Below are 115,343 nucleotides of genomic sequence, written 5' to 3'. Positions count from 1 at the left end.
CGCTAATTTTTGTACCCTGATAAAAAACGACTGGCTGTCGCTGCTCAATATCAGGCCTGAGACGGCGCAACCCTGGCCGCAACAGCCAACCACCCACATGACTCCGGACTGGAATAAAGAGCTGGCGAATGCCCGTGAATTAAATAAAGTTCGCCAGCAAAGCGCGGCGACCCTGTGGATGGACAAAACGATTTACGAAGAGGACGGTAAGCCGCAGCAGTGGGATGACACGCCGGTGGTGCCCGGCCAATTCGCTGCGTTCAGGAAAACCGTCCAGATGCTGAAGGCACATCACGTGCAGGTCATTGCTATCGTCGACCCGGTTAACCCGTGGGCGCTTTACCATACCGACACTTTCCGCCCGTACGATAAGCAAATTCAATCCATTCTGAAAGAGAACCATATCCCTTATTTAGATATGTACGCTATGCCTTATCAGAATGGCTGGAACTGGGACCGACTGCACCCGACTGAACTGGCCTGGGTGCCTATGCTTCGCTTTATTGCACAGAGTTTTAAATAATGAAAATCGCGATCCGTCTGTTTTTCCTTTATCTCCTGCTTGGGATCACCATCGTCGCGTGGACCGCTGTCGATGACAGCATGAGTATGCAACTGCATTTTGAATATCAGAAATTCTGAGGCCGAATGATGTACAGCTCAGGACTGTTTTTTGTCTGTTTATTTTCATCGGCACTGGTATTTGCGCTGATTAATCGCCTGCTGCGCCATCGCCTGACCTGGTTATCGTCCTTGGCCGTCCTGACAGCATTGGGCTGGGGCTATATTTTTCAGGGCGATTATCGTATTCCGGCGATCGTATTTGGCTGTTTTTATCTTTTCGCCGCGTTAAAAGAAAAAGGATGGTTAAAAACCTGGCAGGCGATCGTGTTAACGCTGCTGCCCCTGTTTTTGGTGAAATTACATTTTAATCACCATCTCGGCATGATCGGTCTCTCTTTTATGACCTTTCGCGCGGTGGATGTGCTGTTGTATCGCAGTAAAAAAGAGGGCCAGAATATTCTGCACTATTTCTGCTACCTCTTTATGCCCTTTATTATTCTGGCCGGGCCGATGTACCGCTGGCGGACATGGATGAGCGATGTGAATAAACCCGCATTCACCCTTAACCGTGAACAATGTTTAACAGCGTTAGAGCTGATCGTCACCGGTATCATCCAGAAGTTCCTGTTTGCCATGCTGATCGATTCGCTTGTGGTGCAGCCCTGGAGCCATAAGCCATTCTCGCTGACCGTCGGCGTGGTGATGTCGATTGCTTACAGCGCCTATCTGTACTTTGATTTTGCAGGTTACAGCAATATGGCCATCGGTGCCGGGCGCTTATTCGGGCTGAATATTCCGGCAAACTTCAATATGCCGCTGCTTGCAAAGAACCCTCAGGACTTCTGGCGGCGCTTCCACATCAGCCTGTCTGAATGGCTGCGCGATGTGGTGTTTATGCCCGTCTATATGAACCTGATGAAGTTCAACTTTTTCCGTCAGAACAAAACGCTGGCGCAAAATATCGGTATTTTTTGCACCCTGTTCTGCATGGGGGCATGGAATGGCCTGGAACGCCATTATGTCATCAGCGGCGCGCTGTTTGGCGCCATTTCTGTCGCACACAACATGCTGCTATGGTCAGCCAAACGCAGCCCGGGATTACACCGCGGTTTGCAGTATCCGGCAGTGGCGTTTTTGGGGCGAATTCTGACGCTGGGCAGCGCCGCAGGATCCCTTTACATCTTTAGTGGAATGTCTCCTCTATGAAAAATCACACCGATCTGCAGGAACTGCAGGATTTCTTACGTGCGGCATTGCGCGATCCCGCCTCCCCGCAGCAGCTGGCCATCACTGGTAGCGACGAAACCCTCAGCTGGCTACAGCTTTCAGCCGCCGTGATGGACTGGGCGGAACGCTATCAACGCTGCAAGCCCATCGAAGGCACACCGGTCGTATTATATGGTCATCAGCAGGCCGAGTTCGCCGTGGCGATTTATAGCTGCCTGTTGCACAACATTCCGTACATCCCGGTGGATTGCATCTACCCGCAGGAGCGGCTCCGGGAGATTTGTAGCCTGGCCAGTGTCCCTTACTATTACGACGTGGCAACCCGGCAGTTTATTGCCACCGGTGAAGCGGGCAAGGTCCTGGAAGAGCAGGATCTGGCCTATATCATGTTTACCTCAGGCAGCACCGGCAAACCGAAAGGCGTGCAGATTGGACGCGAGAGCGTCTGGCACTTCATGAAATGGGTCAGCCAGGATTTTTCCCTACCGGCAAAACCGGTGCTGATGAACCACGCGGTGTTCAGCTTTGACCTCTCCCTGATCCCTTTGCTGGCGAACCTGGCGATGGGCGGACACATCGTGCTCAACGCCAAAGAGGATATTCAGAAAGAGAACTGGCTGGCGCGACTCAAAAGCAACGCGGTCTCCGCCTGGGTGTCCACGCCCTCTTTTGCCTACCAGCAGCTGCTGTCCCCGCAGTTTAACAGCGAGTATTTGCCTGAACTCGGCGTCTTTATCTTCATTGGTGAAGTGCTCAATAAAGCGCTGGTTAAACAGCTGCGCCGCCGTTTCCCGCAGGCCAAAATCATCAACTCCTATGGCCCAACGGAAGCGACCATCGCGACGACGGTGGTTGAAATTACGGATGAGATCCTTAACCAGGACAGCGCCGTGCTGCCGGTGGGGGTCATGATGCCGGAGAGCAGAATGGACATTTCCGCCGAGGGCGAGCTGATTATCTGGGGTAAAAACGTCATGCGCGGCTACCTCGGCCTGCCGCAGGAGAACGCGGCAAAATTACTGCATCGGGAAGATGACGCGTGTCGCGGCTACCGGACCGGCGATCTGGGTTATGCAGCGGGGATGATCTATTGCCAGGGTCGCAACGATAGTCAGGTCAAACTGAATGGCTACCGTATTGAAATCAACGAGATCGAAAACCGTCTGCTGGCCATGTCCGGCATTAATGAAGCGGTAGTGATGCCGCTGATGAAACCCTGCGGCAGCGTGCTGCGTATTGCCGCGTTCTGCGTGACGGAAATGGCACCGGATACGATCAAAACCTCGCTGTCGAAAGTGGTTCCCCACTATATGGTGCCTTCACAAATTATCGTAAAAGACGCGTTGCCGCTGAACCCTAACGGCAAAATTGACCGCAAATTGCTGGACGCTTACGCCCGCACTCATTAATTATCCAGGAAACATAATGGAAAACGAAATTCTCGCCCTGTTCGAAAAAGTATTATCCCGTAAAGTGGGCTTTCACGATGAGCTGATTGAATCTGATATTCTCGACTCTATTCTGGCAGTCGATATGGTGCTGGAAGTGCAGGACGTTTACGGCTGTATGATCCCGCCAACTGACGTAGCGACGGTGTTGAAGACCCCGGCAGATCTCGCCCGCTATATTGAAGGGAACCGCTAAGCCCCGCTGTATGACCCCGCCCTGGGGGCTCTGGCGCGCCGCACCAGAGCCCTGAATGCAAAATGAATACCTTTCACGGGAATGAAACCCACCGCTGATATGATTTCTCCTACACTTTAGGGGTCGTGTTGTTTTTAACAGAGGAGTCTGCGGTATGGCATTCGTAACAACGAAAGACGGCGTCAACATTTATTACAAAGACTGGGGTCCGAAAGAAGCTCAACCCATTGTTTTCCATCACGGCTGGCCATTGAGTGCCGATGACTGGGATAACCAGATGCTCTTCTTCCTTGCAGAGGGCTATCGCGTTATCGCTATCGATCGTCGTGGTCATGGACGTTCGGATCAGGTCAGTGAAGGTCACGATATGGATCATTATGCGGCCGACGCGTCGGCCGTGGTTGAAAGCCTGGATCTGCACAATGCCGTGCATGTCGGTCACTCTACCGGCGGCGGCCAGGTCGCCCGCTATGTAGCGAAATACGGCCAGCCGCAGGGGCGCGTCGCCAAAGCGGTGCTCGTCAGCGCCGTTCCCCCGCTGATGGTCAAAACAGAGAATAACCCCGGCGGGACACCCATCGAGGTGTTTGACGGCTTCCGTAGTGCGCTGGCAGCCAATCGCGCGCAGTTTTACCTCGACGTAGCCAGCGGCCCTTTTTACGGTTTTAACCGGGATGGCGCGGAGGTTTCACAGGGTACGATTCAGAACTGGTGGCGTCAGGGAATGATTGGCAGTGCCAAAGCGCACTATGAGGGGATTAAGGCGTTTTCAGAGACTGACCAGACGGAGGACTTAAAAGCCATCACGGTTCCCGTTCTGGTAATGCAGGGCGATGACGATCAGGTCGTACCGTATAAGAATGCCGCCCTTCTGCAGGACAAGCTGCTGGCGAACAGCGTGCTGAAAATTTATCCAGGCTTCCCGCACGGGATGCACACCACGCATGCGGAGACCATCAACGCGGACATTCTGGCGTTTATCCGTTCATAAACGTCAGGTTTTAAATTCACGCCAAAAGAAAAACCCCAGCTTAACGAGTAAGCTGGGGTTTATATCTGGCGGAAGCGCAGAGATTCGAACTCTGGAACCCTTTCGGGTCGCCGGTTTTCAAGACCGGTGCCTTCAACCGCTCGGCCACACTTCCTAAGTGAGGCGAACTATAAACACCTCACCGCGTGCTGTAAAGAGTGGCTGCAATCGTTCGCTGTAAAAATAGCCAAAACGCGTTTAATCGGTTGAACTGACGACATATCGGCGATTTTAACAGCATAACATTCAGCCCGCCCTCTTAGTGCTTTTTGATGTACATATCTTTTGTGAAATAGTACCCGAGCTTATCCGGTGTGAATCCTCCTACCCACGGTTTGACCAGGTGGGTACGAACGTAGTGATAAACCGGAATGGCTGGCACATCACGGCCAAGCAGATCCTCCGCCTGCTGGTAGAACTTACCCCGTTCCCCGGCTGTTTTCGCTTTCGCGGCGTTGATCAGGGCCTGGTCGTACTCCGGATTGCTGTACTGGCTGGTATTTTCGCTGTCGCCGGTACGGAAGTTGTTCAGGAAGGTTGCTGCATCGTCGTAGTCCGCAATCCATGCGTAACGCACCGCGTCAAAGTTGTGGGTATGCATGGTATCCAGCATGGTTTTCCACTCCTGATTTTGCAGCTTCGCGTCCACGCCGAGGTTTTTCTTCCACATGGAGCTGGCGGCAATCGCGATACGCTGGTGCGATTCAGAGGTGTTATAGAGCAGGTTGAAGCGCAGAGGATGGCTTTCGTTATACCCCGCTTCGCTGAGCAGTTTTTTCGCCTCCGCGATGCGCTTGTCCAGCGGCCAGCTGGCGTAATCCGGGTTCTGCAGCTTGACCCCACCGATGTCCGGCTGGCTAATCAGCCACGCCGGACGCTGCCCCTGCCCTAACACTTTCCCGGCAATGATGTCTTTATCCAGCGCCATATTCAGCGCCTTACGCACGCGCGCGTCGTTGAACGGCGGGCGCGTGGTGTTGAACTCGTAGTAATAGGTCGCGAGCTGCGGTGAAACGTCCAGCTCGCTGCCAAGGGTTTTCTTCAGCTGGGCAAACTGGTTAATGGGGACCGTGTAGACAATATCAATTTCACCCGCTTTATAGCGGTTCACATCTGAAGCTTCAGAGGTGATGGGCAAATACGTCACTTTGTTGATAACGGTATGCGCATTATCCCAGTAGCGCGCGTTACGCTCCGCCACAATGCGTTCGTTGACCACCCACTGAGAAAGTTTATACGCCCCGCTGCTGACGAAATGCTCCGGCTTGGTCCACTTATCGCCAAAACGCCCAATCAGCACTTTGTCCACCGGTACCAGCGACGGGTGCGCAAGCATCGCAAGGAAAGCCGCGTTTGGCTGCGTGAGCGTCACTTCCAGGGTGGTGTCGTTAATCGCTTTTACCCCCAGCGTATCGGGGGCTTTTTTCCCCTGGGCGATATCGGCCGCGTTGGCAATATGCATGTTACCCGGATAGCTGGCATACGGTGACGCCGTTTTAGGATCGATCAGGCGCTGCCAGCTCCAGACCACATCTTCTGCGGTAATCGCTGTCCCGTCGCTCCAGGTGATGCCCGGCCGCAAATGGAACGTCCAGACGGTATTGTCTTTGTTCTCCCACTTTTCCGCCAGCCGGGGCTGAATTTCACCCGTCGGGGAGACGCTCACCAGACCTTCGAATAAATCGCTGATAATATTGAATTCGACATCGCTTTCGACTTTATGCGGATCGAGCGAAGCCGGTTCACTGCCATTATTTCTGACCAGTTCCTGTTTCTCTGCCAGCGCGGTTCCTGCCGGGACGTTGGCCGCCCAGGATGCCGTACTGGCGCACAGAATCCCGGCGGTAAGTAAAGAGAGTGTAAAGCGCGTGCGTGTTTGTGGTTTCATGTTCTTCGCCTTATTGTCTGTTTTATGACGATCCGGAGATAACTCTTAGCGCCCTAAGGGTAATAACGCAATATTTTTCAGTAACCTATAAGAGGTTGATCTGGTAAATTTTCTCAAACCGCTGTTCATTCTGGTGAAATGCATTTCTGCAGAAGAAATAACCATCTCCTTCGCTAACGTGCTGAGTAAAGATGGGTAAAACCACTTTGAGACTGGCTCGCCGTTTCCTATTCTTTCCGCTAATTACATCTGTCATAAGAGAGTGACTCATGGATCGTATTATTACTTCTTCACGCGACCGCACATCGCTACTCAGTACCCACAAGGTGCTGCGCAATACCTATTTCATGCTCAGCCTGACGCTGGCGTTTTCGGCGATCACTGCCACCGCCAGCACCGTGCTGATGCTGCCGTCTCCGGGGCTGATCCTGACGCTGGTGGGGATGTATGGGCTGATGTTCCTGACCTACAAAACCGCGGATAAACCGGTCGGTATTCTGTCCGCGTTCGCCTTCACCGGCTTCCTGGGCTATATCCTGGGGCCAATTCTGAACGCGTATCTGTCTGCCGGTATGGGCGACGTGATTGGCATGGCGCTGGGCGGTACCGCGCTGGTGTTCTTCTGCTGCTCGGCCTACGTGCTGACCACCCGTAAGGACATGTCCTTCCTCGGCGGTATGCTGATGGCGGGTATCGTGGTGGTGCTGATTGGTATGGTGGCTAACATCTTCCTGCAGCTGCCTGCCCTGCATCTGGCGATTAGCGCGGTGTTTATCCTGCTGTCATCTGGCGCGATCCTGTATGAAACCAGCAACATCATTCACGGCGGTGAGACGAACTACATTCGCGCCACCGTGAGCCTGTATGTATCGCTGTACAACATCTTCGTCAGCCTGCTGAGCATTCTGGGCTTCGCCAGCCGGGATTAATCTGCATCACTGATACGAAAAAAGAGAATGCCCATGGCATTCTCTTTTTTTTGTCTTATTCTCCCCGGCAGATATAGGTAGGATAACGCCGGTCCTGAATCAGCCACACGGCGGGCGATAGTTCAGAGATCGTCAGGTAGTAACGTGCGGTCGGATAGGCGAAGCTTCCCCATTGAGCATCCGGGGTATTGTCATTGTGTCGACGCCGGGTTTTGGTGTAGCTCAATACAATGACGTTATCATCTTTCCGTTGCTCCCAGGTAAAGTCGACATCCCTGTCAACGATCAAACATTGCCCGCCAGCCCTTGCCGCGCCTTTGTAAGTCGTCAACCCGGTTCCATCCTGATGAAAATAGAACTGAGCAAAGGTATTGACCTTCACCTCACTTGCTTTTCCCTCATTGCGCGTGAAATTAAATTCTGTACTGCAGGCAAGCACATCCTTTTTACCCAGGCCGCCAGAACAGTAAAAAAGCGCTATTGCACCACCAACCAGTACACCGCTCAGCCCAAAAATAAGTTTTATTTTCATTTTTCAGCCCCGCTTTTATAACGAATGGTTTTGCACAGTCTGGTTTTACTTCCCGGGCAGGCACCAATGAAAACCTCATCCGCGGCGGAAATAGCAAAACGGGCGCTGAAATAATAAATATTATACTCTTCTCGCTCGCATGCCACGTTATTCGCCTCCAGCTGTTTCGCTAATTTCGATAACACTAACGGCCGTCCATGATCGTTAATTATCCAGATACTGCAACGCGCAATTTTTTCCTTAACTGGCGTGAGTTTCGCCGGAACGGTTATCCCCTGCGGGCGGCTAAAGTACAGGCAGCCCCCTAGTGCAGCGACGATCGCGACCGCCGTAATCGCCCCCCTTTTCAGGAACGTGCGCCGCGGCTTTACGTCTTGCTGTTCAACCGGAGACTGAGAATCAACGGGTTGAATATTCTCCCGAGGCTGAAAAATCACATCGGCCTCAAAACGAAATCCATAGCGGGGTACGGTCACGATAAATTCATGCCCCTCTCCCAGCGACTGGAAGCTTTTACGTAATTCGCTTACCGCTTTATTGAGATTATTTCCTGATGGCGTAAAGCCGAACGCTTCCCACACGCGCGCGATCAATTCATCCCGGCTAAGGTCACGACCTCTGTGCTTAATAAACTCCTGTAAAAGACGAACGGCCGGTGCCGAAAGCGTTAATACAGACTCGGGTTGTCCAACAAGACTTATTGCATGTGCTTCAGGATCGAATAACAACGAATTATTGCATATAAAAAACATCTTTTATTCTCGGCTGTTACCGCATGCTTTTTAATCCCTGGTACATCGACATGAAAACCACCTCCTGATCTGCTTATTTTGTAATCAGAAGGAATTTTCTTCCCATCCCTGGTCGCGGTATTTTCGCTTAACTATACAACCTTAAAGACAGAAAAGCAGGATAAAAAACTGTATTTAACGAGTTAATTAATACAAATTTTCACAAACCGCTGTTCTGGTTAAAGTTTCCCTGCCCTGAAGCGATACGAAAGCAGACGGTGTCCTGGTGTTAACGCGCCACCGATGAACTCAGAGCAGGCAGGCAGAATGTGAAACAGAAAAAAAGAGTGAACATGACAACCGCCTTTTATGTCGCCGCGCTGTCATTACCATTTTTCTCAGAAATGGCAATGGCCAATATGAGCGTGTACCCGATGGAACTTAACGTGGATAAGTCCGGGGCGGCGCAAATAAAAGTGGCTTCAAAAACGGATGATATTCAGTTCATTCGGGTGAGGCAAAAGAAAATTCTTAATCCCGGCACTGCCGACGAAAAAGAGATTGATGTCGCCTCGTGGAAAGAAGGTGGCGTTGTTGTGACGCCAGAAAAATTTGCCCTGGCGGCTGGCGCAATGCGCGTCGTTCGTCTGGTATCGCTCACGCCACCGGAAAAAGAGACCACCTGGCGCGTCTATTTTGAAGGGGTAAAGCAACCTGACAGCATTATTCCAGGTCAGGCAGAAAGCGCTGCGGCGAAGGCGACTTTGGGCGTCAATGTCATCTGGGGCGCCCTGATCCACCTCGCCCCGGAAAAAAGTGTGGTTTCACTCTCGATAGACCCTCGCAGGGGGACATTAAAAAACAACGGTACGCTGCGCGTGCCGCTGAGAGAGATCGGTATTTGTGACGCAAATTCGTCGTGTAAATGGATTAAAGAAGACGCGACGATTTATCCAGACACCGAACGGAAATTAAAAACGCTCACAAAGACACAAGGCCATAAATATAAATTCCGCTACTTCAACTGGGTGAATAAAACCGCTGAAGAAGCTGATTTACCCGTCGTGCAATAACACGACGTTACCGTAAAGACCCCAAAGGGTTTGTTTAAAGAGCCAGGGTGCTCATTTGTAAATATGGAGATATCAATGCGTAAGTATTTTAAACCCCTGATGATTGTTGCCGCGATGACCACGTCCGTTAGCGCGCTGGCGATCCAAAAAGATATTACCGTCAACGCCAGCGTTGATTCACAGCTGGATATGACCCAGGCCGATAATACGCCGCTGCCGGCAAGCATCGATATGCAGTACCTGCCAGGCCGCGGTCTGGAAAGCTACCGCCTGAATACCAAGGTATGGTCTAACTCCGCCACCAGCAACGTGAAAGTCCGTCTGGTGAGTGCCGCGAAGCTGGCAAATGCCGACGGTGCTGAGTCCATCCCAATGACGGTGAAGCTGGGCGATAAAACCCTCTCTACCGCCGATGTTGAATATACCGGTACCGAACTGTTCCCGGGGAGCATTGAAAACGGTTCAGCGGTACTGCCGCTGACCATTTCTCAGACCACCAAAGGCATTCTGAAAACAGGTCAGTACAGCGGCGTTGTCAGCCTGATGCTGACGCAAGCGACGACCACGGAAGGCGGTGCGTAACACCACAGCACCTAAGGAATAACGTCAGAGGGTGCCCACCCTCTGACGTCAGGATGATGTCGAGGCTCGTTCATGGCGTTTCACAGAAATACTCTCCTCTTTGTTGCTTTGTTACCCGCTTCCATCCAACTCGCCTGTGCCGGGATGACCGTCCCGGCAGGTTTTGAAGATCTGGCGAAAACCCAGCGCCTGTGGACAGAGGTAAACCTCTATGGCGAGTCGCTTGGCCTGTTTGAAACGGATATCACGCTTGAAACGGTCAGTTTTGTCGCACCTGAAACCGTTGTAGCAGCCATCAAACGACGGTTTAACGACGACCCTGCTCTCGTTGCCACCGTGTCTGCCACGCTGGCCGTTCCGCTTGCCCGTAACGGCAACCTGGCCTGCAGCAGCAACAGCTCCGCAGCGGGCTGCGATTACATTGATACCGGCCGCGCGGCCATTATCTATGACGAGAATAACGCCCGTATTAGCCTGTTTTTAGACAAGAAATTCCTGCCTAAAGCCACCGCGGAAAATCAGTGGTATCAGCCCACGCAGGACACCGAAAATGCGCTTATCCATCAGCAGAATGTTAATTTTGTTGCCGACAGGGATTATCAGTCAGCCACCGTGCAGGGCAATGGCGCGCTGGCGCTCACGCAGGACGGCTATGTTAACCTCGACTGGACCTGGCTGGGACAGCGTTCAAGGCACCAGCAGCAACAGGAAATCACCGTTAACAATGCCTGGTTCCGCCAGGATATCTTGCGCCAGTACTATGTCCAGCTGGGCGAAATGGATACCCGCGATCTGTTCAGTAATGCTGGTGGAAATATCAACCTCAGCCAGCTGCCGCTGGGGAAAATTCGCGGCGTGCGCGCAGGCTCAACACGGGCGTGGATAAATCCGGTTCAGCAGTCAAAGGGAACCCCTATCACCGTGCTGCTTTCCCATGACGCGCGTATTGATGCCCGCCGTGGCAGTCAGCTGCTGGCCAGCTTTTACCTGAATGCCGGGGCGCAAACTCTCGACACGCGATCGTTTCCGGACGGGAGCTACACCGTCACGCTGTCGGTCTATGAAAATAACCGGCTAACGCGTACCGAGCAGGTGCCGTTTACCCGAACCGGCATTACGCCATTCGACCGCGTCGAGTGGTTCCTGCAGGCGGGTGAAACCGACAATAGCGATCAAAACGAAGAACCCAGCGCGGTTGCGCAGGCGGGCGTACGCCTGCCCGTCACCGAGACCTTAGCGCTTACCAGCGGAGCAACGATAAAGCAAAACCAGCGCTTCCTGGAAAATGCGCTCGACTGGAGCCGGGGCTTCAACGCGGGCCCGATCGACGGCGTGCTGAGTACCCGGTTTAGCTACCTTTACGGCAGCGAAGGCCAGCGCGGCAATATTCAGCAAATCAGCTACAACGACGGTTTTTCACTGAGCCTCTATCGCAACGCGCTATCAGCGGAAAACTGCAACAACCGAAGCGCCGGGTTTGACGCCGTGAACGGCTGTTATCGCACCCTCTCGGTGATGTTTTCCGTCCCTGTCGGCGTCTGGTATGCGAGCCTCGGCTATTCGGATAACCGCAACGAAGGACGGTACGTTTCACGCCGGGAGCTGCCGGATAGCGACGATCGCCACGATGCGGGTTTGCCGTGGGAATCGGTCTATATGACCCGCTCGCGCTCGCGGGCCTGGCAGGGAGGTCTGAGCAATGCCTTTAGCACCCATGGTCTGAACATTAACAGCAGCGTTAACCTCTTCATGCGCAACGATGATGCCCGCGACGGCAGGGACAAAGGCGGCTACCTGAGCGTGAGCCTGTCCATGGCGCATAACCGTCAGGGTGATGCATCTAGCTATACCTCTCTGGGGGCGACCTGGCAGCACCAGCAGCGTGAAAAAAATCAGCTGAGCTACAACGTGGCGCATAACTGGTACAGCGATGCACGCGGTGAAAACGAGTACGGCCTTAGCGCATCAGGCATTAACAGCGACTCGCTGAATACCTCAGCCTATACGCGCCAGGGCGGGCGATATGGCAACGGCAGTCTGACCGTCAGCGACGCCTGGGATCGTCAGGACAGACGCCATACGCTGAGCACCAGCGGCAACTACAGCTCGACACTTGCGCTGTCGCGTTCTGGCCTGTGGCTGGGCCGCTGGAGCGACGGACGCCCTGCTTCCGCCGTCGCGGTTAACGTTGCCACACCGACTGATACCCAGGCTCCAAGCGTTGCCGTGTCGCTGGATAACAGCGGGAGCGCAGACATTCCGGGTAATAGCCGCGCCCTCTTCGCCGTACCGGGCTACCAGCAGACCACGTTGACGATTAACGAATCGCTGGATGTATCCCGGGGAGCCAGCAGTGAGATCACGCAAGGTTCAGGCAGCAGAACGCTGTTTATGGTGCCAGGCAAACTGCTGCGTCGGGATGTGCAAACCACCGCAAGCTACACCTGGCTCGGCCAGTTAACCGACGAGCGTCATTCGCCGTTTATCGGTGGTGTGCCGCTGAACGTTAACGGCTGGAGCGATCTCGGCAACGGCGGATTCAGCGCCCAGAGCGATGCCCTGCTGCATAACCTCTACCTGGTGCGTCAGCAGCAGTTTTATCAGTGCGAACTCAACGTGAAAAGTATGCGCGACGTGGTGCGCTATGTCGGCTCAATTCCTTGTCGGGAATTAACCTTCTCGGCCCTGCCGGATGCCGTCCAGCAGCAGGCGCAGCTGATGCTCGCCGGACGGTCGGTACCTGCCGGGCCAACTGCCATGAACGCCGACAACCTCACTAAAGGGAAATGATGTGATGAAGTACCTCTTTATTTTACTGTTGTTAAGCCTGTGGACAGGCCAGACGCTGGCGGGCGCCCCTGCGGGACGAAACACCAGCGTTGGGATCAGCTTCGATCGCACGGCACCGCCTGCACGTTTCGATATCTGGTTGCATGAATCGGGCGGCTTTGACACCGCCGACCCGCAAAAGTGGGGACGTAATACCCTGACCTGTCAGTCCCGGACCGACGCCACGTACGGGGCCTGCATGAACTCTCCGGTCTGGTTCTCGGGTAACCCGGCCGCGCCCTATGCCATCAATTTACGTTTCACGCATACCCTCACCAGCAAGACGGTGGATATCAAGGTGTATGGCGATCACTACATGTTTATCAACAATAAAGTGTTTACCTTCGCCAGCTTTGTGACAGGCGGAACAGCCACAATTGCTGACTGGAACAGAGAGCCCTACTTCGATTTCTATATTGTGAAAAGCGAACTGGATAAGCTCGCCCTGCCGGGGATCTGGACCGCAACGCTGAAGCAGAACCTGCGTCAATGGGGGAGCGCCGACTGTGGCGGGAACTTCAATGACGTAAACGTCGGATGCCCTGGCTATCTCACTATCGCCAGGTGGCAGGCAAACATTCGCATTGAGGTGGTCGATCCGGGTAATCAGCAGATTTATCTGCCGGCATTTCCGCACTCCACGCCCATCGTTAACCTCAACCTGACTAACTTCCCGGGGCGGCCGGGTGGCAGTGAGATCCAGGGAGAAAATGCGCTGGATATGTGCCTGTACGATGGTAAAAACAGCACCAGCACCCGCACCTACCTTCGGTTTGAGGACGACGGACTCGCCTCAGCGGGCCGTACTGAAGGTGCGTTTTCAATCAGGCGACGCGGAGGAAGCCAGACCGATGCGCGAGACCGTCTCGACTATCAGGTCTTTGTCACCCATCCCATCACAGGCGCAACAGACATCGTCGCTAACGGTAAAACCGTGGTCTGGCAAGGGACTAACGATCCGCAGTATCTGCGTCAGGTCGTCCTTCCCGGCGGACGCGAGAGCGTACTGTGCGTGCCAGCTCCTATTATCCTGAAAACCCCTTCATTTACTGCCAGCAGCAAAAATGCCGGGGATTACACCGGCACGCTACGCATTATCTACACACCCAGTACGTTATAAGGAGGCCGCCGTGAATTACATTATTCTTGATAATAATCGCTTTTATGCCGAAGGTTTACGCTACGCCCTTCTGCGCCGTAACGCTCAAATGCTGGTTGAAAGCGGCGCGGTAACGTGGCGCCATTCGTTATTGGCCTGCGACACCCTCGTTGTGCGCTGCCGCTTTTCCGTCGCCGGGACGCATCAGGCGCTGGTTGAGATTCTGCTTCAGCTAGAGGCCAGCCGCTGGGAAGGAACGCTTTATCTGGTGTGCAATGAAAAAGGCTGGGCGCTGGCCACGCATCTGCGAAAGCGTTTTGCCACGCTGACCTCATATATTATTGATGACAGAATTGCCGTCGCAGATGCAGCGTATCTGCTTGCAAAAGAGCCCCGTCGGGTCCGTAGCCTGAATTGTTGCCTGACGGGCATGGAGTTCAATGTTCTCGACAGGCTGGTTAACGGGCAATCGGTAAGACATGTTGCGACAATGACGCAGATGAGCGAAAAACAGGTCTCGACGTACAAATGCAACGCGTTAAAAAAGCTGAATGCCAACAATCTGCTACAGCTTCTTCTGTAGACCGAAGTTTCTCATGCCGCCCCTTCTTTGCTAGACTAGGGGCGGTTTTTACTTTATCGACAGAGCACTATGTTCATTTTTGCAGGCCAGGAAATTGAGACCGATAGCGAAGGCTATCTGAAAGATACCACGCTATGGAGCGAGCCACTGGCGGAAAAAATCGCCGAAAACGAAGGTATCACCCTCTCCCCCGAACACTGGGAAGTCGTGCGTTTTGTGCGCGAATTTTATCTCGAATTTAATACCTCTCCGGCGATCCGCATGCTGGTGAAAGCGATGGCCAATAAGTTTGGCGAAGAGAAAGGCAACAGCCGCTATCTGTATCGTCTGTTTCCGAAAGGCCCGGCTAAACAGGCCACCAAAATTGCTGGCCTGCCAAAGCCGGTGAAGTGCATTTAATAACGAATACTGAAGTTCTCGTATTCCCGGCCGGGTTGATGCGGTTCTGTTAGCACCCTGTCAACCCGCGCGCTGCGCGGGCCACCCGCTTTCAGCCACACCATCAGTTTTTCTACCTGCTTCGCGTCGCCACAGGCGACCACCTCAACGCTGCCGTCATCCATGTTTCGCGCATAGCCCGTGATCCCGAGCTGAAGAGCCTCACGCTGGGTGCTGTAGCGGAACCCGACGCCCTGAACGATGCCGTGAACCCAGGCAATAGTGCAAACTTTTGACATTTTTCTTCTCCTTAACGTAGCGTTTTCGGCAAACAGCCGTAGTGCTGCCGAAAACGGGCGGTGAAACGAGAACTGGAAAGATACCCACATTGTAATGCGATTTCGCCAATGGGTAATCGGGTCGATTGCAGCTGTGACAGCGCAACGGCCATTCTCACCTCTTCCACGATCTGGCGAAAACTCTGCGACTCTTCACGCAACTTTCTGCGCAGCGTCGGCACGCTTAAGGCCAGACGGCTTGCGATATCCTGCGCAGTCCAGGATCTGGCCGGCGATAGCATGATGAACTGTCGCACCTGCTCAGTCAGGTTACTGCTTCGCTCAATAAGCAGCGGACCTGCCACGCCTTCATGCAGCAATGCCAGCAAAAGACCGAAGGCCTGATGTTTTTGTAACGCCTCCGGTAAATCCTGACGCACGGCGTGCAGCAGGTTATCCCACATAAACGCCAGCCCCTCGCTCAACGGGACACAAAGGGAATGTAACGTCGTGCCCGGCCAGGATTTCAGGTAATGCGCTTTAAACTCGGCCAGGATTTCTGGCGACAACATCAGCAAGTCCGATCGAAACATGCCGTTCGCAGGCTGATTAATAATCTCCATTGACGTATTGGCCGGGATAATAATCAGCGCATCCCTCGTTGCCACCAGGCGCTTGTCATCCTGAACAATGACCTTACTGCCGTGAGTAATGTGACAAATGGCTGGAAAAAAAAGTTTAACCTGGTGCAGGCGATGCATTTTGCTGGCACTGACTTCGCCCGCCGTCAGCTGTTTATGTTGAAGGTAAAACTCCTGCACCGGGTCATCCTTATCTGCTGTACGTTGCGGTTAACTGTGTTTTTCCCAGAACGTGACTGTTTATCATATAACCGACCAGCGCGCCGCTGGCATTGTTATCAAGGGGCAGTGTGTCCACGTTCAGCGCCCAGACGGTAATCTGGTAACGGTGCGGTTTGTCTCCCTCGGGTGGACATGCGCCGCCAAATCCAGAATAACCGAAGTCATTACGCCCCTGCACAGCGCCAGCGGGTAATTTTTCACTCTTTGGGTTACCCGCGCCCGCGGGCAGTGCCATTGTTTTCGCAGGAATATTGGCGACTGTCCAGTGCCACCAGCCACTGCCGGTGGGGGCATCGGGGTCATATACCGTGATGGCAAAACTTTTCGTACCGGCTGGCGGATGTTTCCATGCAAGCTGCGGAGACTGATTATCACCGTGGCAGCCAAAACCGTTGAACACCTGCTGTTGCGCTAAACGGTGCTCCCCGGAGATATCCTGACTGGTGATACTGAAAGGCGTTGCCGCTAAAACCTGAAAACTTATCGCCGCCAGAGCGGTTGTTGCTATTACACTGCGCTTTTTCATGGGGGAGTCCTTTGCTGAACGGGAAGCCCCAATGTAAGGCACGCGGCCATACCGTAATGTGCTTAAGCGATTTGATTTTGTGCCGAAACGCTCAAAGGCATCCACAGATGATTGCGACTTGCTGAATGTGATAATCTACGTGCCATTTCCCTGAAATCGACAGAACAGCAAATTATGAGTGTACGTTTAGTGTTAGCCAAAGGGCGCGAGAAATCCTTACTGCGCCGTCATCCCTGGGTTTTTTCTGGCGCAGTTGCCCGCATGGAAGGCAAAGCCAGCCTCGGAGAAACCATTGATATCGTTGACCATCAGGGGAAATGGTTAGCGCGAGGCGCATACTCGCCTGCGTCCCAGATCCGCGCTCGCGTCTGGACCTTCGATAAAGATGAAACCATTGATATCGACTTCTTCATTCGCCGCCTGCAGCAGGCGCAGCAGTGGCGTGAGTGGCTGGCAAAGCGTGACGGTCTGGACAGCTATCGTCTGATCGCCGGTGAGTCCGACGGCCTGCCGGGTGTGACCATCGATCGCTTCGGCAACTTCCTGGTGCTGCAACTCCTGAGCGCCGGAGCGGAATACCAGCGTGCCGCGCTGATTAGCGCGCTGCAAACGCTGTTCCCGCAGTGTGCCATTTACGACCGCAGCGATGTGGCAGTGCGCAAAAAAGAGGGCATGGAGCTGACTCAGGGGCCTGTAACGGGCGAACTGCCACCAGCCCTGCTGCCCATCGAAGAACATGGCATGAAGCTGCTGGTGGATATTCAGGGCGGTCACAAAACGGGCTATTACCTTGACCAGCGCGACAGCCGTCTGGCGACCCGCCAGTACGTCGCCGACAAGCGCGTACTTAACTGCTTCTCCTATACCGGCGGTTTTGCCGTTTCGGCGCTGATGGGTGGCTGTGCGCAGGTCGTCAGCGTGGATACGTCACAGGAAGCGCTTGACGTGGCAAAACAAAACGTCGAGCTAAACAAGCTGGATTTGAGCAAAGCGGAGTTTGTACGCGACGACGTTTTCAAGCTGCTGCGTAAATATCGCGATCAGGGCGAGAAGTTCGACGTTATCGTGATGGATCCCCCTAAGTTTGTGGAGAATAAAAGCCAGCTGATGGGCGCCTGCCGCGGGTACAAAGATATCAACATGCTGGCCATCCAGCTGCTGAACCCGGGTGGCGTTCTGCTGACGTTCTCCTGCTCCGGTCTGATGACCACAGATTTATTTCAGAAAATCATCGCCGATGCCGCAATAGATGCTGGTCGTGATGTACAATTTATAGAGCAGTTCCGTCAGGCAGCCGATCATCCCGTGATTGCTACCTACCCGGAAGGGCTGTATCTGAAAGGGTTTGCCTGTCGCGTCATGTAACTTGAAAAGAGAAATATTGACCACACATAACGTGTAAGTCGTATTTCCCGGGAGGTGACTATGATTGCCAGCAAATTCGGTATCGGCCAGCAGGTCCGCCACACTTTGCTAGGGTATTTGGGTGTGGTCGTCGATATCGACCCGGAGTATTCCCTTGATGAACCGTCAGCAGACGAGCTGGCGGTTAACGCCGAGCTTCGCGCTGCGCCGTGGTACCATGTGGTGATGGAAGGTGACGACGGACAACCCGTTCATACCTACCTTGCCGAAGCGCAGCTGAGTAGTGAGTTGCAGGAAGAGCATCCGGAGCAACCTACGATGGATGAACTTGCTCAGACCATCCGTAAACAGCTACAGGCTCCGCGCCTGCGGAACTAAGCGTGTAAAAAAAGCCCGATAACGGGCTTTTTTTTATTATTTCGCCAGCCCCAGACGGGGGATCTCAATCGCCGGGCATCGGTCCATGACCACCTTCAGACCCGCTTCACGCGCCAGTACGGCCGCCTGCTCGTTAATCACACCCAACTGCATCCACAGGGTTTTCGCCCCGACGGCAATAGCATCCTCCGCTACGCCCCATGCGGCCTCGGAATTACGGAAGACATCGACCATATCAATTTTTTCGGGTACGTCAGCGAGCGTCGCATACCCTTGCTGGCCCAGCAACGTTTTCCCCGCCACTTTTGGCGAGACCGGGATGACGTGATAACCCTGATCGAGAAGGTATTTCATCACCCGATAGCTGGGACGATCGGGTTTATCACTCGCGCCCACCAGCGCAATGGTCCGCGTGGATGTCAAAATCTCAGCAACATCATTCTCTTTCATGGTTTTTCTCCTAGCTTTTTTAAAAGTGTACGCCAAAGCGCACATCTCAACCATCCATCCCATACAGATGCATGAGGGCAAAACGGCAAAATATGTCTATATGTTAGTAAACGTGATTATCGAAAAATTTAGATACATTAATGCGGCGACAGTATGTCTGACGGGAGCCTCCTATGAAAACCGGTATTGCCACGGCTCTGATTGCGTTAGTGATGCCGGTTTGCGTATTTGCTACCACGCTTCGGCTCTCTGGCGACATTGATCTTCTGGTACTGGACGGAAAAAAAGTGTCCAGCTCATTATTACGCGGTGCTGACAGCATCGAATTAGATAACGGCCCCCATCAACTGGTCTTTCGGGTAGAAAAATCGATTGGCCTGGCTAACCATGAGCAACGACTGTACATCTCTCCGCCGCTGATTATCAGCTTTAATACCCGGCAAATCAGTCAGGTGAACATTACCCTGCCTCGCCTTGAAACAGAAAAGGAATCGGCGGCCTTTGACGCCTCGCCGCGCATTGAACTGCTGGACGGCGATGCGATGCCGATCCCGGTGAAGCTGGATATTCTGGCATTAACCACGTCCCCGAAAGTCCCGGATTACGAGGCGGCTACGCAGGTTTATAACAAAGCCGGTAAACGTGCCTCCCTTCCGCAGTTTGCCACCCTGATGGCCGACGACAGTACGCTACTTTCCGGCGTATCGGAACTGGATGTTATCCCGCCTCAGTCCCAGACGCTGACGGAACAGCGCCTGAAATTCTGGTTCCAGCAGGCCGATCCCGACACGCGGGCCCGATTTTTACAGTGGGCAAAGCAACAACCTTCATCCTAAGCCACATTTTTTTCGCCTGAGGCTTGCAGCGTCAGGCGCTTCCCGTCATCGTGTAGTCAGTTAACCTGATGGATATGATTATGGAACTGACAACACGCACGCTGCCTGAACGCAAACACATTGCACTGGTGGCGCACGATCACTGTAAACAAATGCTTCTTAACTGGGTGCGCCGCCATCAGTCTTTGCTGGAAAAGCATGCCCTTTCAGCGACCGGCACCACCGGAAACCTGATCCAGCGCGAAACGGGTCTGGAGGTCAATGCGATGCTGAGCGGCCCGATGGGCGGCGATCAGCAGGTCGGCGCGCAGATTTCCGAAGGGAAGATTGACGTGCTGATCTTCTTCTGGGATCCGCTGAACGCGGTTCCGCACGATCCCGATGTTAAAGCCCTGCTGCGTCTGGCGACGGTGTGGAATATTCCGGTGGCGACAAACCTCTCGACGGCGGATTTCATCATCGAATCACCGCAGTTCAATTCGCCGGTTGATATCCTGATTCCGGACTATCAGCGTTATCTTTCTGAGAGACTGAAGTAGCTTTTTTGCCGGGTGGCGGCTTTGCCTTACCCGGCCTACCCATCCTTGCCCGTCGTCGCTACGGCTTTCTCGCTACCGGCACATCAATACTCTTCAGAATATCGACAAACACGGATGGCTCCGCTTTATTGAACAGCAGCCAGACGCGGTGACGTGCGCGCGTCATTGCCACATAAAGCAAACGTCGCTCTTCGGCATCCGGGAAATCTTCCGGCACCGGCAGTAGGGCCTGTTCCATCACCGATTCACGGGCCGGAGCCGGGAAACCGTCGCTGCCCTCTTTCAGCCCCATCACAATCACATAATCGGCCTGCTGCCCTTTGCTGGCGTGAATAGTCATAAATTCAAGCTGCAGTTTCGGCCAGCGGGTAGCTGCTTTTTCCAGCGCTGCAGGTTTAAGGTGATGATAACGCGCCAGCACCAGGATACGCTCATCGGGCTTCGCATAGCCGCTGAGCTTGTCCAGCAGCGGTTCCAGCTGGTCATCCGCCAGCAGGGTGACGGCTTTTTTATCCCCAGGCCGCAGGCTGTTAAGCGGCTTGGTCAGCTGATGCGGGTTTTGCTGGATAAAACGGTTGGCGATTTCACCAATCCGGGAGTTGAAGCGATACGTGGTGTCCAGATCGCTGCGATCCCCTTCACCAAAATAGTGGTGGAACGCGGTCGTGAGTGAAAGCTGTGCGCCGCTGAAGCGATAGATAGCCTGCCAGTCATCCCCCACCGCAAACAGCGAGGTATGTTTATTTTGCGCCCGTAGCGCACAGAGCAGTGCTGCGCGCTGGGGTGAGATATCCTGAAACTCATCCACCAGAATATGTTTCCACGGACTGACAAAACGTCCTTTCTCAAGAATGACGATCGCCTGATGGATTAAACCGGAAAAATCGACGGCATTTTCCGCCTTCAACGCGGCTTTCCAGGCTTTTAAGAGCGGAGCCATCAGTTTAACCCGCTTCGAAAACAGATCGCGCATCCCCTCTGGCGCACCTTCAATCATTTCAGCCTGTGAGCCACCGTGCATCCGCATCAGGCTGACCCAACGGTCAAGACGCGATCCCAGCCGACGCGCCAGTTTATCATCCTGCCAGAAACTGCCTTCCGGCACTGCCCAGTTGAGCTCCTCTTCCAGCCACTGACGCCACCCTTTCGCCTGCGCTTTTTTCTCACTGCACTGCTGACGCCACGTTTTGATAAACAGCGCCTGGCGCGCCTGCGTGTCGTTTTCCAGTTTACTGACGGAAGGCACTTTTTTACTGCCCTGCTGAATGATATGCAGCGCAAGGGCATGGAAGGTTCTGGCAGTAATGTCCCGGGTATGCAGACGCTGCTGAATGCGTTCGTCCATCTCCTCAGCAGCCTTACGGCCAAAAGCCAGCAGCAGAATCTGATCGGCAACCGCTTCGCCGGTCGTCAGAAGCCAGCCTGCACGCGCCACCAGTACCGACGTTTTGCCGCTTCCTGCCCCCGCAAGCACCAGCAGCGACTGCTCGCCATTGACCACCGCGCGAGCCTGCGCAGGGTTGAGCGGCGAAGATTCCACCGTACTGAAAAAGTCGGCGTACTGGGTCAGCATGGCATCTGTCCAGGCCTGGTTATGCGCCAGCCGACTCTTATCCCTATCGTTCAGCCAGGCCTGACACTGACGCCAGGCGTCGCGACAGTTGTCGAACTCATCAAGACGCGTTACGGCAATCGGCAGGGCCGAGAGAGCCTGGCGAATCTTTTGCTGCAGCCCGGCAGTCTGCTGGCGGGTCAACCACGTTTGTTGCGCGTTGCTCTGGGCGATCTCGTCCAGCACCTGGTGCAGAACCTGGGCGGCAATCACGCTCATGTCGTGACTCCACTGCTGCCAGCGGGCGTTCAGGTGGTGATGAAAACGCTGGGTTTCCGCCCACTCGGTGCCGTGAAGACGCACGACTTTATCGTCTGGCAGAACAAACTCCAGCTCACCCCATACCAGCCCACGCTTACAGTGGATGGCCAGAAGCTGATTAAACGGAATAAGGTATTCGTGGCGTTCTCCGGAGACTTTCACCCCGGCGTTGAGCAAAACAACGCTGTCATAGGGGTGTTGCGCCAGGCGTTTGCCTAATGAAGTTGCTTTCAGTTCCATGTCCCGCCAAATCCACGAAGAGATAATTTACCTGACAGTTTAACTGCCAGTTTTAAGGTGCTCCAGCCTAAAAAAACGTTACAATCATTGGGCGTTAATTTTATCGAAAGGAAGTGAGGGTTTATGCGTACCGTTCTGAATGTGTTGAATTTTGTGCTGGGCGGTTTTGCCACCACCCTTTCCTGGCTTTTTGCCACACTGGTGAGCATCGTCCTGATTTTCACACTCCCCCTGACCCGCTCCTGCTGGGAAATCACCAAACTCTCGTTGATCCCCTACGGTAACGAAGCCATCCACGTTGACGAACTGAATCCGGAAAGTAAGAACGCCCTGATGAACACGGGGGGAACCCTGCTGAACATTCTGTGGCTGATTTTCTTTGGCTGGTGGCTATGCATCATGCATATTTTTGCCGGTATTGCACAGTGCATCTCAATTATTGGGATTCCGGTAGGGCTCGCGAACTTTAAGATCGCCGCCATCGCCCTTTGGCCCGTCGGGCGCAGAGTTGTTCCGGTTGAAGTGGCCCAGGCGGCGCGTGAAGCGAACGCACGCCGTCGTTTTCAGTAAATAAGGACTGGCCGCGTTTATGCTAAGCCCACTGCTTCGCCGTTATACCTGGAACAGTTCCTGGCTTTACAACGTCAGGATTTTTATCGCGCTTTGCGGCACGGTAGCCCTGCCGTGGTGGTTGAATGACGTCAAACTCACCATCCCGCTCACGCTGGGGGTGGTGGCCGGGGCGCTTGCGGATCTGGACGATCGCCTGGCCGGTCGTTTGCGTAATCTGGTGATTACGCTCGTCTGCTTTTTTATTGCGTCAGCGTCCGTTGAGTTGCTCTTCCCCTGGCCGTGGCTGTTTGCGCTGGGCCTGACGCTTTCGACCAGCGGGTTTATTTTGCTGGGTGGACTGGGGCAGCGCTACGCCACCATCGCCTTCGGCGCCTTACTGATCGCCATCTATACCATGCTGGGCGTATCACTTTACGACCAGTGGTACCAGCAACCTCTACTGCTGTTGCTGGGCGCCATCTGGTATAACCTGCTGACGTTAACCGGCCATCTTATCTTCCCGGTTCGCCCGCTGCAGGATAACCTTGCCCGTAGCTTTGAGCAGTTGGCCCATTATCTGGAACTGAAATCCCGGCTGTTTGACCCGGATATTGAAGAAGAAAGCCAGGCGCCGCTTTACGATCTGGCGCTGGCAAACGGTCAGCTGGTCACCACCCTTAACCAGACGAAAGCCTCACTGCTTACCCGTCTGCGCGGCGATCGCGGTCAGCGTGGAACGCGAAGAACCTTACACTACTATTTTGCCGCCCAGGACATTCATGAACGCGCCAGTTCCTCGCATGTTCAGTATGCCGCCCTGCGTGAAAAGTTTCGCTACAGCGACGTGATGTTCCGCTTCCAGCGCCTGCTGTCCATGCAGTCCCTGGCCTGCCAGCAGCTCTCGCGATCCATTCTGCTGCGCACGCCCTATCAGCATGACCCCCGTTTCGAACGCGTGTTTAGCCATCTTGATGCGGCGCTCGATCGCGTTCAGGCCAGCGGAACATCACCGGAACATATCAAAGCGCTGGGTTTTCTGCTCAACAACCTGCGGGCTATAGATGCTCAGCTGGCGACCATCGAATCCGAACAGGCGATGGCGCAACCGGGTAATGATGTGGAAAATCAGCTGGCTGATGACAGCGTGCATAGCTTTAGCGATATGTGGCTACGGCTGAGCCGCAACTTTACGCCGGAGTCGGCGCTCTTTCGCCACGCTGTGAGAATGTCTCTGGTGCTATGCGTCGGTTATGCCTTTATCCAGATAACCGGTTTGCAGCATGGCTACTGGATCCTGCTGACCAGCCTGTTTGTCTGCCAGCCAAACTATAACGCCACCCGGCACCGCCTTGCGCTGCGTATTATCGGTACGCTGGTCGGTGTCGCGATTGGACTTCCCGTGCTGTACTTCGTGCCTTCTGTTGAAGGGCAGCTGGTGCTGATTGTGATTACCGGCGTGTTGTTTTTCGCGTTTCGCAACGTGCAGTACGCTCATGCCACCATGTTCATCACGCTGCTGGTGCTGCTCTGCTTTAACCTGCTGGGTGAAGGGTTCGAGGTCGCCCTGCCTCGCGTGCTCGATACCCTGATCGGCTGTGCGATTGCCTGGGCAGCGGTGAGCTTTATCTGGCCGGACTGGCGTTTCCGTAATTTACCGCGGGTGTTAGACAGGGCATTGAACGCCAACTGCCGATACCTGGATGCCATCCTTGAGCAGTACCACCAGGGACGCGATAACCGTCTGGCTTATCGGATAGCCCGCCGCGATGCGCACAACAGTGATGCTGAACTGGCTTCGGTTGTCTCTAACATGTCAACGGAGCCTCGTGCCACGGCCGAGATGCGTGAGACGGCTTTCCGGTTGCTCTGCCTCAACCATACCTTCACCAGCTATATTTCCACCCTGGGTGCACACCGCGAGAAACTGGTCAACCCGGGCATACTCAACCTGCTGGATGACGCGGTCTGCTACGTCGATGATGCACTGCATCACCGGCCAGCCGATGAACCGAAAGTGAGACAGTCGCTGGATGAACTGACTCAACGTATCGCGCGTCTTGAGCCAGGAAACGACAGCAAAGCGCCGCTGGTGCTACAGCAGATTGGCCTGCTTATCGCTCTGCTGCCAGAAATTTGCCGGTTACAACAGCAAATCGCTACCTGGAGGAGTGATTCTTCTGTGGCTCAGGCAGCGCATTAAACCACTCCGTCAACTCCCGGCGAATGCCTGCCGGGAGTGCCGCCTCATGCAAACCCTCAATAGCCCCCTCAAGGGCAAAGAGCACTTTAATACCGAGTGCCCTGTTTTTAGCCCGCATCTTTAACCAGCACTCCCTGGCACCCAGTGCCCGCAGCGTCTCTTCGTTAGTAATGCCAGCTTCAAAAAGTAATACCTCAAGCTGAAAGGTCAGGTTTGGCAGATCTTTAAGCCGGTTTCGTTGATGGCGCTGACAGCGCTCTTTCCTCGCCGCATTGAGCGCGAAAGAGGAGAGCTGAAGCAGCCGTTCCCTGTCTTGCCACAGTCCATCATCGACACGGTAATAGTTGAGAAGTACCGGGCGGCCTCGTTTCATTAACGTCAAAAAAGAGGCGGCATTTTTTACACAGTATTTCGCGCTTTCTTCACAGGCGCGAAGGTACAGCTCGCCATCTGACACCATGGCAAAAACCGCGTCATCTACAGCCAGGGTATAGCCACCGAACAGTGCGCGATGATGAATTTCTCCTAGCGGTGAGAGGTATTCCTGGGATTGATAAATCCGTTCATAAGATATCTTTTTCATGATATTTCCCTTCTAAATCATAAAGTAACAGCGAAATTTCTTACTAGCGGATCCGTTAGCAGGAAAATAGGCAACTTAGCGCCGTTGAGCAAGATGATTTTTCGAGGGGCATCAACATTGAACGAATTTTGCGAGTCGCTTTCCGAAAATGAGGTTGATCTTTATGCATACAGGGGTTACTGTATATCCATACAGTAACTACAGGGCTGGAATGAATATGTACACTTCAGGCTATGCAAATCGCTCAACTTCTCTCTCCTCTACCGCGGGCACTGTCGCGCACAACACCGTTGGGGGTGTTTCGACGGGGCTTATTAGTGAAGTGGTTTATCGTGAAGACCAGCCTCTGTTGACCCAACTCCTGCTACTGCCTTTATTACAGCAGCTTGGTCAGCAATCGCGCTGGCAGCTCTGGCTGACGCCACAGCAAAAATTGAGCCGTGAATGGGTTCAGTCCGCAGGCCTGCCGCTGGCTAAGGTGATGCAGATTAACCAACTCTCTCCCTGCGATACCGTTGAGTCTATGGTTCGCGCGTTGCGCACTGGAAATTACAGCGTGGTGATCGGCTGGTTACCCGAAGAACTGACGGAAGAGGAACATTTTCGTCTGACTGAAGCGGCTGAAGAAGGGAATGCGATCGGGTTCATCATGCGCCCGGTTCGTCCAGATTCTTATCGCAGAGGACAACTTTCTGGGCTAAAAATTCACTCAAATTTGTATCATTGAGCGAAATTAAGATTTTTCCTGGAATTTTTTTTGACCGCAAGATACGGATTTAGTTCCCGGCGTCAAAATTGCGGCAAGGCGCGTCTGGAGCGGTTCTCCTTAATTTTACTGCACAAAATTCGTTCTAAAAATGTTAAATAATAGGTATACGGAACTTTTTTTTTCATATGCCTGACAGACTTCACACTTGTAAGTTTTCAGCTACGTTGTAGACTTTACATCGCCAGGGGTGCTCGGCCTAAGCCGAAGATATCGGTAGATTTATATTTGACCACGCCCCCCGGTGAAGGATTTAACCGTGATTCTCTACTTGAGACATTCATGGCGAATTTTGGATGATAACGAGGCGCAAAAAATGAAAAAGACAGCTATCGCGATTGCAGTGGCACTGGCTGGCTTCGCTACCGTAGCGCAGGCCGCTCCGAAAGATAATACCTGGTATGCAGGTGGTAAACTGGGCTGGTCTCAGTTCCACGACACCGGCTGGTACAACAGCAGCCTGAACAATGATGGCCCTACTCACGAGAGCCAGCTTGGTGCAGGTGCGTTCGGTGGCTATCAGGTTAACCCGTATGTTGGTTTTGAAATGGGTTACGACTGGTTAGGTCGTATGCCATACAAAGGCGACAACGTTAATGGCGCTTTTAAAGCTCAAGGCGTACAGCTGACCGCTAAACTGGGTTACCCAGTAACTGACGATCTGGACGTGTACACCCGTCTGGGTGGTATGGTATGGCGCGCTGACTCCAGCAACAGCATCGCTGGCGACGACCATGACACCGGTGTTTCCCCAGTATTCGCTGGTGGCGTTGAGTGGGCTATGACCCGTGACATCGCTACCCGTCTGGAATACCAGTGGGTTAACAACATCGGCGACGGTGCTACCGTTGGCGTTCGTCCAGACAACGGCATGCTGAGCGTAGGTGTTTCCTACCGTTTCGGCCAGCAGGAAGATGCAGCACCAGTTGTTGCTCCAGCGCCGGCTCCAGCTCCAGAAGTACAGACCAAGCACTTCACTCTGAAGTCTGACGTTCTGTTCAACTTCAACAAAGCGACTCTGAAACCAGAAGGCCAGCAGGCACTGGATCAGCTGTACACCCAGCTGAGCAACCTGGATCCTAAAGACGGTTCCGTAGTGGTTCTGGGCTTCACCGACCGTATCGGTTCTGACGCTTACAACCAGAAACTGTCTGAGAAACGTGCTCAGTCTGTTGTTGATTACCTGATCTCTAAAGGTATCCCAGCTAACAAGATCTCCCCACGTGGTATGGGCGAATCTAACCCAGTTACTGGCAACACCTGTGACAACGTGAAAGCTCGCGCTGCACTGATCGACTGCCTGGCTCCAGATCGTCGCGTAGAGATCGAAGTTAAAGGCGTTAAAGACGTTGTAACTCAGCCAGCGGCATAAGTTATCGTCTTATAAAAAAACCCCGCAATGCGGGGTTTTTTATTGTCTGAAGAAAAACACAAATCTACTTTTTGCCCAGCAACGCCTGAAGGTCGTTTTTTAGCGACGACATTTGGTTAGCATACTTCTCTTTATGTTCGGCATCCTCAATCAACTGCACGATGGTTTCCGACAGCGTTTTACCACGCCGTTGCGCCAGCCCAGCCAGACGCTGCCAGACCACGAACTCCAGATCGATTGATTTTTTACGCGTGTGCTGATGCTCAGCATTAAAATGCCGTTTGCGTCGCGCGCGGATCGTTTGCTTCATCCGGTTTAACAACGCGGGATTGATGTGTTTCTCAATCCAGCCGTTAACCTGTACCGGTTCATTCTCGAGGGTCAGCAAAATATCCACGGCTTCTTGTGCAGCGCTGGCTTCGATGTAGCAGGTGATCAGCTCCCCTTCACGGTGCTTTTTGACCAGGTACTTCCATTTCCAGCCGCTTTCGAGATTTTCCAGTTGTTGATATTTCATTGCGATCTCAGTGTTACCACGTAACTCTGTTCAGAATATCAGTTTTTTGGCAATCTGCTGAAAAGAAATCATATCCTGTGAGTCAATGCAGCCATTCCCGCTGTCGAAATACCCAATCCTGCTTGGGTAGATCCCCCCGCTTACGGTATACTCCACGCTTTTACATCTGACTAAAAAACATCAACTTTGACGATTACGAAACTTGCATGGCGTGACCTTGTTCCGGATACCGAGAGCTATCAGGACCTGTTTTCACAGCCCGAACTCGCAACAGAACATCCATTCATCCTTAGCGATACGCAACCCCGTTTGCATTATGCGCTGGAGCAGGCGTTAAGCCCATGGGCGACATCGCCCTTCATGCTGCTGAAAGCCCCCGAAGAGGCGGAATATCTGACGCTTCTCGGGGACGCTATGCGCCAGTTGCGCCCGGAAGCGAACGCGGTCTTTGGCGGCCAGTATCGTATCGCGGGAGATAAGATCGCCTTCGAACCGGCGGACCAAGCCGATGACCGTTTTGCAGCGACAGGTGAAGTCATTACCGCTAACTGGGTCGAGGCTGAACAACTCTTTGGCTGTCTGCGTCAGTTCAATGGTGAGCTTTCACTGCAACCGGGTCTGGTACATCGCGCAAACGGCGGCGTGCTGATCATCTCTCTGCGCACCCTGCTCTCGCAGCCGCTGCTGTGGATGCGCCTGAAAACGATTGTGACCCAGCAACGCTTTGACTGGGTCGGTTACGATGAGTCTCGCCCTCTGCCGGTCTCCGTGCCGTCAATGCCGCTGTCGCTGACCGTCGTGCTGACGGGCGATCGTGAATCGCTGGCTGACTTCCAGGAAATGGAGCCGGAACTGGCTGAGCTGGCGGTTTACAGCGAATACGAAGACAACATCCAGGTAGCCGATGCTGATGACATGGCGCAGTGGTGTCAGTGGGTGCTGGCCGTTGCGGAACGCTTTGCATTGCCAATGCCTGCCGCTGACGCGTGGCCGGGTTTGATCCGCGAAGCGGTTCGTTATAGCGGTGACCAGGAAACCCTGCCGCTCAGTCCACTCTGGATAGGCAAGCAGCTGCGTGAAGTGGGTGTGATCAGCGGTAAAGGTGCGTTTACTGGCGAACAGCTCACGCAGATGCTGGCGCAGCGTGAGTGGCGCGAAGGCTATCTTGCTGACCGTATGCAGGATGAAATTCTGCTGGAACAAATTCTGGTCGAGACCGAAGGTGAACGCGTCGGCCAGATTAACGCCCTGTCCGTGATTGAATTCCCTGGCCACCCGCGCGCGTTCGGGGAACCCTCACGCATCAGTTGTGTTGTTCATGTTGGCGATGGCGAGTTCACCGATATTGAACGCAAAGCCGAGCTGGGCGGCAACATTCACGCCAAAGGCATGATGATCATGCAGGCGTTTTTGATGTCTGAGCTGCAGCTTGAGCAGCAAATCCCCTTCTCCGCCTCGCTGACGTTTGAACAATCCTATAGCGAAGTGGATGGCGATAGCGCCTCTATGGCGGAGCTCTGCGCCTTGATCAGCGCCCTGGCAGACGTGCCGATCAACCAGAACCTCGCGATCACCGGTTCGGTCGATCAGTTCGGTCGTGCTCAGCCTGTTGGCGGTCTGAACGAAAAAATTGAAGGCTTCTTCTCTATCTGTCAGCAGCGTGGTTTAAACGGCAAACAGGGTGTGATTATTCCAGCACCCAATGTACGCCATTTAAGCCTTAGCCAGGCTATTCTGGACGCGGTTGAGCAGGAACAATTCGCCATCTGGGCCATCGAAGGGATTGAGGATGCACTACCCTTACTGACAAACCTGGTATGGGATGGCGAGGGGCAGACGACCCTGATGCAGACCATCCAGGAGCGAATTGCTCAGGCGACACAGCAGGATGCTCGCCACCGTTATCCATGGCCGTTACGCTGGCTGGGCTGGTTTAATTCAAACTGATCGGACTTGTTCAGCGTACACGTGTTAGCTATCCTGCGTCCTTCACTAAAATAAGGCTTACTGAGAACATGGTAGATAAACGCGAATCCTATACAAAAGAAGATCTTCTTGCCTCTGGTCGCGGTGAACTGTTTGGCGCGAAAGGCCCACAGTTACCGGCCCCGAACATGCTGATGATGGACCGTGTCGTGAAAATGACCGAAACCGGCGGCAACTTCGATAAGGGTTACGTAGAAGCAGAACTCGATATCAACCCGGACCTGTGGTTCTTCGGTTGCCACTTCATTGGCGATCCGGTAATGCCTGGCTGCCTGGGCCTGGATGCCATGTGGCAGCTGGTTGGCTTCTATCTGGGCTGGCTGGGTGGTGAAGGCAAAGGCCGCGCACTGGGCGTGGGCGAAGTGAAATTCACCGGCCAGGTTCTGCCTACAGCGAAGAAAGTGACCTATCGTATTCACTTCAAGCGCATTGTTAACCGTCGCCTGATTATGGGCCTGGCGGATGGCGAAGTGCTGGTAGATGGTCGTCTGATCTATACCGCGAACGACCTGAAAGTTGGCCTGTTCCAGGACACTTCCGCATTCTGATTTTGCGTTAAGCCCTCCCTGAAAGGCGAAACCTCCGCAGTGCGGAGGTTTCTTTCTTTAAAGAGACGTTATCAGGCAATGAGTGCCCTGTCGCCGATGGCTTCTCGCCAGCCTCCAAGCCATTGTGACCTTTGATTTATCGTCTGATAAGGACACATTTCTTTAGAACGTCCAGCGATGCCGGCCTGATAACCACGTTGATGAGCCCGTTCCAGGCGATCTCGTTTCTGTCTCTTCATGCCTCGTTTCCCTCATTCTTTTGTCTGGTGGAAAGAAAACAGTGTCTGCACTCAATGTACAGGCACAGATAACGAATACCCCGAATTCATTGCAGCGTCAATGTTCAAAATTCATACGGGTGTCATATTTGTGAGCTAGCCAGAAGATCATTTGTACAAAAAGTGTGACCCGGCACAAGTAACAACCTGAAGCCAAAACGAAAAAAAAACCGCAATCAGCGACAGGCTAACTGCGGTTTTTGATGATGAATTTTACTTATGGCAGCCGGGAAATCTCCCTGGCGATACTGGCTGACTCCTGCGCCCAACCCTGAGCAAGGACTTTCACCATTTCATCATAGCCATCTTTCTGCTGCTTCAGTTCCAGATGGAAAGGACGTTTAATCAGCTGTCCCTGATGATTCAGCAGCCACTCTCCGCTGATGATAACGGCACCGTCATACCGACCATGGAAGCCCGTTACCGTGACGTTCAGCGTATCCTGATCGCTACCCAGTGGCTGGGAAGCGACAACCCAGCCCGGAAGCTGGCTGCTCAGATTTGCCACCAGCGTATTGCGCAACTGCTGATCCAGCGGGCTGGCCCACAGATTATTGTTGGCGATGGTGTACTGTACATCGCTGGTCTGGTAGACCACCCCGTTGCCGGCCAGGTAGTCCGGCACGGCAACTTGCTCAACCCACAGCAGACGGTTGCCTTGCGAAGCGGTACTCTGGGTACCTGCCTGCGCCATCAGCGGTAGCTGATAGTAGCTTTTCGTTTCACTTCCTGAGCTACAGGCCGTGAGTACCATCGCTCCTACAATCGCTAGCCATTTTTTCATTGTTTCGCCCTCTTCGGCTCAGGATCCTTTTTATCTTTCGCTTCAAACACCAGCGCGTTGCTCTTCTCGTTGAGCGTTTTCAGAACCGGCTGCAGTTCGCGCAAGACCTGATCAAGACGCTGCATATCTGCCACCATCTTGTTGTACGCCGCCGAGCCTGGCTGGAAGCCCTGCATACTGCGGTTCAGCTCACGCAGCGTTTTCTGCATATCCTGCGGCAACTGCTGCATGCTCTGGCTTGCAGTGAGCTTATTGATGTTATCCAGCGTGGTTTGCAGGCGTTGCATCGTCGCCTGGCTCTGATGTAACGAACCTGTCGCGGCTTCAATCATTGGGTTCAGCGGCAGATTGTTAATCTTATCCAGCGTTTCCATCAGACGCTGCTGGATCTGAGCCAGTCCGCTGCTCACGGTTGGGATGATTTTATAGCCACCGAATTCACGAATGCCGGTAATCGGCGGTGCTTTCTGATAGAAATCCATATCCACATACAGCGCGCCGGTCACCAGGTTGCCGGTCTTCAACGACCCGCGCAGACCACGTTCCATCAGTTGAGAGATATGCGTGGCAATATCCTGGTTCTCGCCAATCTGGTTGATCAGACGTTCTGGTTCGATACGAATCAGCACCGGAATGCGGTAATCATCATCCAGGACCTGCTGCAGACCAGGCACAAAGAACGGTACTTGCCCAACCGTACCGAGACGAATGCCGCGGAACTCAACCGGCGCCCCCGGCTGCAGGCCACGAACGGAGTCTTTAAAGAACATCAGGAAGTCAACGTGATCGGTGTAGAGCGCATCCTGAATGCTTTTTTGATCGTCAAACAGGCGGAAAGCAGTGTTCTCCGCAACCGGCTGCCCCAGATCCAGACCTTCCGGCACGTCAAAACTTACGCCACCGCCAAACAGCGTTGTCAGGGAGCCCATTTCAACACGCATGCCTGCCGAGGTCAGATCGACCGCGATGCCGCTGTCTTTCCAGAAACGGACATTGCTGGTGACCAGACGATCGTTAGGTGCATTGATGAACAGCTGATAGCTGATGGACCTTTTCTGTGGGTCAAACGTGCTTTTCTCAACCGAACCCACACGATAACCGCGGAACAGCACCGGATCGCCCGCCGTGAGCTGGCCCGCTTTTTTACTGTCTAAAATCACGCGAATACCTTTTGCATCCGGCGGAGCAAGCGGCGGTGAATCCAGAAGCTGATATTGCCCCGGCTGGTTACCTTTTGTACCCGGCTGGAGTTCAATATAGGCACCTGACAGCAACGTCCCTAAGCCGCTGATCCCTTCGCGCCCCACCTGCGGTTTAACCACCCAGAAAACAGAATCGCCATGCAGCAGTTTTTCCATGCCGGCATTCAGGCGCGCCTTGATCTCCACATGGGTTAAATCGTCGGTCAGGGTTGCGCTTTCCACCACGCCCACATCCACGCTGCGGCTTTTGATGGTCGTTTTACCGCCCTCAATCCCCTCAGCATTGGTGGTAATCAGCGTCACTTCCGGTCCCTGATGGCTGTAATGATAAAACAGGATCCAGGCACCGATCAGCGCCGTCACGATGGGGAAAATCCACACCGGCGACCAGTTTTTGACCTTCTGCACTTTCGCCTCTCCACTCTTATTTTCCATGCTCTTACTCTTCCTCATGGCTTGATTCAGGCTCACGATCCCACGATAAACGAGGGTCGAAGGTCATGGCCGCAAACATGGTCATAATCACGACCAGCGCAAACATTAAAGCCCCCATCGCGGGATAAATACTCATCAAACCGCCCATCCGCACCAGCGCAGAGAGAACGGCAATTACAAACACGTCGATCATTGACCAGCGACCAACAAACTCGACCACCTCATAAATCAGATGCATGCGTTCGCTGTCGCGCTTTCCGTGACCTTTTGCATCCCAACAGAGCCAGGCAATGGCGATCATTTTTAAGGTGGGTACCATAATACTGGCGATGAAAATCACGCCGGCGACCGGGTAGGATCCTTCGCCCCAAAGCAGGATCACCCCCGCGAGGATCGTCGAGGGCATTTTGTCACCGAGCAGGTCGGTGATCATAATCGGCAGAATATTGGCGGGAAGATATAGCATGACGGATGTCACCAGCAGCGCCATTGTCCACTGCAGGCTGTTCTTGCGACGGACGTGGCCTTTCGTTTCGCAGCGCGGACACACGTCGAGATCGGCGGGCAGCACGGCGGTACAGCACGGACAGGAACGCAGCCCCTGGCGGATACCCGGCACACCGACCTTCACCGTCTGTGCAAGCGTCGGTGCCGGGGCGATATCGTCCCACGCCCAGCGCCTGTCCACGCACTGGAAGGCGCGCAGCTGCAGGACGCAATACAGGCACCAGGGCACAAAGCTACTGCCAATCCCGACATCGCCATACGCCATCAGCTTCACGAAACTGACCAGTATCCCGGCCAGAAAGATCTCAGCCATCCCCCAGCTTTTGAGCTGGAAAAGGACACGCGCGAGCCGGATTTTCAGTGATGTCGGCATCCTGACGCGGTTGACCAGCAGAAGAATGACCACCAGGCAAAACGCCGGGACTATCTGGACAAACAGCAGAAAAAAGGTGCCGAGGCTGGCGTAATCTTCCGAGAACATCACGCCCGGGATTTCAAGCAGATCCACCTGGCTTGTCATCCCCCCCACCTTCATATAGATGAAGGGGAAGAGATTGGAGAGCAGCAGCATAAATAATGCCGCCAGTGCGTAAGCAGTGGGACGCTGCCTTGGCGCGTCCCACTCGGTCGTCAGCGTTGCGCCGCAACGTGGACACAGGGCTTTATGTCCGTGACCCAGCTCTGGCAACGCCACGAGCATATCGCATTGCGAGCATAATATATGCCTGTCGGCATGGTGCTGGTCACACATATGTTATCCCTGTTTATGCGCCGTTCTTCAGAGACTCAAGGTACTCCCAGCGCTCAAATGCTTCTTCCAGGGCTTTTTCAGCCGCGGACAGTTCAGCCAATACTTTCTGAGTATAGTCATGCGACTGGGTAAAGAATGAGGCATCAGCAACCTGTGCCTGAAGATCTTCAAGCGCCGCCTCCAGCTCTTCCAGACGCTGAGGAAGCCCCTCCAGTTCGCGCTGCAGGTTATAGCTTAGTTTAGCCGAGCTTTTCTTGACTGTTTCTGCTTTTGTTACAGCAGGTTCAGCACTTGTTTTGGACTTTGACTGTTTTTGCGCCAGAGACTGTGACTGCTGCCCTTTTGCATCGTGGTACCCGCCCACATACTGTCCAATTCGCCCTTCCCCTTCGAAGATCCAGCACTCGGTCACGGTATTATCAACGAACTGACGATCGTGGCTGACCAGCATCACGGTTCCCTGGTACCCGTCGATCAGCTCTTCCAGCAATTCCAGCGTTTCGACATCCAGATCGTTCGTCGGTTCATCGAGGATCAGCAGGTTGCTTGGCTTCAGGAACAGACGTGCCAGCAACAGGCGGTTACGTTCCCCGCCGGACAGGGCGCGAACCGGCGTCATCGCACGTTTCGGATGGAACAGGAAGTCCTGCAGGTAGCCCAGCACATGGCGCGGCTTACCGTTTACCATGACCTCCTGCTTACCTTCAGCGAGGTTATCCATTACCGTGCGGTCCGGATCCAGCTCCGCGCGGTGCTGGTCGAAGTAGGCGACTTCAAGTTTGGTGCCGCAGTGAATACGGCCGCTGTCAGCCTGCAACTGGCTCAGCATCAACTTCAGTAATGTGGTTTTGCCGCAGCCGTTGGGGCCAATCAGCGCAATTTTGTCGCCGCGCTGGACCTGAGCAGAGAAATCTTTTACCAGCACTTTGCCGTCAACCTGATAGTTAACGTTTTCCATTTCGAAGACAATCTTGCCGGAGCGGGATGCCTCTTCAACCTGCATTTTGGCGCTGCCCATCACTTCGCGGCGTTCGCTGCGCTCGCGGCGCATCGCTTTCAGGGCACGCACACGGCCTTCGTTACGGGTACGGCGGGCTTTGATGCCCTGGCGGATCCAGACCTCTTCCTGCGCCAGTTTGCGGTCAAACTCAGCATTCTGCAGCTCTTCCACGCGCAGGTTTTCTTCTTTCTCCAGCAGATAGGTATCGTAATCGCCAGGATAAGTGACCAGCTTACCGCGGTCGAGATCGACAATACGGGTCGCCATATTGCGAATAAACGAACGGTCGTGCGAGATAAAGATGATGGTGCCGCTGAAGGTTTTCAGGAACCCTTCCAGCCAGTCAATGGCTTCGATATCCAGGTGGTTCGTCGGTTCGTCCAGCAGCAGCACTTTCGGCCCGCTGACCAGCGCGCGGCCCAGGGCCGCTTTACGCAGCCAGCCGCCGGAGAGCGCAGACAGCTCCATATCCGCTTCCAGACCAAGCTGTGCCAGCACTTCATTAATGCGGTTTTCAAGCTGCCACAGGCCGTGGTGATCGAGCATCTCCTGCACTTTTGCGAGCTCATTGAGATTCTTGTCGCTCGGGTCGGTCATGACCAGATGCGAAATCTCGTGATAGCGCTTCAGGTATTCCGCCTGCTCAGAGATCCCCTCCGCCACGAAGTCGTACACGCTGCCGGTGACATGGCGCGGCGGGTCCTGCTGGAGGCGGGAGACAATCAGATCCTGCTCGTACACGATGCGGCCGTCATCCAGCCCCTGCTCGCGGTTGAGGATTTTCATCAGCGTGGATTTACCCGCGCCGTTACGGCCCACCAGACAGACGCGTTCGTTATCTTCGATATGCAGCTCTGCATTATCGAGAAGCGGTGAGTCGCTGAAAGAGAGCCACGCGCCGTGCATACTAATTAAAGACATTTACTTTTCCTTTCAGACCGCGGTAATCAACCAGCAGTTATGGATTTGACGGTTACGGGCGAAGTCCTGAGACAGCGTTTTTTGGCTAATTTCTTGTGCTTTCAGTCCCAGGGCTGCTAAACCGTCGTGATCCATACGGAAGCCGCGTTTGTTGTTCGAGAACATAATGGTGCCGCCTTTACGCAACAGACGCTTCAGGTCGGTCATCAGGCGCAGGTGGTCGCGTTGAACGTCAAAGCTATCCTCCATGCGCTTAGAGTTGGAGAAGGTCGGCGGATCGATAAAGATCAGGTCGAACTGTTCATCGGTATCACGCAGCCAGCCCAGCACGTCGGCCTGCATCAGGCGATGCTGGCGCCCGGTTAAACCGTTCAGACGCAGGTTACGCTCGGCCCACTCCAGGTAGGTACGCGACATATCCACGGTAGTGGTGCTGCGCGCGCCGCCGAGGCCGGCATGCACACTCGCGCTGCCGGTATAAGAGAACAGGTTGAGGAAATCTTTCCCCTTGCTCATCTGGCCGAGCATACGGCGGGCGATACGGTGGTCAAGGAACAGACCGGTATCGAGATAGTCGGTCAGGTTAACCCACAGGCGGGCGTTATATTCGCCCACTTCAATGTAGTCACCCTTCTCGCCCATCTTCTGGTACTGGTTTTTGCCCTTCTGACGCTCGCGGGTTTTCAGCACCAGCTTGTTCGGCGCAATGCCCAGCACGGCGATGGTGGCCGCAATCACGTCCAGCATACGCTGACGCGCTTTTTGTGCATCAATGGTTTTTGGCGGAGCATATTCCTGAATGACGACCCAGTCGGCGTAGCGATCAACCGCCACGTTGTACTCCGGCAGGTCGGCATCGTACAGGCGGTAACATTCAATCCCTTCCTGCTTCGCCCACTTCTCGAATTTCTTCAGATTCTTGCGCAGACGGTTGGCGTAATCTTCCGCCACGCCGGTTGGCTTACTGTCCGCCGCTTTTTCTGCCAGATGGTAGTTTTTCTGCACACAGTCCAGCGGACCGTTTTTCGCTTTAAACTGGCGATCGGCGCGCAGTTGCAGACAGCTCAACAGCTCCGGCGACGCGCTGAACAGAGACAGATTCCAGCCGCCAAAATAGTCTTTCATATTGCGGCCCAGCAGGCTGTGCAGGGCGATCAGCGCCGGTTCGCTGTCCAGACGCTCACCGTATGGCGGGTTACTGATGACGGTACCGTACGGGCCTTTCGGCAGCGGGTTGGTCAGGTTCGCGACATCTTTCACGTCGAAGGTGACCAGCTCACCGATACCCGCTCGACGGGCGTTGCTTCGCGCACGTTCAATCACGCGCGGGTCGCTGTCCGAACCATAGAAATGCGAGGTGTACTCTGCCAGGCCTTTACGCGCACGGCTCTGCGCGTCATCTTTGACCTCTTTCCAGAGGGCTTCATCATGCTGCGCCCAGCCTTTAAAGCCCCAGTGACCGCGGTGCAGCCCTGGCGCACGGTCGGTAGCCAGCATTGCGGCTTCAATCAGCAGCGTACCGGAACCACACATCGGATCGAGCAGCGGTGTGCCTGGCTGCCAGCCGGAGCGCATCACAATGGCTGCGGCAAGGGTTTCTTTGATCGGCGCCATCCCGGTGCGATCGCGATAGCCACGTAAATGCAGACCCGCGCCGCTCAGATCGAGAGAAATGCTCGCCGTGTCGCCGTTCAGCCAGACGTTGATACGCAGGTCCGGATTTTCGCGATCGACATTAGGGCGTTCCTTATTCTTACGGGTGAAGCAGTCCACAATGGCGTCTTTCACGCGCAGCGCACCGTACTGACTGTTGCGGATCTCATCGTTCACGCCGTTGAAATGCACCGCAAAGGTGGCATTTGGGGTGAAGATCTCTGTCCAGTCGATCATCTGTACGCCGGTATAGAGGTCAAGGTCGCTATAGACCTTGCACTCCTTCATCGGCAGCATGATGCGCGACGCCAGACGGCTCCACATCAGGCTCTGGTAAATAAGCCGCGTGTCGCCCTCAAAATGGACACCACCCTGAACTACCTGGCACTCTTGCGCACCCAGGGCTTCCAGTTCAGTTTTTAACAGCTCTTCCAGCCCACGGGCCGTACTGGCAAACAGAGAATTCATATCGTCACTTTTACTCTTAGAAAATTGTCGCGCATTATAGCTAATATGGCGTGTATGTCATAAAGTTGAAGGCTTATTTTCATTTGCGGGAGTATGCAGTGGCGACGTTATCCAGGCTTTTTATTCATCCGGTGAAATCCATGCGCGGCATTGGCGTTTCTCACGCACTGGCAGACACGAGCGGATTTGCCTTCGATCGTATTTTTATGGTCACCGAGCCTGACGGTACGTTCATCACCGCGCGCCAGTTCCCGCAGATGGTTCGCTTTACCCCTTCCCCGCTTCATGACGGATTGCATTTGACCGCGCCGGACGGTTCCAGCACGGTGATTCGCTTTGCTGATTTTGCGCCCGTCGACGCGCCAACGGAAGTCTGGGGTAACCATTTTACCGCGCGCATCGCCCCGGAAGAGATTAACCGCTGGCTAAGCGGCTTCTTTTCCCGCGACGTGCAGCTGCGCTGGGTGGGGCCTGAACTGACGCGCCGCGTGAAGCGCCACGATGCCGTTCCGCTCTCCTTCGCCGACGGCTTCCCGTTCCTGCTGACCAACGAGGCGTCGCTGCGTGATTTACAAAACCGCTGTAAAGCCAGCGTGCAGATGGAGCAGTTCCGTCCGAACCTGGTGGTAACCGGTGCCGATGCGTGGGAAGAAGACACCTGGAAAACGATCCGCATTGGTAGCGTCATCTTTGATGTCGTCAAGCCGTGCAGCCGCTGTATCTTTACTACCGTGAGTCCGGAAAAAGGGCAAAAGCACCCCTCTGGCGAACCGCTGAAAACGCTGCAATCGTTCCGCACCGCCCAGGATAACGGCGATGTCGATTTCGGCCAGAACCTGATCCCCCGCTCCAGCGGAGTGATCCGCGTGGGCGATGAGGTCGAAATCCTCGCCCGCGGGCCTGCGAGAGTGTACGGCGCCGGTCAGGAAGAAGAAAGCGTTGAAGTTGAGACGAACGTCGCCTCTGCCGTGGATATTCACTGGCAGGGCAAAATTATTCGTGGCAACAATCAGCAGGTGCTGCTGGAGCAACTGGAACAGGCCGGTATTCGCGTACCGTATTCTTGTCGTGCGGGAATCTGCGGATGCTGTCGCATCAAGCTGGTAGAGGGAGAAGTGACAGCGCTGAAGAAATCGGCAGTGGGAAACGACGGCACAATTCTGTGCTGTAGCTGCGTACCGAAAACATCCGTACAGCTGGAAGCTTAAACCGCCTGTTCGAGGCTGAAGGAATCGACACGCACCTGTGGCTTCAGCCTGTCATTCATGACTTTGATCGCATCCCCTAACTGCATTACGCGCCCGGCAATCGTCACGCCGGGTTGCGCCAGCAGACAAAGCGCAGCATTTTCGCCCGGCTCCACCACTAACAAACTCACCTCTTCGGCGGTATCGCTCAGATTGACGCTGGCCGCATCACCCGTTGCTGGCGTCCAGTTCATGTCGTGCGGCAGGAAATGCCAGCTTTTCGGCATTTGCGGTTTCAGGAAACGAATCGCCACCAGCGCATTTAATACCAGCTCGGCACGTTGCTCTTTAGAGAGCACCAGATCGCGGCATTTTTCTTCAAAGGAGAAATAAAGTGCAGCATCGTCAACGCAAAAGCCCGAGGGTGAAAACGCGTCCGGGGTTAACATTCGGCGGGCAAAACGAGAACGAAACAACATGCCATTGGCTAAATCGAGCATCATACGATCGTGCTCGTCGCAAAAATACCAGCGCCAGTTATCGTCAGGTTTAATTCGCATGTTTCTCTCCCGTCCCCAAACGTCCTGTACTAAAAATGTCCTGATTGTCGCTTCGTTTATAACATCATTAATAAAAGACCAGAATGTCTAAATAAGCAACAGTGACGGAATATAAAACAACCAGGGCTGGAAATAAAGCCCTGGTTGTCTGATTAAGAGAAAAGATTAGATATGCGTAACGATTTCTTTAATCAGCGGCGGTCCTTTAAAAATAAAGCCGGAATAGATTTGCACCAGCGATGCCCCTGCCGCCATCTTCTCGCGCGCAGCAATGACCGAATCGATACCGCCGACACCAATAATCGGCAAACGCCCTTTTAATTCTGCAGACAGAGCACGAATAATTTCGGTGCTTTTTAATTGTACCGGACGGCCACTTAACCCACCCGCTTCGTCACAGTTTTTCATTCCCTGAACGAGGGAGCGATCGAGCGTCGTATTGGTCGCAATAACACCATCAATATTATGGCGAACTAAACTGTCGGCAACCTGGATCAATTCTTCAGGCGAAAGATCCGGCGCGATCTTCACCGCGACCGGAACATATTTATGGTGGATCGCCTGCAGTTCATTTTGTTTATTTTTAATGGCGCTGAGAAGATCGTCCAGCGCTTCGCCATATTGTAAAGAACGCAGGCCCGGGGTATTCGGGGATGAAATATTCACCGCGATGTAACCGGCATAGGCGTAGACTTTTTCCATACAAATCAGATAGTCATCTTTACCTTGCTCAACCGGCGTGTCTTTATTTTTACCGATATTAATGCCCAGCACCCCATCGAAATGGGCTTTTTTCACGTTCTCGACCAGGTGATCAACGCCGAGATTATTAAAGCCCATGCGGTTGATCAGCCCTTCGGCTTCCACCAGGCGGAACAAACGCGGCTTATCATTTCCCGGCTGTGGACGCGGGGTAACGGTACCGATTTCAATGGAGCCAAAGCCCATTGCGCCCAGGGCATCAATGCACTCACCGTTTTTGTCCAGACCGGCCGCCAGACCCAGCGGGTTTTTAAAAGTCAGACCCATGCACTGCACAGGTTTTTCCGGCACATTCTGGCGCACCAGAGCCGCCAGAGGCGTTCCGGTAATGCGACGTAATTGCTGGAATGTCAATTCATGAGCGCGCTCAGGGTCGAGCTGGAAAAGGGCTTTACGAACGAAGGGGTAGTACATGAACTCTCCTGGATTCCCGGTGTGCAAACCGGGAGGGGATTATGGGCGATCCCGCTGCGAAAAGGAATTGACCTGCGGCAAAAAAAACAGCGTAAAACGCAAACGTTTACCTCCCGGTCTCTTTCTTATGCACTTTTTCGCATTTTAATTGCAGATAAATCATTTAGTGGAATAACCGCGCGGTGTCACACTCCTGAAAATTGTTATGAATGTTAGATAAAAGCAAACAATTGGTTATAAGGAGGAAGTATGCGCGTCATTACCCTGGCCGGAAGTCCACGATTCCCTTCGCGTTCCAGCGCCCTGCTGGAATATGCCCGTGAAAAGCTCAATGCGCTGGATGTGGAAGTGTGCCACTGGAATCTGCATAACTTCGAACCCGAAGATTTGCTGTACGCCCGTTTCGACAGCCCTGCGCTGAAAACCCTCACAGAGCAACTGAAAGTGGCAGACGGTTTAATCGTGGCGACACCGATCTATAAAGCTTCTTTTTCTGGCGCACTGAAAACCCTGCTCGATCTACTGCCGGAGCGCGCACTGGACGGCAAAGTGGTGCTGCCGCTGGCAACGGGCGGAACAGTTGCCCATCTACTGGCGGTGGATTATGCCCTGAAACCGGTCCTGAATGCCCTGAAAGCACAAGAGATTCTTCATGGGGTTTTCGCGGACGATTCGCAGGTCATTGATTATCAACACAAGCCGCACTTTACGCCGAATCTGCAAACGCGCCTCGATGCTGCGCTGGAAACCTTCTGGCACGCGCTGCATCGCCGGGATATCCAGGCACCTGCGTTTGGCCAGCCTCAAGGAGTCGCACATGTTTAAAACCTTAACCCGCCTCGGGCTGGCTGGCCTGATGGCCTTGACCGGGCTGGCTCAGGCCGCAGAAACAGCGCCGGACAGTTTACGCATTGGCTATCAGAAAGGCAGCGTCAGTATGGTGCTGGCAAAAAGTCACCAGCTTCTGGAAAAACGCTTCCCGGACACCAAATTTGCCTGGATCGAGTTTCCTGCCGGCCCTCAGATGCTGGAAGCCTTAAACGTAGGCAGTATCGATCTTGGCAGCACAGGCGATATTCCGCCGATATTCGCCCAGGCTGCTGGGGCGGACCTCGTTTATGTCGGCTTTGAACCGCCTAAACCGAAGGCCGAAGTGATTCTGGTGCCTGAAAATAGCGAGATTAAAAGCGTTGCCGATCTAAAAGGTCATAAGGTCGCTTTTCAGAAAGGTTCCAGTTCACACAACCTGCTGCTGCGCGCTTTACAGGAGGCCGGGCTGAAATTCACGGACATTCAGCCCGTTTACCTGACCCCAGCCGATGCACGTGCCGCGTTCCAGCAGAAGAATGTTGATGCCTGGGCTATCTGGGATCCGTACTACTCCGCAGCATTACTGCAAGGAGGCGTGCGTGTGCTGAAGGATGGCACGACGCTGAAGCAGACCGGCTCGTTCTACCTTGCCGCGCGTCCTTACGCGGAAAAGAATGGCGCATTTATTCAGAGCGTACTGGATACCTTTACGCAGGCCGACACGCTGACCCAAAGCCAGCGTCAGGAAAGTATTGCGCTGCTGGCGAAAACCATGGGCTTACCTGAACCGGTGATTGCGAGCTACCTCAGCCACCGTCCGCCGACCACCATTTCACCCGTGGATGCGCACGTCGCCGCGCTACAGCAACAAACCGCTGACCTCTTCTATCAAAACCGCCTGGTGCCAAAACAGGTCGATATTCGCGAACGCATCTGGCAACCCGCAGGCAAAGAAGGAGCTAAATCATGAGTCTGAATCTTTTCTGGTTTTTACCCACCCACGGAGATGGCCACTATCTTGGCACTGAAGAGGGTTCCCGCCCGGTTGACCATGGCTACCTGCAGCAGATTGCACAGGCGGCGGACCGCATCGGTTTCACCGGCGTGCTGATCCCGACCGGGCGTTCATGTGAAGATGCCTGGCTGGTCGCCGCGTCGATGATCCCGGTCACCCAGCGTCTGAAGTTCCTGGTTGCGTTACGTCCAGGCGTGGTCTCCCCCACCGTGGCAGCGCGTCAGGCGGCAACGCTGGACAGACTCTCCAACGGTCGCGCCCTGTTTAACCTGGTGACGGGCAGCGATCCGCAGGAACTGGCAGGCGATGGCGTGTTCCTCGACCACACCGAGCGCTATGAGGCTTCTGCCGAGTTCACCCGCGTCTGGCGACGCCTGCTTGAAGGTGAAACCGTCACCTTCGAAGGCAAGCATATCCACGTTCGTGACGCGAAACTCTACTTCCCGCCGGTACAACGCCCACGCCCGCCGCTCTATTTCGGCGGGTCGTCGGATGTAGCCCAGGATCTGGCTGCCGAGCAGGTCGATCTGTATCTGACCTGGGGCGAACCGCCTGAGCTGGTAAAAGAGAAAATTGCCCAGGTGCGCGCAAAAGCGGACGCCCATGGCCGCAAGGTGCGCTTCGGTATTCGTCTGCACGTGATTGTTCGCGAAACCACTGAAGAGGCCTGGCGGGCGGCAGACCGTCTGATATCCCATCTGGACGATGAGACCATCGCAAAGGCGCAGGCCGCGTTTGCCAAAACCGACTCCGTCGGACAGCACCGAATGGCATCCCTGCACAACGGCAAGCGCGAGAAGCTGGAGATCAGCCCGAACCTGTGGGCAGGCGTTGGCCTGGTTCGCGGCGGTGCGGGCACGGCGCTGGTCGGGGACGGCCCGACCGTGGCAGCGCGGATTAATGAATACGCCGACCTCGGTATCGACAGCTTTATTCTCTCCGGTTATCCGCACCTGGAGGAGGCCTACAAAGTGGGCGAGCTGTTATTCCCGCATCTGGATGTGGCCATCCCGGAAATACCGCAGCCACAGCAGCTTCAACTGCAGGGAGAAGCGGTGGCAAACGAATTTATCCCTCGAAAAGCCGCGCAAAGTTAAGGAGTGACCATGTCTGCCACCTCACAAAAATGTCTGCTGCGCGCCGCGCCGTGGTTTTTACCCGTCGGCATTGTGGCTCTCTGGCAGCTCGCATCATCCACCGGCTGGCTGTCGAGCCGTATTCTGCCCTCTCCTGAGGGCGTTGTAGAAGCGTTCTGGTCGCTGAGCGTCAGCGGTGAGCTGTGGCAGCATCTGGCGATCAGTTCCTGGCGCGCGGTGATTGGGTTTTCTATTGGCGGCAGCATTGGCCTGGTGCTGGGGTTGATCAGCGGTCTTTCCCGCTGGGGTGAGCGGCTGCTGGATACCTCCATTCAGATGTTGCGTAACGTGCCGCATCTGGCGCTGATCCCGCTGGTCATTCTGTGGTTTGGGATTGATGAGAGCGCGAAGATCTTCCTCGTGGCGCTGGGCACGCTGTTCCCGATTTACATTAATACCTGGCACGGCATCCGCAATATCGATCGCGGCCTGGTGGAGATGGCGCGAAGCTATGGCTTGTCGGGTTTTTCGCTCTTTCTACACGTGATCCTGCCGGGCGCCCTGCCCTCCATCATGGTCGGAGTGCGTTTTGCCCTCGGCCTGATGTGGCTGACGCTGATTGTCGCGGAAACCATTTCGGCTAACTCTGGTATCGGCTACCTGGCGATGAATGCCCGCGAGTTCCTGCAAACGGACGTCGTGGTGGTTGCCATTATCCTTTATGCCCTGCTCGGCAAACTGGCCGACTTCAGCGCCCAGTGGCTGGAACGCAGCTGGCTACGCTGGAACCCGGCGTATACCCTTCAGGAGGCGAAAGCATGAATACGGCACGACTGAATCAGGGGACACCGTTACTGCTAAACGGCGTGACCAAACGCTACGGCGAAAACACCATTCTTAACGCGCTGGATCTGCATATTCCCGCCGGGCAGTTTGTGGCCATTGTCGGGCGCAGCGGCGGCGGCAAGAGTACGCTGCTGCGCCTTCTGGCCGGACTGGAATCCCCCAACGGCGGCGACATTCTGGCAGGGACAACGCCGCTGGCCACTATTCAGGACGATACCCGCATGATGTTTCAGGATGCGCGACTGCTGCCCTGGAAGACGGTGATTGATAACGTCGGGCTGGGGCTCAAAGGACACTGGCGGGATGAAGCCCGTCAGGCGCTGGCCGCCGTCGGACTGGAAAACCGCGCCGGTGAATGGCCTGCTGCGCTGTCGGGTGGGCAGAAGCAGCGCGTGGCGCTGGCCCGGGCGTTGATTCATCGTCCTGGCCTGCTGTTGCTTGATGAGCCGCTCGGCGCGCTCGACGCCTTAACGCGGATCGAAATGCAGGATCTGATTGAATCCCTGTGGCAGGCGCATGGATTCACGGTTCTGCTGGTCACGCATGACGTCAGCGAAGCCGTGGCGATGGCCGACCGGGTGCTGTTAATAGAAGACGGAAAAATTGGTCTGGATCTGACGGTGGATCTTCCACGTCCACGCCGTGTCGGTTCGGCAAGACTGGCGGAGCTGGAGGCAGAAGTGCTGGATCGGGTGATGAAGCGCGGGGGAACGGAGTTACAGCGAGTTAAGGCTAATGCCTGATGCCCTCACCCCGGCCCTCTCCCACAGGGAGAGGGAGAAAACACAAAAAACGGCAACCTGGGTTGCCGTTTTGCTTTTACCTGCCCACCGGGCTTTTTTACATCACGCTAAGGCTTTCGCGATCTTCTCGTACAAATCGCCGGACAGGTTTTCCAGCCCTTTCAGCTGTTCAAGCGCGGCACGCATTTTCGCCTGACGCTTCGCATCGTAGCGTTTCAGACGGATCAGCGGCTCAATCAGACGCGACGCCACCTGCGGGTTACGGCTGTTCAGTTCGGTCAGCATTTCCACCATGAACTGATAACCGCTGCCGTCCTCCGCGTGGAACGCGGCCGGGTTGCTGCTGGCAAACGCACCAATCAGGGAACGCACGCGGTTCGGGTTACTCATGGTGAACGAACGGTGCTTCAGCAGGCTGCGGACTTTGCTGAGCGCATCGGCCGCCGGGCTGGTCGCCTGCAGAATGAACCATTTGTCCATCACCAGACCATCCTGGTGCCACTTGTCGTCGTACTCCTGCATCAGCGCATCGCGGCACGGCAGTTCAGCGGCAACGCTCGCCGCCAGCGCGGCCAGCGCGTCGGTCATATTGTCCGCTTTATGATACTGCGTGCTCACCAGCGTGTTCGCCAGCTCGGTTTCACCAAACGCCAGATAACGCAGGCAGGTGTTACGCAGAGAACGTTTACCAATGTCCGCGTGCTCAACGCGATAAGCATCAAGCTTATTGGCGTTATGGATGGCGAGGAATTCGTCCGCCAGTTCAGCAGCCAGCGTGCGGGTCAGCGCTTCACGCACGGCCACGATGGCAATCGGGTCAATGATGTCAAACAGCTCGGCAATTTCAGTTGCCGACGGCAGGGTCAGAATTTCAGCCGCCAGCGCCGGATCAATAGATTCATCCAGCAGGATCGCACGGAACGCGTCTGCTACATGCACCGGTAGCGTCAGCGGCTGGCCCTGCTGATAACGGTTCACGTTCAGCTTGATGTAGGTCGCTAGCAGACTCTGCGCGGCATCCCAGCGGGAGAAATCGTTGCGGGCGTGACGCATCAGGAACGTCAGCTGCTGATCGCTCCACTTGTACTCCAGCTTCACCGGGGCGGAGAATTCGCACAGCAGCGCAGGCACCGGCTGGAAATAGACGTTATCGAAGATAAAGGTCTGCTCTGCCTGGGTTACGTTCAGTACGTGGTGTACCGGATGACCGCCCTTCTGCAGCGGGATCACTTTGCCTTCGTTGTCATACAGCTCAATGCTGAACGGAATGTGCAGCGGATGTTTTTCTTCCTGCTCGGCGGTTGGCGGCGTGCGCTGGCTGATGGTCAGGGTGTATTGCTCGGTTTCCGGGTTGTAGTCGTCTTTAACGGTGACAATCGGCGTCCCGGCCTGGCTGTACCAGCGGCGGAAGTGCGAGAGATCCACGTTAGAGGCATCTTCCATCGCCTGCACAAAATCGTCACAGGTCGCCGCGCTGCCGTCATGACGCTCAAAATAGAGTTGCATCCCTTTCTGGAAGTTCTCTTCGCCCAGCAGGGTGTGGATCATACGGATAATTTCAGCGCCCTTCTCATACACCGTCAGGGTGTAGAAGTTGTTCATCTCAATGACTTTATCCGGACGGATTGGGTGCGCCATTGGGCTGGCATCTTCCGCAAACTGCAGGCCGCGCATAGTGCGGACGTTGTTGATACGGTTTACCGCACGAGAGCCCAGATCGGAGCTGAACTCCTGATCGCGGAAGACGGTCAGTCCCTCTTTCAGGCTCAGTTGGAACCAGTCACGGCAGGTGACGCGGTTACCGGTCCAGTTATGGAAATACTCGTGGCCGATGACGCGTTCGATATCAAGGTAGTCTTTATCGGTAGCGGTGTCGGTACGTGCCAGTACGTATTTGGAGTTAAAGATGTTGAGACCTTTATTCTCCATCGCGCCCATGTTGAAGAAATCGACGGCGACGATCATATAGATGTCGAGGTCGTATTCGAGGCCGAAACGTTCTTCGTCCCACTTCATGGAGTTGATGAGCGAGGTCATCGCCCACGGTGCGCGGTCAAGGTTGCCACGGTCAACAAACAGCTCCAGCGCCACTTCACGCCCGGAGCGAGTTTTGAACGTATCGCGCAGCACATCAAAATCACCCGCCACCAGCGCAAAGAGGTAGCACGGTTTCGGGAACGGATCCTGCCACTGCACCCAGTGACGACCATTTTCCAGTTCGCCCTCACCGACGCGGTTACCGTTGGAGAGCAGGAACGGATAAAGCGTTTTATCGGCGATGATTTTCGTCGTGAAGCGCGCCAGGACGTCCGGGCGGTCCAGATACCAGGTGATATGGCGGAAACCTTCGGCTTCACACTGGGTACACAGAGCCACGCCTGACTGGTAAAGCCCTTCCAGCGCCGTGTTGGCTGAAGGGCTGATTTCATTCACGATGCGCAGCGTAAAGCGTTCCGGCAGGTTGTTGATGACCAGCTGGTTGCCTTCTTCTTTATAGTCTGACCAGGGTTCATCATTAATATGCAGGGAGACCAGCGTCAGGTCTTCGCCATCGAGACGCAGCGGCACGGCAGTCGCACTGTGGCGCGTCACCTGACTCACCGCCGTCACGACGGTTTTTGTGGCATCCAGGTCAAACGTCAGGTCGATATCGCTAATCAGGTATTCCGGCGCACGGTAGTCGTGGCGGTATTTGGCTTGTGGCTGTTGTGTCATAGAAAACCTTATGCATCGTTTGTCGAGTAACGTTTCAATATATTCCTGTTGCGCAAAACGCGCTATGCAGAATGTTCATCTTTTCAGGCAGAAACACCTTTTTCGCTACATTTGTATAACACGGGGCACAAAATGCCCTCGACCATAAAGTGTGCTTATGTTGTGATCGGGGTTCAATAAATCACTAAACAAGGTATACTCCGGAGTTGTTTATTGTACTAAACGCTCCCGTGAGAGGATGCTACAGCGCACCTATGACTCAATTCGCTTCTCCGGTTCTGCATACGTTGCTGGATACCGACGCGTATAAACTGCATATGCAGCAAGCCGTTTTCCACCATTACTATGACGTTCACGTCGCGGCGGAATTCCGCTGCCGTGGTGACGATTTGCTCGGTATCTACGCAGACTCCATTCGTGAACAGGTCGATGCGATGCAGCATCTGACGCTGCAGGACGATGAATACCAGTGGCTTTCTGGCCTGCCTTTCTTTAAAACCGATTACCTGAACTGGCTGCGTGATTTCCGCTATAAGCCGGAGCAGGTCACCGTGACCAACGAGAACGGCAAGCTGGATATTCGCCTTGAAGGTCCGTGGCGGGAAGTGATCATGTGGGAAGTGCCGCTGCTGGCAGTGATCAGCGAGTTGGCTCACCGCTACCGTTCGCCGGAAATGGGCGTCGCCCAGGCGGTCGCCTCGCTGGAAAATAAACTTGCAGCCTTCACCACGCTGACCGAAGGGCTGGATATGTCCCGCTTCCGCCTGATGGATTTCGGCACCCGTCGCCGTTTCTCTCGCGAGGTTCAGCAGGCCATCGTTAAACGTCTGCAGCAGGAGCCGTGGTTCGTGGGCACCAGTAACTACGACCTGGCGCGTCGACTCAACCTGACGCCGATGGGCACCCAGGCGCACGAGTGGTTCCAGGCACATCAGCAAATCAGCCCGGATCTGGCTAACAGCCAGCGCGCGGCCCTCGCCGCATGGCTTGAGGAGTACCCGAATCAACTCGGGATCGCCCTCACCGACTGCATTACGATGGATGCCTTCCTGCGTGACTTCGGTCCCGAATTTGCTGAGCGTTATCAGGGGTTACGCCACGATTCCGGGGACCCGGTTGAATGGGGCGAGAAGGCGATAGCCCATTACCAAAAACTCGGCATTGACCCGATGAGCAAGGTGCTGGTTTTCTCCGATAATCTTGACCTGGCAAAAGCGGTTGAACTTTATCGCCATTTCAACACCCGAGTGAACCTGAGTTTCGGGATTGGTACCCGTTTGACCTGCGACATTCCTCAGGTAAAACCTCTGAATATTGTGATAAAGCTGGTGGAATGTAACGGCAAGCCGGTGGCGAAACTCTCCGACAGCCCGGGTAAAACCATCTGCCATGACAAAGCGTTTGTCCGCGCATTGCGCAAAGCCTTCGATCTCCCGCAGATCAAAAAAGCCAGTTAAGCGCTTACGGGAGCCTGAAGGGCTCCCTTCCCTTATTTATTTCTCAATTCTTCTCTTTTGACTGCGAAATTTACTTGTCTGATAGCGGATGGCAGGTAACATAGATATCCCCCCATAAGGGTGGACAAGTGTTTATTTTTTCCGACTATTAACAGAGAGAATATTATGAGCGTTGTGCCTGTAGCCGACGTACTCCAGGGCCGTGTCGCCGTTGACCAGGAAGTCACCGTGCGCGGATGGGTGCGTACCCGCCGAGATTCTAAAGCTGGCATCTCCTTCCTCGCCGTCTATGACGGTTCCTGCTTTGATCCTGTACAGGCCGTCATTAATAATTCTCTGCCCAATTACAATGATGACGTTCTGCACCTGACAACCGGCTGTTCCGTCATTGTGACCGGCGTGGTTGTGGCGTCTCCGGGTCAGGGCCAGAGTTTCGAAATTCAGGCCTCTGCGATTGAAGTGACCGGCTGGGTTGAAGATCCGGACACCTACCCGATGGCGGCAAAACGTCACAGCATTGAGTACCTGCGTGAAGTGGCGCACCTGCGTCCACGTACCAACCTGATCGGCGCGGTGGCACGCGTGCGCCATACGCTGGCTCAGGCGCTGCATCGCTTCTTCGATGAGCAGGGTTACTTCTGGGTGTCTACCCCACTGATCACCGCCTCCGATACGGAAGGTGCGGGTGAAATGTTCCGCGTCTCGACGCTGGACATGGAAAACCTGCCGCGCACGCCAGAAGGTAAAGTGGACTATGACAAAGACTTCTTTGGTAAAGAGGCATTCCTGACGGTATCCGGTCAGCTCAACGGCGAAACCTACGCCTGTGCACTGTCTAAGATTTATACCTTCGGCCCAACCTTCCGTGCAGAAAACTCCAACACCAGCCGCCACCTGGCGGAATTCTGGATGCTGGAGCCGGAAGTGGCGTTTGCTAACCTCGACGATGTCGCCGGTCTGGCAGAAGCGATGCTGAAGTACGTCTTCAAAGCGGTGCTGGAAGAGCGTCCGGACGATATGAAGTTCTTCGCTGAGCGCGTAGACAGCGATGCGGTCGCCCGTCTGGAACGTTTTGTCTCTGCCGACTTTGCGCAGGTGGACTATACCGACGCGGTTGCGATCCTCGAGAAATGCGGTGAGAAGTTCGAGAACCCGGTTTACTGGGGCGTTGACCTGGCGTCTGAGCACGAACGCTATCTGGCCGAGAAACATTTCAAAGCGCCGGTTGTCGTTAAAAACTACCCGAAAGACATCAAGGCCTTCTATATGCGCCTTAACGAAGACGGTAAAACCGTCGCAGCGATGGACGTCCTGGCGCCTGGCATCGGTGAAATCATCGGTGGTTCTCAGCGTGAAGAACGTCTGGATGTGCTGGACGCGCGCATGGAAGAGATGGGTCTCAATCCTGCGGACTATAGCTGGTATCGCGATCTTCGTCGTTACGGCACCGTTCCGCATTCAGGTTTCGGCCTGGGCTTCGAGCGTCTGATCGCCTACGTTACCGGTGTTCAGAACGTGCGTGATGTGATTCCGTTCCCGCGTACGCCACGTAACGCCAGCTTCTAAGAGCAAAAAACAGACCATGGCCAGCATTTGCTGGCCATTATTTTATTCTGCACTGTCAGTTTTCGTCAGCGCAAAGTCAGTGTTTTTAAAGCACCACCCCGTCACAACCACTACCTGTTACGTTTTGTTTCCGAGAAACATCTAGCCACAAAAAATAAACCCTATTCTTATTGCGATTATTACACCCTCAAGCAATAGCACAATTTTCAACCACTTTTTCAGCCATCCAGAAGTCTTTTTTCGGTCATAAGAAAAAACGAGTCGTTTAACATCTGTTTATAGGAATTGCCTTTATCCAAATTAATCATAAGGAATTCATATATATAGGAAACAATCTGCTGTTTAATTCGCCAGGGCGTTCTGAAATTTGAGATGGTTCACAAAGTTCCGAAAAATACACATTTAGTTACACATATTTTCTTTTTGTAACTCAATCTTGAGAATTGTAGCACTTTCAGGCTAGCGAAACGCTTCAGTGAATGGAAAGATGCCTGTCAGATACATAAAGACACCTAACTCTCATCAATAGTTCCGGAAATATTTATTGACAGAATTTATTGACGGCAGTGGCGAGTGTCATAAAAAAACCAATGAGGGTAATAAATAATGATGAAGCGCAATATTCTGGCAGTGGTAATCCCTGCCCTGCTGGTAGCCGGTGCAGCTAACGCTGCAGAAATCTATAACAAGAACGGCAACAAACTGGACTTCTACGGGAAAGTTAACGCCGAGCACGATTTCGTGACCTCTGGTGATAACACCAACAACAACGACGCAACCTACGCGCAGATCGGTTTCAAAGGCGAAACTCAGATCAACGACCAGCTGACCGGTTACGGCCAGTGGGAATACCGCTTCATGGCCAATGATGCGGAAAACACTGCACAGAAAAACAAAAACCGTCTGGCCTTTGCCGGTCTGAAAGCGGGCGACGCTGGCAGCATCGACTACGGCCGTAACTACGGTATCGTTTATGACGTAGAGTCATACACCGATATGGCGCCGTCCTTCTCAGGTATGACCTGGGGCGGTAACTACGTTGATAACTTTATGACCAGCCGTAGCACCGGCCTGCTGACCTACCGTAACAGCGATTTCTTCGGTCTGGTTGACGGTCTGAGCCTGGGCGTACAGTACCAGGGTAAAAACGACCGTGCTGACGTTAAAACCTCTAACGGTGACGGCGTAGGTTACTCCCTGGGTTACGACTTCGGCGAAGGCTTCGGTGCAATCGCATCTTACAGCAACGCTAACCGTACTCTGAACCAGAAAGCTGATGGTCAGGGTGACAAAGCTGAAGCATGGGGTGTTGGTCTGAAATATGACGCTAACAACCTGTACCTGGCAACCACCTATGCAGAAACCCGTAACACCACCCGTACCGGTTCTAGCGGTGATGCTGGTTTTGCTAACAAAACGCAGAACTTCGAAGTGGTTGCTCAGTACCAGTTCGACTTCGGCCTGCGTCCAGCCATCTCCTACGTGCAGACCAAAGGTAAAGACCTGGCTGCCGTCGGCGGCTTCAGCGGTGGCGATGCAGACCTGGCTAAATTCATCCAGGTGGGTACCACTTACTACTTCAACAAAAACTTCAACGTGTGGGCTGACTACTACATCAACCTGCTGGACAAAGACACCGACTACGCGAAAGCGGTTGGCGGTCTGAACGGCAACGACGATATGGCTGCTGTGGGTGTAACCTACCAGTTCTAATCAGAACACCACTTTGTTATATGCTTAATGAACAGGGCTTCGGCCCTGTTTTTTTATGCCTGACAGAAAATAATGGCGACTTTTGAAAAGCCGCACGCTTTTCGTCGCAAACGGTTGGCATTTTGTAAATCTACCGTTAACCTGATAGCGGATTTCACTTCTGTAATCACAATGGAACTTCGTCATGTTTGAGAACATTACCGCCGCTCCTGCCGACCCAATTCTGGGCCTGGCCGATCTGTTTCGTGCCGACGACCGCCCTGGCAAAATCAACCTGGGTATTGGTGTATATAAAGATGAAACCGGCAAAACCCCGGTACTGACCAGCGTTAAGAAAGCTGAGCAGTATCTGCTGGAAAATGAAACCACCAAAAACTACCTCGGTATTGATGGTATTCCTGAATTTGGTCGCTGCACGCAGGAGCTGCTGTTCGGTAAAGGTAGCGCAATTGTGAGTGACAAACGTGCGCGTACAGCACAGACACCAGGCGGTACCGGCGCACTGCGTGTGGCGGCGGATTTCCTTGCGAAAAACACCTCTGTTAAGCGTGTCTGGGTGAGCAACCCAAGCTGGCCGAACCACAAGAGCGTCTTTAACTCTGCAGGTCTGGAAGTGCGCGAATATGCATACTACGACGCGGCAAACCATGCTCTCGACTTTGATGGCCTGCTGGCAAGCCTGAACGAAGCGCAGGCGGGTGATGTGGTGCTGTTCCACGGCTGCTGCCATAACCCAACCGGTATCGACCCGACGCTTGAGCAGTGGGAACAGCTGGCTAAACTCTCCGTAGAGAAAGGCTGGCTGCCGCTGTTTGACTTCGCCTATCAGGGTTTCGCCCGTGGACTGGAAGAAGATGCAGAAGGCCTGCGCGCTTTTGCAGCCGTACACCAGGAATTGATCGTTGCCAGCTCCTACTCCAAGAACTTCGGTCTGTACAATGAGCGCGTAGGTGCCTGTACGCTGGTTGCGGCTAACGACGAAACCGTCGATCGTGCCTTCAGCCAGATGAAATCGGTTATCCGCGCGAACTACTCTAACCCACCGGCACACGGTGCGTCCGTTGTTGCAACCATTCTCAGCAACGATGCGCTGCGCGCGATCTGGGAACAAGAGCTGAACGATATGCGCCAGCGTATCCAGCGTATGCGTCTGCTGTTTGTTAATACTCTGGCCGAGAAAGGCGCAGACCGTGACTTCAGCTTCATCATCAAACAGAACGGCATGTTCTCTTTCAGCGGCCTGACCAAAGAGCAGGTTCTGCGTCTGCGTGAAGAGTTTGGCGTATACGCCGTGGCTTCCGGTCGCGTGAACGTGGCAGGGATGACGCCTGACAACATGGCGCCTCTGTGCGAAGCGATTGTCGCCGTACTGTAATTTACGCCCACAAAAAAGCCTGCGTTCAGCAGGCTTTTTTATTTAACCAGGTTTACCAGACAGGCATTTCATCCTGAAGGAACGGATTATGGAGCCGTTCATAGCCCAGCGTCGACATCGGACCGTGTCCAGGGATAAACGTCACGTCATCGCCCAGCGGCAATAACTTCTGTTTGATCGACTGAATCAGCTGCCCGTGATCGCCGCGCGGAAAATCGCTGCGTCCTACGCCGCCTTTGAAAATCACGTCGCCCGAAATCAGCAGACGAGACTGGTCATCAAAGAAGACGATATGGCCTGGCGTATGCCCAGGACAATGCAACACCTGTAAAGTCACATTCCCTACGTTAACGCGCTCTCCTTCGTTCAGCCAGCAATCGGGCGTCAGAGGCTGACACTCATCAAGGCCAAACATGCGGCTTTGGGCAGGTAACCCCTGCAGCCAGAACTCATCTTCTTTTTCCGGACCGATGATCGGCACACCAAAATGCTGTGCCAGCTCTGCCGCTGCGCCAACATGATCGAGATGACCATGCGTCAGTAAAATCTGCATCAGCGTCACACCGCTGTCGGCGACTTCCTGCTTGATTTTCTCGGCGTCGCCGCCGGGATCAACAAGCGCGGCCAGTTTGGTTTGCTCGCACCAGATCAATGAACAGTTCTGGGAGAACGCGGTAACCGGAATAATACGATAGTTCATACTGCTCCTGTGTTTCGTTATTACCAGTGCCGGACCGGACCGGTATCAATATGCACAAAGTTGCTGCTGGGGTAATATCCTACACCACCTGCGCGCATAGATAACGCAGCTTTGCGAATATTGGCTAACGAAACGCCTTCAATATGGAAATCCATTGCCTGTCCCTTCGTGTGATAGCTTTTTTTCGCTACCCCACGGCTATGGGCGCGTAGTTCATTATTGGTATCCAGTGAGCGATAACCAGAAATGAGCTGCACGGGCTTCCTGGTGCCCAGCAGGCCCTGAAGGCGGAACAACTGATCAAACAATCCTGGGTCGATGGCTTTTACTTTATTCGCGCGGAAATCACGGAAAAAATGGTTGAGTCTTGCTAATTCATCCTGAATATAGCCTCTTCCATCGAAAAACTCCGCTTTTAGCGACTCACCGGTATGAAGATTGTTGAGCGTTAAAACTCGCGGACGAGGTGTCGAGAGGGTGGCAAATGCTGGCGTCGGCAAGATGGCCGCTGCGCCAAGCGCAACACCACCTAACGCCAGCAGTTTGCGGCGATTAGCGTCAAATTTGTCCATGATAATCAGGTCTACAGGTCAATGAAATCGTAAGTATGCTTAGCGCACGAAGGGCACCTTAACTGGCAAAACGGGGTACGTCAAGGCGCCCAACCCCAGTGAATACGCGGCTTACAGCGATATCGCCCCCTATTCACCATAACTTACGACAATCATTTTTCCCGAACTACTTCATTTACCTGATTAATTGTTCCGCTTTTGGCAAAATTTGTGCGCCGGATCGCGCAGTGAGATCATAATTGTAAATATCTGTACGATACTGAGTGCGCCCGTCTTCACCCACAAATGCCGTCAGATAGTAAAGATTGACCGGAATGTTGTGTCGAATATTCACGTAGCGCGTATCCCCCTGTTTCAGGGCATCAGAAATACGCGTATCGTTCCAGCCCGCATCCTGCAACAGCATATTGGCCAGCTCCGAGGCTTTGTTTACGCGCACGCAGCCTGAACTGAGGGCGCGGGTATCTTTCTGGAACAAGTTGTGGTTCGGCGTATCGTGCAGATAGATAGCATCTGAACTCGGCATATTGAATTTGTAACGCCCCAGGGAGTTATGCGCCCCGGGAGCCTGCTGGAAGCGGAACGGCAGGTTGGAAGCCGTAATCGTCGACCAGTCGACCATGTAAGGATCAATCGCCTCTTTACTGTTCCAGCCGCGCATCACCGTATAGCCATGACGTTCCAGATAACCCGGATCGTTCCAGACCTTTGGCAGAATGTCTTTACGTGCCAGCGTCGGCGGCACGTTCCACGGTGGGTTAACCACCACGTTATTTAACGCGCTGCTCATCATCGGTGTTTTACGATCCGGACGCCCGACAATAACGCGCGAGGCCAGTTTTTCGCTGCCATCCTGATAATAGACCAGGGAATAGGCCGGAATATTCACCATAATGCCTGTGGACAAGGTGCCCGGCAGCAGGCGCAAACGCTGAATATTTAGTGCCAGCACCCCTGCCCGCTGCGCAGGAGAGACGTTAAGCCAGTCGCGCGTTGACGGACCTATTACCCCGTCGGCACCCAGCCCCTGCGCAGCCTGGAATTGCTTAACCGCAGCAACCAGTTCGCGATCGTATGCCGCAGGTTTATCGCTCAGGAGAGCGGCCTTCTTCTCTTTCACCGGCGCTGACGGGCTCACAACCGCGCTTTGCGGATCGTCGCCCGGCAGGGCAATCTTCGGCCCGCCCTCAAGAATACCGGAGCGTTTCAGGATTTCGCGCAGAGCAGGAACATCGCTGCTCCACTGGCCTGGACGTAGCGTCGCGGTACCCCGCATTTGCGGCCAGGGACGCGAGTCGCCTACCAGCGCGAGGAGCGACTCATGCAGGGTGGCATACTGCGGGTGCGCCGGGGCGAGACTGGCAATAAAGCGCGGCAGATCGCTATTATCCAGCGCCAGCTGCCACTGGTTGATCACCGACAGCGCTGGCGTCGCCAGCTTGTAGGGCTTATCGCTATATAACCAGCGGTTGCCGTTGACCGCAATACCCGCCACAAACTGCAGATAGCCCATCATGGCATCGGAAAGCACCACGTCCCGCGCCTGGCCAGTGACGGCTGGATCGGTTAACAGCTCAACCCACTTCGTAAACTGCGGCTGAAAACCCGCAATCGCCACTTCTGCCAGCTGCTGCTGGAACGCGCGCACGGCATCACGATCTTCCCACATGGGTTTCATGTCCCGGGCTGCATAAAGCAGCGTGAGCTGATTGATATAGGCGGGCGTGTAGCCTGACGGCAACCCTGAGAGGAGCTGCTGGCTAAGCGATTCGATATCGATGCCTTCCGGCAACGGCTTAATGCCGGCCATGACGGCGGTCGCCGGAGACTGTTCCAGCGGCTGAGACAATGACGTCGGCTGCGCGCCTGTCGCTGCGGAGCTGTCCGTCGGCACAATTTCAGGCTCGTCGGCCTGGGCGGTTAACAGTGGAGCAAACATCACTGCCAGGCATAAACTCAGCGCAGACAGCTGACGACCACATTCTTTCTTTAGCAACATCCCTTGCCCCCTGTTTTTACGACATGCCCATCACGGTGGGGCTTTCTTTTATTATAGGTAGACGGCAAACCTGTTGCCTTACCTTATGTAAAGAAGTTTAAAGATAACGCAGCCCTAAGCACAAGTTAAGTGAATAAAAAAAGCGGCGCTTTTGCGCCGCTCTTTGTAACAAAACGCCTCAGGAAGCGTCTGCCGTGGTTTCCGGCAATGACTCCGGAGGCTGCGGCGCAAAACCACGCAACCCGACAACATGAACGTGTTCGCTGTTCTGGAACACTTTACGCACCAGTTTATAGGTGGTCCCTTTTTCAGGGCTGATGTTTTCCGGTGCCGCAATGATGAGCTGCATATCAAGACGCTCGCAAAGCTCAAACAGCGTGGCAATAGAGCGGGCATCAAGACGCGCCGCTTCATCCAGGAACAGCAGGCGGCATGGAGAGATGTCTTTACCGCGCAGACGGCGTGCTTCATCTTCCCAGCTCTGTACAACCATCACCAGAATGGACATCCCGGTACCGATCGCTTCACCGGTAGAGAGCGCCCCGGATTCCGCACGCAGCCAGCCGTCTGAACCACGGTTAACCTCAACTTCCATTTCCAGGTAGTTACGGTAATCCAGCAGTTCTTCACCGATGGTTTGCGGCGTGCGCTGACCCATATCAATCTGCGGGTTCAGACGCTGGTACAGCTTCGCCAGCGCTTCAGAGAAGGTCAGACGGTTGCTGTTGAACAGATCCTGATGCTGCTCGTGCTGCTCAGAGAGCACGTCCAGCAGCGTCGCGTGGGCTTCACGCACGTTGACGTTGAGACGCACGCTGTTCACCTGACCAAACGACACGCTCTGCAGACCCTGGTTCAGCTGGCGGATACGGTTCTGCTCACGCTGAATGGTTTTGCGAATAATATTCGCCACGCTGCGGGAGCTGATAGCCAGCTTCTGCTCGCGGGAAGTCAGCTCTTCCGTCAGACGCCCCAGCTCAATTTCCATCTGTTCGATGGCTTCGACCGGATCGTCGGTACGGATGATATCCTGACGAATACGCTCGCGCAGATGCTGATAAACCGCCACGAAGAACTGAATTTTACGCTCCGGACGTTTCGGATCTTCTGACATGCGCAGCACATCGCGCAGGTGCTCATTATCCGCCACCGCCAGGCGCAGCGCACCCAACGCCTTATCCGACATTGAACGCAGCTCATCGGCTGAGAGGTACGCCAGTTCGCGACGGTGCAGGCGACGTTCCACGTTGTTGTCTTTCACCATCCGCATGACCGCACACCAGCCCGCTTTCGCCGTCACCACCTGCTCGCGCATCTCGTGATAGTCGCGTTCCAGCTTGCGCAGGCGACGGGTCAGGTTATCCATTTCGGCTTCGCAGAAGGTCAGCGCTTTTTCCAGCTGATTACGACGCGCACGGTTGTTGCTGAGCTGGCTATGCAGTTCATCACGACGAAGACGGGCGCGCTCTTCCGCCCCGCTGTCGGCACGCACGCCAATGTCCTGCAACTCTTTCTGCAGGTCGTTTAACAGCTCTTTCTTGGTGTCGAAGGAGCTTTTCAGCGAGGCCAGCACCTGGTTGTACTGATTAAGCTGAGCGGAGTGGCTGCGCATCGCTTCGCGTGCTCGGGTACGTTCCGCTTCTGCCTGCTCAAGACGTTGACGCAGCTTTTCATTCAGGTCGCTGTTACCGCTCAGCATTTCAGCCGAATCGGAATAGCCGAAGTGTGCGCGACGCTGCACGACTTCCGTCAGGGCAAACGCCTGCTGACGCGCTTCGCGCTGCACCTGCTGCGACCAGGCATAATCTTCTTTTAACTGCTCGAACTGTTCAGGGTCGCTCTGCAGGACAGACACCACGGGCTCCAGCTTCGCCAGCTGATTGCCGTGCTGCTGCACGAAACGCGCGGCTTCCTGGGCTTCATCCAGACGTTCCTGGATCTCATCCACGCGATCGGCCAGCGTGTCATCTGCCAGAAGGTTGAGGCGCGGCAGGATGCGGTTAAGGGCAGCGACGCCCTCTTTCGCCTGTTCAAACTGGACGCGACTCTGCTGGTTGTCACTTTCATGACTGGCAATGGCGCGTTCCAGCTCGCCGCGGCGGGTATTGAGTTTGCGGATTTCCGCTTCCGGGTCGGCTTCAAACGCCACGCCCAGATGGCTACCGATAAAACGGCTGAACGCCTGATGCAGACGCTGGGTTTTCTGTACATCAAACGACAGGGTCGCAAAACGTTCCGACAGCGTTTCACGCTCGGCATGGAGGCTCTCAATACGGCTTTCACGTGCGGCACGGCCAAACAGCGGCAGTTCCGGGAAGCGGGAGTAACGCCACTGGCGGTCAGCGATTTTCACCACCACCGCTTTTTCCAGCTCGTCAACGCTAAACACGCTGTCATCGAACGACTGTGGATCCCCTTCGATCAGATAGAGATCTTCCGGGCAATCTTCCAGCCCGGCGAGCTGGTCAGAAATCAGCGACAGATCCGGCACCACAATCGCGTTACGGGATGGGCCGTACAATGCGGAGAAGTATGGCGCATCGTCCAGGCCGACATCGTCGTAAATCTCAGACAGCAGTACGCCACCAAAACGCTCGGCTAAGGCATTGAGGCGCGGATCTTCTGACCCGCCCGGCTGGCTTAAGCGCTCAATTTCTTCATCGACGTCACGCTTACGTGCGCCGACTTCATCACGCTCAACAATGGCTTCGCGCTCACGCTCCAGCAGCTGTTGCAGGTATTCGGTCACCTGCTGGCTGGATTCGAACTGTTCGCCGCACTGTTCGCTGAGCTGGTTAAGGCTGCTTTGCGCCGCCAGCCAGACCGGCGCGCGCTCCAGGAGCCTTTTAGAACGGGACTGAAGCTGTTCCAGCTCCTGGCGCAGGGTCATGCGCTGCTCACTGGCGCTGGAGACCGTATCGGAAAGCGCAGCGATACGCGCTTCCAGCTCCTGATGCAGCGCCTCAAGCTCGTCGAAATCGTAATGTTTACCCTGACGCTTACAGAACTCAGCCAGCAAACGCTCGGCTTCCTGCTGCTCACGCAGGCGCTGTTCCAGTTCGTTCAGGCGCATACGCAGCGGCTGCACCTGCTCGGCCAGATGGCGCTGGTTGACGCCGTCGCGCAGCAGTTCACGGGCAACGTTCCAGGCTTCGTTACGCGCCAGCGGGCCATTAATGGCGACCACCAGCTGATACGCTTGTTCAAACTGGCTGTGCGCCGTTTGCGCGACGCTCATTTTCTGTTCAAGAGAGAGCAGTTTCTCGGTGGCTTCCTGCTCTTTGGCCTGGAAGGTATCCAGCCACTCGTCGGCGCTTTCCGGCGTCAGGTCAGGCAGATGGCACAGCTCTTTCGCGCGCTGTAACGCCTGCAGTGCCTGGGTGTACTGAATCGCACGCGTCTGCTGCACGTCCAATGCCTGCTGGTAATCAGCAAGCTGGCTTTTCAGCTCATCCACTTCCAGCTCGGCGGCTTCGGCGCGGGCTTCGTTCTCTTCCTGCATCTCGGCGGCTTCGGCCACCACTTCATTTTGCTCTTCGAGACGAATTTGCAGCTCATCGAGATCCGCTTCATAGCGCTCGATTTTCTCCTGCTGGCGCAACGCGGTCTGCACCAGGTTCAGGTGATCGCTGGCGGCCTGGTAGTCGGCTTCCAGGTCACCTTCAGCGCCGTTGTGCTCGCCCAGCTCGCGCGCCATTTCGACGTGCTTATACTGCTCTGCCACCAGCTGTTTACGGGAGGTAAACAGTTCGCGGCGGTATTCTAATGCCTGATCGAGATGGACGCGGCGCTCATTGGCGTGACGCATGTAGTCCGCCGCCACGTAGTTGGTGGCTTCGCTGATCAGGTGTTTAAACAGGTCACGGTCTGACTGGGTCACGCGAATCGCTTCCAGCGTCATGCGGTTTTCACGCAGCGCCGCTTCCATATCCTGGAACGCCTTACGCACGCCGCTGTTTTCCGGCAACAGGTAGTCGCGCAGGGAGCGGGTAATGGCGCTGGAGATACCGCCGTACAGGGACGCTTCGATCAGACGGTAGTATTTGCTACGGTCTGAAGCGGTACGCAGACGACGCGCCACTACGCCCAGATCGAACATCAGGGAGTGGTAATCGGTGATGGAGTTGAACTGCTTGAACTGCACGCCCTCAATGGCTTCGAGCTTGTCTTTCAGTTCCTGTAACGTCAGCACGCGCGCCTGGCGTTCATTCAGGGTTTCCGTCAGCAGCGCGGTCGGCTGCACGGAGGTTGGCAGCCCCTGGATAGCAAACGGTTTGATATCCACTTTACGGTCGCGACCGGCAACCTGCTGCAAACGAACCCCCACCACCACGCGCTGGTGACGAGAGTTAATGACGTCCAGAACGGAATAACAGACGCCCGCTTTCAGCTTACCGTGCAGACCTTTATCGCGGGAGCCGCTTGTCGCGCCTGCTTCAGTGGTGTTACGGAAGTGAAGCAACGTCAGGTCGGGGATCAGCGCCGTCACAAACGCCGCCATGGTGGTGGATTTCCCCGCCCCGTTACCGCCGGAGAGCGTCGTGACCAGCTCGTCCAGATCGAAGGTTCGGGCAAAGAAGCCGTTCCAGTTAATCAGCGTTAGTGAGCGAAATTTACCGCGTTCAATCATTACTCTTCCTCCCCGCTATCCGGCAGATTCTCTTCATGCTCGTCATTGAGCTGCAAATGGTTTTCCACCGGCATCGCTTCACCGTCACGGATCATGCGAAGCTGCGCTTCACGCGCGTCATCCCCCGCACGCACATCGGCGCCGAAGCGGAAGACTGATTCCGTGATGCGGAATTTGCTGCTGTCGTGGCCCATAAACCAGACCATCCCCAGACGACGCAGACGGTTCAGGGAAGAGCGCACCTTTTCCTGTAATTTCTGACGGTCAAGATCCGATCCGGTCGAACGGTTGTTCACCAGCTTGAGCAGCTTGCTCTCATCCGCCAGCGTCAGTAGCTCATCGTAGAGTTCCTGCTGGGTGAAGATGCCTTCATTCGCCAGACGTTCCGGGCTGAGATAGAGATAGCAAAGAATTTTGCCGACCATCATATCCAGCTCGGAGAGCACGGAGCGCGGGATCAGCGTCGTGGAGCGCGGGCGCAGGTAGAAAAAACCTTCCGGCGCGCGAATCAGCTCCACGTTGTAGCGGGCGTAAAACTCTTCCAGGTACTCCTGGAAGTCCATCAAAAAGGCGTGATTATCCAGCTCGTCTAAGCCAATGTGACGACCGGCACGCAGCTGGCTGTCCAGCGCCGGAAATAACGGATTCGCCAGCGCCTGTGCCAGCTTAACCGGCATCACTTGTTCAATATTTGTCAATGACATGCGCCTGTACCTTGGCTCCGTAATCGTTAATTGGCTGCCACTTCGGCGGCAGTCCGGTGAAATCTGCTTGCGCGATACCCAGGCGCACCGCCTGGTCTACCACAATGCGGGCAACGTCGAAGTGGCGCGCGCGCGGATATTGCGCCAGATAGTCGCGCACCACGAGTCCAAGATCCAGCGGAGCTTGTCTGGTTTTGTAGACAGCGAGCTGTTCTTCGATCATCGCCGCAAGTTGTTCACGAATTTCGTTGAATTCTTCGAACTCCAGATCCGGCGGCAGTTCACCGGTCACCTCTTCATCGCGCAGGGCCATCTCTTCGTCGCGCATATCCAGCAGGCGATCGGCATTGGCGTAAGTCAGCGCCCATGGCGCATCGAAGTAGGTCTGAACCGACTGGCGCAGACGCTGAGCAAAGACGCGGTTTTTATCCATATCAATCGCGGTGCGGATAAACTTATGCACGTGTCGGTCGTAGCCGATCCACAGGTCGATCGACTGCTGTCCCCAGCTAATGATGCGGTCGAGCTTGCTCTGCAGATCGAACACCAGACGGTCGATAAAATGCAGATCGTCATGCGCCAGCGTCGCGTCCTGGATGCGCAGCAGGTTGGCCTGCAGCTTATCCCCTGCCGCCTCCAGCGTATCCTGCAGTTCACGCAGCGTACCGGAGGTTTCTGACAGTAAAAGTTCGCAGCTGGAGATGGCGGCACGCCAGTCTTTATTCAGCAGTTGCGCAATGTCGTCTTTGACCTGCTGCTGCTGTTCGTCCATCAAACGCTGGGTTAGATCGATGCTGTCGAAAATCTCGGCCACCGAATATTTCAGCGGCGCGTAAACGTTGCGGTGCCAGTGGAATTCATCACCGTTTTCATCTGCAGCATCGGCGGCACGCTTAAGCTCACCCGCCACGATCGAGAGCTGCATGGAAAGACGCAGCGTGGAAAATTCGCGCTGGCGAATGTAGTAATCGGTGATGCCGATACCCAACGGCGTCAGGCGATAGATGGCGTTTCCTTCCGCCTGCTCGCTGGTAAAGCGGTTCAGCAGACGTTGACGTACCATATCGTTGATTGCGTTGTTGGCACGCACGCTAATGGTTTCGCTGGTTTGCTCAAACGCATCACTGACATGGCGGAACGCATCCACCAGTTCACCCTCGCTCATTTCGCCATCCAGTCGTTCGCCGTTTAGCGTGGCAACCGCCAGCAGGAAAGAGAGTCTGTCTACCGGCAGCGAGATGGAGAAATCGTTTTTCCTGGCCCAGGCAACCAGTTCGGGGACTGTCTGGGAAAATTCACTCATAGGTTATCCTTGCATCTGCGGCTTGTGCGCGGTGACGTGAATATAGCGGCCAAGGCTGACAAATGGCTCCTGACGGCAATACCGCGTTTCTAATTCTGTTAAGGTGTCAAAACAGTCACGCTGTTTGTGTTTTTCACGCAGATAATCATGAAACACCCTGACGCCCGTTTTCCCGACAATCTGCCAGCCAATCTCTTCCAGCCAGCCGTAAACCTGCTGCGGATCGCGCGGATAGTCCGGGGAAAGCGTGCGCTTTTTCTTTTTAGGCATCCCGACCTGCACATAGTCAAAGTTACCTGCAACCATGTTGTGCATCAGGAAGCCGTTAGCATTGTAGAACATCAGCGACAGCGTGCCGCCCGGGCGCAACATCGACCACAGGGTTTGTAACACGCTTTGCGGATCGGCCACCCACTCCAGCACCGCATGAAACAATATCAGATCAACCTGGGTTTCCAAATGCTGTGCGATGTCCTGAGCGGCGCATTGTATAAAATGCATGTTGTCGCTCACACCTTTCTCATCTGCAGCACGCGTCGCGCGGGCGACCATTTCAGCCGAAAGATCGCAAAGCGTGACGTGATGACCGCGCTCGGCCATTTTTATCGCCGTCTGTCCTTCGCCGCCACCGGCGTCCAGCACGCGCAACGTCTGGTCGCCAAAAGTGGCCAGAATGGTGTCCAGATCCTGCCAGAGGATCGTCTGACGGAGCTGCCCCTTTGTGGTGCCATAAATGTTGCGCGAAAACTTTTCCGCGATGTCATCAAAATTGCGATCCCGCATTGGGAGAGTTCCACTCGCTAACTGCAAAACCGCTATTTTGTCACACCCGCGCGGAGAATGAACCTCTCTGGTGTAATATCACCGGTAATCACCTGCTGTATGGTCAAAAAAGGAACCAAAAAGGATGTTTTTTACCCTTAAGAAATACATTGGAGGGATGATGCTTCCCCTTCCGCTGCTGCTCATCATCATCGCGCTGGGGCTGGCGCTGGTATGGTTCAGCCGCTTTCAGAAAAGTGGCAAAACGCTCATCACGTTCGGCTGGCTTGTCTTACTGCTGCTGAGCCTGCAACCGGTCGCGGATGGCCTGTTACGCCCCATTGAAGATAAGTACCCGACATGGCAGGGAAATCAGAAAGTGGAATACATCGTGGTGCTGGGCGGTGGGTATACCTGGGATCCTGACTGGGCCCCCAGCTCGAATCTGATCAACAACAGCCTGCCACGGCTAAACGAAGGGATTCGCCTGTGGCTGGCGAATCCGGGATCAAAAATGATCTTCACCGGCGCCGCAGCAAAAACGAACCCGGTGAGTACGGCTGAAGCGGGTGCCAGAGTTGCGGAATCCCTCGGCGTACCGCGTTCCGCTATCATCACCCTGGACAGTCCAAAAGATACCGAAGAAGAAGCCGCTGCGGTGAAGCAGGCGATTGGCGATGTTCCATTCTTGCTGGTCACCTCCGCCTCACACCTGCCACGGGCGATGATTTTCTTTGAAAAGCAGGGCCTGCACCCGCTTCCCGCACCGGCAAACCAGATGGCCATCAACGCGCCACTTAACCCATGGGAACGCGTGATCCCCTCCCCGATGTGGCTGATGCATAGCGATCGCGTCGGCTATGAGACGCTCGGCCGTCTCTGGCAGTGGCTGAAAGGTTCCTCAGGCGAGCCAGGGCAAGAGTGACTTAGCCGCGAGATCGAAGTTTGCGCGATTGAAACGCCCGGTATTGACCAGTTGCGCGACTTCATCCCAGAGCAGGTACAACCAGCGCCGCCAGAGAAATGCTTCGGCAACGGGCGCACGCTGAAGGTAGTGCCACAGTAACCCTTCTGCCGCCGCGCTGTCGCTGAGCCTGAACAACTCATATTCACGTGGGGCCCACAGCATTATTCCAGGCCCCAACATCGCCAGCAGCTGATCGCTGCGGGAGTCTTTCAGCATACTCCGCAGGGTAAAATTGCCGTGGATCAGCACGCAGTTATCATTAAAACCATCGAACAGCGCTGGCAAGCATTCACGAGTGCGAAACAGAATACGTTTGTCCTGCATGGTCAAACCGGTGTTATTGAACTGGTTGAGCGTTCCCCACAGCACTTCCACCCGCTGGCGATACCACAGCGGCCACAGGTTCTCCTGGGTGCTGTCGACCGGCCCCACGAGCCCACGGCTATCCTGGCGATGCCAGGCCAGCAGCGCCTCGACAATCTGGTCTTTCAGCTGCTCCCAGCGTTCCGGCGTGCGCGCGGGTGCTTCAACAGGCACGCCGCGTAAACGCTCTATCAACAGGATATCGGGGCCGGGGTGTTCCTCGTGCGTCATGACGCCGTACACGGTCGGCATTCGGACGGTACCCTCCCGCGCCAGCATCGACATTTTCCAGGCGAGCTGCCTGGCAACACCCGGCGACGTGAAACTTCGCGCCATCAGCGGCATTGGGTTTCCCTGACTGTCATACAACGACCAGAGCGCGGTATCGGCCTTTTCACTCACACACTCGACCCGGCTTAATTTCTCACCCAGCAGATGGCTAAGTTCGGCACGCAGCTGTTCCATATGAGATTACCCCCATTAATGCTACTGCTTTTATAATGAGCGCGCAGAATGAAGATGTCACCCGGTAGAGATCAATCAGGGAAAAGAAAAGCGAAAATAGTGGCGAGAGGACATCCCTCCGAAAGGAGGGATGCAGGCGGTATTAACGTAATTCGGCGCGAACGCGCTCAAGATCTTCCGGCGTATCAACGCCCGTTCCTGGTACTTCTTTGGCAACAGCAACGTGAATTTTCTCGCCATACCAGAGCACACGAAGCTGCTCCAGCATTTCGATATGCTCCAGCGGGCTGGGTGCCCAGGTGACATAGCGGCGAATGAAACCGGCACGATAGCCGTAAATCCCCAGATGGCGCAGGAAGGAATCCCCGATGGTCTCTTTCGAGAGCGCAAAGCGGTCGCGATCCCATGGAATGGTGGCGCGGGAGAAATAGAGCGCATAGCCTTCGGCATCCATCACCACTTTCACCGCATTCGGGTTAAATGCCTCTTCAGCGTGGTGAACAGGCACCGCAAGCGTCGCCATACCCACCTGACGCTGCGCCAGGTTTTCTGCCACCTGACGGATAATAACGGCCGGGATCATCGGCTCGTCGCCCTGCACGTTCACAATGACGGTATCATCGCTGAAACCACATTTCTCAACGACTTCGGCGAGACGCTCGGTGCCGGACTGGTGATCGACGCGGGTCATGCACACTTCACCACCTGCGGCTTCAACCGCACGGGCGACGTCCGGATGATCGGTGGCAACAATCACGCGATCGGCTCCGGATTCACGGGCGCGTTCAAGGACGTGCACAATCATTGGCTTGCCGTTGATATCCACCAGCGGTTTACCCGGCAGACGCGTTGAGGCATAACGAGCAGGAATAATGACAACAAAACTCATGGTTTGCTCTCTTCTGCCACCAGGGAACGGGCTTCGTTTTCCAGCAACACCGGAATGCCGTCACGCAGCGGGAAAGCCAGACTGTCCAGCTTGCAAATCAGCTCCTGTTTGTCCTGGCTGTAGTAGAGTTTGCCGTTGCACACCGGGCAGGCAATAATTTCAAGTAAACGGTGATCCATAGTTCCTCCGTATGGGTAATCGCTAAAGCTTAACACATTCCTTTTTCAGGGCGTGTCTGTTTCCCAGCCACTTCGACAGGATATAAATAACCCTTCGGGAACGCGTCCCAGCGTGACGTCGCGAGCCCCCTGCCAGAGGGCGAACTCGCTAATGGCGGACGTTAAGCCCTTCTCCAGACTCGCCGTCACCCTGACCCCCTCTTCCAGATAGAGCGCAATGACTTCAAGCGTGCCGGTTTTGCGGTGCATTTTGGCATCCATGCGCCCGACCAGCCGCCCCTTATGCAGCAGGGGTAAAACAAAATAGCCGTACTGACGCTTTGGTGCCGGGGTATAACACTCCAGCCGGTAGCTGAAATCGAACAACTGTTCGGCGCGTTTTCGGTCCCAGACCACCGGGTCGAAAGGCGACAACACTGCGCTGTGGGTTGCCTGGAGATTTCCGCCCAGCGCCTTGGGCAGCAAAGGAAGGACATCCGCATGCAGCCACATCTCTCCCAGGGTTTCTACCGTGACGGGAATGACGCGCTGTTCGCGTTGCCACATCTCCAGCAGCGGCTTCAGCGCGGGCTGGCGCAGGCGGTAATAATCTGCCAGCCATTGCGGCCGGAAAATGCCCAGACTGCGGGCGCTGTTTTCCAGCATGATGGCCTCGGCAGCCTCCTGGGTAAGCAGGTCACGCTCGTCGTCCCAGTGCGGCATCACGCGCTGGGTCAGGTCATAGACGCGCTGAAAATTTCGCCGTTCAATCACCATGACCTGGCCGGAGGTGAATAACCCTTCAAGATGACGTTTGTGCGGTTTCCACTCCCACCAGCCGCTAGTGCCTTTTCGCGGATGTTCAAAATCAGCGGAACGCACTGGCCCCTTTTCCTGAATATGGCTGATCAGTTGCTCTATTTCGGCCGCGTGCTCCTGCATCCACGCCTGTCGGTATTTCCAGCCCATCTTTTCAGGGGCAAGCATGCGGTGACGCACCAGGGCAAAATCGCTACGGGGCAGGAAACAGGCTTCGTGCGCCCAGTACTCCATGAGATCCCCTTTGCTGAGCGCCTCATCAAGCCAGTGAGAGGGATAGTGGCCCAGGCGGCTGAACAGCACCAGGTAAGGGCTACGGGCAACAATATTAATGGTGTCGATTTGCAGCAGCGACATGCGCTGGATGGCAGAGAGGATATCGGCAGGCTGTGCGCGGCGACGGGGCTTTTTGAGCAGCCCCTGCGCGGCGAGGTGTAAATGACGTGCAGCTGTAAGCGAGAGTTGCGGTAAAGACATGCGTTTTCCTGTCAGTCAAAGCGCCACCAGAACCGCGTAAGCCCTCACTGCACTAACGCAATCAGTTCCTTGAGCAAGTGTTCCGGCTGCTCGCCGCTGAGTTCAGCGTCAACCGGCAGATACCACCAGTTTTCTTTCGCAAAGGCACGGCATTTCACCGCATCTTTTTCGGTCATAATGAGCGTCTGTCCCGACGCCGTGAGCGCATCAACCTGCTCTGCCACCAGCGCCTGATGGTCAGCCAGTGGAATGCGTTTTTCAAGCCTGGCACCACACTGCTCAAGCGTTGCGAAGAAGCGCGGAGGATGACCAATCCCTGCCATTGCCACCAGCGAAGGCAGCTCAGCAACCGCCCGGCGTTCACCTGTCACCAGGTTTACCGCCAGTCCCGGCAACAGGTGCATAGGGATTTCACCCGCTTTTGCCTCACCACCGTTTACAATCACCGCATCAACGGACTTCAGACGTGAAGCGCGTTCACGCATAGGGCCGGCTGGCAGCCACCATCCGTTACCGAAACGGCGAACCCCGTCGATGATCACAATCTCTTTATCACGCGCCAGCGCGTAATGCTGCAGGCCATCGTCAGTGATGATAATTTGTACCGAGTGTTCGGCAAGCAGCGCCTGCACGGCGTCGCTGCGAACCGGGGAGACTGCCACCGGCGCGCCAGTACGCTGGAAAATCAATACCGGTTCATCACCCGCTTCGGCAGTGGTGGTTTTCTCTGCCAGCAGCAGTGGGTACTGCGCCGCTTTACCGCCATACCCACGCGAGACCACACCCGGGCGGATACCGCGTTTTTGCAGCTGTTCCACGAGCCAGATCACCACCGGTGTTTTACCGTTGCCGCCCGCCGTAAGATTGCCCACAACCACAACCGGCACTGGCGCACGCCAGGCCCGCTTGATCCCCAGACGGTAAAGCAGACGAATGATGCCGCTCACCAGGCCGTAAAGCCAGGAGAGCGGCAAAAGCAGCAGCCACAGCGGGGATTCACCGGACCAGATGCGTGCAATCATTCGCCGAACTGCATCTTATGAAGCTGGGCGTATACGCCGCGATGTTCCAGCAAAGCTGCGTGGCTTCCGCGTTCAACAATGACGCCATCCTCAACCACCACGATCTCATCCGCCTGCTCGATAGTCGACAGACGGTGTGCAATCACCAGTGAGGTACGGTTCTTTTGCAGTTCGTCCAGCGCCGACTGAATAGCGCGTTCAGATTCGGTATCCAGTGCGGACGTCGCTTCATCCAGAATCAGGATTGGGCTGTCACGCAGCAGCGCGCGCGCAATCGCAATACGCTGACGCTGACCACCGGACAGGAGCACGCCATTTTCACCAATGATGGTATCCAGACCGTTATCCATCTTGTTGATAAAGTCCATCGCATAGGCCATGCGTGCGGCATTCTCGATCTGCTCGCGGCTGTACTCGTCAGTGCGCGCATAAGCGATGTTGTTGGCGACCGTATCGTTAAACAGATGCACGTTCTGAGAAACCAGCGCAACCTGGTTACGCAGCGACTGCAGGGTGTACTCCCGCAGGTCGTGACCGTCCAGGAGAATTTCACCTTCGTTGATGTCGTAGAAACGGGTGATGAGGCTGGCAATGGTGGATTTACCTGAGCCAGAACGGCCTACCAGCGCCACCGTTTTACCCGCCGGAATCGTCAGGTTGATATTGCGCAGAGCGGGCGTATCGCGGCCCGGATAGGTGAAGGTCACGTTGTGGAATTCAACATCGCCACGGGCGCGCTCAATCTCGCGTGTACCTTCGTCTTTTTCCTGCTCGGAATCCAGAATGCTGAACAATGTCTGACAAGCCGCCATCCCGCGCTGGAACTGGGCATTCACGTTAGTCAGAGATTTCAGGGGACGCATCAGGGCGATCATCGAGGAGAAGACCACGGTGATGGTACCCGCCGTCAGCGTCTCCATCACGCTTGGGAAGCTTGCCGCATAAAGGACAAACGCCAGCGCCAGAGAGGCAATCAGCTGAATGATCGGGTCAGAGATGGAAGAGGCCGAGACCATTTTCATCCCCTGCAGACGCATTTTGTTGCTGACTTTGTCAAAGCGTTTGGTTTCGACGTCCTGGCCACCGAAAATTAACACCTCTTTGTGTCCTTTCAGCATCTGTTCGGCGCTGGTTGTTACCTGCCCCATCGTATTCTGCATATTTTTACTGATATTGCGGAAACGCTTGGACACAACGCGGATGGCAATGGAGACAACCGGAGCCAAAACGATCAGGATGAGCGACAGCTGCCAGCTGTAATAGAACATCATGATAAACAGGCCGATGATCGACGCCCCTTCACGCACGACGGTAATCAACGCGCTTGAGGAGGAGGACGCAACCTGCTCTGAATCGTAGGTAATACGGGACAGCAGTGTCCCCGTAGACTGCTTGTCAAAGAATGAGACCGGCATGCCCATCATGTGGCTGAACAGACGACGGCGCATGGTCATAACCACTTTCCCGGATACCCAGGAGATGCAGTAGCTGGAGATATAGCTGGTGATACCACGTAAGATCATCAGCCCGATAACCACCAGCGGCATCCATAGCAACACTGAGCGATCCGTTTTACCAAAACCGTCGTCCAGTAACGGTTTAAGGAGCGATAACATAAAAGTATCGCTGGCTGCGTTGAGGATTAACGCTACACCCGCCACGATCAAGCCTGCTTTAAAAGGTGCAATCATCGGCCAGAGTCGGCGGAAGGTTTGCCACGTGGAGAGATCTTTGTCGTTATGCATTCAAAAAACCAGCATTTGTTGAAATAGCCGCATATTCTACCCGTTATCTACGGGCGCGCCAAACCACTGATGATACCAACGTGGTAAAAATTGATCCCGCAAGCGCCGGATTTGCCAGCGATGTTGCGAGAATGTCACCGATATTTGCCCGGAATGGGGGGTATCTTGCCAGATATACCCCTCTTTTCGATAACGTCGGACCACATTCGCCGACGGAAACCGCCAGGCGTTATAGCGGGCTGCTGAATCCAGCGCAATGTTTCCCTCCACCCGTTGTACCAGCGCCAATGACGATGAGGTATTGCTGCCATGATGGGGAACCTGGATTAACGTCGACGTCAGATGTTGCCAGTAATGGCTAAGCATAGCCTGTTCTGCTGGCGCTTCAATGTCTCCCGTCAGCAGTATACTCTGCTCACCATCGTCCACTTTCACCACGCAGGAGCGGTTGTTTCCCCGAGCCGGGTCATTTTCCAGGGGCCAGTGGACGGTGAAGGTTAATCCCTGCCATCTCCAGCTCTGCCCACGAAAGCAGGGCCGATGCCCCGCCAGACGTAATGGACTTCTTACCCACATCTCCGGCCATGCTTTTTGCAGCGATGCGAGACCTCCTGCATGGTCAAGATGTTCATGGCTGAGAATCACGCCATCTGGCCGCAGATGGTGCCAGCGCAGCCAGGGGATAATTAACCGCTGTGCGCTATCTCCCCTAGGCCAGGCGAGCCCGGTATCATAGAGAATCGCTTTTCCCTGCCGTTCGATGACCATGGCCAGCCCCTGCCCCACATCCAGCATATGTAGCGTCCAGGCATCACTTTTAGCCGTTCGCCAGAGGGGAAATGCCAGCAACAGACACCCAGCCAGACACACGGCTGGAACGGTTTTCCAGGCTCGCAAACGCCAGCCGATGATGATAAGCCAGGGCAGTAGCGTCATGTACTGCCAGCGCTGATCCACACTCTGCCAGCCGTCTGGCAAGCGCATTAGTAGCCAGAACAGCCCGGCAAGGGACTTATCGGCTGCAAACCAGATGGCACTTTCTATTCCCCCCAGCGGAAACAGATGGAGCAACATACCAAGTAAAATCAGCGGTACGCTGACAAACGTCACTATCGGAACGGCAAAGAGATTGGCGACCAGAGAGGAGATACTGAAGCCGTGGAAAATCAACACCTGTAACGGCATGAGCAACACCAGCATGCCGACCTGCAGATAGATCAGATTAAGTAGTGGCCGTATGCGTCGGGCCCACTGCCAGCGAGGAAGAGGCAGCCACTGAAACCAGAAAATCAGCGCCGCGACGGCAAATGCGGACAGGAGCAGACTCTCAGAAAGTATGGCTAAGGGATCGCTTATCAGGATCGCCGCGACACAGCAACACCATACCTGCCACGGCGACCATTGGCGGGAACCGATTCGCAGCGCCGCCAGCACGGCAAGTGCGATGACCGTTCGTAGTGCAGGAGGTTGCAGACCGGTAAGCCAGGCGTAGAAAGCGGCGAAGAACAAGCCGGCCAGGAGTGGCATTTGCCAGTGGACCCGGTGGCTGGGGAATATAAACTGGATCGCACGCGCGAGTAACCAGACGAGGGATGCCGCCAGCGTGATATGCAGGCCCGAAATCGCCATCAGATGCAGTGTGCCGGTTTCACGCATCAGGTCTTTTATTTCTCGGGGGACATCCAGACGCTCTCCCATCCCCAGCCCGAGGATAACCGCTCCCCAGCGATAATCAGAAAGTCGGTTTTGCAGCGACATCAGGTATTGCGATCGCAGGCTGCAGTGTCCATCAACAAGTTCCGCATGGGTGAAGCGCCCGCTCAGCGTTTGATGTCGGGCAATGGTGCTGCGTTGGGGATCATAGCCTCCGTCGTTCAGCTCACCGTGTGCAGGTTTTAGCCTGAGCATCATCGCCCAGCGCTGGCCAGCACATGCTCTCTGTGGCAAATAATTGCCATACAGCGTTACGCCGGTGGACGCCCACCAGCGCCCACCGTTTACGGTGCGTATTTTTCCCTGATGCTGAGTTGCGCCATCAGTGGCGGTGATCTCTACCTCGGCCTGCACGGCTCCCGTGGTTAAATGCTGCATCGGCCAGACGCTCTCCTGCGCGGCCAGAAGGCCCCACGCGCAAAATAACAGCGCGATTCCCACATACTTCAGGCGCACGTTTTGACATGTGCCCAGAACCACCCCGCCCGCCAGCATTATCCAGACGGTATAGCGTGATGGCAGTTCAGGTAACCAGAGTAACGGGGCTATCGCCAGAATGGCGCAGATACATAAAGCGGGAATTCCCATTGCTACCTCCCTGTTTCAGGGGGACAGTATGCTCGTGGGTGATGCGGCTCGTCAGTTGTGAAGAAAAGGATTTACAGCAAGCGCAGCAAGGTTTTTAACAGGTTGCAGAAAACGCAGCGGGAAATGCGGGATGCCTCCCAGAAGAAAACGACAGGAACAAAAAAAGCACCCGCAGGTGCTTTCTTTCGAACCCAGTTTAACCGGCTGGCTAAACTCAGTTGCCGTAAATATTGGCGCGATCGCGCAGTTCTTTACCCGGTTTAAAGTGTGGAACGTACTTACCTTCCAGCTCGACTTTATCACCCGTTTTCGGGTTACGCCCGGTGCGTGGAGCACGATAGTGCAGAGAAAAACTACCGAAACCGCGGATTTCAATGCGCTCGCCCTGGGCAAGAGTGGAGGCCATATGCTCCAGCATCTCTTTTACGGCATCTTCCACTGCCTTGGCAGGGATATGCGGTTGCTGACTGGCAAGTCTTTCAATCAATTCTGACTTGGTCATGATTCCTCCGGTTCCTTTCAAACCAATTAGCTGAACAGCTCATTAAACAAGGGCGGCCGTAGCCGCCCTTTGTTATTGATTACAGGACGGATCCTGTAATCTGTCAAGTTTGCTCTTCATCCTTCGCGCTGTAAATGCGTTACAGCTCAAATGATGCTGAGAACCTGATATTACTCGCCTTTAGCTGCTTTGAAAGCTTCAGCCATTGCGTTGTTAGAGAAGTTTGCATCTTCCTGTTTGTTAACAGTTGCGATTGCATCTTTCTCATCAGCTTCGTCTTTAGCACGAACAGACAGGCTGATTGCACGGTTCTTACGGTCAACACCGGTGAACTTAGCTTCAACGTCGTCGCCTACGTTCAGAACCAGAGTGGCATCTTCAACGCGGTCACGGGAAGCTTCAGAAGCGCGCAGGTAACCTTCAACGCCGTCAGCCAGCTCTACGGTTGCGCCTTTAGCGTCAACTGCAGTTACTTTACCGTTTACGATTGCGCCTTTCTTGTTCAGTGCAACCCAGTTGTTGAACGGATCTTCTGCGAGCTGTTTAACGCCCAGAGAGATACGCTCACGCTCTGCGTCAACCTGCAGAACAACTGCAGCGATTTCGTCGCCTTTTTTGTATTCACGAACTGCTTCTTCGCCTGCAACGTTCCAGGAGATGTCAGACAGGTGAACCAGGCCATCGATGCCGCCGTCCAGGCCGATGAAGATACCGAAGTCAGTGATAGACTTGATTTTACCTTCAACACGGTCGCCCTTGTTGTGGGTTTCCGCGAACTGCTGCCATGGGTTGTTTTTGCACTGTTTCAGGCCCAGGGAGATACGACGACGTTCTTCGTCGATATCCAGAACCATCACTTCCACTACATCACCAACGTTAACAACTTTGGATGGGTGGATGTTTTTGTTGGTCCAGTCCATTTCGGAAACGTGCACCAGGCCTTCAACGCCTTCTTCGATTTCAACGAAGCAGCCGTAGTCAGTCAGGTTGGTTACGCGACCAGTCAGTTTAGTACCTTCTGGGTAACGCTTAGCGATAGCTACCCATGGATCTTCGCCCAGCTGTTTCAGGCCGAGGGATACACGAGTACGCTCGCGGTCGAACTTCAGCACTTTAACAGTGATTTCGTCGCCCACGTTCACGATTTCGCTTGGGTGCTTAACGCGTTTCCACGCCATGTCGGTGATGTGCAGCAGGCCATCAACGCCGCCCAGGTCAACGAATGCGCCGTAGTCAGTGAGGTTCTTAACGATACCTTTGACTTCCATGCCTTCCTGCAGGTTTTCCAGCAGCTGATCGCGTTCTGCGCTGTTTTCGGATTCGATAACGGCACGACGGGATACAACAACGTTGTTACGCTTCTGGTCCAGCTTGATGACTTTGAACTCAAGCTCTTTGCCTTCCAGGTGCAGGGTGTCACGGACTGGACGAACGTCTACCAGAGAACCTGGCAGGAACGCACGAATACCATTCAGCTCAACAGTGAAGCCACCTTTAACTTTGCCGTTGATAACACCGACCACAGTTTCAGCTTCTTCGTAAGCTTTTTCCAGGGTGATCCATGCTTCGTGACGTTTAGCTTTCTCACGAGAAAGCAGGGTTTCACCGAAGCCGTCTTCTACTGCGTCCAGCGCAACGTCAACTTCGTCACCAACCTGGATTTCCAGCTCGCCCTGGGCGTTTTTGAACTGCTCTGCCGGGATGGCGGACTCAGATTTCAGACCGGCGTCAACCAGTACTACGTCTTTGTCGATAGCAACAACAACACCACGAACGATGGAACCCGGACGGGTTTCGATTTCTTTTAAGGATTCTTCAAACAGTTGAGCAAAAGATTCAGTCATGTTTAATCTTCAGGTTAATATTAACGTCCACCTGGCTCCGTGCCGGATGGGGTTGTTTCACATACCCGCCGTCAATCCATTGCAGCGGGGGTACTGCTAAATCGGTCGCGTTTACGCGAGTGCCAGTTTTTGGCGCGCATATTGTAGCGCTTTTTCAATCACTTGCTCAATAGTTAAACTGGTTGAATCCAGAACTAATGCATCTTCTGCAGGAACAAGTGGCGCGACAGCGCGGTTACGATCGCGATCATCGCGCTCTTTTATCTCGGATAAAAGGCGATCAAAGTTAACACTAAACCCCTTCTCCTGCAACTGAAGCATGCGGCGTTGAGCACGTTCTTCTGAAGAGGCGTCAAGGAAAATTTTTACAGGCGCATCAGGGAATACCACGGTGCCCATATCACGTCCGTCGGCGATCAACCCCGGGGCTTCGCGGAACGCACGCTGGCGACGTAACAGCGCCTCGCGCACACGCGGGAAGGCCGCAACCTGAGAGGCCGCATTCGCCACTTCCTGCGTACGGATTTCACCGCTCACGTCTTCCCCTTCAAGGATCACTTCCAGGTTGCCATCGGTAGACACAAAACGGACATCCAGGTGCGCAGCCAGCGGTACCAGCGCTTCTTCAGAGGCGACATCGACATGATGATGCAGCGCAGCCAGCGCCAGCACGCGATAGATTGCGCCCGAATCTAAAAGATGCCATTGCAATGCTTCCGCCATCGCTTTGCACAGGGTACCTTTCCCTGCGCCACTCGGCCCATCAATGGTGATTACCGGGGCAACTGCCGTCATCTTTTTCTCCTTAAATAAGGCATACCGTTAACATGAACGCCGCGCATTATACGCGCCAACGTGCGCAACTGTTACCTTTGCGTGCAAATTACGGAATGATTGAAGCAGAGTGTAGAAGAAATGAGCGGAAGTGTTCGTCAGGAAGCGTAAGGAAATGCCGCATCGAAGGATGCGGCATAACGCTATCAGGCCAGCGTACTGATGCGCGCCAGCTGCTCGAAGTAGTCCGGGAAGGTTTTCGCCGTACATTTCGGGTCAAGAATGGTCACAGGCGTGTCGGACAGCGCCACCAGCGAGAAGCACATCGCCATACGGTGATCGTTGTAGGTGCCAATTTCTGCGAACTGCAGTTTTGCCGGAGGGGTGACGCGAATGTAGTCTTCGCCCTCTTCCACCTCAGCCCCCACTTTACGCAGCTCGGTCGCCATCGCGTACAGACGGTCAGTCTCTTTCACGCGCCAGTTGTAGATGTTGCGCAGCGTGGTGGTGCCTTTGGCAAACAGCGCAGCCGTGGCGATGGTCATCGCCGCATCCGGAATGTGGTTCATGTCCATATCAATGGCATTCAGCTCGCCGCGGGTACAGGAGATGAAATCATCGCCCCAGGTGACAGTGGCGCCCATTTTCTCCAGCACGTCGGCAAAACGGATGTCGCCCTGCACGCTGTTGCGGCCAATCCCGGTCACCTTCACGGTGCCGCCTTTGATCGCGCCCGCAGCCAGGAAGTAAGAGGCCGATGATGCATCGCCTTCAACCAGGTAATTGCCCGGAGACTGATACTGCTGCGCCCCACGCACCACAAAACGCTGATAAGACTGGTTTTCCACCTCGACGCCGAAGGTTTTCATCAGGTGCAGCGTGATATCAATGTACGGTCTGGAGACCAGCTCACCTTTAATCGAGATAACCGTATCCTGCGGTGCCAGCGGCGCGGTCATCAGCAGGGCCGTCAGGAACTGGCTGGAAACGCTACCGTCCACCTCGACGTCACCGCCGCTAAAGCCCCCGCGCAGACGCAGTGGCGGATAATTTTCCTGCTCAAGATACTCAATCTGCGCGCCCCCCTGACGCAGGGCATCGACCAGATGGCCGATCGGACGCTCTTTCATGCGCGGCTCGCCGGTCAGCACGATGTTATTGGTGCCCAGACACAGCGCCGCCGCCAATGGACGCATCGCGGTACCCGCGTTGCCCAGAAACAGCTCGAGCTCTTCACCCGAACGCAGCGCGCCGCCGTTGCCGGTCACTTCACAGCGGGTACGATCGTCAGAGAGAGTGTAATGAACACCCAACGCTTTCAGCGCATTGAGCATGTGGCGTACGTCATCGCTGTCCAGCAGGTTTGTAAGGACGGTGGTGCCGTTTGCCAGAGCTGCCAGCAGCAGAGCGCGGTTCGAGACACTTTTTGAACCAGGCAGATTGATGGTGCCATCTACCCGCGCGATAGGTTGTAACGTCAGGGATTCCATGAAACTTAACTCTCAACTCAACATAATAAAAACCCCGCAGCAGGGCTACGGGGGTGGAAACAGCGCGATTAACCGTGGCGACGTTCGAAGTCGATCATGAAATCGGTCAGAGCTTTAACCCCTTCCAGCGGCATCGCGTTATAAATAGAGGCGCGCATCCCCCCCACCACACGGTGGCCTTTCAGCGCGTGCAGACCTGCCGCGAAGGACTCTTTCAGGAACACGTTGTCCAGGTTGCTGTCTGCCAGCTGGAACGGCACGTTCATGCGGGAGCGGTTAGCTTTCGCCACATCGTTACGGTAGAAATCGCTTTTGTCGATCACGCCGTACAGCAGTTCAGCTTTCTGCTGATTGACCTTGTCCATCTGCGCCACACCGCCGTTTTGCTTCAGCCATTTGAAGACCAGGCCCGAGAGGTACCAGGCAAACGTCGGTGGCGTGTTGAACATGGAGTCGTTATCGTTCAGCACGGTGTAGTCGAGAATTGACGGGCAAGACTTATGGGCTTTCCCCAGGAGATCTTCACGTACAATGACGATTGTCAGGCCCGCAGGACCGATATTTTTCTGTGCGCCTGCATAGATAACGCCGTAGCGGCTGACATCAATCGGGGCAGAAAGAATGGTGGAGGAGAAGTCGGCGGCAACCACAACATCGCTGGCGAAGTTTGGCGTCTCGTCGATGGCAATCCCGTCGATAGTTTCGTTCGGGCAGTAGTGGAGATAGGCTGCGTTATCAGAAAGCTGCCATTCGCTCATGGGCTTCACGGCGCGCAGACCGTCAACGGTCACTTTGGCGTCGATAACGTTCGGCGTGCAGTATTTGTGCGCTTCTTTAACGGCGCTTGCCGCCCAGTAGCCCGCATCAACGTAGTCAGCCGTCGTTTTATCGCCAAGGATATTCAGCGGTACGCCAGCAAACTGGCCGCGTCCGCCGCCGTGACAGAACAATACTTTGTAGTTCGAGGGAATATTCAGCAGATCGCGAAAATCCTTTTCTGCCTCTTCCGCCACCTGAATAAACTCTTTACCACGGTGGCTGATTTCCATCACCGACGTACCGAGACCGTTCCAGTCACAAAGTTCCTGTTGAGCCTGTTTAAGCACGTCTGCCGGTAACATCGCCGGACCTGAACTGAAATTAAAGACTTGAACCATTTCCCCTCACCACGCTAAAAGCCATAAGTTATAACTGTGGATATCGGTTTTATCATTCAGTGACACGCGCCGCAATGTCTAAAACTTATGACCCGTGAAATGTGGCTCACATCACACAAAACAATCTGCCGCCTCGCCAGGACAAAACCGACAAAATGGCTGTCAGGTGATCCGTTTAGCCCGGCTAACCTTCGTCCATTCTGGATTCGTACAGCGAGGGCATAATTGATGATCGCCTGCCTTCATCACCACCACATGACTACATTTTATACAGGCATATTCGCCCGCATCGGGGACGGTTTTGTATCGCTCAATGAGCATATCCGGCAGGATGCATAACCCCGGCTTCACCTCGTCATCATGATAGTAATACACGCTGATTTGACCGTTCGTTTCCATAATGGCCAGACGCACCTGTCCGAGTTGTTCGACGCTGTTCAGACGCAATTCCATAAAAAATTCGAACTCGGTCATATTGGCACTTTGCACATTTTCCCAGGCCAACTGTCCGTCTTCGACAATCACCACAGGCTTCCCTTCCAGCAGATCTTCCAGCTTTTCGCTCTTCGACATCAGCCACATCACAAGGCGGTACAGCAGCGCCAGCGAGACAAAGACGATAAAGACCGGCACCATCGGCACATCGTCATAAAAGGCGACATCCCCCGCCGCTGACCCCAGCGTGAGGATGATTAACACTTCAAAAAGCGACATCTGCCGCACACCGCGACGGCCAGTAATCTTAAGAAACAGAAAGACAAGAACGAAGGTATACAGGCTCCGCAAAGCCACTTCGCCTAAAAACTCGGGGGGAACTTTATCAAACGCCATCCGCTGGAGATCAAATGCTTTCATTTTTCTATGCCTTAACAGTCAGTTACTGCCACTAAGCATAGCCCAGCCTTTTATTTTCGCCGAAGATAGCACCCGTCACGCAAAACCCGTATCATTGCGCGCTTTACGTACGATAAAAGTGAACGCCATGACTCAAACGTTTATCCCTGGCAAAGACGCCGCTCTGGAAGATTCCATCGCTCGCTTCCAGCAGAAACTGACCGACCTGGGTTTTAACATCGAAGAAGCCTCCTGGCTCAATCCGGTGCCCCATGTCTGGTCCGTCCATATTCGCGACAAAGAGTGTGCCCTGTGCTTTACCAACGGGAAAGGCGCGACTAAAAAAGCGGCACTGGCCTCCGCGCTGGGTGAGTATTTTGAGCGTCTGTCCACCAACTATTTCTTCGCTGACTTCTGGTTGGGCGAAACCATCGCTAACGGCCCATTCGTTCACTATCCGAACGAAAAATGGTTCCCGCTGACCGAAGACGATGAACTGCCGGAAGGTATTCTCGACGCCCGCCTGCGTGCGTTCTACGATCCAGAAAACGAACTGACCGCCAGCATGCTGATCGATCTGCAGTCTGGTAACGAAGATCGTGGTATCTGCGCCCTGCCGTTCACCCGCCAGTCTGACGAGCAGACCGTGTATATTCCGATGAACATCGTCGGCAACCTGTATGTGTCTAACGGCATGTCCGCCGGTAACACCCGCAACGAAGCGCGCGTTCAGGGCTTGTCAGAAGTGTTCGAGCGTCACATTAAAAACCGCATTATCGCCGAATCTATCAGCCTGCCTGAAATTCCGGCCGACGTGCTGGCGCGCTACCCGGGCGTGGTGGAATCCATCGCCAAACTCGAAGCGGAAGGTTTCCCAATCTTCGCCTACGATGGCTCACTGGGCGGTAAATATCCGGTGATCTGCGTGGTGCTGTTTAACCCAGAAAACGGCACCTGCTTCGCCTCCTTCGGCGCGCACCCTGACTTCGGCGTGGCGCTGGAGCGTACCGTCACCGAACTGCTGCAAGGCCGTAGCCTGAAAGATCTCGACGTCTTCACCCCGCCAACCTTTGACGATGAAGAAGTGGCGGAGCATACCAACCTCGAAACCCACTTCATCGATTCCAGCGGCCTGATCTCCTGGGATATGTTTAAGCAGGACGCAGACTATCCGTTCGTAGACTGGAGCTTTGCCGGCACCACGGAAGAAGAGTTCGCCACGCTAATGGCCATCTTTAACGCCGAAGATCAGGAAGTCTACATTGCCGACTATGAACACCTGGGCGTTTACGCATGCCGCATCATTGTGCCGGGCATGTCCGACATCTACCCTGCTGAAGATCTGTGGCTGGCGAACAACAGCATGGGTGCGCACCTGCGCGAAACCCTGCTTGCTCTGCCAGGCAGCGAGTGGGAAAAAGAGGATTATCTGAACCTGATCGCCCAACTGGACGAAGAAGGTCACGATGATTTCACTCGCGTGCGTGAACTGCTGGGCCTGGCGACGGGTAAAGACAACGGCTGGTATACCCTGCGTATCGGGGAACTGAAAGCGATGCTGGCGCTGGCTGGCGGCGATCTGGATCAGGCCCTGGCCTGGACGGAATGGACGATGGAATTCAACCAGTCGGTCTTCTCTGCCGAGCGCACCAACTATTACCGTTGCCTGCAAACCCTGCTGCTGCTTTCGCAGGAAGAGGATCGCGAGCCACTGCAGTACCTGAACGCTTTCGTGCGTATGTACGGTGCTGAAGCGGTTGAAGCCGCCAGCGCGGCGCTCAGCGGTGAAGAGCCATTCTACGGTCTGCAGGCCGTGGACAGCGATCTGAAAGCCTTCCCGGCGCATCAGTCGCTGCTCAAGGCCTATGAAAAGCTGCAGAAAGCAAAAGCCGCTTACTGGTCAAAATAAGCGCATATAACATTAGCAGCAGTAGGCGTATTCAATCGTCTGGGCTATATTACGGGGCAATTTCATTGCCCCGTTTTTTATTTTTTTCGGTAATGATTGCTGATTGTAATAATAAAGTTAAACATGGGTAAATATAATAATCTTTACCCGGGCTTTATTGTTACTTTTTATGGTAAATACTCCATATTAATTAACTGTTTCGGAGGGGGACGAACGAAATAATTCAACTCTTTTCATAACTTTTAAAATTTATTTTTATACGGATAATCAATTACTTACTCCGCATTTGCTGTAAAACCATACACACTGCGGGCCTATAAGCCAGGCGAGATATGATCTATATCAATTTCTCTTCTATAATGCTTTGTTAGTATCTCGTCGCCGACTTAATAAAGAGAGAGTTAGTGTGAAAGCTGACAACCCTTTTGATCTTTTACTCCCCGCCGCGATGGCAAAAGTTGCCGAAGAAGCGGGTGTCTATAAAGCAACGAAACACCCGATGAAGACGTTCTATCTGGCGATTACTGCTGGTGTGTTCATCTCAATCGCTTTCGTCTTCTACATCACCGCCACCACCGGTACTGCCGGAATGCCTTTCGGCATGGCCAAACTGATTGGCGGCATTTGCTTCTCACTGGGTCTGATTCTTTGCGTCATCTGCGGTGCCGACCTCTTCACCTCAACGGTGCTGATTGTCGTGGCAAAAGCCAGCGGAAGAATTACCTGGGGTCAACTGGCGCGCAACTGGCTTAACGTCTACGTTGGCAACCTGATTGGCTGTCTGCTCTTTGTTCTGTTGATGTGGCTTTCTGGCGAGTACATGACCGCCAACGGCGGCTGGGGGCTTAACGTCCTGCAAACCGCCGACCACAAAATGCACCACACATTTATCGAAGCCGTTGCTCTCGGCATCCTTGCAAACCTGATGGTCTGCCTGGCGGTCTGGATGAGCTATTCTGGTCGTAGCCTGATGGATAAAGCCATGATTATGGTTCTGCCGGTTGCGATGTTTGTTGCCAGCGGCTTTGAGCACAGTATTGCGAATATGTTCATGATCCCGATGGGGATTGTTATCCGCAACTTTGCAAGCCCGGAGTTCTGGACCGCAATTGGTTCATCCCCGGAAAGTTTCTCTCACCTGACTATTATGAATTTCATTACTGATAACCTGATCCCCGTCACTATCGGGAACATTATCGGTGGGGGTCTGTTAGTTGGGTTGACATACTGGGTCATTTACCTGCGTGGCGACGACCATCATTGATGGTTATCTCAGGCAGTAAATAAAAAATCCACTTAAGAAGGTAGGTGTTACATGTCCGAGCTTAATGAAAAGTTAGCCACAGCCTGGGAAGGTTTTGCGAAAGGTGACTGGCAGAATGAAGTCAACGTCCGTGACTTCATTCAGAAAAACTATACCCCGTATGAAGGTGACGAATCCTTCCTGGCTGGCGCAACTGACGCGACCACCAAGCTGTGGGACAGCGTAATGGAAGGCGTTAAACTGGAAAACCGCACTCACGCGCCAGTTGATTTTGACACCTCCGTTGCTTCCACCATCACTTCTCACGATGCTGGCTATATCAACAAAGCCCTTGAGAAAATCGTTGGTCTGCAGACTGAAGCACCACTGAAACGCGCAATCATCCCGTTCGGTGGTATCAAAATGGTTGAAGGTTCCTGCAAAGCGTATAACCGCGAGCTGGACCCAATGCTGAAAAAAATCTTCACCGAATACCGTAAAACCCACAACCAGGGTGTATTCGATGTTTACACCAAAGACATTCTGAACTGCCGTAAATCTGGCGTTCTGACTGGTCTGCCAGATGCGTATGGCCGTGGCCGTATCATTGGTGACTACCGTCGCGTTGCGCTGTACGGTATCGACTTCCTGATGAAAGACAAATACGCGCAGTTTGTTTCCCTGCAGTCTGACCTGGAAAACGGCGTAAACCTGGAAGCGACTATCCGTCTGCGTGAAGAAATTGCTGAACAGCACCGTGCGCTGGGTCAGATCAAAGAGATGGCAGCGAAATATGGCTGCGATATCTCTGGTCCTGCAACCAACGCCCAGGAAGCTATCCAGTGGACCTACTTCGGCTACCTGGCCGCTGTTAAGTCTCAGAATGGTGCAGCAATGTCCTTCGGCCGCGTATCCACCTTCCTGGATGCGTACATCGAACGTGACCTGAAAGCAGGTAAAATCACCGAGCAAGACGCTCAGGAAATGATTGACCACCTGGTCATGAAGCTGCGTATGGTTCGCTTCCTGCGTACTCCAGAATATGATGAGCTGTTCTCTGGTGACCCAATCTGGGCAACCGAATCTATCGGCGGTATGGGCGTAGATGGCCGTACTCTGGTAACCAAAAACAGCTTCCGCTTCCTGAACACCCTGTACACCATGGGTCCTTCTCCGGAGCCGAACATCACCGTTCTGTGGTCTGAAAAACTGCCTCTGAACTTCAAGAAATTCGCCGCTAAAGTGTCCATCGACACCTCTTCTCTGCAGTATGAGAACGATGACCTGATGCGTCCGGACTTCAACAACGACGACTACGCTATCGCGTGCTGCGTAAGCCCAATGGTTGTTGGTAAGCAAATGCAGTTCTTCGGTGCGCGTGCAAACCTGGCGAAAACCATGCTGTACGCCATCAACGGCGGCGTTGATGAAAAACTGAAAATGCAGGTGGGTCCTAAGTCTGAACCTATCAAAGGCGACGTGCTGAACTATGACGAAGTCATGGAGCGCATGGACCACTTCATGGACTGGCTGGCGAAGCAGTACGTGACTGCACTGAACGTTATCCACTACATGCACGACAAGTACAGCTACGAAGCCTCTCTGATGGCGCTGCACGACCGTGACGTGGTTCGCACCATGGCGTGTGGTATCGCAGGCCTGTCCGTTGCGGCTGACTCCCTGTCTGCAATCAAATATGCGAAAGTTAAACCAATTCGTGACGAAGACGGTCTGGCTATCGACTTCGAAATCGAAGGCGAATACCCGCAGTTTGGTAACAACGACGCTCGCGTTGATGACATGGCGGTTGACCTGGTAGAACGTTTCATGAAGAAAATTCAGAAACTCACTACCTACCGTAACGCTATCCCGACTCAGTCTGTTCTGACCATCACCTCTAACGTTGTGTATGGTAAGAAAACCGGTAACACCCCAGACGGTCGTCGTGCTGGCGCGCCATTCGGCCCAGGTGCTAACCCAATGCACGGTCGTGACCAGAAAGGTGCGGTTGCCTCTCTGACCTCCGTTGCTAAACTGCCGTTTGCCTACGCGAAAGATGGTATTTCTTACACCTTCTCTATCGTGCCAAACGCGCTGGGTAAAGATGACGAAGTACGTAAAACTAACCTCGCGGGTCTGATGGATGGTTACTTCCACCACGAAGCGTCCATCGAAGGTGGTCAGCACCTGAACGTGAACGTAATGAACCGTGAAATGCTGCTCGATGCGATGGAACACCCTGAGAAATATCCTCAGCTGACCATCCGTGTATCTGGCTACGCAGTACGTTTTAACTCCCTGACTAAAGAACAGCAGCAGGACGTTATCACCCGTACTTTCACTCAGTCCATGTAAGTGGAATTGACTGAAATCACGCGTTAAAAGGCGTACAATAAAGGCTCCACGCAAGTGGGGCCTTTTTAACACCCTCGCTTCATCAGTCTCTTTTGTCCGCTATCTATACTGAATGGATAACAGCCAAAACAGACTCGACATAGCCTTTGAGCTGTGCAACTACATAGGCCCCCGGATGGGCCAAATTCGGAGATCTCACCGCAATGTCAACTATTGGTCGCATTCACTCCTTTGAATCCTGTGGCACCGTCGATGGCCCAGGTATCCGCTTTATTACCTTCTTCCAGGGCTGCCTGATGCGCTGCCTGTACTGCCACAACCGCGACACGTGGGACACTCATGGTGGGAAAGAAGTCACCGTGGAAGATCTGATGAAAGAGGTGGTGACCTATCGCCACTTTATGAACGCGTCCGGCGGCGGCGTGACCGCATCCGGCGGCGAAGCCATTCTTCAGGCTGAATTTGTCCGCGACTGGTTCCGCGCCTGCCGCAAGGAAGGCATTCATACCTGTCTCGATACCAACGGCTTCGTGCGCCGCTACGATCCGGTCATTGATGAACTGCTCGAAGTGACCGATCTGGTGATGCTCGATCTCAAACAGATGAATGATGAGATCCACCAGAATCTGGTTGGCGTTTCCAACCACCGTACGCTGGAATTTGCGAAGTATATTGCCGACAAAGGCATCAAAACCTGGATCCGCTATGTTGTTGTTCCCGGCTGGTCAGATGATGACGACTCTGCGCACCGCCTGGGGGAATTTACCCGCGACATGGGCAACGTCGAGAAAATTGAGCTTCTGCCCTATCACGAACTCGGCAAACATAAATGGGTGGCGATGGGTGAAGAGTACAAACTTGATGGCGTGAAGCCACCGAAAAAAGAGACGATGGAGCGCGTGAAAGGTATTCTTGAGCAGTATGGCCACAAGGTCATGTATTAAAGAAAAGGCCCGGTGAGAACCGGGCCTTTTTAAATTCTATTTAAAGACGCCGTTAATAACGGAAGTCACAATCGCCGTACTCAGCGCGATTAAGACCAGATCGTCACCCACCACGCGCCATTCATAACCTGGGTAGGATGGAAGCTGGCCAAGCATAGAGGCTGGCACGGTTTTCTTCGCAATACCCGGAGGAAGTGGTTTACCGCGGGCCAGGTTTTTCGCAATACCCGGAGGCAGAGACTCATAGCCCGTTAAGCCGTAATTCAGTGCCAGGTGACGGGCATGATCGAAGCTTACGCGAGCGTCAACATCATTGCCGACATCTTTGCTGCTTTTAAAGCTCTTATCTGATTTCCCTGGGTTATCCTGACCGCTATTTTGCTTATTACCATGGTTACCAGAGTTCCCGTTACCATGATTGCCGCCATTACCTTGTCCGCCACCGTTGCCGTGACCACCGCCATTCCCGTTTCCTGGATTAGCCATGACCGGAGCCGTTGCAAACGTTAAAGACAACACTACGGCAAGTGCGGTAGTGGAAAAACGACGTTTAGACATGATTGTTGCCTTTTAGTGGTAGAACTCATTTGAATTATCGCCGGGCGGGGAAAACAAACAATACGTAAAAGTCTTATATATGACAGGGACAAAAAAGCCTGTCATTGACAGGCTTTTATTTAATCAGGCGTGCGCCACAGGCGTTGGATGCTCGCCTGCTTTGCGCAGCAGCATTAAGAGATAAATAAACGACACGCTGGCGATCATGATAAACAGCAAATTGTCAGAATAACTCTGCATCAGCATCGCGGTAAATGTTGGTCCCAGCAGGCTGCCGATGGTATAGCTTAATAACAGCGCCTGGTTCATCGCCACCAGCTGGTGATGTTCAACTTTCTCACAGGCCCACGCCATCGCGACCGGATAAAGCGTGAACCCCGCTGCCCCAAGGATAAACAGCGCTGGGGCCATCGCGGCGTTGCTGAGCATAGCAAAACAGCCCATGATCACCACAAAGACCTGAACGCGCAGCACCAGCAGGCGACCGAAGCGATCGGCCAGGCGGCCAATCGGCCACTGTCCGACAATCCCCGCGCTCACCATGACCGCCATCCAGAAACCAATCCCGGCATCGCTGACACCCTGATGGTTCAGGTAGAGCGGCATAAGACCATAGAGCGAGCCCAGAACAATCCCCGAGATAATACAGCCATTCACTCCCAGACGCGCCTGGCGCAGCCTCAGCATCGGCCAGATGTGGGTCGCTTCCTGATGCTCACTTTTCTGGTTAACGATACGCGTAAAGAGCAGCGGCAGGATCGCCGCCAGCACCATACCGGTTACCCATGGCAGCACGCTCATCAGGTCCGTTGGCAGTTTGCTGACCATCAGTTGTCCCAGCACGGTGCCCACATAGTAAACCATCATATAGGCTGCCAGCAGGCGCCCGCGGTTACGTGACGTGCCGCTGCACATCAGCGCACTTTCAACAACCACCCAAATCATCGCGCAACCGACACCGGCGATAAAGCGCCACGCCATCCAGCTCCAGAAGCCGACCATCAGGCCCAACCCGGCACACCCGGCGGCGAAAATCAGCGAAGCCAGATAATAGCTGCGATTAAAGCCAAAGCGTTTAATCAGGCTACCGGTTAATAATGTGCCCAGCAGGTTCCCGGTGAAAAAGGACGAGCTAACCATACCCACCTGCCAGGTCGGTAAGTTTTCATGGGCGAGCCACAGCGGGACGAGCGTATTCAACACTGCGATCGCCAGGGTCAGCAGAAGCAGGCCACAGAGCAACAGTAGCACTGGCCGGGTATAGGTGGTCATGGATTAAAAACCGTGAGGAAGTTCAGATTTCGTGCGCATCATGCCACTGGCAAAAACAAAGTCAATCCACTGATTTAGCCGGCTCGCACGATATGTTCCCTGTCGATTTAAAAAACTTATCCTGCTAATGCAGTGCCTGCTATAGATATTAATTATGTCTCTGTTTTTATTTATTAATGGTAGAAATTAAAACAAAACGACAGTCGAAAAATTTCATGAATGAAAAAAGAAAAGCCGGGCGCTATGTCCCGGCTTTTATAACAAAAAATAAGATTAGCTGGCGATGGCCATACCGACCGTCATATGCAGACCATAAAAGACGCCACGACCAATCAACTCCCCTGCCAGCACCAGCACAAAGGCCAGTGATAACAACGGCAGAGCAGGCTGGTAGCCTTTTAGCTGAGGCGCGATCCAGAATACCAACGCCGCTACCAGCAGCACGATACGCCAGGCCATCAGAGAACCGTAATCCGGCACCAGCGCAGAGGCCTGCTGAATCGAGCTATGAATGGTGGCCAGCTCAGCACCCTGCATAAGAGCAACGATTGCACTCACTACCAGCGCCAGCAGCGATACGGCTGGCAGCAAACGCATTGCCCAGCCGTCTACCCCCGCCACGCGCAACAGCAGATAGCCGAGCAGCGGCCCGCCGATAAACATCGTCAGGAAGAAGCTCATTGGCGTCCAGACGCTGTACCAGGTAGGGACGGTATCAATGGTGTTATAGACACGCACCATCATCCATACAAACACCACGCCCAGCACCATGGTCACGATCAGCCAGAGGCTACGCAGACCTGCAGGCAATTTTTTAAGCGCTGCCAGCAACCAGCCCAGCCCGCCGATGGCGAAGAAAATCGCCCCGCTGGCAATCTCGTTACTGAGGGACGATGCCCCCACGCGGTTAAGCGAGTTAAACGCGCGCATCGGTGAGCCCAGGTGCAGCGTAGAGGCGATAAAACCAATCCCCATCAGCACCCACAGGCCAAACATGCTCAACACTAAACGCTGCTGCTGTTCAGCAGTGAGTTGACCTTTCAGCAGTGCCAGCGCGAGCACGATGAAGCCACCCGCCACGCACTGACCAAAGACCGTGAAGATCATCAGCGGCCATTCATGCCATCCACTTCCCATCTCACACCTCCTTCGGGTTTGCCAGGTAGCCGGTGGTATCACCTGTTGGACGGCTGTTGGCGTTAGGTTTAATCACAATACTTGGCTTCGTGAAGTGCGCGGACGGCAGCGGTGCTACCGCAGCAAGCTGACCATGTTTTTGACGCAGTTCTTCAATAGGGCCAAAGTCCAGCGCGCGCAGCGGACAGGACTCGACGCAGATCGGTTTTTTGCCATCCGCGACGCGAGAGTGGCAGCCGTCGCACTTGGTCATATGCCCTTTGGCGGCATTGTACTGAGGCGCGCCGTACGGGCAGGCCATATGGCAGTAGCGGCAGCCGATACAAACATCTTCATCCACGACCACGAAACCGTCTTCACGCTTGTGCATCGCCCCGCTCGGACAGACCTTCGTACAGGCCGGGTCTTCGCAGTGGTTACAGGCAATCGACAGGTAATAGGCAAACACGTTCTGATGCCAGACACCGTTATCTTCCTGCCAGTCACCTCCGGCGTATTCGTAGATGCGACGGAAACTCACGTCTGGGGTGAGATCTTTGTAATCTTTACAGGCCAGCTCGCAGGTTTTGCACCCGGTGCAACGGCTGGAATCAATGAAAAATCCATACTGGGTTGTCATCGGTTACTCCTTAAACCTTTTCAACCTGAACAAGGTTTGTGTGAGACGGGTTGCCTTTCGCCAGCGGCGACGGACGCTGCGTGGTCAGTACGTTAATGCTGCCTGCCTGATCGATGCGGTTGGCATCAGGGCTGTACCATGCCCCTTCTCCCAGCGCCACGACGCCTGGCATCATGCGTGGCGTGACTTTGGCTTCAATGTGTACCTCACCGCGGCCGTTGAAGATGCGCACGCGATCGCCATTGTTAATACCACGCGCTTTCGCATCCATCGGGTTGATCCACATCTCCTGGCGGCAGGCGGCTTTCAGTACGTCGACGTTACCGTAGGTGGAGTGAACGCGTGCTTTATAGTGGAAACCGGTCAACTGCAGCGGGAATTTCGCCGTGAGCGGGTCGTTATAGTTTTCGAATCCTGGCGTGTAGATCGGCAGCGGATCGATAACGTCCCCCTCCGGCAGCTCCCAGGTAGACGCAATTTTTGCCAGTTCTTCGGAGTAGATTTCAATTTTGCCCGACGGCGTAGTCAGCGGGTTCGCCTGCGGATCTTCGCGGAACGCTTTGTAGGCAACGTGATGCCCTTCAGGATCGCGCTGTTTGTACATGCCCTGCTTGCGGAAGGTATCGAAATCCGGCAGGTCTGGGATGGCTTTGCGGGAGAGTTCATGCAGATGGCGCATCCAGCCTTCCTGAGTACGTCCCTCGGTAAACTGCTGCTCAACGCCCAGACGCTTCGCCAGCTCGGAGGTCATCTCATAGATGGTTTTGCACTCGAAGCGCGGTTTGATCGCCTGATCGGTGAAGATCACGTAAGACATGTTGCCGCAGGAGGCATCCAGCGCGAAGTCCATCTGCTCAGACGCGGTGCAGTCCGGCAGCAGAATGTCGGCGTATTTTGCCGAGGAGGTCATGTGGCAGTCGATCACCACAATCATCTCGCACTTCTTGTCGTCCTGCAGGATTTCATGAGTGCGGTTGATTTCCGAATGCTGGTTGATAAGACAGTTACCGGCGTAGTTCCAGATCATCTTGATCGGCACGTCCAGCTTGTCCTTACCGCGCACGCCGTCGCGCAAGGCGGTCATTTCCGGGCCACGTTCAATCGCATCGGTCCACATAAACATGGAAATGCTGGTTTGTACCGGGTTGTCCAGCGTTGGCATACGTTCAAACGGGACTTCATATGAGCCTTCACGCGCACCAGTGTTACCACCATGAATCCCCACGTTGCCGGTCAGAATGGAGAGCATGGAGATTGCGCGGGTGGCAATTTCACCGTTCGCATGACGCTGCGGTCCCCACCCCTGGCTGATATAGGCCGGTTTGGCTGAGCCAATCTCACGCGCCAGTTGAACAATACGCTCGACCGGAATACCGGTGATGGTGGACGCCCACTCCGGCGTTTTCGCCACGCCGTCGCTGCCCTGACCGAGAATATACGCCTTGTAGTGGCCATTAGCTGGGGCACTGGCTGGCAGGGTTTTCTCGTCATAACCGACGCAGTATTTATCCAGGAACGGCTGATCGACGAGATTTTCAGTGATCATCACCCACGCCAGCGCGGAGACCAGCGCGGCATCGGTACCTGGGCGGATTGGGATCCACTCATCTTCGCGTCCTGCACCGGTGTCGGTATAGCGCGGATCGATAATGATCATGCGGGCATTGGATTTAGCACGCGCCTGTTCGAGGTAGTAGGTCACCCCGCCGCCGCTCATACGCGTTTCACCCGGATTGTTCCCGAACAGAACGACCAGCTTGCTGTTTTCGATATCAGACGGGCTGTTGCCGTCTGCCCAGCCACCGTAGGTGTAATTCAGTCCTGCGGCGATTTGTGCAGAGGAGTAGTCACCATAGTGGTTAAGATAACCGCCGCAGCAGTTCATCAGACGCGCCACCAGCGTTTTTCCCGGTGGCCAGGAGCGGGTTAGCGTGCCGCCCAGCGTTCCGGTACCGTAGTTCAGGTAGATGGATTCGTTGCCATACTCTTTGATCAGCCGCTGCATATTGGTGGCGATAATATCGTAGGCTTCATCCCAGCTAATGCGCTCGAACTTCCCTTCCCCACGTTTACCCACGCGCTTCATTGGGTACTTAAGACGATCCGGATTATAGACGCGACGACGCATGGAGCGGCCACGCAGACAGGCGCGAACCTGGTGTAACCCTTCGTAGTTATCGTCCCCGGTATTGTCGGTTTCGACATATTTTATTTCGCCATCCACTACGTGCATACGCAGCGGGCAACGGCTACCGCAGTTTACCGTACAGGCACTCCACACCACTTTTTCCGGGACTGAGGCCGGGGATAGTGCATCCGCCGCTGACGCCAGTCGGGTAAAAGGGAGCGTGAAAGCGCTGCTGGCTACAGCCAGGCCGCCTATTGCCGTGGTTTTCATCAAACCACGGCGAGTGACCTCGGCAGCCAGCAATTCTTCAGGCGCGTTGATTTTCATAGAGACTCACTTTGGTTGCTCACAAAGAAAAGAGAGGCGGCACAAACCGCTATGTAGTTTTATATATAACGAAATTATTCGTTATCAGCTTTTTCTGCTGACTTTCATTCGGAGGAGTATTACTACTTTAGAGGCAGGGGGTATTGCGTCGTATCAATTCACAGGCATAAAAAAAGCGCCCGAAGGCGCTTTTTTTGTTTTGAGGCACATATTTAGCCAATGTACTGCTGACCTTTCATGTATGGGCGCAGCACTTCAGGGATCTCAATACGGCCATCTGCCTGCTGATAGTTTTCCAGCACGGCAACCAGCGTACGACCCACAGCCAGACCAGAGCCGTTCAGGGTATGCACCAGACGGGTTTTCTTGTCAGATTTACTGCGGCAGCGTGCCTGCATGCGGCGCGCCTGGAAATCCCAGACGTTAGAGCAGGAGGAGATTTCACGGTAGGTGTTCTGCGCAGGTACCCACACTTCCAGGTCGAAGGTTTTGCAGGCACCAAAGCCCATATCACCGGTACACAGCGCCATACGACGATACGGCAGGCCCAGCAGCTCGAGGACTTTCTCGGCGTGACCCGTCATCTCTTCCAGCGCGTCCATGGAGTCTTCCGGACGAACAATCTGCACCATCTCGACTTTATCGAACTGGTGCATACGGATCAGACCACGCGTGTCGCGGCCATAAGATCCCGCTTCAGAACGGAAGCACGGAGAGTGTGCGGTCAGTTTGATCGGCAGTTCGTCTTCGTCGATGATCTCATCACGGACGAGGTTAGTCAGCGGCACTTCTGCGGTAGGGATCAGCGCATAGTTGCTGCTGTCTGCTTCTTCATCCAGCGGACGGGTATGGAACAGGTCGCCGGCAAATTTCGGCAGCTGACCCGTACCGTACAGCGTATCGTGGTTGACCAGATACGGGACGTAGGTTTCGCTGTAACCGTGCTGCTCGGTGTGCAGATCCAGCATGAACTGGGCCAGCGCACGGTGCAGATGGGCAATCTGGCCTTTCATCACCACGAAGCGAGAACCGGTCAGCTTAACCGCGGCCGCAAAGTCCAGACCCGCGTGCATTTCGCCCAGCGTGACGTGATCGCGCACCTCGAAGTCGAACTCGCGAGGCGTACCCCAGCGTTTCACTTCAACGTTGTCGTTCTCGTCTTTGCCGACAGGCACGCTGTCGTCAGGAATGTTCGGGATCGCCAGCGCAATATCGCGAATTTCGGCCTGAAGAACGTCCAGCTCGGCTTTCGCCTGATCCAGCTCTTCACCCAGTTTGTTCACTTCCAGGCGTAATGGCTCAATATCTTCCCCGCGCGCTTTCGCCTGGCCAATGGATTTCGATCGAGAATTACGCTCTGCCTGCAGATTTTCAGTTTGTACCTGCAGAACTTTACGACGCTCTTCAAGAGCGCGCAGCTTATCTACATCCAGCTTAAAGCCCCGGCGTGCCAGTTTTTCAGCGACTGCGTCTGGCTCATTACGCAGCAGATTGGGATCGAGCATGCTTATCCTGTGCTTATCGAATTAAAATAGGAAAATGTGACCACAGCCTGCGGTCACAAGGATACTATGCCAACATTACCGCAACGATCGAACTAACGGTAGCGTTTTATAGGGCTATTTTGATCCTGTCCGGCGAGCCAGGTGAGCTTTTCACCAATCTTGCCCTCAAGACCTCTGTTTGTAGGGTGATAATAGCGGGTTTGTGCCATTTCCTGCGGGAAATACTCCTCCCCGGCGGCATAGGCGTTGGGCTCGTCATGCGCATAGCGATACTCCTGCCCGTAGCCCATCTCCTTCATCAGTTTGGTTGGCGCGTTGCGCAGATGAACCGGCACATCGTAATCCGGGCGTTCACGTGCGTCCGACATCGCGGCCTTAAAGGCGGTATAGACAGCATTGCTTTTCGGCGCGCAGGCCAGATAGACAATCGCCTGCGCAATCGCACGCTCGCCTTCTGCCGGGCCCACGCGGGTAAAGCAGTCCCAGGCAGAAAGGGCAACCTGCATGGCGCGCGGGTCAGCATTGCCGACATCTTCTGAGGCAATCGCCAGACAGCGGCGCGCCACGTACAGCGGATCGCCACCCGCGGTGATTATGCGCGCGTACCAGTAAAGCGCCGCATCCGGGGCGCTGCCGCGGACGGACTTATGCAATGCCGAGATCAGGTCGTAGAAACGATCGCCTTTATTATCAAAACGCGCGCTGCGCTCACCGGCAATTTCGGTCAGGAGTTCCGGCTTCAGCACCCGCTTTCCGGCATCATCCACTTCGGCCATATCGGCCATCATTTCCAGGGTGTTCAGCGCGCGGCGCGCATCGCCATTAACCAGCTCCGCAATCGCCCTGCGCGTTTCGTCAGGCAGAACGATATCCTGCCCGCCGTAGCCGCGTGCTTTATCGTCCATCGCCTGGGTCAGAACCTTTTCGATATCCTCGGCGGTCAGGGATTTGAGCAGGTAAACGCGGGCGCGAGAGAGCAGCGCCGAATTCAGTTCAAACGAGGGGTTTTCGGTGGTCGCGCCGATGAAGAAAATTGTGCCGTCTTCAATATGCGGCAGAAAAGCATCCTGCTGGCTCTTGTTGAAGCGGTGAACTTCGTCGACAAAGAGGATGGTGCGGCGCCCGGCATTACGGTTCTGGCGCGCGCGCTCGATTGCCTCGCGGATCTCCTTTACGCCGGACGTGACCGCCGAGATACGTTCGACGTCAGCGTTGGCATAGCGGGCAATCACTTCAGCGAGGGTCGTTTTGCCGGTCCCGGGTGGTCCCCAGAGGATCATGGAGTGCAAATGCCCGGCCTCAATGGCCCGCGGCAAAGGTTTCCCCGCAGCCAGCAGGTGCTGCTGGCCGATGTACTGCGCTAAATTTTCTGGCCGCATACGAGCGGCCAGAGGTTGAAACGCATTATCTGAAAAATCGAGCGACAGATTGCTCACTCATGCCTCTTACTTATTGCGTTGGTCGTCCACCGTTACGCCCTGCGGCGGGGTGAAGGTGAATTTCGATGCATCCACGGCGCCGTTCTGCTGAGACTTGAGCTGGTAGCTGCTGCGCTGATCGTCCTGCTCAACCGCGCCGAACTGATTGATGGTCCCGTTGGTGCTGACGTTGATGGTGAACTGCTTCAGGTTGCCGTTGCTGCCTTTCGGCGTCAGGACAAACTCATCACCGTTCTGCTTAATATTGTACTGCTGCCAGTCGCTGGCCTGGTTGCGGGCAATCAGCATAAAGGGCGTATTGCTGGTGGCATCTTTCAACCAGGTTGCCGTGGCCTGCTCAACGAACGGGTTGAAGAACCACAGTGTTTTACCGTCAGAGACCAGGATGCTCTCATCCGGCTGAGTCATGTGCCAGTTAAACAGATTCGGGCGTTTTACCCACAAATCTCCCTGACCTTCCTGCACCGCGTTGCCGCTGCCGTCAGTCACTTTCTGCGTGAAGCTGGCGTGGAAGCTGCTCACTTTATCCAGTCGGCTTTTAAGGTCGCTGGCCGCATCAGCCCAGACGCTGCTGGCAACAAAACTGGTGAGTAATGCACAGGCGATGGCGATTTTTTTCATTGTTATTCCTTAAAATACGTCTTCCCGAAATGGGGTTTCCGTCATCTATTCTGGACCTGCCCGAAGGCAGGCGACAGAAGAAAATGCTTAATTTTGGCTGATTTACCCTTCTTTGCAATCGCTGAAGGTTAATCAAACGGCGGCGGCGCCAGCACCTCGCGGTTACCGTTATGCCCCTGCTCGCTCACGATGCCCTGGGCTTCCATCTGTTCGATGATACGCGCCGCGCGGTTATAGCCAATGCGGAACTGACGCTGGACGCCAGAGATCGAGGCTTTACGTTTTTCGGTGACGAAATTAACCGCCTGATCGAATAACGGATCCAGCTCTTCGCCGCCGTCAAAGCCACCGCCGCCGCCTTCGCTTTCCGTATCGCTGGTAATACCGTCCACATATTGTGGGCGACCGCGTGCTTTCCAGTCCTGCACGACGGCGTGAACTTCTTCATCGCGGACGAACGCACCGTGGACACGCACCGGAGAGGTGGAGTTCGGGCCGGAATAGAGCATGTCACCCATACCCAGCAGCGACTCTGCGCCGCCCTGGTCAAGAATGGTACGGGAGTCAATTTTACTTGATACGGTAAAGGCGATACGCGTCGGAATGTTCGCTTTGATAAGACCCGTAATAACGTCCACCGAAGGACGCTGGGTGGCCAGCACAAGGTGTATACCGGCCGCACGCGCTTTCTGCGCCAGACGAGCAATCAACTCTTCCACCTTCTTACCGACGGTCATCATCAGGTCAGCAAACTCATCCACCAGCACGACGATGTAAGGCAGTTTTTCCAGCACCGGATGCTGGGCATCCATGCTATCGCCCGGCTTCCAGTAAGGATCCGGAATCGGACGTCCCATGCGCATCGCCTGGGCGATTTTCTCGTTATAACCGGCCAAGTTACGCACGCCCAATGCAGACATCAACTTGTAGCGGCGTTCCATCTCGTTGACGCTCCAGCGCAGGGCGTTGGCAGCGTCTTTCATGTCGGTGACCACTTCCGTCAGCAGATGCGGGATACCTTCGTAGACGGACAGTTCGAGCATTTTCGGGTCGATCATGATGAAACGCACATCTTCCGGCTGCGCTTTGTAGAGCATGCTGAGGATCATGGCGTTCACCCCGACGGACTTACCGGAACCGGTCGTACCGGCCACCAGCAGGTGAGGCATTTTCGCAAGATCTGCCACCACCGGATCGCCGGCGATATCTTTACCCAGCACGACGGTCAGTGGGGATGGGTTATCACGGAACTTGGTGTTGTCCAGCACTTCACGCAGGTAGACGGTCTGACGTTTTTTGTTCGGCAGTTCAAGACCCACGTACGGTTTACCCGGAATCACTTCCACCACACGCACCGCCACGGTCGACAGAGAACGCGCCAGGTCACGAGACAGGTTAGAAATACGCGCGGCTTTTACGCCCGGCGCCAGGTTCAGTTCGAAACGGGTGATGACCGGACCCGGGGAGTAGTTCACCACATCCGCCTTAATGCGGAAGTCAGCCAGACGGGCTTCCACCAGACGGGCCATCTGCTCCAGAGCAAAAGTATCAACCGGCTCGACTTCAGCAGGAGGTGGCGTCAGCAGATCCAGTGACGGCAGCGGCGTGCTTGGACGCTGCAGCGGACGGCTGTCACCGTTACGCATCAGCAGCGGGTGAATCAGGCTCTCCTGCGGCTGTGGCGCTGGCTGCTGGAACTGCGGCGGCTGGTGTTGTGGCTGCTGCGGTTGAGCATACGGCTGCTGAACCGGTTGTTGCGGCTGCGCGTAGGCCTGCGGGGCAGGCTGCTGACGCACAGGTTCAGCTTCAGGCATCACGCTCGGGGTAAATAAAGGCTCACTCGGACCATCATCCACCAGGTCTTTCATTGGTGAGAACTCGAAATCAGACAATGAGAACGGGTTGGCACCCGTTGGCTGTTCCCCGGAGTAGCGCTGCTGTTGCGTTGCCGCGAACTGACGCGCTAACTCTGCCTCTGCAGCTTCATCTTCATCTTCATCGTCCAGAGCGGGCTCATCGTGCTGGTATTCTTCACCGTAGCGTTGATTCTGCTGTGCCGCGAACTGGCGAGCCAGTTCGTCCTGCTGCATGTCATCTGCGTCATCTTCGTAGTCCGACTCACGTGCTTTTTCTTCGGCCATACGCTGGGATGGCAGTTTGATGCCGTAAGAGGCAAGTTCACGACGGGTAGGAACGCGAACGCGGTTAGGGCGTGGCAACTGTGGACCAATCCCCTCTTTCACCTGAGGACGCGGTGCGCCACCCGTAGCCAGGCTGAAGACAGGTGCGGCAGCAGCAGCGGCCACGGTGGCCTGCTTCACGCTTTCGGCGACAGGTGCAACCGCAGGCGTCGCGTCGACCGGCGGAACCGAAACTGAAGGTGCCTTCGTAACGGGCTCCTGCGCGGGTTCAGGCACAGGCTGATACCAGGCCGCCAGCTGCTCGCGTTCACGGGCGCGGCGTTCTTCAACTTCTTCAAAATAGTACATTGGCGGACGAGACGGTTTCACCTCTTCCATCACCTCAGGTTCAGGCTGAGGCTCTGCATATGGCTGCGCAGGTTCAACCGGTTCAGGCACATACTCCTGATACGGCTGGGCCACAGGCTGCTCATAGTGCTGCGGTTCATACTCAGGTTGCGGCGGCTGGTAAGGCTGCTGCCACGGTTCCTGCTGCACAGGAATATAGCTTTCAGGTTCAGGCGCGATGACGGGCTCCGGCGTATGAACACCGGGCGCGGTCTGCCACACAACGTTTGGCTGCTGAATAACGGATTCTGGTGGTGGAACCGGCGCGGATGGCATCACGGCTTCGACAGGCGCGGCATACGCCTGCGCGGCCGTCGTGGCGGCTGCGGCTGCCGCAACCGGTGCGCTGACCGAATGGCCGTTCAGCAGCGGATCGTATTCGTCAAATTCACCCGGGGTAGCACGGCTGCCGGAGAACAGCACATCATCAGGATCGACAGCGGCACCCGCGGCACGGTACTCAACCTGCTCGTCTTCATCCATACGTTTACCGGAGAAGAGCGCGGCATCCGTTTTGCGTCCAAGCGGGTTGGCAAATTTTTCCGCGACGCGCTGGCGACGCGCCAGGGCACCGCGCAGAATACGGGCACGACGAGATTCACGACGCGGTACCGGGGCCTCGTCTTCCTCTTCGTACTCTTCTTCATAGTCGTCATCATCGACCCACGTATCGTCGCGGCGGGTCCGGTTGCTGGCGAACGTCAGGATCGTGAGAATAAAGCTGCCGATTTTTTCGGCAATGCTCACCCATGACCAGCCGGTAAACAGCGTCAATCCTGCCGCCCAGATGCACAGCAGCGCCAGCGTGCCACCGCTGCTGTGCAGCATGGGCTGTAACGCAGAACTGAGCAGGCTACCAATGACCCCGCCGGAGGCGAAGTACCAGATGTCATCGGCGTTAATCGCCGCCAGCCCGCAGGAGGTGAGGATCAGTGCCAGCGCGCCAATCAGGCGCAGGGAAACCGCAAAATAGTCGATGTAATCATCGTTCTGACGATGACGCCATGCAAACCAGCATCCGCCGATGATAATGACGGGAATGGTGTAGGCCATCACACCGAATATGAAAAAGAGCGTGTCCGCAAGCCAGGCACCGGGTACACCACCTAAATTATGGATAGGTTCATGCCATGCGGTTTGTGACCAGCTGGGATCGGAAGGGTTGAAACTGAGTAAGGCTGCCATCAGCCAGACGGCAAAAAGGGCAATAACAATCAGCAAAGCCTCGAGGAGACGACGTCCGCTGCTTAGCTTCGATAGTGTGACTTCTTTGTCTTCAGTGTATTCCTGGCTCAAGAAAGGCTCTCCAGGTATCAGGCATATCCTGCCTGTTTGCTAAAACGGACAACAGCGCCGGGACTCCCCGGCACTGTTGCTGTATGGATTAACAGGAGTGTAATCAAACTACGCTGATTTTGCACCTGTTCCGTGTTAGCGCGTCTTAATAACCAGACGATTGCTCTGTTTGACCTCTTCCATCACCACATAAGTACGGGTGTCGTTCACGCCTGGCAGACGCAGCAGGGTTTCCCCCAGCAGCTTACGGTAGGCGGACATATCAGGCACACGGGTTTTCAACAGGTAGTCGAAATCACCGGACACCAGGTGACACTCTTGAATTTCTTCAAGTTTTTGTACAGCGGCGTTAAATTGCTCAAACACATCCGGTGCACCACGATTCAGAGTAATCTCAACAAATACCAGAAGTGAGGCATCCAGATAATGCGGGTTCAGCAGAGCCGTATAGCCCTGAATAAAACCCTGTCTTTCCAGTCGGCGCACACGCTCAAGGCACGGCGTCGGGGAAAGACCCACACGTTTTGAAAGCTCGACGTTGGAAATACGCCCATCCTTTTGCAATTCATTAAGAATGTTACGATCGATACGGTCGAGATCTTTGCCAGGGCGCTTCTTGCTATCTACCATTATTATTGTCTCTCTGTATTCCTTCCCTACTCCTGCCTGGACCCTGTGCACATCACTGTTCAGAGCCTGTACCCGTTAGTCATCACATCGCCTGGTTATGTATTTGACGCGATGCGGATTCGGGTTCTATTGGTAAGAAGACCGTTGCCCGAAGGCCGTCACCGACATCACGTATGGCGTCTGTCCACGCCATGCGTAGATTTCACTGACACGGTAAAAATGGCATTTACGTGCATGCCTATGCGGCATACGGTTAACGCGGTTTTTTTTCTTCCTTGAATGTTTTCGCAAAAGCGCAGGGGATTGTCAAAGCAAAACATCGATTTTTAGTACAAGATGCCGGATATTCATTACGGAGGGGTATTAATCCTCATTTTACTGACTTATAAACGCGCGATTTTCAGCAGCAGACGTGATAACACTGCGCCAGATCCATCGGGCGTGGCTATTGCATATATCGAAAGCAAAACTCCAGTGCTCTTTTTTTACGGCAACAAATTCCCTACAATCCAGCCCATTGCCTGCCAACAACAATGGGGATCTCATGGGCACGACCAAACACAGTAAGTTGCTAATCCTTGGTTCCGGACCTGCGGGATATACCGCGGCGGTCTATGCTGCACGCGCTAACCTGCAACCGGTACTGATCACCGGTATGGAAAAAGGCGGTCAGCTGACCACCACCACAGAAGTGGAAAACTGGCCAGGCGACCCGAACGACCTGACCGGGCCGCTGCTGATGGAGCGCATGCACGAGCATGCCGCGAAATTCGAAACTGAAATCCTGTTCGACCATATCAACAAGGTCGATCTTCAGAACCGTCCGTTCCGCCTGACGGGTGACAGCGGCGAGTACACCTGTGACGCGCTGATTATTGCCACCGGCGCCTCTGCCCGCTACCTCGGCCTGCCGTCTGAAGAAGCGTTTAAAGGCCGCGGCGTCTCTGCCTGCGCAACCTGCGACGGTTTCTTCTATCGCAATCAGAAAGTCGCGGTTATCGGCGGCGGCAACACCGCCGTGGAAGAAGCGCTCTACCTGGCAAACATCGCCTCTGAAGTGCACCTGATCCACCGTCGTGACACTTTCCGCGCCGAGAAGATCCTGATCAAACGTCTGATGGATAAAGTGGCGAGCGGCAACATCGTGCTGCACACCAATCGCACCCTGGAAGAAGTAACGGGCGATCAGATGGGCGTTGCCGGACTGCGCATTCGTGACACCCAGAACACCGATAACGTCGAAACGCTGGACGTGGCTGGCCTGTTTGTGGCAATCGGTCACAGCCCGAATACCGCTATCTTCGAAGGTCAGCTGGAACTGGAAAACGGCTACATCAAGGTGCAGTCTGGTATTCACGGTAATGCAACTCAAACCAGCGTCCCTGGCGTGTTCGCTGCTGGTGACGTGATGGACCATATTTACCGTCAGGCGATCACCTCTGCGGGCACCGGCTGTATGGCCGCGCTGGACGCAGAACGCTATCTTGATGGACTGGCTGAACAAGGTAAATAATCTTTACAAGTCAGTAACAAACGTAAATAAAGGCGGCCACAGGTCGCCTTTATTTTTGCTCGCGTGTAACATGCAGATGTCTAATTTCTTATAACGTCACCTGCAAAATACGCAATGGAAAAAACCCGTCAACAAGAGTTAACACGCTGGCTGAAACAGCAAAGCGTTATTTCCCGCCGCTGGCTTACGATCTCCCGTGTTCTGGGGTTTGTCAGTGGTCTGTTGATTGTTGCCCAGGCATGGCTGCTGGCCCGCATTCTTAACCACATGATCATGGAGAACATTCCGCGCGAAGCGCTCCTGATGCCTTTTATCGTCCTGGTCCTGATTTTTATCCTGCGCGCATGGGTGGTGTGGCTGCGCGAGCGCGTCGGTTTCCATGCCGGACAGCATATCCGCTACGAGATCCGCCGTCAGGTGCTCGATCGTCTGCAGGAAGCCGGGCCCGCGTGGATCCAGGGTAAACCGGCCGGAAGCTGGGCGACGTTGATCCTTGAACAGATTGACGATATGCACGACTACTACGCACGCTATCTGCCACAGATGGCGCTTGCCGTCTTCGTTCCGCTGCTGATTGTGATCGCCATCTTCCCGGTGAACTGGATGGCTGCGCTGATCCTGATGGGCACCGCGCCGCTGATTCCCCTCTTTATGGCGCTGGTCGGAATGGGTGCTGCGGATGCCAACCGCCGTAACTTCCTGGCACTGGGGCGCTTAAGCGGCCATTTCCTGGACCGTCTTCGCGGCATGGAAACATTGCGCATTTTTGGTCGTGGTGAAGCGGAAACCGAAAACATTCGTCGGGCATCGCAGGACTTCCGTCAGCGCACCATGGAGGTGTTACGCCTGGCATTCCTGTCGTCCGGCGTACTGGAGTTCTTTACCTCGCTGTCTATTGCCCTCGTGGCGGTCTACTTTGGCTTCTCCTATCTGGGCGCGCTGGATTTCGGTCATTACGGCACGGCAGTGACCCTTTCCGCCGGTTTCCTGGCGCTGATCCTGGCCCCGGAATTTTTCCAGCCGCTTCGCGACCTGGGGACGTTCTATCACGCCAAAGCGCAGGCAGTTGGCGCAGCTGACAGCCTGAAAACATTCCTGGAGACGCCGCTGGCGCATCCGGATCGGGGTGACGTGACGCTGAACAGCAAAGAGCCGGTAACCCTCGACGCGAGCGATTTCTGCATCCTCTCGCCGGAAGGGAAAGTGCTGGCAGGCCCGCTGAACTTCACCCTGCCGGCCGGAAAGCGCGTGGTGCTGGTTGGCACCAGCGGTTCCGGGAAAAGTTCTCTGCTGAATGCGTTATCCGGTTTTATGGCCTACACCGGTTCACTGCGGATCAACAAAACCGAACTGCGTCATCTCGATCCTGACGCCTGGCGTCAACAGCTCAGTTGGGTGGGGCAAAACCCGCAACTGCCTGCCTCTACGCTGCGTGAAAACGTTCTGCTGGCGCGCCCGGATGCGCGTGAAGATGAACTGCAATCGGTTCTCGACCGCGCCTGGGTCAGCGAGTTTCTGCCGATGCTCCCGCAAGGTATAGATACCGTGGTCGGCGACCAGTCTGCCGGGCTGTCGGTTGGACAGGCGCAGCGCGTGGCCGTTGCCCGCGCTCTGCTTAACCCGTGCCAGCTGATGCTGCTGGATGAACCCTCAGCCAGTCTGGACGCACACAGTGAGCTGCGCGTCATGGCGGCGCTGAACGCCGCCTCCTTGCAACAAACCACGCTGATGGTTACCCATCAGCTGGAAGGGATTGCTGACTGGGACGAGATCTGGGTGATGGAAAACGGACGTATTGTTGAACAAGGCGATTACGCCTCACTCGTTGCCGCGCAGGGGCCGTTTGCCGCCCTGCTGGCAAACCGTCAGGAGGACATCTGATGCGTGCTCTGCTGCCTTATCTTGCACTCTATAAACGCCATAAATGGATGCTGACGCTGGGGATTGTGCTGGCCATTGTGACGCTGCTCGCCAGTATCGGCCTGCTCACGCTTTCCGGCTGGTTTCTGTCGGCCTCGGCCGTGGCGGGGTTCGCCGGATTATACAGCTTCAACTATATGCTTCCGGCGGCAGGTGTTCGCGGTACAGCCATTACCCGCACGGCCGGACGCTATTTCGAGCGGTTAGTCAGCCACGACGCCACGTTCCGCGTCCTGCAGCATCTGCGTATCTACACCTTCAGCAAACTGCTGCCCCTCTCCCCTGCCGGGCTGGCGCGTTTTCGTCAGGGTGAGTTACTGAACCGTGTCGTTGCGGATGTCGATACGCTGGATCACCTTTACCTGCGCGTGCTCTCCCCGATCGTGGGCGCGTTTGTGGTGATTGTGGTGGTCACGCTGGGGCTGGCTGTTCTGGATGTTCCCGTTGCGCTAACGCTCGGCGGGATCATGCTGTTAACGCTCATTATTCTGCCGCCGCTGTTTTACCGCGCCGGAAAATCCACGGGGGAAAACCTGACGCGTCTGCGCGGCGATTACCGCCAGCAGCTGACCTCCTGGCTTCAGGGGCAGGCAGAGCTGACCATTTTTGGCGCCAGCAAGCGCTATCGCGCCCGGATGGAAAGTACGGAGCTGAACTGGCACGAAGCCCAGCGCCGTCAGTCGGAACTGACGGCCTTCTCTCAGGCGCTGATGATGTTGATCGGCGGCGTGGCGGTGATCGCCATGCTGTGGCTGGCTTCCGGCGGAGTTGGCGGTAATCCTCAGCCAGGTCCGCTTATTGCCCTCTTCGTTTTCTGCGCACTGGCCGCTTTTGAAGCGCTGGCACCGGTAACGGGCGCTTTCCAGCATCTTGGTCAGGTGATCGCCTCTGCCCTGCGCATCACCCAGATTGCCGAGCAGGAGCCTGAGGTAACGTTCAGCGCAGCGCAGACCGCGGTGCCTGAGCAGGTGACGCTGACGCTTGATGACGTGACCTTCGCCTATGACAAACAGGCGCAGAATGCGCTGGAAGGTATCACTCTGTCAGTTGATGCGGGGCAGCGAATTGCGATCCTCGGCCGCACCGGCTGCGGTAAATCGACGCTGCTACAGTTGTTGACCCGCGCCTGGGATCCGCAGCGCGGCCAGATTCGCTTCAATAATACGTTGCTGACAGATTTCAGCGAGCAGGCGCTACGTAAGACCGTCAGCGTCGTTCCACAGCGTGTGCATCTGTTTAGCGCCACCCTGCGCGATAACCTGTTACTGGCCGCGCCGGAGGCTTCGGACGACGCGCTTCGAGCCACGCTGGAACAGGTCGGGCTGCAAAAACTGCTTGAGGACGACGGGCTGAACAGCTGGCTCGGTGAAGGTGGTCGTCAGCTCTCCGGTGGAGAACTGCGCCGTCTGGCGATTGCGCGTGCGCTGCTGCATGATGCACCGCTGATGCTGCTCGACGAACCGACCGAAGGACTGGATGCGATGACTGAGAGTCAAATCCTTGATTTACTGGCGAATGTGATGGCAGGGAAAACCGTGCTGATGGTCACACACCGCCTGCGTGGACTGGCAAGTTTTGATCGGATAATTGTGATGGACAACGGACACATTATTGAGCAAGGTAGTCACGCAGAGCTGTTGACGAAACAGGGTCGCTACTACCAGTTTAAACAGCGTCTGTAGACTATATTTGTAGCGTCCTCACTCGCGTACTGGAGTTTTGCTGTCATGCGCCTGGTCCAGCTTTCTCGTCATAACATTGCGTTCCCGTCGCCGGAGGGAGCGCTACGTGAGCCCAATGGGCTGCTGGCCCTGGGTGGGGATCTCAGCCCTGCACGGCTCTTGATGGCTTACCAGCGCGGCATCTTCCCGTGGTTTTCTCCCGGCGACCCGATTTTATGGTGGTCGCCCGATCCGCGCGCCGTACTTTGGCCAGCGCAGTTTCACCTCAGCCGCAGCATGAAGCGTTTCCATGCCAAATCCCCGTATCGCGTCACCCTCAATCACGCGTTTGGTCAGGTCATTGAAGGCTGTGCGCAAGACCGCTATGAAGGGACGTGGATAACCCGCGATATTATTACCGCCTACCACCAGCTTCATGAGCTTGGCTACGCTCACTCCATCGAAGTATGGGAAGACGGCATACTCGTCGGCGGCATGTACGGCGTGGCGCAAGGGACGCTGTTTTGCGGCGAGTCGATGTTCTCTCGCGCGGTGAACGCCTCGAAAACCGCGCTGCTCATTTTCTGCCAGGAATTCGCGCAACGCGGCGGAAACCTGATCGATTGTCAGGTCCTCAATGAGCATACGGCCTCCCTCGGCGCCGTTGAGATCCCGCGACGCCAGTACATCGAACATCTGGATGCCAGCCGCCAGCAGAAGCTCCCGCGCGACTTCTGGATACCGAGAACGCTCTTTATGCCCAATGCCTAAATGTTTTCCGCATATTTTTTGTGAGGGTGTTATAATTATGCCGCAGAGTAGCTTCTGCCTGTTGCCCCGCCGCCGTTTGGGACCTTCGCTTCAGATAACGTCCTGACGTTTATCCTGTTGTATCCCCTTTACGAATGCGCTTTCCGTTCGGTTGTACCGTGACGCTTGGGCAATGCGCCGAAACTGTTTTGCTGCGTTTTAAACGCGCAATTCTTTACTTAATTGATGAATTTCGGCATTATCTTGCCGGTTCAAAACTTGGTAGTGATACCCCAGAGGATTAGATGGCCAAAGAAGACAATATTGAAATGCAGGGTACCGTACTTGATACGTTGCCTAACACCATGTTTCGCGTAGAGCTGGAAAACGGTCACGTGGTAACTGCGCACATCTCCGGTAAAATGCGCAAAAACTATATCCGCATTTTAACGGGCGACAAAGTGACTGTTGAACTGACCCCGTACGACCTGAGCAAAGGCCGCATTGTCTTCCGTAGTCGCTAATTGTTTTCGCCTGTAATGGCAGATGAATATTTAAAAGGTCGGGATCATCCCGGCCTTTTTTATTTATGGCTCTAGTGTTGCTGTACCGAAAGATGTATTGTCATCCACGGCTGTACAGTAGTGATTAAATCCACCGCCATAGAATGAACCATATCATGCAGTAATCCCGTCAGGTGCGGCAACATATCGCGGTCAAAATGCGATACCAGCAGCACATGGTTTAATGCCCGGCAGTAGTCGCATTTCGTTTCTGTATCTTCCAGCAGCCACTCTTTTTGTCGCGGTTCTTCCGCTTCGTGCTCAAATTCCACCACCTGAAAGTCACGCATTGATTCTGTGAGGCCGGTTTTCATTTCTTCCAGGTATGCACCAAGGCAACGGCACACGGGCTGCGTCTGCGGGAGTGATTTGCAGTCGAGGAGGATTTCGGTGAGTAGTTTGCAGCGCTCAGCAAGGGTTGGAAGATCGGGATTGAGGGAGAGTTCGGTGTAGAGTTGGGTGAAGCCATTAATATCAGTCATATGTGATCCTTTATGCACGCAAGATTGTCTGTGCACACGCTTTCAGGACGCCAATCCCGACACCTGATTTAGCAGGTGCGCCGCCATTTTATTACTGTGGATTCATCCAGCAACAGACATCGAAAGAAACTGGAAAGCGCCTCGCAAAATTCCTCTGCGGCCTGTTGCCCTCACCCCGGCCCTCTCCCACAGGGAGAGGGAGCAAACAATAAAAAACGGCAACCGAAGTTGCCGTTTTGCTTTTACCTTACTACTCAGTGAGCCGCTTCCGGCTTGTGCTTCGCCGCACTCTGGAAGTCGTACGTCAGCTCGTTCTTCGCCTGATCCAGCGCCACGGTCACCTGACCGCCGTCCACCAGCGAGCCAAACAGCAGCTCGTTCGCCAGCGGTTTCTTCAGGTTGTCCTGAATCACACGCGCCATCGGACGGGCCCCCATCGCACGGTCGTAGCCTTTTTCAGCCAGCCAGTTGCGGGCCTCCTGGCTCACTTCCAGCGATACGCCTTTCTGGTCAAGCTGTACCTGCAACTCGACGATGAACTTATCCACCACCTGATGGATCACCTCGGTAGACAGGTGATCGAACCAGATAATGTTGTCCAGACGGTTACGGAACTCCGGCGTAAAGATCTTCTTGATCTCTTCCATCGCATCGGTGCTGTTGTCCTGATGGATCAGGCCGATGGATTTACGCTCGGTTTCACGCACACCGGCGTTGGTGGTCATCACCAGCACCACGTTGCGGAAGTCCGCCTTGCGCCCGTTGTTGTCGGTCAGCGTCCCGTTGTCCATCACCTGCAGCAGGATGTTGAACACATCCGGGTGCGCTTTCTCGATTTCATCGAGCAGCAGTACCGCGTGCGGATGCTTGATCACCGCGTCGGTGAGCAGGCCGCCCTGGTCAAAGCCGACGTAGCCCGGAGGCGCACCAATCAAACGGCTGACGGTGTGGCGCTCCATATACTCGGACATATCAAAGCGCAGCAGCTCAATGCCCAGCGCTTTGGAGAGCTGAACCGTCACCTCGGTTTTCCCGACGCCGGTTGGGCCAGCGAACAGGAAGGACCCGACAGGCTTGTGCTCATGCCCCAGCCCGGCGCGGGCCATCTTGATCGCTTCGGTTAAGGCCTCAATGGCTTTATCCTGACCAAAGACCAGCATTTTCAGGCGATTGCCGAGGGTGCGCAGCGTGTCGCGGTCACTCTGAGAGACGCTCTTCTCAGGAATACGCGCGATGCGGGCCACCACGGACTCAATGTCCGCCACGTTAACCGTTTTCTTACGCTTGCTGGCCGGCATCAGGCGCGCTCGCGCCCCTGCCTCATCAATCACGTCAATTGCCTTATCCGGCAGATGACGATCGTTGATGTATTTCACCGCCAGCTCCACCGCCGCACGGACCGCTTTCGCGGTGTAACGCACGTCGTGGTGCGCTTCATACTTCGGCTTCAGACCGTTGATAATCTGCACCGTTTCCTCAACGGACGGTTCGGTCACGTCAATTTTCTGGAAGCGGCGCGCCAGCGCACGGTCTTTTTCGAAGATGTTGCTGAACTCCTGGTAGGTCGTGGAGCCAATCACGCGGATCTTGCCGCTGGAGAGCAGCGGTTTGATCAGGTTAGCGGCATCCACCTGGCCACCGGACGCCGCACCTGCGCCGATGATGGTGTGGATCTCATCGATAAACAGAATGCTGTTGGTGTCCTGCTCCAGCTGTTTTAACAGCGCCTTGAAGCGTTTTTCAAAATCGCCGCGGTATTTGGTGCCCGCCAGCAGCGAGCCAATATCCAGCGAGTAGATGGTGCAATCGGCAATCACTTCCGGCACGTCGCCCTGCACAATGCGCCAGGCCAGACCTTCTGCAATCGCGGTTTTCCCCACGCCTGACTCACCCACCAGCAGCGGGTTGTTTTTGCGGCGACGGCACAGCACCTGGATCGCGCGCTCCAGCTCTTTATCGCGACCAATCAGCGGGTCGATACCGCCAACGCGAGCAAGCTGGTTAAGATTGGTGGTGAAGTTTTCCATACGATCCTCCCCGCCTGCTTGCTCTTCATTGTTATTAACCTGATTGCTGGAATCCGATGCCTGGTTAGGCTCGTCTTTACGCGTTCCGTGAGAAATAAAGTTCACCACGTCGAGTCGGCTGACTTCGTGTTTGCGCAGCAGGTAGGCCGCCTGTGACTCCTGCTCGCTGAAGATGGCGACCAGGACGTTTGCGCCAGTCACTTCGCTACGTCCGGAAGACTGGACGTGGAATACCGCGCGCTGCAACACGCGCTGGAAGCTGAGCGTCGGCTGCGTGTCGCGCTCCTCTTCACTGGCTGGCAGCACCGGTGTGGTTTGTTCGATGAAGGCTTCGAGTTCCTGACGTAGCGCCACCAGATCCACGGAGCAGGCTTCCAGCGCTTCGCGGGCAGATGGGTTGCTAAGCAGTGCGAGCAGTAAATGCTCGACGGTCATAAACTCATGTCGGTGCTCACGCGCTCTGGCGAAAGCCATGTTTAAACTGAGTTCCAGTTCTTGATTGAGCATAGGCACCTCCCCCAATTTTATGCCTTATCAGGCCTTTTCCAGCGTACACAGCAACGGATGCTCGTTCTCCCTCGCATAGTCGTTCACCATCGCCACTTTGGTTTCCGCCACTTCTGCCGTAAAGATGCCGCAGATGGCTTTGCCTCGATAATGAACGGTAAGCATCAGTTGCGTTGCACGTTCTACATCATAAGAAAAGAACTTTTGTAGCACGTCAATAACAAATTCCATCGGCGTGTAATCATCGTTCATTAACATAACTTTATACATAGATGGCGGTTTTAGCGCGTCACGCACTTTATCTTCCGCCAGCTGGTCAAAATCCAGCCAGTCGTTGGTCTTACCCATTTTGCATAACCACTTTGAATCTACCTCAGATGTTAGATAACAATCATCTATTACTGTCATCCGCGATGTCTGTCACAAACCGTTGCAATAGCGTTAACTGCTTCAAACTTTGGTTGATTATTGTCCCAACTCCAGCGCCAAACGCTTGACGACGTCTTTCGTTTCTCTAAATTGTACAAGCGTGAGATGGCGAGGTTTTGAACAGCCCCCACTCCACCACCGGTTCATTCCATCTTAACTTATAAGATTTACGAAGGATGTCGAAGCATGGAAATGGGTACTGTTAAGTGGTTCAACAACGCCAAAGGGTTTGGCTTCATCTGCCCCGAAGGCGGCGGCGAGGATATCTTCGCTCACTATTCCACCATTCAGATGGATGGTTACAGAACGCTCAAAGCCGGGCAGTCCGTCCGGTTCGATGTACACCAGGGACCAAAAGGCAATCATGCAAGCCTTATCGTACCCATTGAAGCAGAGACGGTTGCATAGCGCTCTGTTTTATTGTGTACATCCCGCAGTCAAAATGCCAGCCCGATCGGCTGGCATTTTTATTTTCGGGTTATTCCCGAGCCAGCGCATCCACCGGATCCAGCCGCGCCGCGTTGCGGGCGGGGAGCCAGCCAAACAAAATGCCGGTAAAGGTCGAACATAAAAATGCGGTAATAATGGCGACCGGCGAGAAACCAATCTCCCACCCGGGTAAAAAGAGCTGGAGCGCGAACGCAATCATCATCGAGAGCGCAATCCCCATCGCCCCGCCGACCAGGCACACCAGCACAGCCTCAATCAGAAACTGTTGCAGTACATCACTGGCTCTGGCCCCGACCGCCATGCGGATGCCAATCTCCCGGGTACGTTCCGTGACCGACACCAGCATGATATTCATCACCCCGATGCCGCCGACGACCAGCGAGATCACCGCCACCAGCGTGAGGAACAGCTGAAGAGTACGTGTGGTCTTTTCCGCCGTTTTCAAGAGGCCGTCCATGTTCCAGGTGAAGAAATCCTTCTTCCCGTGGCGCAACGTGAGCAACCGCTCAAGCTGCTGTTCGGCCAGCGCGCTGTCGTAGCCCTCCTTCACGCGCACGGTGATGGAGTTGAGCCATGACTGCCCCATGATCCGCCCGGAAATCGTTGTGTAGGGCAACCAGACGCGCAGGATCTTGCTGCTGCCAAACATCGACTGTTTCTCTTCCGCCACACCAATGACCGTGGCAGGCATGTTGCCGACCAGGATCACTTCACCGACCACACTGGCTTTATTAGGGAAGAGTTGCCTGCGCGAGTTCGCGTCCAGCACCACCACCTGCGCCCTGCCCGCCAGCTGTTCGGCATTAAAGGTCGCCCCTTCGCTGAAGGTCATGCCGTAGACGTTGAAGTAGTCACCGCTGACGCCGTTGGCGCTGGCGGCAACGTCAACATTCCCTACCCGCAGACGCAGGTTTTGCGAAACGGCTGGCGTGGCGGAGTTTACCCACGGCTGCTTCTGAATCGCTGCCAGATCGTCATACTTAAGCGCCTGCTGATACTGCGGTTCGTCGTCGCCAAAGTCCTTGCCGGGATAGACATCAATGGTATTGGTACCGATGGCGCGAATATCGGCCAGCACCAGCTGCTTGGCGGCGTCGCCCACCACCACAATCGAGACCACCGAAGCAATACCGATGATAATCCCGAGCATGGTCAGCAGGGTGCGCATTTTGTTGGCCGCCATCGCCAGCCAGGCCATGTTCAGCGCTTCACGAAAGCCGCTGGAAAATTGTCCCCAGCCGGTTGAGGCCGGCAGCGCTTCTTTCGGGGCTGCCGCTCTGGACGCACGCGGCGGCGGGTTGCTGACCAGCTCGCCGTCGTGGATCTCAATAATGCGTTCCGCCTGCGCCGCCACCTGCGGATCGTGGGTAACGATGATCACCGTGTGCCCCTGATCGCGAAGCTGGTGGAGGATCGCCATCACCTCTTCACCGGAATGGCTGTCGAGCGCCCCGGTGGGTTCATCCGCGAGGATCACCTGCCCGCCATTCATCAGCGCGCGGGCAATACTCACGCGCTGCTGCTGGCCACCGGACAGCTGCGACGGCTGGTACTCCACGCGTTCAGCCAGCCCGAGACGCGTTAACAGCGTCTTCGCACGCTCAAGACGTTTCTTCCGCTCCACGCCTGCATAGACGGCGGGCACTTCGACGTTTTGCGCCGCGTTCAGGTGTGAGAGCAGGTGGTAACGCTGGAAGATAAAACCAAAATGTTCCCGGCGCAGCTTCGCCAGCGCGTCGCCGTCGAGCGTGGAGACATCCGTCCCGGCCACGCGATAGGTCCCGCTGGTGGGTTTATCCAGGCAGCCGAGAATGTTCATCAGCGTCGATTTACCGGAGCCTGACGCGCCGACAATCGCCACCATCTCGCCCGCTTCCACGCGCAGGGAGATACCTTTCAGCACCTCCACCGGACCGTCGCCCGACGGATAGCTGCGACGGATATCCTTCAGCTCAAGCAGCGCGGTCATTTCGCGGCTCCGGGCAGGCTTTCACTGACAACCACCTCCTCACCCTCTTCCAGCCCTTTCACCACCACCACATCGGTATCATTACGCGCGCCAATCACCACTTCGCGATCGCGCGTCTCGCCGTTGCGCAGCACTTTCACTTTATAGCGATTGTCCCCGGCGGATTCGCCCAGCGCGGAGAGCGGAATGGTGAGCACGTTCTTCACGCCGGTCAGCTGGATATGCACCTGGGCAGTCATATCCAGCCGCAGCACGCCCTGTGGGTTTGGCACTTCAAAACGGGCGTAGTAAAAGATAGCGTCGTTAACCTTTTCCGGCGTCGGCAGAATGTCTTTCAGCACGCCTTCATAGCGCGTCTGCGGGTCGCCAAGCACGGTAAACCAGGCATTCTGCCCAGGTTTCAGATGGATAACATCCGCCTCGGAAACCTGCGCTTTGACCAGCATAGTGCTCATATCCGCCAGCGTCAGAATGTTAGGCGCCTGCTGGGCGGCAATTACCGTCTGCCCCTGCAGCGTGGTGATCTGGGTGACTTCACCGGCCATCGGCGCAACGATTTGCGTGTAGTCGAGGTTGGTTTTCGCCGTGTCCAGCGAGGCCTGATTACGTTTGATTTGTGCGTCGATGGTGCCAATCTGCGCCTGCTTGACCGCCAGCTCCGTCGTGGCAGTATCTAAATCCTGCTTCGAAATGGCCTGGGTTTTTGCCAGCGCCTGCTGACGGGTCAGCGTGACCTGGGCCAGATTACGTTCAGCCAGCGCCTGAGCACGCTGGGCGCGCAGCTCCATCAGCGTGGCTTCCACCTCGCGGATCTGGTTCTCGGCCTGTTCAGGATCGATAACACCCAGCAACTGGCCTTTTTTTACCTTATCACCGATCTCTACC

Annotated in this window: 97 protein-coding genes and 1 tRNA gene (2 of these 98 only partly in view); 43 read left to right on the top strand and 55 right to left on the bottom strand. The window is 54.9% G+C overall.

The annotated features are described in order from the left end of the window. The 5 genes from ACMGGM_RS21135 to ACMGGM_RS21115 all read left to right on the top strand — a co-directional run. Positions 1-523 carry the end of a D-alanyl-lipoteichoic acid biosynthesis protein DltD gene (locus ACMGGM_RS21135; protein WP_213783734.1) on the top strand. 614 nt of this gene lie to the left of the window's left edge, so the window shows 523 of its 1,137 coding nt (coding positions 615-1,137); the start codon falls outside the window, past its left edge; its stop codon occupies positions 521-523. 128 nt (positions 524-651) lie between these two features. Then, a complete protein-coding gene (locus tag ACMGGM_RS21130; protein WP_414149179.1) occupies positions 652-1,770 on the top strand; it encodes an MBOAT family O-acyltransferase in 1,119 nt (372 codons plus the stop codon). Then, positions 1,767-3,200, top strand: coding sequence for an AMP-binding protein (locus tag ACMGGM_RS21125; RefSeq protein WP_048996928.1), 1,434 nt, complete (start codon positions 1,767-1,769; stop codon positions 3,198-3,200). Before ACMGGM_RS21130 ends, ACMGGM_RS21125 begins: the two co-directional genes overlap by 4 nt. A 16-nt stretch (positions 3,201-3,216) precedes the next feature. Then, positions 3,217-3,435: an acyl carrier protein gene (locus ACMGGM_RS21120; protein WP_014883269.1), complete on the top strand. Its 219-nt coding sequence runs from the start codon at positions 3,217-3,219 to the stop codon at positions 3,433-3,435. Positions 3,436-3,589: 154 nt separating this feature from the next. Continuing rightward, positions 3,590-4,426 (top strand): alpha/beta fold hydrolase, encoded by an 837-nt coding sequence (locus ACMGGM_RS21115; protein WP_014883268.1) that lies wholly within the window; start codon positions 3,590-3,592, stop codon positions 4,424-4,426. Between the two features lie 66 nt (positions 4,427-4,492). Here the strand turns inward: ACMGGM_RS21115 and ACMGGM_RS21110 are convergent. Both ACMGGM_RS21110 and ACMGGM_RS21105 read right to left on the bottom strand, forming a co-directional pair. Then, a tRNA-Ser gene (locus ACMGGM_RS21110) sits at positions 4,493-4,580 on the bottom strand. Positions 4,581-4,724: 144 nt separating this feature from the next. Further along, positions 4,725-6,353: an ABC transporter substrate-binding protein gene (locus ACMGGM_RS21105; protein WP_023338218.1), complete on the bottom strand. Its 1,629-nt coding sequence runs from the start codon at positions 6,351-6,353 to the stop codon at positions 4,725-4,727. Positions 6,354-6,622: 269 nt separating this feature from the next. Here ACMGGM_RS21105 and yccA point away from each other — a divergent pair, with 269 nt between their 5' ends. Beyond that, a complete protein-coding gene (gene yccA / locus ACMGGM_RS21100) occupies positions 6,623-7,282 on the top strand; it encodes an FtsH protease modulator YccA (protein ID WP_013097244.1) in 660 nt (219 codons plus the stop codon). A gap of 55 nt (positions 7,283-7,337) precedes the next feature. Here yccA and ACMGGM_RS21095 read toward each other — a convergent pair whose 3' ends face one another. Next, entirely contained in the window at positions 7,338-7,814 is a 477-nt protein-coding gene (locus ACMGGM_RS21095) for a hypothetical protein (protein WP_045134644.1), read from the bottom strand. Then, on the bottom strand, positions 7,811-8,566 hold the full coding sequence (locus ACMGGM_RS21090) for a winged helix-turn-helix domain-containing protein (RefSeq protein WP_023332627.1): 756 nt from the start codon (positions 8,564-8,566) through the stop codon (positions 7,811-7,813). The genes ACMGGM_RS21095 and ACMGGM_RS21090 overlap by 4 nt, the downstream gene beginning before the upstream one ends. Positions 8,567-8,874: 308 nt before the next feature. On the opposite strand from ACMGGM_RS21090, the gene ACMGGM_RS21085 reads away from it, so the two are divergent. The 6 genes from ACMGGM_RS21085 (at position 8,875) to tusE (ending at position 15,110) form a co-directional block, all read left to right on the top strand. Then, positions 8,875-9,618, top strand: a complete 744-nt coding sequence (locus ACMGGM_RS21085) for a hypothetical protein (protein ID WP_023332626.1) — start codon at positions 8,875-8,877, stop codon at positions 9,616-9,618. A 75-nt stretch (positions 9,619-9,693) separates the two neighbouring features. Then, the gene (locus ACMGGM_RS21080) at positions 9,694-10,200 is read left to right on the top strand and encodes a CS1 type fimbrial major subunit (RefSeq protein ID WP_023332625.1); all 507 of its coding nucleotides are present in this window, start codon (positions 9,694-9,696) and stop codon (positions 10,198-10,200) included. A gap of 72 nt (positions 10,201-10,272) precedes the next feature. Next, positions 10,273-12,990: a TcfC E-set like domain-containing protein gene (locus ACMGGM_RS21075; protein ID WP_045134645.1), complete on the top strand. Its 2,718-nt coding sequence runs from the start codon at positions 10,273-10,275 to the stop codon at positions 12,988-12,990. Between the two features lies 1 nt (position 12,991). Further along, a complete protein-coding gene (locus tag ACMGGM_RS21070) occupies positions 12,992-14,149 on the top strand; it encodes a CfaE/CblD family pilus tip adhesin (RefSeq protein WP_063434370.1) in 1,158 nt (385 codons plus the stop codon). 10 nt (positions 14,150-14,159) lie between these two features. Then, positions 14,160-14,711, top strand: coding sequence for a LuxR C-terminal-related transcriptional regulator (locus ACMGGM_RS21065; protein ID WP_414149072.1), 552 nt, complete (start codon positions 14,160-14,162; stop codon positions 14,709-14,711). Positions 14,712-14,780: 69 nt separating this feature from the next. Further along, the gene (gene tusE, locus ACMGGM_RS21060; RefSeq protein WP_008499913.1) at positions 14,781-15,110 is read left to right on the top strand and encodes a sulfurtransferase TusE; all 330 of its coding nucleotides are present in this window, start codon (positions 14,781-14,783) and stop codon (positions 15,108-15,110) included. Here the strand turns inward: tusE and yccX are convergent. From yccX to ACMGGM_RS21045, 3 genes are all read right to left on the bottom strand, one after another. Next, on the bottom strand, positions 15,107-15,388 hold the full coding sequence (gene yccX, locus ACMGGM_RS21055) for an acylphosphatase (protein WP_023332620.1): 282 nt from the start codon (positions 15,386-15,388) through the stop codon (positions 15,107-15,109). The genes tusE and yccX overlap by 4 nt on opposite strands. A gap of 11 nt (positions 15,389-15,399) precedes the next feature. Next, entirely contained in the window at positions 15,400-16,128 is a 729-nt protein-coding gene (locus ACMGGM_RS21050) for an AraC family transcriptional regulator (protein ID WP_198923225.1), read from the bottom strand. Positions 16,129-16,198: 70 nt separating this feature from the next. Further along, positions 16,199-16,756, bottom strand: a complete 558-nt coding sequence (locus ACMGGM_RS21045; RefSeq protein ID WP_014883261.1) for a kinase inhibitor — start codon at positions 16,754-16,756, stop codon at positions 16,199-16,201. 174 nt (positions 16,757-16,930) lie between these two features. Here ACMGGM_RS21045 and rlmI point away from each other — a divergent pair, with 174 nt between their 5' ends. Next, on the top strand, positions 16,931-18,121 hold the full coding sequence (rlmI, locus tag ACMGGM_RS21040) for a 23S rRNA (cytosine(1962)-C(5))-methyltransferase RlmI (RefSeq protein ID WP_045134648.1): 1,191 nt from the start codon (positions 16,931-16,933) through the stop codon (positions 18,119-18,121). Between the two features lie 60 nt (positions 18,122-18,181). Continuing rightward, positions 18,182-18,499: a heat shock protein HspQ gene (gene hspQ, locus ACMGGM_RS21035; protein WP_008499919.1), complete on the top strand. Its 318-nt coding sequence runs from the start codon at positions 18,182-18,184 to the stop codon at positions 18,497-18,499. Between the two features lie 36 nt (positions 18,500-18,535). Here the strand turns inward: hspQ and ACMGGM_RS21030 are convergent, their stop codons facing one another. Next, positions 18,536-18,949: a CoA-binding protein gene (locus tag ACMGGM_RS21030; protein WP_045134649.1), complete on the bottom strand. Its 414-nt coding sequence runs from the start codon at positions 18,947-18,949 to the stop codon at positions 18,536-18,538. Positions 18,950-19,122: 173 nt separating this feature from the next. Here ACMGGM_RS21030 and csgI point away from each other — a divergent pair, with 173 nt between their 5' ends. Both csgI and mgsA read left to right on the top strand, forming a co-directional pair. After that, positions 19,123-19,785 carry a curli synthesis inhibitor gene (gene csgI / locus ACMGGM_RS21025; RefSeq protein WP_032637051.1) on the top strand — a complete coding sequence of 221 codons (663 nt, stop codon included), beginning with the start codon at positions 19,123-19,125 and terminating at the stop codon, positions 19,783-19,785. Between the two features lie 80 nt (positions 19,786-19,865). Next, positions 19,866-20,324: a methylglyoxal synthase gene (gene mgsA, locus ACMGGM_RS21020; protein WP_008499922.1), complete on the top strand. Its 459-nt coding sequence runs from the start codon at positions 19,866-19,868 to the stop codon at positions 20,322-20,324. A gap of 58 nt (positions 20,325-20,382) precedes the next feature. Here the strand turns inward: mgsA and helD are convergent, their stop codons facing one another. Beyond that, a complete protein-coding gene (helD, locus tag ACMGGM_RS21015) occupies positions 20,383-22,437 on the bottom strand; it encodes a DNA helicase IV (RefSeq protein WP_045269354.1) in 2,055 nt (684 codons plus the stop codon). A gap of 123 nt (positions 22,438-22,560) precedes the next feature. On the opposite strand from helD, the gene ACMGGM_RS21010 reads away from it, so the two are divergent. Both ACMGGM_RS21010 and yccS read left to right on the top strand, forming a co-directional pair. Then, positions 22,561-23,007, top strand: coding sequence for a YccF domain-containing protein (locus ACMGGM_RS21010; RefSeq protein ID WP_014883256.1), 447 nt, complete (start codon positions 22,561-22,563; stop codon positions 23,005-23,007). 19 nt (positions 23,008-23,026) lie between these two features. After that, positions 23,027-25,189, top strand: coding sequence for a YccS family putative transporter (gene yccS / locus ACMGGM_RS21005; protein WP_023332614.1), 2,163 nt, complete (start codon positions 23,027-23,029; stop codon positions 25,187-25,189). Here yccS and ACMGGM_RS21000 read toward each other — a convergent pair. Further along, positions 25,146-25,772, bottom strand: a complete 627-nt coding sequence (locus tag ACMGGM_RS21000) for a TfoX/Sxy family DNA transformation protein (protein ID WP_014883254.1) — start codon at positions 25,770-25,772, stop codon at positions 25,146-25,148. The two genes, yccS and ACMGGM_RS21000, sit on opposite strands and share 44 nt — an antisense overlap. 217 nt (positions 25,773-25,989) lie before the next feature. Between ACMGGM_RS21000 and sulA the strand changes: the two genes are divergently transcribed. Continuing rightward, the gene (sulA, locus tag ACMGGM_RS20995; RefSeq protein WP_014883253.1) at positions 25,990-26,499 is read left to right on the top strand and encodes an SOS-induced cell division inhibitor SulA; all 510 of its coding nucleotides are present in this window, start codon (positions 25,990-25,992) and stop codon (positions 26,497-26,499) included. Between the two features lie 355 nt (positions 26,500-26,854). Next, a complete protein-coding gene (gene ompA, locus ACMGGM_RS20990) occupies positions 26,855-27,910 on the top strand; it encodes a porin OmpA (RefSeq protein ID WP_014883252.1) in 1,056 nt (351 codons plus the stop codon). A 64-nt stretch (positions 27,911-27,974) separates the two neighbouring features. Here ompA and matP read toward each other — a convergent pair whose 3' ends face one another. After that, the gene (gene matP / locus ACMGGM_RS20985) at positions 27,975-28,427 is read right to left on the bottom strand and encodes a macrodomain Ter protein MatP (protein ID WP_023332611.1); all 453 of its coding nucleotides are present in this window, start codon (positions 28,425-28,427) and stop codon (positions 27,975-27,977) included. A gap of 186 nt (positions 28,428-28,613) precedes the next feature. Between matP and ACMGGM_RS20980 the strand changes: the two genes are divergently transcribed. Then, the gene (locus ACMGGM_RS20980; RefSeq protein WP_414149071.1) at positions 28,614-30,374 is read left to right on the top strand and encodes an AAA family ATPase; all 1,761 of its coding nucleotides are present in this window, start codon (positions 28,614-28,616) and stop codon (positions 30,372-30,374) included. 68 nt (positions 30,375-30,442) lie between these two features. Beyond that, positions 30,443-30,961: a bifunctional 3-hydroxydecanoyl-ACP dehydratase/trans-2-decenoyl-ACP isomerase gene (fabA, locus tag ACMGGM_RS20975; RefSeq protein WP_000227926.1), complete on the top strand. Its 519-nt coding sequence runs from the start codon at positions 30,443-30,445 to the stop codon at positions 30,959-30,961. A gap of 71 nt (positions 30,962-31,032) precedes the next feature. Here the strand turns inward: fabA and rmf are convergent, their stop codons facing one another. The 6 genes from rmf to rlmKL form a co-directional block, all read right to left on the bottom strand. Then, a complete protein-coding gene (gene rmf / locus ACMGGM_RS20970; RefSeq protein ID WP_013097261.1) occupies positions 31,033-31,200 on the bottom strand; it encodes a ribosome modulation factor in 168 nt (55 codons plus the stop codon). Between the two features lie 256 nt (positions 31,201-31,456). Further along, positions 31,457-32,023, bottom strand: coding sequence for a membrane integrity-associated transporter subunit PqiC (gene pqiC, locus ACMGGM_RS20965; RefSeq protein ID WP_014883249.1), 567 nt, complete (start codon positions 32,021-32,023; stop codon positions 31,457-31,459). Continuing rightward, complete coding sequence (gene pqiB, locus ACMGGM_RS20960) at positions 32,020-33,660, bottom strand: intermembrane transport protein PqiB (protein ID WP_014883248.1); 1,641 nt, start codon at positions 33,658-33,660, stop codon at positions 32,020-32,022. The genes pqiC and pqiB overlap by 4 nt, the downstream gene beginning before the upstream one ends. 4 nt (positions 33,661-33,664) lie before the next feature. After that, on the bottom strand, positions 33,665-34,918 hold the full coding sequence (gene pqiA / locus ACMGGM_RS20955; RefSeq protein ID WP_014883247.1) for a membrane integrity-associated transporter subunit PqiA: 1,254 nt from the start codon (positions 34,916-34,918) through the stop codon (positions 33,665-33,667). Positions 34,919-34,931: 13 nt separating this feature from the next. Next, positions 34,932-36,839: an ABC transporter ATP-binding protein gene (locus ACMGGM_RS20950; RefSeq protein ID WP_014883246.1), complete on the bottom strand. Its 1,908-nt coding sequence runs from the start codon at positions 36,837-36,839 to the stop codon at positions 34,932-34,934. Between the two features lie 12 nt (positions 36,840-36,851). Beyond that, the gene (gene rlmKL, locus ACMGGM_RS20945) at positions 36,852-38,960 is read right to left on the bottom strand and encodes a bifunctional 23S rRNA (guanine(2069)-N(7))-methyltransferase RlmK/23S rRNA (guanine(2445)-N(2))-methyltransferase RlmL (RefSeq protein WP_023332608.1); all 2,109 of its coding nucleotides are present in this window, start codon (positions 38,958-38,960) and stop codon (positions 36,852-36,854) included. 98 nt (positions 38,961-39,058) lie between these two features. Between rlmKL and ACMGGM_RS20940 the strand changes: the two genes are divergently transcribed. Continuing rightward, on the top strand, positions 39,059-40,168 hold the full coding sequence (locus ACMGGM_RS20940) for a YcbX family protein (RefSeq protein ID WP_045269353.1): 1,110 nt from the start codon (positions 39,059-39,061) through the stop codon (positions 40,166-40,168). Here ACMGGM_RS20940 and zapC read toward each other — a convergent pair. Together zapC and pyrD are read right to left on the bottom strand one after the other, a co-directional pair. Beyond that, on the bottom strand, positions 40,165-40,707 hold the full coding sequence (gene zapC, locus ACMGGM_RS20935) for a cell division protein ZapC (RefSeq protein WP_014883243.1): 543 nt from the start codon (positions 40,705-40,707) through the stop codon (positions 40,165-40,167). The genes ACMGGM_RS20940 and zapC overlap by 4 nt on opposite strands. A gap of 165 nt (positions 40,708-40,872) precedes the next feature. Then, the gene (gene pyrD / locus ACMGGM_RS20930; RefSeq protein ID WP_014883242.1) at positions 40,873-41,883 is read right to left on the bottom strand and encodes a quinone-dependent dihydroorotate dehydrogenase; all 1,011 of its coding nucleotides are present in this window, start codon (positions 41,881-41,883) and stop codon (positions 40,873-40,875) included. Between the two features lie 249 nt (positions 41,884-42,132). Here pyrD and ssuE point away from each other — a divergent pair, with 249 nt between their 5' ends. The 5 genes from ssuE to ssuB are packed head-to-tail and all read left to right on the top strand — an operon-like array spanning position 42,133 to position 46,373. Beyond that, positions 42,133-42,708 (top strand): NADPH-dependent FMN reductase, encoded by a 576-nt coding sequence (ssuE, locus tag ACMGGM_RS20925; RefSeq protein WP_063943474.1) that lies wholly within the window; start codon positions 42,133-42,135, stop codon positions 42,706-42,708. Further along, a complete protein-coding gene (locus ACMGGM_RS20920; protein ID WP_250365988.1) occupies positions 42,701-43,663 on the top strand; it encodes a sulfonate ABC transporter substrate-binding protein in 963 nt (320 codons plus the stop codon). The genes ssuE and ACMGGM_RS20920 overlap by 8 nt, the downstream gene beginning before the upstream one ends. Beyond that, on the top strand, positions 43,660-44,805 hold the full coding sequence (gene ssuD / locus ACMGGM_RS20915; RefSeq protein WP_023332605.1) for an FMNH2-dependent alkanesulfonate monooxygenase: 1,146 nt from the start codon (positions 43,660-43,662) through the stop codon (positions 44,803-44,805). The genes ACMGGM_RS20920 and ssuD overlap by 4 nt, the downstream gene beginning before the upstream one ends. Positions 44,806-44,814: 9 nt before the next feature. Beyond that, positions 44,815-45,606 carry an aliphatic sulfonate ABC transporter permease SsuC gene (gene ssuC, locus ACMGGM_RS20910; protein ID WP_063943470.1) on the top strand — a complete coding sequence of 264 codons (792 nt, stop codon included), beginning with the start codon at positions 44,815-44,817 and terminating at the stop codon, positions 45,604-45,606. Continuing rightward, on the top strand, positions 45,603-46,373 hold the full coding sequence (ssuB, locus tag ACMGGM_RS20905) for an aliphatic sulfonates ABC transporter ATP-binding protein (RefSeq protein WP_045269352.1): 771 nt from the start codon (positions 45,603-45,605) through the stop codon (positions 46,371-46,373). The genes ssuC and ssuB overlap by 4 nt, the downstream gene beginning before the upstream one ends. Before the next feature lie 102 nt (positions 46,374-46,475). Here the strand turns inward: ssuB and pepN are convergent, their stop codons facing one another. After that, a complete protein-coding gene (gene pepN / locus ACMGGM_RS20900; RefSeq protein WP_063943468.1) occupies positions 46,476-49,088 on the bottom strand; it encodes an aminopeptidase N in 2,613 nt (870 codons plus the stop codon). A 254-nt stretch (positions 49,089-49,342) separates the two neighbouring features. Between pepN and pncB the strand changes: the two genes are divergently transcribed. The 4 genes from pncB (at position 49,343) to aspC (ending at position 55,199) form a co-directional block, all read left to right on the top strand. Continuing rightward, positions 49,343-50,545: a nicotinate phosphoribosyltransferase gene (gene pncB / locus ACMGGM_RS20895; protein WP_023332556.1), complete on the top strand. Its 1,203-nt coding sequence runs from the start codon at positions 49,343-49,345 to the stop codon at positions 50,543-50,545. A 165-nt stretch (positions 50,546-50,710) separates the two neighbouring features. Next, positions 50,711-52,111 carry an asparagine--tRNA ligase gene (gene asnS / locus ACMGGM_RS20890; RefSeq protein WP_014883234.1) on the top strand — a complete coding sequence of 467 codons (1,401 nt, stop codon included), beginning with the start codon at positions 50,711-50,713 and terminating at the stop codon, positions 52,109-52,111. Between the two features lie 606 nt (positions 52,112-52,717). After that, entirely contained in the window at positions 52,718-53,824 is a 1,107-nt protein-coding gene (locus ACMGGM_RS20885) for a porin (RefSeq protein ID WP_014883233.1), read from the top strand. A gap of 184 nt (positions 53,825-54,008) precedes the next feature. Continuing rightward, a complete protein-coding gene (aspC, locus tag ACMGGM_RS20880; RefSeq protein WP_014883232.1) occupies positions 54,009-55,199 on the top strand; it encodes an aspartate transaminase in 1,191 nt (396 codons plus the stop codon). Positions 55,200-55,251: 52 nt separating this feature from the next. Here the strand turns inward: aspC and ACMGGM_RS20875 are convergent, their stop codons facing one another. The 7 genes from ACMGGM_RS20875 to cmoM all read right to left on the bottom strand — a co-directional run bounded on the left by ACMGGM_RS20875 (position 55,252) and on the right by cmoM (position 65,890). Then, positions 55,252-55,899, bottom strand: coding sequence for an MBL fold metallo-hydrolase (locus ACMGGM_RS20875; protein ID WP_023332554.1), 648 nt, complete (start codon positions 55,897-55,899; stop codon positions 55,252-55,254). A gap of 20 nt (positions 55,900-55,919) precedes the next feature. Continuing rightward, entirely contained in the window at positions 55,920-56,471 is a 552-nt protein-coding gene (locus ACMGGM_RS20870; RefSeq protein WP_014883230.1) for a YcbK family protein, read from the bottom strand. A gap of 175 nt (positions 56,472-56,646) precedes the next feature. After that, positions 56,647-58,470 (bottom strand): L,D-transpeptidase, encoded by a 1,824-nt coding sequence (ldtD, locus tag ACMGGM_RS20865; RefSeq protein ID WP_023332553.1) that lies wholly within the window; start codon positions 58,468-58,470, stop codon positions 56,647-56,649. A 178-nt stretch (positions 58,471-58,648) separates the two neighbouring features. Next, positions 58,649-63,100 (bottom strand): chromosome partition protein MukB, encoded by a 4,452-nt coding sequence (gene mukB / locus ACMGGM_RS20860; protein WP_023332552.1) that lies wholly within the window; start codon positions 63,098-63,100, stop codon positions 58,649-58,651. Beyond that, positions 63,100-63,804, bottom strand: a complete 705-nt coding sequence (gene mukE, locus ACMGGM_RS20855) for a chromosome partition protein MukE (protein WP_008499954.1) — start codon at positions 63,802-63,804, stop codon at positions 63,100-63,102. Before mukE ends, mukB begins: the two co-directional genes overlap by 1 nt. Further along, entirely contained in the window at positions 63,785-65,107 is a 1,323-nt protein-coding gene (gene mukF, locus ACMGGM_RS20850; protein ID WP_014883227.1) for a chromosome partition protein MukF, read from the bottom strand. The genes mukE and mukF overlap by 20 nt, the downstream gene beginning before the upstream one ends. Positions 65,108-65,110: 3 nt before the next feature. Continuing rightward, positions 65,111-65,890, bottom strand: a complete 780-nt coding sequence (gene cmoM, locus ACMGGM_RS20845) for a tRNA uridine 5-oxyacetic acid(34) methyltransferase CmoM (protein WP_014883226.1) — start codon at positions 65,888-65,890, stop codon at positions 65,111-65,113. A gap of 124 nt (positions 65,891-66,014) precedes the next feature. Here cmoM and elyC point away from each other — a divergent pair, with 124 nt between their 5' ends. After that, positions 66,015-66,794 carry an envelope biogenesis factor ElyC gene (elyC, locus tag ACMGGM_RS20840; protein WP_045134658.1) on the top strand — a complete coding sequence of 260 codons (780 nt, stop codon included), beginning with the start codon at positions 66,015-66,017 and terminating at the stop codon, positions 66,792-66,794. Here the strand turns inward: elyC and ACMGGM_RS20835 are convergent. The 13 genes from ACMGGM_RS20835 to ACMGGM_RS20775 form a co-directional block, all read right to left on the bottom strand. Continuing rightward, a complete protein-coding gene (locus ACMGGM_RS20835) occupies positions 66,771-67,664 on the bottom strand; it encodes a YcbJ family phosphotransferase (protein WP_045134659.1) in 894 nt (297 codons plus the stop codon). The genes elyC and ACMGGM_RS20835 overlap by 24 nt on opposite strands. Before the next feature lie 142 nt (positions 67,665-67,806). After that, positions 67,807-68,553: a 3-deoxy-manno-octulosonate cytidylyltransferase gene (gene kdsB / locus ACMGGM_RS20830; RefSeq protein ID WP_014883223.1), complete on the bottom strand. Its 747-nt coding sequence runs from the start codon at positions 68,551-68,553 to the stop codon at positions 67,807-67,809. Next, a complete protein-coding gene (ycaR, locus tag ACMGGM_RS20825; protein WP_006174474.1) occupies positions 68,550-68,732 on the bottom strand; it encodes a protein YcaR in 183 nt (60 codons plus the stop codon). The genes kdsB and ycaR overlap by 4 nt, the downstream gene beginning before the upstream one ends. Before the next feature lie 45 nt (positions 68,733-68,777). Further along, positions 68,778-70,007 carry a winged helix-turn-helix domain-containing protein gene (locus tag ACMGGM_RS20820; RefSeq protein WP_059372646.1) on the bottom strand — a complete coding sequence of 410 codons (1,230 nt, stop codon included), beginning with the start codon at positions 70,005-70,007 and terminating at the stop codon, positions 68,778-68,780. A gap of 44 nt (positions 70,008-70,051) precedes the next feature. Next, complete coding sequence (gene lpxK, locus ACMGGM_RS20815) at positions 70,052-71,029, bottom strand: tetraacyldisaccharide 4'-kinase (protein ID WP_063943466.1); 978 nt, start codon at positions 71,027-71,029, stop codon at positions 70,052-70,054. After that, a complete protein-coding gene (gene msbA, locus ACMGGM_RS20810; RefSeq protein ID WP_014883220.1) occupies positions 71,026-72,774 on the bottom strand; it encodes a lipid A ABC transporter ATP-binding protein/permease MsbA in 1,749 nt (582 codons plus the stop codon). Before msbA ends, lpxK begins: the two co-directional genes overlap by 4 nt. Before the next feature lie 36 nt (positions 72,775-72,810). Beyond that, positions 72,811-75,075, bottom strand: coding sequence for a ComEC family protein (locus ACMGGM_RS20805; RefSeq protein WP_059372648.1), 2,265 nt, complete (start codon positions 75,073-75,075; stop codon positions 72,811-72,813). 214 nt (positions 75,076-75,289) lie between these two features. Beyond that, positions 75,290-75,577, bottom strand: a complete 288-nt coding sequence (gene ihfB / locus ACMGGM_RS20800; RefSeq protein WP_008499965.1) for an integration host factor subunit beta — start codon at positions 75,575-75,577, stop codon at positions 75,290-75,292. A gap of 170 nt (positions 75,578-75,747) precedes the next feature. After that, a complete protein-coding gene (rpsA, locus tag ACMGGM_RS20795; RefSeq protein ID WP_008499966.1) occupies positions 75,748-77,421 on the bottom strand; it encodes a 30S ribosomal protein S1 in 1,674 nt (557 codons plus the stop codon). 111 nt (positions 77,422-77,532) lie between these two features. Then, a complete protein-coding gene (cmk, locus tag ACMGGM_RS20790; protein ID WP_013097305.1) occupies positions 77,533-78,216 on the bottom strand; it encodes a (d)CMP kinase in 684 nt (227 codons plus the stop codon). Positions 78,217-78,401: 185 nt separating this feature from the next. Further along, positions 78,402-79,685, bottom strand: a complete 1,284-nt coding sequence (gene aroA / locus ACMGGM_RS20785) for a 3-phosphoshikimate 1-carboxyvinyltransferase (RefSeq protein ID WP_014883218.1) — start codon at positions 79,683-79,685, stop codon at positions 78,402-78,404. A gap of 68 nt (positions 79,686-79,753) precedes the next feature. Beyond that, positions 79,754-80,842 carry a 3-phosphoserine/phosphohydroxythreonine transaminase gene (gene serC, locus ACMGGM_RS20780; RefSeq protein ID WP_045134663.1) on the bottom strand — a complete coding sequence of 363 codons (1,089 nt, stop codon included), beginning with the start codon at positions 80,840-80,842 and terminating at the stop codon, positions 79,754-79,756. A gap of 162 nt (positions 80,843-81,004) precedes the next feature. After that, positions 81,005-81,697 carry a DUF421 domain-containing protein gene (locus ACMGGM_RS20775; RefSeq protein WP_014883216.1) on the bottom strand — a complete coding sequence of 231 codons (693 nt, stop codon included), beginning with the start codon at positions 81,695-81,697 and terminating at the stop codon, positions 81,005-81,007. Positions 81,698-81,824: 127 nt separating this feature from the next. On the opposite strand from ACMGGM_RS20775, the gene ycaO reads away from it, so the two are divergent. The 4 genes from ycaO (at position 81,825) to pflA (ending at position 88,127) form a co-directional block, all read left to right on the top strand. Next, the gene (ycaO, locus tag ACMGGM_RS20770; RefSeq protein WP_014883215.1) at positions 81,825-83,585 is read left to right on the top strand and encodes a 30S ribosomal protein S12 methylthiotransferase accessory factor YcaO; all 1,761 of its coding nucleotides are present in this window, start codon (positions 81,825-81,827) and stop codon (positions 83,583-83,585) included. Positions 83,586-83,991: 406 nt separating this feature from the next. Beyond that, positions 83,992-84,849: a formate transporter FocA gene (gene focA / locus ACMGGM_RS20765; protein ID WP_032637072.1), complete on the top strand. Its 858-nt coding sequence runs from the start codon at positions 83,992-83,994 to the stop codon at positions 84,847-84,849. A 51-nt stretch (positions 84,850-84,900) separates the two neighbouring features. After that, positions 84,901-87,183, top strand: coding sequence for a formate C-acetyltransferase (pflB, locus tag ACMGGM_RS20760; protein ID WP_045282257.1), 2,283 nt, complete (start codon positions 84,901-84,903; stop codon positions 87,181-87,183). Between the two features lie 203 nt (positions 87,184-87,386). Next, positions 87,387-88,127 (top strand): pyruvate formate lyase 1-activating protein, encoded by a 741-nt coding sequence (gene pflA / locus ACMGGM_RS20755; protein ID WP_014883212.1) that lies wholly within the window; start codon positions 87,387-87,389, stop codon positions 88,125-88,127. Between the two features lie 36 nt (positions 88,128-88,163). Here pflA and ACMGGM_RS20750 read toward each other — a convergent pair whose 3' ends face one another. The 10 genes from ACMGGM_RS20750 to lrp form a co-directional block, all read right to left on the bottom strand. Next, entirely contained in the window at positions 88,164-88,685 is a 522-nt protein-coding gene (locus tag ACMGGM_RS20750) for an anti-virulence regulator CigR family protein (protein WP_023338209.1), read from the bottom strand. A 123-nt stretch (positions 88,686-88,808) separates the two neighbouring features. Beyond that, positions 88,809-89,957, bottom strand: coding sequence for an MFS transporter (locus tag ACMGGM_RS20745; protein ID WP_045282256.1), 1,149 nt, complete (start codon positions 89,955-89,957; stop codon positions 88,809-88,811). A gap of 273 nt (positions 89,958-90,230) precedes the next feature. Further along, positions 90,231-91,094, bottom strand: a complete 864-nt coding sequence (locus tag ACMGGM_RS20740; RefSeq protein WP_014883209.1) for a dimethyl sulfoxide reductase anchor subunit family protein — start codon at positions 91,092-91,094, stop codon at positions 90,231-90,233. A gap of 1 nt (position 91,095) precedes the next feature. Beyond that, complete coding sequence (locus ACMGGM_RS20735) at positions 91,096-91,713, bottom strand: DMSO/selenate family reductase complex B subunit (protein WP_014883208.1); 618 nt, start codon at positions 91,711-91,713, stop codon at positions 91,096-91,098. Between the two features lie 10 nt (positions 91,714-91,723). Next, a complete protein-coding gene (dmsA, locus tag ACMGGM_RS20730; protein WP_023338208.1) occupies positions 91,724-94,168 on the bottom strand; it encodes a dimethylsulfoxide reductase subunit A in 2,445 nt (814 codons plus the stop codon). A 212-nt stretch (positions 94,169-94,380) separates the two neighbouring features. After that, on the bottom strand, positions 94,381-95,673 hold the full coding sequence (serS, locus tag ACMGGM_RS20725; RefSeq protein ID WP_023332538.1) for a serine--tRNA ligase: 1,293 nt from the start codon (positions 95,671-95,673) through the stop codon (positions 94,381-94,383). A gap of 92 nt (positions 95,674-95,765) precedes the next feature. Further along, on the bottom strand, positions 95,766-97,109 hold the full coding sequence (rarA, locus tag ACMGGM_RS20720; protein WP_014883205.1) for a replication-associated recombination protein RarA: 1,344 nt from the start codon (positions 97,107-97,109) through the stop codon (positions 95,766-95,768). A 9-nt stretch (positions 97,110-97,118) separates the two neighbouring features. Further along, positions 97,119-97,733 carry an outer membrane lipoprotein chaperone LolA gene (gene lolA, locus ACMGGM_RS20715; protein WP_014883204.1) on the bottom strand — a complete coding sequence of 205 codons (615 nt, stop codon included), beginning with the start codon at positions 97,731-97,733 and terminating at the stop codon, positions 97,119-97,121. 128 nt (positions 97,734-97,861) lie between these two features. After that, positions 97,862-101,557, bottom strand: coding sequence for a DNA translocase FtsK 4TM domain-containing protein (locus ACMGGM_RS20710; RefSeq protein WP_045281066.1), 3,696 nt, complete (start codon positions 101,555-101,557; stop codon positions 97,862-97,864). 135 nt (positions 101,558-101,692) lie between these two features. Beyond that, complete coding sequence (gene lrp, locus ACMGGM_RS20705) at positions 101,693-102,187, bottom strand: leucine-responsive transcriptional regulator Lrp (RefSeq protein WP_000228469.1); 495 nt, start codon at positions 102,185-102,187, stop codon at positions 101,693-101,695. A gap of 544 nt (positions 102,188-102,731) precedes the next feature. Between lrp and trxB the strand changes: the two genes are divergently transcribed. The 5 genes from trxB (at position 102,732) to infA (ending at position 108,555) form a co-directional block, all read left to right on the top strand. Beyond that, on the top strand, positions 102,732-103,700 hold the full coding sequence (gene trxB / locus ACMGGM_RS20700) for a thioredoxin-disulfide reductase (protein ID WP_023332535.1): 969 nt from the start codon (positions 102,732-102,734) through the stop codon (positions 103,698-103,700). 114 nt (positions 103,701-103,814) lie between these two features. Continuing rightward, positions 103,815-105,581 (top strand): heme ABC transporter permease/ATP-binding protein CydD, encoded by a 1,767-nt coding sequence (gene cydD, locus ACMGGM_RS20695; RefSeq protein ID WP_248235124.1) that lies wholly within the window; start codon positions 103,815-103,817, stop codon positions 105,579-105,581. Beyond that, positions 105,581-107,302 carry a heme ABC transporter ATP-binding protein/permease CydC gene (gene cydC / locus ACMGGM_RS20690; protein ID WP_047343453.1) on the top strand — a complete coding sequence of 574 codons (1,722 nt, stop codon included), beginning with the start codon at positions 105,581-105,583 and terminating at the stop codon, positions 107,300-107,302. The genes cydD and cydC overlap by 1 nt, the downstream gene beginning before the upstream one ends. A 45-nt stretch (positions 107,303-107,347) precedes the next feature. After that, positions 107,348-108,052 (top strand): leucyl/phenylalanyl-tRNA--protein transferase, encoded by a 705-nt coding sequence (aat, locus tag ACMGGM_RS20685; protein WP_047343454.1) that lies wholly within the window; start codon positions 107,348-107,350, stop codon positions 108,050-108,052. A gap of 284 nt (positions 108,053-108,336) precedes the next feature. Next, positions 108,337-108,555 carry a translation initiation factor IF-1 gene (gene infA, locus ACMGGM_RS20680; protein ID WP_002211347.1) on the top strand — a complete coding sequence of 73 codons (219 nt, stop codon included), beginning with the start codon at positions 108,337-108,339 and terminating at the stop codon, positions 108,553-108,555. 71 nt (positions 108,556-108,626) lie between these two features. On the opposite strand, the gene ACMGGM_RS20675 is transcribed toward infA, so the two are convergent. The 3 genes from ACMGGM_RS20675 to clpS all read right to left on the bottom strand — a co-directional run bounded on the left by ACMGGM_RS20675 (position 108,627) and on the right by clpS (position 111,958). Further along, positions 108,627-109,076 carry a hypothetical protein gene (locus ACMGGM_RS20675; protein WP_063943460.1) on the bottom strand — a complete coding sequence of 150 codons (450 nt, stop codon included), beginning with the start codon at positions 109,074-109,076 and terminating at the stop codon, positions 108,627-108,629. A gap of 254 nt (positions 109,077-109,330) precedes the next feature. Beyond that, positions 109,331-111,610: an ATP-dependent Clp protease ATP-binding subunit ClpA gene (clpA, locus tag ACMGGM_RS20670; protein ID WP_014831269.1), complete on the bottom strand. Its 2,280-nt coding sequence runs from the start codon at positions 111,608-111,610 to the stop codon at positions 109,331-109,333. A 27-nt stretch (positions 111,611-111,637) separates the two neighbouring features. Beyond that, a complete protein-coding gene (gene clpS / locus ACMGGM_RS20665; RefSeq protein ID WP_006174393.1) occupies positions 111,638-111,958 on the bottom strand; it encodes an ATP-dependent Clp protease adapter ClpS in 321 nt (106 codons plus the stop codon). A gap of 267 nt (positions 111,959-112,225) precedes the next feature. Here clpS and cspD point away from each other — a divergent pair, with 267 nt between their 5' ends. Next, a complete protein-coding gene (gene cspD, locus ACMGGM_RS20660) occupies positions 112,226-112,447 on the top strand; it encodes a cold shock-like protein CspD (RefSeq protein WP_008499993.1) in 222 nt (73 codons plus the stop codon). A 70-nt stretch (positions 112,448-112,517) separates the two neighbouring features. Here cspD and macB read toward each other — a convergent pair whose 3' ends face one another. Together macB and macA are read right to left on the bottom strand one after the other, a co-directional pair. Next, a complete protein-coding gene (macB, locus tag ACMGGM_RS20655) occupies positions 112,518-114,458 on the bottom strand; it encodes a macrolide ABC transporter ATP-binding protein/permease MacB (protein WP_023332529.1) in 1,941 nt (646 codons plus the stop codon). Then, positions 114,455-115,343 carry the 3' portion of a macrolide transporter subunit MacA gene (gene macA, locus ACMGGM_RS20650; protein WP_014883196.1) on the bottom strand. The gene runs 227 nt beyond the window's last position, so only the last 889 of its 1,116 coding nucleotides appear in the window; its start codon lies off the right edge, out of view — the gene reads right to left on this strand; it ends in the stop codon at positions 114,455-114,457. The genes macB and macA overlap by 4 nt, the downstream gene beginning before the upstream one ends.

This window comes from Enterobacter sp. BNK-14 (assembly GCF_047456095.1).
Taxonomy (GTDB): Bacteria; Pseudomonadota; Gammaproteobacteria; order Enterobacterales; family Enterobacteriaceae; genus Enterobacter; species Enterobacter kobei.
This window is presented reverse-complemented; position numbering and strand designations above follow the sequence as displayed.

Coding starts and splice junctions, on each gene's coding strand:
- pqiC (WP_014883249.1), bottom strand. CDS start 32,023: ATGAAAAAATGGCTAGCGATTGTAGGAGCGATGGTACTCACGGCCTGT.
- ACMGGM_RS20740 (WP_014883209.1), bottom strand. CDS start 91,094: ATGGGAAGTGGATGGCATGAATGGCCGCTGATGATCTTCACGGTCTTT.
- ssuE (WP_063943474.1), top strand. CDS start 42,133: ATGCGCGTCATTACCCTGGCCGGAAGTCCACGATTCCCTTCGCGTTCC.
- aroA (WP_014883218.1), bottom strand. CDS start 79,685: ATGGAATCCCTGACGTTACAACCTATCGCGCGGGTAGATGGCACCATC.
- pyrD (WP_014883242.1), bottom strand. CDS start 41,883: ATGTACTACCCCTTCGTTCGTAAAGCCCTTTTCCAGCTCGACCCTGAG.
- ycaO (WP_014883215.1), top strand. CDS start 81,825: ATGACTCAAACGTTTATCCCTGGCAAAGACGCCGCTCTGGAAGATTCC.
- cmk (WP_013097305.1), bottom strand. CDS start 78,216: ATGACGGCAGTTGCCCCGGTAATCACCATTGATGGGCCGAGTGGCGCA.
- rpsA (WP_008499966.1), bottom strand. CDS start 77,421: ATGACTGAATCTTTTGCTCAACTGTTTGAAGAATCCTTAAAAGAAATC.
- ACMGGM_RS20675 (WP_063943460.1), bottom strand. CDS start 109,076: ATGACTGATATTAATGGCTTCACCCAACTCTACACCGAACTCTCCCTC.
- ssuC (WP_063943470.1), top strand. CDS start 44,815: ATGTCTGCCACCTCACAAAAATGTCTGCTGCGCGCCGCGCCGTGGTTT.
- ACMGGM_RS20775 (WP_014883216.1), bottom strand. CDS start 81,697: ATGAAAGCATTTGATCTCCAGCGGATGGCGTTTGATAAAGTTCCCCCC.
- msbA (WP_014883220.1), bottom strand. CDS start 72,774: ATGCATAACGACAAAGATCTCTCCACGTGGCAAACCTTCCGCCGACTC.
- cspD (WP_008499993.1), top strand. CDS start 112,226: ATGGAAATGGGTACTGTTAAGTGGTTCAACAACGCCAAAGGGTTTGGC.
- ACMGGM_RS21030 (WP_045134649.1), bottom strand. CDS start 18,949: ATGAAAGAGAATGATGTTGCTGAGATTTTGACATCCACGCGGACCATT.
- lolA (WP_014883204.1), bottom strand. CDS start 97,733: ATGAAAAAAATCGCCATCGCCTGTGCATTACTCACCAGTTTTGTTGCC.
- pqiA (WP_014883247.1), bottom strand. CDS start 34,918: ATGTGTGACCAGCACCATGCCGACAGGCATATATTATGCTCGCAATGC.
- ssuB (WP_045269352.1), top strand. CDS start 45,603: ATGAATACGGCACGACTGAATCAGGGGACACCGTTACTGCTAAACGGC.
- yccA (WP_013097244.1), top strand. CDS start 6,623: ATGGATCGTATTATTACTTCTTCACGCGACCGCACATCGCTACTCAGT.
- clpA (WP_014831269.1), bottom strand. CDS start 111,610: ATGCTCAATCAAGAACTGGAACTCAGTTTAAACATGGCTTTCGCCAGA.
- sulA (WP_014883253.1), top strand. CDS start 25,990: ATGTACACTTCAGGCTATGCAAATCGCTCAACTTCTCTCTCCTCTACC.
- ACMGGM_RS20805 (WP_059372648.1), bottom strand. CDS start 75,075: ATGGGAATTCCCGCTTTATGTATCTGCGCCATTCTGGCGATAGCCCCG.
- aspC (WP_014883232.1), top strand. CDS start 54,009: ATGTTTGAGAACATTACCGCCGCTCCTGCCGACCCAATTCTGGGCCTG.
- elyC (WP_045134658.1), top strand. CDS start 66,015: ATGTTTTTTACCCTTAAGAAATACATTGGAGGGATGATGCTTCCCCTT.
- asnS (WP_014883234.1), top strand. CDS start 50,711: ATGAGCGTTGTGCCTGTAGCCGACGTACTCCAGGGCCGTGTCGCCGTT.
- ACMGGM_RS21090 (WP_023332627.1), bottom strand. CDS start 8,566: ATGTTTTTTATATGCAATAATTCGTTGTTATTCGATCCTGAAGCACAT.
- lrp (WP_000228469.1), bottom strand. CDS start 102,187: ATGGTAGATAGCAAGAAGCGCCCTGGCAAAGATCTCGACCGTATCGAT.
- yccS (WP_023332614.1), top strand. CDS start 23,027: ATGCTAAGCCCACTGCTTCGCCGTTATACCTGGAACAGTTCCTGGCTT.
- ACMGGM_RS20835 (WP_045134659.1), bottom strand. CDS start 67,664: ATGGAACAGCTGCGTGCCGAACTTAGCCATCTGCTGGGTGAGAAATTA.
- ACMGGM_RS21010 (WP_014883256.1), top strand. CDS start 22,561: ATGCGTACCGTTCTGAATGTGTTGAATTTTGTGCTGGGCGGTTTTGCC.
- matP (WP_023332611.1), bottom strand. CDS start 28,427: ATGAAATATCAACAACTGGAAAATCTCGAAAGCGGCTGGAAATGGAAG.
- rmf (WP_013097261.1), bottom strand. CDS start 31,200: ATGAAGAGACAGAAACGAGATCGCCTGGAACGGGCTCATCAACGTGGT.
- mukF (WP_014883227.1), bottom strand. CDS start 65,107: ATGAGTGAATTTTCCCAGACAGTCCCCGAACTGGTTGCCTGGGCCAGG.
- ACMGGM_RS20870 (WP_014883230.1), bottom strand. CDS start 56,471: ATGGACAAATTTGACGCTAATCGCCGCAAACTGCTGGCGTTAGGTGGT.
- ACMGGM_RS20750 (WP_023338209.1), bottom strand. CDS start 88,685: ATGTCTAAACGTCGTTTTTCCACTACCGCACTTGCCGTAGTGTTGTCT.
- dmsA (WP_023338208.1), bottom strand. CDS start 94,168: ATGAAAATCAACGCGCCTGAAGAATTGCTGGCTGCCGAGGTCACTCGC.
- ycaR (WP_006174474.1), bottom strand. CDS start 68,732: ATGGATCACCGTTTACTTGAAATTATTGCCTGCCCGGTGTGCAACGGC.
- serC (WP_045134663.1), bottom strand. CDS start 80,842: ATGGTTCAAGTCTTTAATTTCAGTTCAGGTCCGGCGATGTTACCGGCA.
- ACMGGM_RS21045 (WP_014883261.1), bottom strand. CDS start 16,756: ATGAAAAAGCGCAGTGTAATAGCAACAACCGCTCTGGCGGCGATAAGT.
- mgsA (WP_008499922.1), top strand. CDS start 19,866: ATGGAACTGACAACACGCACGCTGCCTGAACGCAAACACATTGCACTG.
- aat (WP_047343454.1), top strand. CDS start 107,348: ATGCGCCTGGTCCAGCTTTCTCGTCATAACATTGCGTTCCCGTCGCCG.
- clpS (WP_006174393.1), bottom strand. CDS start 111,958: ATGGGTAAGACCAACGACTGGCTGGATTTTGACCAGCTGGCGGAAGAT.
- pflA (WP_014883212.1), top strand. CDS start 87,387: ATGTCAACTATTGGTCGCATTCACTCCTTTGAATCCTGTGGCACCGTC.
- ACMGGM_RS21115 (WP_014883268.1), top strand. CDS start 3,590: ATGGCATTCGTAACAACGAAAGACGGCGTCAACATTTATTACAAAGAC.
- ACMGGM_RS21075 (WP_045134645.1), top strand. CDS start 10,273: ATGGCGTTTCACAGAAATACTCTCCTCTTTGTTGCTTTGTTACCCGCT.
- csgI (WP_032637051.1), top strand. CDS start 19,123: ATGAAAACCGGTATTGCCACGGCTCTGATTGCGTTAGTGATGCCGGTT.
- ACMGGM_RS21120 (WP_014883269.1), top strand. CDS start 3,217: ATGGAAAACGAAATTCTCGCCCTGTTCGAAAAAGTATTATCCCGTAAA.
- rlmI (WP_045134648.1), top strand. CDS start 16,931: ATGAGTGTACGTTTAGTGTTAGCCAAAGGGCGCGAGAAATCCTTACTG.
- fabA (WP_000227926.1), top strand. CDS start 30,443: ATGGTAGATAAACGCGAATCCTATACAAAAGAAGATCTTCTTGCCTCT.
- zapC (WP_014883243.1), bottom strand. CDS start 40,707: ATGCGAATTAAACCTGACGATAACTGGCGCTGGTATTTTTGCGACGAG.
- ACMGGM_RS20875 (WP_023332554.1), bottom strand. CDS start 55,899: ATGAACTATCGTATTATTCCGGTTACCGCGTTCTCCCAGAACTGTTCA.
- macB (WP_023332529.1), bottom strand. CDS start 114,458: ATGACCGCGCTGCTTGAGCTGAAGGATATCCGTCGCAGCTATCCGTCG.
- cydD (WP_248235124.1), top strand. CDS start 103,815: ATGGAAAAAACCCGTCAACAAGAGTTAACACGCTGGCTGAAACAGCAA.
- ACMGGM_RS20735 (WP_014883208.1), bottom strand. CDS start 91,713: ATGACAACCCAGTATGGATTTTTCATTGATTCCAGCCGTTGCACCGGG.
- ACMGGM_RS21095 (WP_045134644.1), bottom strand. CDS start 7,814: ATGAAAATAAAACTTATTTTTGGGCTGAGCGGTGTACTGGTTGGTGGT.
- ACMGGM_RS20950 (WP_014883246.1), bottom strand. CDS start 36,839: ATGTCTTTAATTAGTATGCACGGCGCGTGGCTCTCTTTCAGCGACTCA.
- kdsB (WP_014883223.1), bottom strand. CDS start 68,553: ATGAGTTTTGTTGTCATTATTCCTGCTCGTTATGCCTCAACGCGTCTG.
- ACMGGM_RS21130 (WP_414149179.1), top strand. CDS start 652: ATGTACAGCTCAGGACTGTTTTTTGTCTGTTTATTTTCATCGGCACTG.
- ACMGGM_RS20885 (WP_014883233.1), top strand. CDS start 52,718: ATGATGAAGCGCAATATTCTGGCAGTGGTAATCCCTGCCCTGCTGGTA.
- helD (WP_045269354.1), bottom strand. CDS start 22,437: ATGGAACTGAAAGCAACTTCATTAGGCAAACGCCTGGCGCAACACCCC.
- ACMGGM_RS20820 (WP_059372646.1), bottom strand. CDS start 70,007: ATGTCTTTACCGCAACTCTCGCTTACAGCTGCACGTCATTTACACCTC.
- ACMGGM_RS20745 (WP_045282256.1), bottom strand. CDS start 89,957: ATGACCACCTATACCCGGCCAGTGCTACTGTTGCTCTGTGGCCTGCTT.
- trxB (WP_023332535.1), top strand. CDS start 102,732: ATGGGCACGACCAAACACAGTAAGTTGCTAATCCTTGGTTCCGGACCT.
- serS (WP_023332538.1), bottom strand. CDS start 95,673: ATGCTCGATCCCAATCTGCTGCGTAATGAGCCAGACGCAGTCGCTGAA.
- ihfB (WP_008499965.1), bottom strand. CDS start 75,577: ATGACCAAGTCAGAATTGATTGAAAGACTTGCCAGTCAGCAACCGCAT.
- ACMGGM_RS20920 (WP_250365988.1), top strand. CDS start 42,701: ATGTTTAAAACCTTAACCCGCCTCGGGCTGGCTGGCCTGATGGCCTTG.
- infA (WP_002211347.1), top strand. CDS start 108,337: ATGGCCAAAGAAGACAATATTGAAATGCAGGGTACCGTACTTGATACG.
- ACMGGM_RS21125 (WP_048996928.1), top strand. CDS start 1,767: ATGAAAAATCACACCGATCTGCAGGAACTGCAGGATTTCTTACGTGCG.
- ACMGGM_RS21080 (WP_023332625.1), top strand. CDS start 9,694: ATGCGTAAGTATTTTAAACCCCTGATGATTGTTGCCGCGATGACCACG.
- ompA (WP_014883252.1), top strand. CDS start 26,855: ATGAAAAAGACAGCTATCGCGATTGCAGTGGCACTGGCTGGCTTCGCT.
- ACMGGM_RS21050 (WP_198923225.1), bottom strand. CDS start 16,128: ATGCATCGCCTGCACCAGGTTAAACTTTTTTTTCCAGCCATTTGTCAC.
- pncB (WP_023332556.1), top strand. CDS start 49,343: ATGACTCAATTCGCTTCTCCGGTTCTGCATACGTTGCTGGATACCGAC.
- tusE (WP_008499913.1), top strand. CDS start 14,781: ATGTTCATTTTTGCAGGCCAGGAAATTGAGACCGATAGCGAAGGCTAT.
- pflB (WP_045282257.1), top strand. CDS start 84,901: ATGTCCGAGCTTAATGAAAAGTTAGCCACAGCCTGGGAAGGTTTTGCG.
- mukB (WP_023332552.1), bottom strand. CDS start 63,100: ATGATTGAACGCGGTAAATTTCGCTCACTAACGCTGATTAACTGGAAC.
- ssuD (WP_023332605.1), top strand. CDS start 43,660: ATGAGTCTGAATCTTTTCTGGTTTTTACCCACCCACGGAGATGGCCAC.
- mukE (WP_008499954.1), bottom strand. CDS start 63,804: ATGTCATTGACAAATATTGAACAAGTGATGCCGGTTAAGCTGGCACAG.
- ACMGGM_RS21000 (WP_014883254.1), bottom strand. CDS start 25,772: ATGAAAAAGATATCTTATGAACGGATTTATCAATCCCAGGAATACCTC.
- cydC (WP_047343453.1), top strand. CDS start 105,581: ATGCGTGCTCTGCTGCCTTATCTTGCACTCTATAAACGCCATAAATGG.
- ldtD (WP_023332553.1), bottom strand. CDS start 58,470: ATGTTGCTAAAGAAAGAATGTGGTCGTCAGCTGTCTGCGCTGAGTTTA.
- pqiB (WP_014883248.1), bottom strand. CDS start 33,660: ATGGAAAATAAGAGTGGAGAGGCGAAAGTGCAGAAGGTCAAAAACTGG.
- ACMGGM_RS21105 (WP_023338218.1), bottom strand. CDS start 6,353: ATGAAACCACAAACACGCACGCGCTTTACACTCTCTTTACTTACCGCC.
- yccX (WP_023332620.1), bottom strand. CDS start 15,388: ATGTCAAAAGTTTGCACTATTGCCTGGGTTCACGGCATCGTTCAGGGC.
- lpxK (WP_063943466.1), bottom strand. CDS start 71,029: ATGATTGCACGCATCTGGTCCGGTGAATCCCCGCTGTGGCTGCTGCTT.
- cmoM (WP_014883226.1), bottom strand. CDS start 65,890: ATGCGGGATCGCAATTTTGATGACATCGCGGAAAAGTTTTCGCGCAAC.
- hspQ (WP_008499919.1), top strand. CDS start 18,182: ATGATTGCCAGCAAATTCGGTATCGGCCAGCAGGTCCGCCACACTTTG.
- rlmKL (WP_023332608.1), bottom strand. CDS start 38,960: ATGAATTCTCTGTTTGCCAGTACGGCCCGTGGGCTGGAAGAGCTGTTA.
- pepN (WP_063943468.1), bottom strand. CDS start 49,088: ATGACACAACAGCCACAAGCCAAATACCGCCACGACTACCGTGCGCCG.